The following is a 110883-nucleotide window of genomic DNA, read 5'->3' on the forward strand; positions in this document are numbered from 1 at the left end:
TGGTACTTTGCGGAGATCGAGAAAACCGCGCATATGTGGGGCGACATCAAGATTATCCCGATTCAGGATCTCCAATCCCAATGACCAAGACCCGCGCGACCGCCATTGGCTTCATCGCTGTATTGCTATGGGCGCTGCTGGCGCTGTTGACCGTGGGGTCGGAGCCCACCCCGCCGCTGCTGTTGAACGCGTTGTGCTTCACCATTGGCGGCACGCTGGGGATCATCTGGACCGCAGCGTCAGGCAAGCTGGGGCAACTGCGCCATGTGCCGGTGCGGGTCTATATCTTTGGCACGATCGGCCTGTTTGGCTATCACGCGCTCTACTTCTCGGCGCTGCGGCTGGCCCCGGCGGCAGAGGCAGGGCTGATCGCCTACCTGTGGCCGTTGCTGATCGTGCTGTTCTCCGGCCTCTTGCCCGGCGAGAAGCTGAAGGCGGGGCATCTGATCGGTGCGGTCTTGGGCTTTGCCGGGGCAGCCACGATCATTTCCGGCGGCGGCGGCGGGTTTGAGGCGCAGTATCTGCCAGGCTACGGGCTGGCGCTGCTGTGCGCGCTCACATGGTCCGGCTATTCGGTGCTGTCGCGGCTGGTGGGCGGCGCGCCGACCAGCTCGGTTGCAGTATTTTGCCTCGCGACCGCGGTGGCCTCCTGGGGGCTGCATTTTGCACTGGAGGAAACGGTGTGGCCCGCGGGCACGCTGGGCTGGGCCTCCACCCTGCTGCTGGGTCTCGGCCCCGTCGGGTTGGCGTTCTATGTCTGGGACATTGGGGTCAAGCAGGGCGACATTCAGATGCTTGGCACCAGTTCATATGCGGCACCCCTGCTGTCCACGCTGATCCTGGTTCTGGCGGGAATTGCCGCGGCCTCCTGGGGGCTGGCGCTGGCGGCAGCGCTGATCACCGGCGGCGCGCTGATCGCGGCGCGGGCCAGTGCCAGCAAGTAGGGCCTGAAACGAAAGGAGGGCCGCCGCTGTGGCAGGCCCTCCTGTTGACTGTGCCGGGCTATGCCCCGGCGGGAACTCTTCAGACGGCTTCAGCTGTCAGGCGTGTGATCTCTTCCTTCAGCTTCAGCTTTTGCTTTTTCATTGCTGCGATTTCCAGATCGTCGGTACTGGGCGATCGTTGGGCCTGTTCCACTTCCATGCTCAGATGCTCGTGCTTCTTCTTAAGTTCGGTCAGATGCGAGCTGAGGCTCATGGTAACCCTCCTTCTTTGAGCTAGATGTGTTTGACCTGAAGAGTGGAGCACATGTTTCAGCGTCTGTCACGCTGCAGCCGCACGATTTTTGTCATGAAATTTTCATATCGGCTATGCGCCGCGCATTTTGCCGCAGGGCAGAGCGCATTTTTGCAGAAACCAGCAGATTTGGATTCGCCAAAGGTTGAATCCGCCAAGCACCGCTCCTAAGTTTGCGCGGCCGGAAAAAGTGCCTCAGGCGGGCCAGGGCAAGGCCGCGCCACCGCGCAGGATGGCACTGATTTCCGCGCGGTAGCTGTCTCCATCACGGTCATGCCGGGTGCCTTGGTGCAGAATCAGCGGCGCATGCAGCCGGAAATCCGCCCGTCCGCCCTTGCGTGCCCGCAGGATCACCAGCTCTGCCGCACGGGCCTGGCGCGGCGCCAGCGGCAGCACCTCAACCGATCCCAGGACACTGGCGCAGCCTGCCAGCATGTCCGGCAGCCGGTCGGCGCGCTGGATCATGTGCAAATAGCCTTTGGGCGCAAGACGGCGGGCGGCGGCGGCGATCCAGTCGGCCAGCGGCGTGCCCTCCCCCAGCGCCAGCTTGCGGCCTTCGTCGTGGGCTTGGCTGTGGGCACCCGCCTTGTAGTAAGGCGGATTGGCAATGACGTGGTGAAACTGGCGCTGTTTCAATGCCTCCGGCAGGGCAGAAAGGTCGGCCTCGAAGACGTCGATATCCTGACCGTTGGCCTGGGCGTTGCGGCGGGCCAGATCCGCGTAAGGCGCCTGCAGCTCTACCCCCGCCAGCGACAGCCCCGGCACCCGGTAGCCCAGGCACAGAAGCGCCTGACCGGCGCCGCAGCCCAGCTCCAGCACCGCTTCCCCGGCCCGCGCGGGAACGGCGGCTGCCAGCAGAACCGGGTCTACCCCGGCGCGGTAGCCGCGCGCCGGTTGCCACAGCCGCACCCTGCCGCCGAGGAAACCGTTGCGGGTCAGCTCATCTTCAGGGAAGACGGTCATCGTGCAGGCCTCATCGCCCGAGCGGGATTTCGTTGTCGCGCATCACCACAAGCGCGTCGTCATAGTCATCCTCGTGAACCATCAGACGGCGCGGGAAAATTCCAATCCCGCCTTCCAGGATGCTCATATTTACGTCCATTTGAAAGCAGTCTATATCCTCTCCCTCAAGGAGGGCGGAGGCAAAGGCCATGATCGTCGGATCGGTGCTGCGCAGAAGCTCTTTCATGGGGATGGATCTAAGGGCAAGGCGTCCCCCTTGTCGAGACTTGCGAGCGGGAAAGTGATGGACCAAGTGATGACCAGGAAACCGCATGAGATGCTGGCCGCAACGCTGAGCCAGGAACTGGACGCGGTGAACACGCTGATCCGCACCCGGATGGCCTCCAAACACGCGCCGCGTATCCCTGAAGTGACCGCACATCTGGTCGAGGCGGGCGGCAAGCGGCTGCGGCCGATGCTGACGCTGGCGGCGGCGCGGCTCTGCGGTTACGAGGGCGACCATCACCTGAAACTGGCGGCCACGGTGGAGTTCATCCACACCGCGACCCTGCTGCATGACGATGTGGTGGATGAAAGCGGCCAGCGGCGCGGGCGCCCCACGGCGAACCTGCTGTGGGACAACAAGAGTTCCGTGCTGGTGGGCGATTACCTGTTTGCCCGCAGCTTCCAATTGATGGTCGAGACGGAAAGCCTGCGGGTGCTGGACATTCTGGCGAACGCCTCTGCCACCATTGCCGAGGGTGAGGTGCTGCAGATGACCGCGGCGTCGAACCTGAAGACAGATGAGGACGTCTATCTGCAGGTGGTGCGCGGCAAGACCGCGGCGCTGTTCTCGGCTGCGACCGAAGTTGGCGGGGTGATTGCCGGCGCACCGGAGGAACAGGTGAAGGCGCTGTTCGACTATGGCGACGCGCTGGGGATTGCCTTCCAGATTGCTGACGACCTGCTGGATTATCAGGGTGACAGCAAAGCCACCGGCAAAAACGTCGGCGACGACTTCCGCGAGCGCAAGCTGACCCTGCCGGTGATCAAGGCGGTGGCGCAGGCGACAGATGAGGAGCGCGCGTTCTGGACCCGCACCATCGAGAAGGGTAAGCAGGAAGACGGCGACCTGGAACAGGCGCTGGCACTGATGGCAAAATACAAGACGCTGGAAGCCACCCGTGAGGATGCCCATGGCTGGGCTGCCAAGGCGCGAGCGGCGCTGAAGGTGCTGCCCGATCACGAAATCCGCACCATGCTGAGCGATCTGGCGGACTACGTAGTGTCGCGGCTGAACTGATACGCGGGAGGGGCTTTGCCCCTCGCGCCTGCGGCGCTCACCCCAGAGTATTTTCAACCAGAAAGAAGCGGCAAGACGATGCCGCGCTGCGTGTCAGCGCAGCGCCGGGCCCAACGGCGGGCACGCATCTTCGATGCGCCGTTCCGCGGGCGGGAGAGCCCTGTCCGCAGAGTGGCGGGTCAGGTCAGGGTGACCGCACTGCACCACCACTCGGGATGTTCCGCCCCGATCTCATAGGCCGCCATATGGGCGGCCTTTTTCGTAGGATAGAGCGCAAAGCAGGTGGCGCCGGAGCCTGACATCCGGGCCAGCAAGGCCTGGCGGGAGCTGCGCAGGTCCGACAGAACCCGGCCGATTTCCGGCGCAACGGTGATCGCCGGAACCTCCAGGTCGTTGCGCTGTTCGGCTAGCCAGGCGGCGCAGTCTTCACCTGACGTGAAAGCAGGGATGTCCTGCGGCATCGGAGCGTTGTAGCGCGAAGCAAGCGCAGAGAACACGGCCCCTGTCGGGACATGTGCGCCCGGATTGACCAGCAGCGCGTGCAGGTCCGGCAGGTCCACCGGCATCACTTGTTCGCCGATGCCCCGCATCCGGGACGCCCGTGCCGCCATGCAGACTGGCACATCGGCACCCAGTTTCAGCGGCAATTCTTCGGGGATACTGCCGCCCTGGCTGGCAATTGCGCGCAAGGCCGCCGCAGCGTCGGACGAGCCGCCGCCTATGCCGGCGCCGTGGGGCAGCTGCTTGTCCAAGCTGATCTTGCCGGTCCAGCCCGCAGCAGCGGCGGCTCTCCACACCAGGTTCCGCTCATCCGCGGGCACGCCCGCTGCGAACAGGCCGGAGACCTGCAGCGACAGTTCCTGTCCCGGTTCAAGCCGCAAGCGGTCGCCGGTGTCCGCAAAGACCACCAGCGAATCCAGCAGGTGATAGCCGTCCTCGCGGCGGCCGGTCACATGCAGGGTCAGGTTGATCTTGGCGGGTGCCGCGACCTCAGCCGCCATTGGCGACCTTCAGGGGCTGCGCGCCTTCCTCGGCCAGCACCGCGTCCAGGCCCACCTCCAGCTTGCGGCGGATGCGCTCGGGGTCCGCTTCGCCATCCGTGTCCTCAGGGTCGATGAAGGAGAGCGCCCGCTTCCACTGGAATTCCGCCTCGCGCGCGCGGCCCACGGCCCAGTAGACATCACCCAGGTGGTCGTTGACCACCGGGTCCACCGGCATCAGCTCCACGGCGCGTTCCATATGGGCGACGGCCTCGTCAAACTTGCCCATGCGGTAGAGCACCCAGCCCAAGCTGTCGACGATGAAACCGGAGTCGGGGCGCGCGGCGACGGCGCGTTCGATCATGTCCAGCGCCTCGTCCAGCTTGCTGCTTTTCTCGACCAGCGAATAGCCGAGGTAGTTCAGCACCTGCGGCCGGTTTGGATCCAGTTCCAGCGAGGCGCGGAAGTCAGCCTCAGCCTGCGGCCATTGATCCAGGCGCTCGTGGCAGATGCCGCGGGCATAGAACAGGAACCAGCGGCTGGAAGAATCCTCCGGCGTCTTGTCCAGCGCCTTGTCATAAGCGCGCGCGGCAGCGGCGTAGTCCTCCTGCTGGCGCAGAAGGTCGCCAAGGCTGATGTAGACGCTGGGCTGTTCAGGGAAGTCGCGGGCCAGTTTCTCCAGCACCTCGATGGCGGCGTCCGGCTTGGCGGCGCGGCGCAGGGCCTCGGCGCGGCCCATTTCGGCGGCGTGATAGTCGGGGTGGCTGCTTGGCACCTGCTTGTAGGTGGCAACCGACAGCTCATACCGGCCCAGCTGGTCCAGCAGGCCCGCGCTGAGCAGGATCGCATCCACATGGTCCGGGCGCAGCGAAGCCGCCATGCGGGCATACATCAGCACATAGTCATTGGCGGTATCGCCGTTCAGCGCCGCACCAAGGGTGAAGAACACCTCGGCAATGCCGTCCTGCGGGCTGGGGGCGATGGTATAGGCCAGGGTTTCCCCAGCGGCGAGCTGTGCATCCAGCGCCTCAAGGCCCGGATCGAGGCTGCTGCCGAAGGCGGCGGCCAGCGCCTCGCGGGCGTCGTCATTGCGGCCGAGCTGCGAAAGGATCTGAACCCGCGCCACCGCCGCGCGGCGGCTGAGGGTGGCCAGGCGCCCGTTCTCTTCGGCAAACAGCGCTTCCGCCCCGCCGTAGTCGCCGGCGGAGGCCAGCGCCAGGGCGCGGTGATAGAGCACGAAGGGTTTCAGGCTGCCGTCCTTGGCGAGCCGGTCAAAGCTTTCCAGTGCGCTGGAGACGGAGCCCGCGCCGACATGCGCCCAGCCTTCGAGCAGGCCATCCACCAGCGGGTGAATGGCGTCCCGTTCCAGGTCGCGGTCCAGGATCGCCTGGTAGTCACCCTTGGCGGCAAGGCCGCCGGCGCTGACGATATTGGCCACCTGGCTGCGGGCGCCGGTCTGGCGCAGCCGTTCGGCCACTGGCACGGCAAGCTCCGCCTTGCCCATGGCGAGCTGGGCGAACACCACGTTCTCCATCAAGAGCGGGTTTTGCGGGTCGCGCGCCAGCGCCTGCGTGTAATAAAGCGCCGCAGCGGCAAAGTCGCTGTCATAGGTGGCGGCCCGTCCGGCCAGGTAGGATCCCGCCAGTCCTTCGGCCTGCACGGCGGGTGCGGCGGCGGCGGCCATCAGGGCCGCACAGGACAGGGTGCGAAGAATGGATACGGGCACTGGGGACCCCCTTACGGTTTACTGCTCTTTGCTCTTCTAAGAAAGCGTAGTGCGGCGCCCGTCAACACGCAATGGGGCGGTCCAAGGACCGCCCCATAAAATCCGGCGAAACCACGCCGAAATGCTAACGTTCCCGTTACATGTTCGGGTAGTTCGGACCGTCACCGCCCTGCGGCGTGGTCCAGGTGATGTTCTGCGACGGGTCCTTGATGTCGCAGGTCTTGCAGTGGACGCAGTTCTGGAAGTTCACCACGAACTCCGGCTTGCCGTCCTTTTCGACCACCTCGTAGACACCGGCCGGGCAGTAGCGCTGCGCCGGTTCCGCGAATTTCGGCAGGTTGACCGAAATCGGAGTGTCCTCATTGCCCAGGCGCAGGTGGCAGGGCTGGCTTTCCTCGTGGTTGGTCATCGAGAAGCTGACGTTGGTCAGGCGGTCAAACGACAGCACGCCATCGGGCTTGGGGTAGTCGATGGGCTTGTGCTTGGAGGCTTCCTCGGTCGACTGGGCGTCGTTCTTGCCGTGGCCCAGGGTGCCGAAGAAGGAGAAGCCAAACAGGTTGTTGGTCCACATGTCCAGGCCGCCCAGCGCCAGCGACGCGGTGAGGCCCCATTTGGACCACATCGGCTTGACGTTGCGGACCATCTTGAGGTCCTTGCCAATGGCGCCGTCGCGCACGTCCGCCTCATAGGCGGTCAGCTCATCACCCGAACGCTCCGCCTTGATTGCATCAAAGGCGGCTTCGGCCGCGGCCTTGCCCGAAAGCATCGCGTTGTGGTTGCCCTTGATGCGCGGCACGTTGACCATGCCGGCGGAGCAGCCCAGCAGCGCCACGCCAGGGGCCACCAGTTTCGGCATCGACTGCCAGCCGCCCTCGGTGATGGCACGGGCGCCATAGGCCACACGCTTGCCGCCCTTCAGCAGGTCGGCAACCACCGGGTGGTGCTTGAAGCGCTGGAATTCCATGTAGGGGAACAGGTGCGGGTTCTTGTAGTTCAGGTGCACCACGAAGCCCACATAGACCTGGTTGTTGTCCAGGTGGTAGATGAACGAGCCGCCGCCCGCGTTGGAGCCCAGCGGCCAACCCATGGTGTGGGTGACGGTGCCTTCCTTGTGCTTGGCCGGGTCGATCTCCCAGATCTCTTTCATGCCGACGCCGTATTTCTGCGGCTCTTTGCCGTCAGACAGGCCGTATTTGGCAATCACTTCCTTGGAGAGCGAGCCGCGCACGCCTTCGCCCAGGAAAACGTATTTGCCGTGCAGTTCCATGCCGGGCTCATAAGCCGGGCCAGGGGTGCCGTCGGGGTTCTTGCCGAATTCACCGGCAACCACGCCTTTGACTTCGCCGTTGTCACCATAGACCAGCTCAGAGCAGGCCATGCCCGGGAAGATCTCGACGCCCATTTCCTCGGCCTGCTCCGCCATCCAGCGGCAGACGTTGCCCATGGAGACGATGTAGTTGCCGTGGTTGTTCATCAGCGGCGGCATCGGGAAGTTGGGGATGCGGACCTGGCCGGCTTCGCCCAGCATCAGGAAGTTGTCTTCCTTCACTTCGACGTTCAGCGGCGCGCCCTTTTCCTTCCAGTCGGGGATCAGCGCGTTCAGGCCGCACGGATCCAGCACCGCGCCGGACAGGATATGCGCGCCGACTTCGGAGCCTTTTTCCAGGACCACGACCTGCAGGTCGGCGTCCAGCTGTTTCAGGCGGATGGCCGCAGACAGACCAGCAGGGCCGGCCCCGACGATCACCACGTCGTATTCCATCGCTTCGCGTTCAATCTCGGCCATTTGCGGCGCTCCTTGGCTTTCTATTCGCTACCGGCCCCACAACACACTGCGGGCGCAATTTTCTTTCGCGGTGCTTATCGTTTGGCGCCCCCATGGGTCAATCCAAACTCCGCGTCAAACACCTGTAAAACAGGCAACTGAGACAAAAAGTGCGTCCATTTTCGTCACTCAAGGATCATTTTCCGCCTCAGCCTCTGTCTCAGGCCGGTCTCCCATTAGATACCGGGGGCCCTGCCCCTTCTGTGCCGCCCGGTCTTCGGGGTTGTAAAGTTTGCAATTCGGAAGCGAAAGACAGCCGCAGCCTATGCAGCCGTCCAGATTGTCGCGCAGTTTGACCAGGGTTTCGATTCGCTGGTCCAGGTGGCTGCGGAAGTCTTCCGAAATGCGGGCCCAGTCGTCCTTGGTCGGTGTGCGGCTGCCCGGCAGGCTGCGCAGGAAGCCGCGGATTTCCGGCAGCGAGAAGCCGAACTGCTGCGCAATCATGATGAAGCTGAGCCGCCGGATGTCGGCCCGGTGAAAGCGCCGCTGGCCGCCTGTGTTGCGCCAAGGCTCCACCAGGCCTTGCGCCTCGTAGTAGCGGATCGCGGACACGGCGAGGCCGGTGCGTTCGGCCAGGTAGCCGATGGAAATGCCTGCGGATTGGGGCATGGCGCACTCCCTGAAGAAATTGCTTGAGCTAAAGTTAGGTTTAGGAATTACGGTGAGTCGCATCAACAGGTTTGCTCAAGATGAGAAGGAGATTTTCAATGAGCGCAGTTTTGGAACATGCAAATGTCACCGTGGCAGACCCCAATGGCACCGCCGCCTGGATGGAAAAGATCTTTGGCTGGCATGTGCGCTGGGAGGGTGAAGCCAAAAACGGCGGCTACACCGTGCATGTGGGCGGCGAAAACAGCTACCTCGCGCTTTACACCCCGCGCACTGCAGCAGGCCAAGCGCCGGAAAGCTATGGCATCATTGGCGGGCTGAACCATCTGGCGGTGATCGTTGATGATCTGGACGCCACTGAGGCCGCGGTAAAGGCCGCGGGCTTCACGCCGATCAACCACGGCGATTATGAGCCGGGCCGCCGGTTCTACTTCCATGACGAGAACGGCATCGAATACGAGGCGGTTCAATATGATTGATCTGCTGTGGCTGGCGGCAAGGTCCGGCTCCCCAGCCCGCGGCATTTTTCCGCGCAAACCTGTGGAAAACCCGCACAATCTGCCGCGTTAGGCGGAATTGCGTGCGGCAAAGCCCTGCGGCCACTTGAATTCAGGCGCAGGATTGGGTCAGGTATTTGTCAACCGGACCGGAGGCCCCGCGGCACATGCTGCGGGGCTGCGGTTTTCATACTGACAAGAACAATAGAGCGACCTGGACCAATCACATGGAAAAGATCCCGATGACCCCCACGGGTCACGCCGCGCTGGAAAGCGAACTGAAGAACCTGAAATCCGTCGAACGCCCGGCCATCATCCAGGCGATTGCCGAAGCGCGCGAACTGGGCGACCTGTCGGAAAACGCCGAATACCATTCCGCCCGCGAAAAGCAGTCCTTCATCGAGGGCCGCATCAAGGAGCTGGAAGGCATCCTGTCGCTGGCCGATGTGATCAACCCCGCCAAACTGTCCGGCGCCATCAAGTTCGGCGCCAAGGTCACTGTGGTGGACGAGGACACCGACGAGGAAAAGACCTGGCAGATCGTGGGCGAGCATGAGGCCAACATCGAATCCGGCCTTCTGAACATCAAATCCCCGATTGCACGCGCCTTGATCGGCAAGGACGAAGGCGACAGTGTGGAAGTGCGCACGCCCGGCGGTGAGCGCGCCTACGAGATTCTCAAGATCGTCTATTCCTGATCCGGGAGGCCGCGAGGTCATGACAGGCTCCAGCAGCAGTCCGGGCTCTGGCCAGAAACCAGGCGGCAGCCAGCCGCTGCGCCGCCTTGACGGCCCCGCTGCGGCCAATGGCCTGGGCGGTGCGGAGCTGGCCGCCATCGGGCTGGGGGCACTGTGGCTGCTGGTGGTGACCGGGGCATTTGTGCTGGCGCCCGAAGATGCCGGGCTTTCGCAGTGGGCGGATCTGATCATCAGCGTGCTGGCAGTGGTGCTGCCCTTGGCAATGCTGTGGGTTGCGGCCTCTGCCGCGCGCTCAGCCCGGGTGATGCGGGAAGAGAGCGAGCAGCTGCAGGCCGCCATTGACGGGCTGCGCCAGAGCTATCTGGCACAGTCGCAGCAGCATGCGGCAGTGGCGGAGACCTCGGTCGCGAAACGGCTGGAGGAAATCGCCGAGGCCACCCGCAAGACCGAAACCGCACTGGCGACCTTCCACACCAGCCGCCGCGCCAATCCGCTGCGTCCGGCCATCCCGGCAGAAGCGGCAGAGATGACGGCGGCTGACCAGGGCTCGCTGGCGCTAGGCACCCAGGCTGCGGACACGGCGCCGCCCCTGCCTGCCGAGCAGTTCATCCGGGCGCTGAACTTCCCGGAAACCGCCGAGGACGCGGAAGGTTTTGCGGCGTTGCGTGCAGCGCTGCGCGACCGCAAGGCGGCTCAGGTGATCCAGGCGGCGCAGGACGTGCTGACTCTGCTAAGCCAGGACGGCATCTATATGGACGACCTGCGCCCCGACATGGCGCGGCCCGAGATCTGGCGCCAGTTCGGCCAGGGCGCCCGCGGCCGGGCGGTGGCAGCGCTTGGCGGCGTGCGCGACCGGACCTCCCTGGCGCTGACCGCCGCGCGGATGAAGCAGGACCCGATCTTCCGCGACGCGGCACATCATTTCCTGCGCCGGTTCGACCAGATGTTTGCGGATTTCGAGGCTGAGGCCAGCGATAGCGAGATTTCCGCGCTTGGCAATACCCGCACCGCCCGCGCCTTCATGCTGGTGGGGCGTGTGGCCGGGACCTTCGACTGAGGGGGCGGCCCCGCCGGGCCGCCGGCTGCGGAGCGGGTATTTAGGACCAGAAAGAAGCAGCAGGCAGTGGCGCGCCGCGTGCCAGCGCGGCGCCTGGCCCAACGGCGGGCAAGCATCTGCGATGCGCCGGGCCGCGGGCGGGAGCGCTACGCCTGCATCGCGAAACTGCCGTAAGGGATGAAACGAACCGGATCGCCGGGCTTGATCTCAGCCGCGCCGTCGCCGAGTTCCACCAGACCTTCGGCCCAGCTGAGGCCGCTGATCCGGCCGGAGCCTTCGGACTTGAACACCTCGGCTTTGCCGTCCCGCACCCGCGCCCGCAGGTATTCGCGGCGGCCCGGTTTCTTGCGCTTTTCGAATGCCGCCGGAACTTCAAACGCTTGCGGTTCCTGCCAGCCCGCCCCCGCCATCAGCCCCATTGCGGGGCGGGCAAAGATCAATGTGCAAACCAGCGCCGCCACCGGGTTGCCCGGCAGCCCGAAAACCGGCGTGCCCTGCCACATTCCAAGCGCCAGCGGTCGGCCCGGTTTCAGCGCGATGCGCCATTCCTGCATCGCCCCCGCCTCACGCAGGAGCGCCGACATGTGGTCCTCATCCCCCGCCGAGGCGCCGCCAGAGGTCAGAATCACATCCGTTTTTGCCGCCGCACTGTCCAAATGCCGCCTCAGGGCTTCCCTGTCGTCAGCGGCCTTGCCCAGGTCCACCGGCACAAAGCCCAGCTGACGGATCAGCGCCAGCAGCATGGGGCGGTTTGCGTCAAAAATCTGGCCCTTGCCAGCAGGTTCCCCGGCCTCGACCAGCTCATCGCCGGTGGAGAGCACGCCCACCCGCAGCGGCAGCCTCACGGTCAGCTCCGCCAGCCCTGTAGCAGAGGCCAGGGCCAGATCGGCAGGGCTAATGACCCGGCCTGCGGGAAGGATGACCTCATCCGCGCAGACATCCTCGCCGGCCTTTCGGGTGTTGGCGCCCTGTTTCAGCGGGCCATTGAAAGCAATCTGCTCCCCATCGGTGTTGACGTCTTCCTCCAGGATCACCGTGTCCACGCCCTCAGGCAGCGCGGCGCCGGTCAGCACCCGGATGGCGTTGCCTTCAGCCACGGTACCGTCAAAGGGTACACCTGCAGCGGCCCTGCCCTCCACCAGCGGCAGCACATGCGGCCCCGCTGCCCGGCCACCGGCAAAGCCGTATCCATCCACCGCCGTGTTCGGCAGCGGCGGGTTGGAGCGTTTGGCCGCCGCATCAGCTGCCAGCACCCGGCCCAGCGCGTCTGCCAGCGGCACGGTCTCGGCACCAGTGACCGGCCCCAGCCTGTCCCGCAGCAACGCCAGCGCGTCATCGACCGGGGTCCAGTCGACGCCCGCAGGCAGGGCAAAGCAGTCGTTGCTGAGCGGCGGCGGTGTCAGCCCGCCCGGGTCTTCCGAGGCCAGCGCGTTCAAGCGGTTTTCATACCCTGTGCCCAATATCCAGGCCTCCTCTTGTGCTTCGTCAGGTGCAGCAGCCAGCATTGCGGCCAGCTCCTGTGCTGGCAGGTGGCTGAGCGCCTGCGACAACAGCCGCATTTGCACCCGGTCGCGTATTTCATCCCGGCCGGCAACAGCCATTGCGGCCTTGACGGCCGGTTCGATCAACCCTGGCCAAATTTCTGCAAACACAATTTGCGCGTCCGCAATGTTTTGAAAAGGCCAGACAGCAGCCATGTGCCGGAGCCGCAACCGCTGCAGCACCGGCAGCCCCATCAGGACCTGGCTGCCAACCGTCGGGTTGAAAAACAGCTGGAAACAGGAGGAAGCTGCCTTGGCCGCCAGATCCGCGCTGCGCCGCTCTGCCACGTCCTGATACACGATACCGGACTTTCGGTAGGGAATGTCCGGCCAGCTTGCGTCGTCCGGCTTGCCCCAGAACGGACCGGCGCCGGCAAACTGCCGGTTCATTTCGGAGGCGACGCCGAACCGGTTGTTGCTGCCGTCCTCTGCGTCTTCGATCCGTTCTTCCAGCCATGCCCATAAGGCAAATGGGTCATTCGATCCGGTGATCCGGCGTGCAAGTCCGCGCGGGTATCCGAAGGGGAAATCAAAGGCTGCCAGCACCCGCCGCCCTGCGGCCTGCTCCGCAGCAAGAAAGCGGCTGATCCAAGCTTCTGCCTCAATCCGGCTGCGGCAGTAAACCGGCTGCTCTGCGATGCCGCCGCGCGCCACTCCGAGCCAGATCGCGTCCTTGCTGGGGCGCCGGGGCTTGCGCTTGGCCGCGGACCAGTCGACGGCCAGGACGGTATCAAAGGGGGTCACAGCCCCAATTCCGCCTGAACGAAATCCGCGATCGCTGCCGTGTCGTTCAGATCGAACACCGGGCGGTCGAGCTCCAGCGTTGTGTCGCTGGCGATAGCGCGGATGCTGGGATCCCTTGGCGCGATCAGTTCGGTGCCTGCAGCTTGCCGGAAGGCCTCGATCTTGGGGTGCGGTTCACGCTTGTAGCCCTCCACCAGCACCAGATCGACGGGGTTCAGGCGGTCCAGCAGCCCTGCCAGCGGCGGCTCGGCCGCACCGCGCAGCTCCTGCATGATCGCGACGCGGCCAGCGGAAGCCAGCACCACCTCTGACGCGCCGGCCTGGCGGTGGCGGTGGCTGTCGGTGCCGGGCTGATCCACATCAGTGGCATGGTGGGCGTGTTTGATGGTGGATACAGAGAACCCGCGGGCACAGAATTCAGCGACCAGCCGCTCCATCAGCCCGGTCTTGCCGTTGTTCTTCCTGCCGGTGACGCCGTAGATTTTCATTTCAAGAGCGCCTCGGCTTTGGCCAGATCTTCTGGGGTATTGATGTTGAAGAACGGGTCAAAGGGATCGGCCTCAAACAGCGCCTCGCGGCCGTTGTGCTGGTCGGTCCATAGGACCACCTTGCGCAAGCCGTCATGCAACGCGGCACGCAGGTCATCGCGCAGGGCCACGGGCCAGAGGCCAAAGGCCGGGTGCCGGTTAACGCGCTTGCCGCCGCCGGATTTCAGCGCCTCGTCGCCGGTGCGCGGGGTGGTGGCGAGCACCAGCGGCTGATCCATGCCCTCGGACGCTGCGGTCAGCCGGGTGACCAGATCCTGCGGGAAGAACGGCGTGTCGGCAGCGGCGGTGACGATGGTCTCTGCGCCCTGCTCTGCCGCCCAGTCGAGACCAGCCAGAACGCCAGCCAGCGGACCGGCGAAACCCTCAATTGAATCGGCAATGACTGGCAGGCCCAGGTCAGCGAACCGCTCCGGATCGCCATTGGCGTTTAACGCCAGGCCCGCGACCTGCGGCGACAGGCGGTCAACAACACGGGAGAGCAGGCTTTGGCCGCCGACCTGCAGCCGCCCCTTGTCGCCACCGCCCATCCGGGTGGCGAGGCCGCCTGCGAGGATTACGCCCAATGGCTTCTGGTCTGTCATCTCTTCTCCTCACGCGCCGGAAAACACGTGTTTTCCGGGACGGATTTCGCGTGAAATCCAGTTAGCCTTCCGCACTCTTGCGCCGGTGTTTCTTCTCCTCAACCGGCGCGTCTCTGGGGTCCATATCGCGCACCAAACGCTCCTCGCCCGACAGGCAGATGAACCGCTGGCCGCGCATCCGGCCGATCAGGGTGAGGCCGACCTCGCGGGCGATCTCGACGCCCCAGGCGGTGAAGCCTGAGCGCGAGGCCAGCACCGGGATGCCCATCATTGCGGTCTTGATCACCATCTCGGAAGTCAGCCGGCCGGTGGTGTAGAGGATCTTGTCCGCCGCTTCCGCCTGCTCCGACAGCATCCAGCCGGCAATCTTGTCCACTGCGTTGTGGCGGCCGACGTCCTCCATATAGACCAGCGGGCGGTCCTGACGGCAGAGCACGGTGCCATGGATGGCGCCGGCCTCCAGATAGAGCGATGGCGTGCGGTTGATCTTGTGCGCCAGTGCATAAAGCCAGGAGGTTTTCACTTCCACCTGCGGCAGGCGCACGTCCTCCAGCCCCTCCATCATGTCGCCAAAGACGGTGCCGACCGCGCAGCCCGACGTGCGGGTTTTCTTCTTCAGCTTTTCCTCGTGGCTGGTTTCCACCGCGGTGCGCACCACCACGGTTTCCAGGTCCTCGTCATAGTCGACGCGGGTGACTTCATCCTCGTCGCGCAGCATCCGCTGATTGCGCAGGAAGCCGAGCGCCAGATATTCCGGGTAGTCGCCGATGGTCATCGCGGTGACAATTTCCTGCGAATTCAGGAAGATGGTCAGCGGGCGTTCCTCGACCACGGCGATCTCGCTTTGCTCGCCGTTCTGGTCGACGCCGGTGACCGCGCGCGTGAGCCGCGGGTCGGAGACACCGGGGGCGATCAGGTATTCTGACGTGATATCCATACTCACCAATTGCATTCCTTCTGCGTCCGCCGTAGGGCGGGTCAAGGCAATCTAGGACGCGCAGATGGCAATCACCACCACCAAATCGGCCTTCTGGAAAGGGTTTCGCGACAGCGCGCCGTTTCTGTTCATGGCCTCGCCCTTCGGCTTCCTGTTCGGAGTGCTGGCCGCGGAGGCCGGGCTGATCGTGCCGGAGGCCTTTGCCTTCTCACTCACTGTCTTTGCCGGCGCCGCCCAGTTCACCGCGCTGCAGCTGATGCAGGAGAATGCGCCGCTGATCATCATCCTGATTTCGGCGCTGGCGGTGAACCTGCGGATGGCGATGTATTCGGCCTCGTTGACGCCCTACCTGGGCGATGCACCAATGTGGCAGCGGGCAATTGCCGCCTATTTCATCGTCGATCAGTCCTATGCGCTGTCGGTCGTGCAGTTCGAACAGGAGCCGGAAATGCCGCTGGCGCAGCGGATGGCCTATTTCTTTGGCACCAACGGGCTGATCACACCGGCCTGGGTCATCGCCACCGCGCTGGGTGCGCTGGTTGGCACCCGCATCCCGGAGAGCTGGGGCGTGGACTTCGTGCTGCCGCTGGCGTTTCTGGCAATGATCGGCCCGATGCTGCGCACGCCGGCGCATGTGGCGGCCTGTTTTGTGGCAGTGGCAGCGTCGCTGCCAGCCTCCGCCCTGCCCTATAACCTGGGACTGATCGTGGCGGGCATCGCCGGAATGGTCGCGGGTGCGCAGGCGGAATTGTGGCTGGAGCGGCAAAAGGCAAAGGCGGAGGGCGCGACATGAGCAGTATCCCCACACCCATCTTGTGGACCGTGATCATCGGGCTGGCGCTTGGCAGCTACGGCTTGCGGTTTGCCTTCATCGGCTTCATGGGCGGAAAGCCCATCCCTGAATGGCTGATGCGTCATCTGCGCTATACCGCAGTGGCAATCATCCCGGCGCTGGTCGCGCCGCTGGTGGTCTGGCCTGCCCCCACCGGCGGCGATCCCAGCCTGATGCATTTTGCAGCCGCCGCCGCGACCTTTGCAGCGGGTTATCTGACGCGCAATGTGCTGATCGGGCTCGGCACCGGCGGGCTGTGCCTGCTGCTCCTGTATCTCGCCGCCTGAGCGCTCTGCGCCCGGGCGGAAGATTTACTCGGCAGTGCTGAGCGCAGCGTCGCTCTTGATGATGCCTGCCTGCAGATCGGCGCTGTCGTTTTCGTAGTAACGCTCCGTCGCCACGCCCGGCAGCTGGCCGAATTGGGCGGAGAGTTTCTCCGGGTAGAAGGTGCGGTCCAGGCTTTCAAAGCCAGGGATCTGCTGCAGGATACCAATGGTGGCCTGGGCACAATAGGCACCCGGCACCCGGCCGTTGGTGACTGCCAGCTGATAAGCTTTCTGGGCCTGCTCCGGCGTCACCTCAACCCGTTGCACGACCACATGGAAGGTGCTGCGCGCATGGGCGCCGCGGTAGGCCTTTTCCACTGCCGGGGTAATACCATAGAGGACGTCGTTCCGCTCCGGCACGACTGAGGCGTAGAAAGAGCCTGCGGGATCGAAAATCACCCGTTCAGACGCGTTGATCATCAGCGACGCGTGGCCGCCCTTGCCGGTGCGGTTGTTGATCATCGTGTACAGGGTGAGCGTCGCGGGGCCGGGGTGGCGGTAGGCCACCTTGGCCAGGGTTTCGGCATCCGCGTTGGGCTGCTGCGGCGCCGCGCAACCCGCAAGCGCCAGCATCACCGCGCCGAGGCAGAGCAGATTGCGCATAAGTTTGGTCCCGGGATCAGGTGGCGAAAATAGCCAGGAACAGCGCGAGGAAGACCATCGCGATGCAGAAACGGGTCACGAAGGTCATGAAGCTCGAGAACATCTTCTCCTGAACGGTGATGTCCATGGTGCCGTGCTGATGATCAGCCATGTGAGTTATCCCTCAAATTCACGTGCGTTTTCCCGGTGATTACCGGATTTGCCGGGCCCTGTCACCACGTCATTCGGGCGCATCCCGGGGAAATGCCGCCCGGAAACCGCAGAAAACCGCTGCGAATCCTGCGGCTGCGGCCCGGGCGGCGAATCGTGCGGCTTACTCTTGCTGCAGATCCGAGGCGAGGCGGAAGCCGATGCGGTTGGCGGGCTCTTCCTCGCGTGCCTTGGGCACTGCGCGCAGCATCACATTGAGCTGGCTGACATGCTGCACCAGCTGGGTTCGGGAGCCGTCGGGCTCACTGCCGTAGTAGGTGATAATGTCCGGGTCGAAATAGCCCATGCCCTCAATCCGGAGCACGCCGGCATTGCCGCCGGTGAAGCCCATTGCGACCTCGTGTTCAGCGTCCAGCTGCTGTTCGAAATTCTGGATGTAAAGGATCAGCCGCTCATAGGCCCAGCGGGCCGGGCTTTTGGCGGCATCCGGTTTCTGCAGCTTCTCCGGCACTTTGGTGAGGCCGGCGCAGGCCTCCGGGTCGGCGTGGACTTCATGCACGCAGGGCAGCACCGCCGCCTCTGCCGCCTCGGCGCTGGTGGAAATTTCGTCGCTCATGGTGCCTCCCCTTTCCGGGGTGCGGATCACCCCTTGCTTTGATAGAGCCAGGCACCGTCTTCGCGTTTCCAGCGCGCCACCTGGCCGGTGTGGTACAGGTGATTTACATGGGCTACTGCCTCGACCAGTGCAAGCCCGTACTCACCTTCACCGATTGTGCGCTTGAACAGCGGCGCAAAGCAATCAGCAGCTGTCCGCGGCACGGAAAGGTGATCCATCAGCCGCTCCAGCGCGCCGTGGTGGTTGCCAATGAGCTGCTGCATCCTGAGCGGCAAACGTGAGAACGGCAGCTTGTGGCCGCCAAGCGCCAGATGATCCGGACGCGCCAGTTTCGCCAGCCGTTCGCAGGCTTCCAGCCATTCGCCCAGCGGATCGGCCATCGGTTCGGTCGCATAAACACCGATGTTGGGGCTGATGGTCGACAGGATCTGATCCCCGGTAATCACCAGGTTGTCGTCGCGGCTCCAGAAGGTTGCGTGCTCCGGGGCGTGGCCGTTGCCGGTATGCACATCCCATTCGCGCCCGCCCATGCGGATCACGTCGCCCTGCTTGATGCGGGTGAAGCCCAGCGGCATCGGATGCACGGTGTCGGCAAAGTTGAAGGGCCGGTCATTGACGCGCTTCTCATAGACCTCAGGCGCCATGCCGGCGCTGCGGTAATAGGCCAGCGTCTCTTCCGGCCACGTCTCTTGCACATCCAGCGTCAGCATCCGGGCGAACAGCCAGGCGGTGCGGGTGGTGACCAATTCGGCGCCGTGGACGCTCTGGAACCAGCCCGCCAGCCCGATGTGATCCGGGTGATGATGGGTGACGACGACGCGCGTCACCGGCTTGCCCTTCAGGGGGCCGGCCATCAGGTTCTCCCAGATGCCGCGGCTTTTGCGGGAGTTGAAACCGGTGTCGATCACCGTCCAGCCGTCGCCCTCATCCAGCGCGTAGATGTTGACGTGATCCAGCTTCATCGGCAGCGGCTGGCGCATCCAGAGGACACCCTCCGCCACTTCGATCGCCTCGCCCAGCGCGGGCGGTTCTTCCCAGGGGGTGCGGGGGGAGACGTCGGGGATGTCGGTCACGGCTGTCAGCCCGCCAGTTCGTCAAGGCTGAGGGCGAAGGTGCCTTCTGCCCCCGCCTGTGCATGGGCCAAGAGCGCACTGTGCTCCGGCAGCATCCGGGTGATGTAGAAGCGGGCCAGCTTCTCCCGCGGGCCGCCCTGATCCGCCATCGCGGCCGCCAGGTGATAATGGCCGCCCAGCACCCGGGCAAAGGCGCGCAGGTACGGAACCGAGCCCGCAAAACGGTCCTGCATGTCCTGCTGCGACACCAGCCATTCGGTGGCTTCGCGCAAGGATTCGCACGCCTGCCAGACGGATTCGGCCATGTTGGGATGGGTGGCGCGGGCGCGTTCAGCCTGCTCCTCAATCTCGTCGATCAGGGCAAAAGCCATTTCGCCGCCGTCCATCATCTTGCGCGCCACCAGATCCATCGACTGGATGCCGTTGGTGCCCTCGTAGATCGCGGTGACGCGCACGTCGCGGTAATATTGCGCTGCACCGGATTCCTCAATGAACCCCATGCCGCCATAGACCTGCACCCCGGTTTCCGAGACGCGCATCCCGGTGTCGGTGCCAAATGCCTTGGCAATCGGCGTCAGGAAGGCCGCGCGGGCCGACCAGTCACTGCCGCCGGTAGCGGTGTGCATGTCGATGGCACGGGCGCAGGCCATCAGGATTGCCCGGGAGGCAAAAAGATCCGCCTTCATTTCCATAAGCATCCGGCGCACATCGGCGTGGTCGGCGATGAAACCGCTGGCGGTCTTGCCCTGCTTGCGCTCCAGCGCATAGGCCAGCGCGTGCTGATAAGCGCCCTCGCCCGCACCGACGCCCTGGCCGCCGACACCGAGGCGCGCGTTGTTCATCATGGTGAACATCGCTGCCATGCCGCCGTGCTCCGGCCCGACCAGCCAGCCGGTGGCACCGTCGAACTGCATCACGCAGGTGGGGGAGCCGTGCAGGCCCATCTTGTGCTCCAGGCTCACGACCTTGAGATCATTGGGTTTGCCTGGATTGCCGTCCGCATCCGGCAGGTATTTCGGCACCAGAAACAGCGAAATCCCCTTGGTTCCCGGCACCCCGTCGGGCAGCCGGGCGAGCACCAGGTGGCAGACGTTGCCGCAGAAATCGGTGTCGCCCCAGGAGATGAAGATTTTCTGGCCGGTCACCGCATAGGTGCCGTCACCGTTCGGCTCCGCCTTGGAGCTGAGTGCGCCGACATCGGAACCGGCCTGCGGTTCGGTCAGGTTCATGGTGCCGGACCATTCGCCGGAGATCAGCTTGGGCAGGTACAGCTCCTTGATGGCGTCGGAGGCGTGGTGCTCCAGCGCTTCGATCTGGCCCTGGCTCAGCAGCGGCGCCAGCTGCAGCGACAGGCAGGCGCCTGCCATCATCTCGTAGACTGCGACGGCAAGTGTCTGCGGCAGCCCCATGCCGCCGAACTCCTCAGCCGCGCTGATGCCGACCCAGCCGCCTTCGCGAATGGCCTGATAGCCATCGGCAAACCCGGGCGAGGTTCGCAGCACGCCGTTTTCCAGACGTGCAGGATGCAAGTCGCCATTGCGCTGCAGGGGCGCCATCACCTCGTCGCACAGCTTGCCTGCTTCTGTCAGGATCGCGCTCACTGTGTCGGTGGTTGCCTCGGCAAAGCGGTCTGTGGCCGGGATGCTGTCATAGCCCACGACGTGGTTCAGCAGAAATTCATACTCGGAAACGGGGGCGCGGAATGTCATGGGCGTCCTCTGGCGGGGGTTTCTGGGGCCTGCGGCGCGGGCAGTCTTGGCTTCCCGGCGCTGGCCCATTATGGTCTGTGGCTTGTCCGATTACCTAACCGGGCGCTTATTTCAATCAACCAAAACGCCGCGTCACCCGGAATGCCCCAGCAGAGCACTGAAATCCTTGCCGCAACGGCAAGCGGCATCGCCCGCGCCGCCCGGCTTTTGCAGGCCGGGCAGCTGGTCTCCTTTCCGACTGAGACGGTTTATGGCCTTGGCGCTGATGCCCGGCAGGGCACCGCGGTTGCGGCGATCTATGAGGCCAAGGGGCGGCCGTCGTTCAACCCGCTGATCGCCCATGTGCATTCGGCAGAGGCCGCGCGGCGCTACGTGGCATGGAATGACGTTGCGGAACAGCTGGCAGCGGCGTTCTGGCCTGGCCCGCTGACCCTGGTACTGCCGCTGCGGGAGGGCCACGGGATCTCACCGCTGGTCACGGCAGGGCTGGAGACGCTCGGCGTGCGGGTGCCTGCGCATCCGGCGGCACAAGCCCTGCTGCGGGAGCTGGACGGGCCGGTCGCAGCACCATCCGCTAACCCCTCCGGCAAGATCAGCCCGACAACGGCAGCCCATGTAATGGCCGGGCTGGACGGCCGGATTGCCGCAATCCTAGACGATGGCGCCTGCGATGTTGGGCTGGAGTCCACCATCATCGGGCTGGCGGGGCCGGAACCGTTGCTGCTGCGCCCCGGCGGGCTGGCGGCGGAAGAAATCGAGGCGGTGCTGGGCCGCAAATTGGCAGAACGCGATGTGCACGACCCGCTGACAGCACCCGGGCAGCTGCTGTCGCATTATGCCCCCGGTGCGCCGGTGCGGCTGAATGCTGACGCGCCCGGCGAGGGCGAACTGTTTCTCGGCTTCGGTCCCGGGACCTGCGATCTGAACCTGTCCGAAAGCGGCGACCTGGCAGAGGCCGCCGCGAACCTGTTCGGGTATCTCCACCGGCTGGATGCCCTAGGCAAACCGATTGCCGTTGCCCCGGTGCCGGAACACGGGCTGGGCGAAGCCATCAACGACCGTTTGCGCCGCGCCGCCGCGCCGCGGGACTGATCGCCGCAGGCCCCTGCGCCCATCGCAGATGGGTACCCGGCCCAAGGGTTTTGGGGTTATCTGTGATAATCAGAAAACGCGCGGGAGCCCTCCCGCTGTGCATCCAGATATGCGTATTCAGGCGTGGCCTGCGCTGGCCGAGAGAGTCAGCGGATCAACCCCAAGGGTTTTGAGCGCTGCGCCCCATTTGCTGTCATCCGCAAGGCCGAATACCAGCTCCGGGCTGGCTTCTGCTGTCAGCCAGCCGTTCATGGTGATTTCCGATTCCAGCTGCCCTGGCCCCCAGCCGGCATAACCCAGAAGCACCAGCAGCTGCTCCGGCCCCTGCCCCTCCGCGATGTCCTCCAGAATATCCAGCGTCGCGGTCATCGAGAAACCGCCAGGTACCTTCAGGGAACTCACATCCGATTCGTAATCCGGCGTGTGCAGCACAAAACCGCGCTGAGTCTCTACCGGGCCGCCAAAGCGCACCGGCAGCGCCGCTGCAGCGTTGCCCTCACCGCCCAGGTCCAGCTGCTCCAGCAGATCGCCCAGCGCCACGCCGTCAGCGGGCTTGTTGACGATCAGGCCCATCGCGCCTTCCTCGCCGTGCGAGCATAGGAAAATCACCGAATGCTCGAACCTCGGGTCGCCAATACCAGGCATTGCAATCAAGAGCTTGCCAGTCAGATCCATGAATTTCCGTCTTTCTGCTGCCTCCCCCCACCATGACGCGCACCCGCTTGCCGCGCAAGGGGCGCATCGGCGCAACTCCGCGCAGGCTCCGGCAAATTTGCCGCAAACACAGGAGGATGAGGGAGATATGACCGGATCGTGACTTGGCAAACCAGGCTGGCAGGCGCATGTATTCACGTATGAAACGGACAATGCTCAAAACCGCTGCTGCCGCGGCAGCTTTGCTGGCTGCTGCAAGCGGGTTGCCTGCGTTTGCCGGCGCTGCGGACGGCGATATCGTTCAGGTCGAGGTGCTGGATGGCGGGATGACCTCCCGCGGCACGCATCTGGGTGCGCTGCGGATCACCCTGCAGCCGGGATGGAAAACGTATTGGCGAGCGCCCGGTGATGCCGGCATCCCGCCCAGTTTTTCCTGGCGCGGGGCACGCAATGTCGGCGGGCTGTCGATCACCTGGCCGTCACCAGAAGTATTCCTGACCTCCGGCTACCGCACCATCGGCTATCATGACCAGCTGGTGCTGCCGGTTGAGATCACGCCTGAAACCCCCGGCAAGCCTGTACGCCTGAAGGGCCGGATGCAGCTGGGGGTGTGCAAGGACGTCTGCGTGCCGGCCGAACTGAAGTTCGACCATGAGCTGGACAGCAGCGCCGGCCGCAACCCTGCAATTGCCGCCGCGATGGCCAGCCGCCCCTGGTCGGCCAAAGAAGCGGGCGTGCGCAAGGCCACCTGCAGCCTGCGTCCGTCGCAATACGGCATGACGGTCACTGCCCGCATTTCGATGCCCTCTGCCGGCGGCGAGGAGGTTGCGGTGATCGAACCCGGCAACCCCAAGCTCTATGCCGGTGAAACCAAGACCCGCCGCGAAGGCGGGCAGCTGGTGGCGGAGACCGAGTTTCTGCCGGCGGACGGCAGCGCCTATGCCATCGACCGTTCGCAGCTGCGGATCACGGTACTGGGGAAAAACCATGCGGTTGATATTCAGGGCTGCAGCGCCGGATGAGCGCATCTGACAGCCCTGCCCGCCCGGTCCTTGGAACCATTGCCGTGGTCTGCCGCCATTCCGGCGGGCAGGACCAGGTGATCCTGGTGCAGCGCGGCAAGGAGCCGAACGCAGGCTGGTGGGGCTTTCCCGGCGGCCATGTGGAGATGGGCGAGACGGCCCTGCAGGCCGCAGCGCGCGAGCTGATGGAAGAAACCGGCGTGGCCGCCCGGCCGCTGGAATATCTCACCAATGTGGATGTGATCTCACGCGATGCTTCCGGTATGGCGCAGCGGCAGTATCTGCTGACCGTGGTGCTGTGCGAATACTTGAGCGGTGAACCGGTGCCGGATGATGACGCCGAAAAGGCCGAATGGATTCCCATTGCAGAAATCGAATCCCGCGGGCTGCAGCTTCTGGATCAGGTCGGCGACGTGGCGCGGCTGGCTCAGGCCCGCTGGCGAGCGTTGAGCCGGTAGGCAATTCCGCCCGCGGCATAGGCCAGCAGTGCCAATGCGAAGGCCCCCACAATGAAGGCCAGCAGCCCTGCCCGCACCGGCTCCATTGCCGCCAGCGCCGGGATCATCCGCAGCGCAGGATGCAAGGCTCCGGTTGCCATCGCCCAGCCCAGCGTGAGCACCAGCCACCCAAACTGTGCCAGCGCGGTGCCCAGAACCAGCCAGCGCAGGCGCCCAGCCCCCTGCCGCAGCGCGCGGCGCAGGGATGTCAGCGGCCGCGACAGGTCGCGCTGCATGGCCACCAGCGCTGGCACTACCAGCAGCACCAGGAACATCCCGAATCCCAGGCCATAGACAAGCGTGATCACCGTGGGCTTCAGGAATTGCGCCTGCTGGGAACGTTCAAACAACAAAGGCGCGAGACCCAGCACCGTGGTCATGGTGGTCAGCATCACCGGGCGCAGCCGGTCTGCCGCCGCGTCGATGATGGAGGGGATCAAGCCGCGGTCCTGCGCATACTGGTCGATGGTGGTTACCAGCACGATGGAATCGTTAATGATGATCCCGGTCATCCCCAACAGGCCAACCACGGTGAACATGCTCAGCGGCACCTCCCAAACGTAGTGCCCCCAGATGGTGCCGACCAGACCGAAGGGAATGATCGCCATCACAACCAAAGGACGAGTCCAACTGGCGAAAATCCAGGACAGCACCAGATAGATCCCGGTGAGGCAGAGGATCAGCCCGGTACCCGCCTCCTGCAGGAACGTCTGTTCCTGCTCTGCCAGACCGGACAGGCGCCATTCCACCTGCCGCTCGCTGGCAATGTTCGGCAGGATCTCGTTCTGCAGCGCCTTCGTCACCGCCTCGGCGCGGGCCGGATCGTCCTCAGAGATGTCGCCGGTCACGCTGATCACCCGGATGCCGTTCTCGCGGCGCACGGTGGAGAAGCCGGTGCGCTGAGTGACCGAGACGATATCGGCAAGCGGCACATAGATGCCGCTGGGGGCCCGCATCAGGGTGCGCTCCAGGAAATCAGCGGTCAGCTCATTCTCCGGCAGTTCCACCCGGATTGTGGCGCTGCGCGGACCGTCGGGATAGGTCGCCGCCTCGATCCCGTTGAGCCGCGCCCGAAGCGCCTGGCCCAGGCTGCCAATTGTAAAGTTCAGCGCCTGACCCTGCGGCGTAAGGTCGAGGATCACTTCTTCCTTGTCGTAGGCGAGATTGTCCTCCACTGCCGAGACTTCCGGGAAGCGCAGAAGTGCGGTTTTCAGATCTTCGGAGGCATTTTTCAGCACCTGCACGCTGGGGCCCGAGAACTGCACGTCCAGCGCGTCGCCGCCAGGCCCTGAACGCCAACTGCGGAAGGAAACCGTTTCAACCATCGGGTGGCGCACCACCCGTTCCTGCAGCTCTGCCACAAAGGCAAAGCTGGAATAGGGGCGCAGGTCGGCGTCGATCAGTTCAATCGAGATACCGCCCAGCAGGTCGGTATCCTTGGCCTCCACCCCGCTGAGGCCGCGGCCAGCATTGCCACCGGTTTCGGCCATCACGAAGTCCAGCGGGTTGCGGCCGTAGCGTTCAGCATACTCGGCACCCAGCGCCTCTGTCGCGCGCTGCATTTCCTGCATCATCGCCATTGTGTCGGCGCGGCTGGCGCCCTCCACCATGGCGAAGTTACCGGTGACAGAGCCGCGCTCCGGCGCGTTGAAGAAGCGCCATTGCACATCACCGTTGATGAACAGCGCTGCCTGGCTGGCCAGAATTGCCAGCGCCCCGGCCAGAACCGCGTAGCGCGCAGTGACGATGTAACCCATCAGCGGGCGGAAGGCATGGTCACGCAACCAGCGGAAGCCGCGGTTCACCATCCGGTTCGGCCAGTCATACCAATGGCGCGCCTGAGCGTGGGTCAGCGCATGGGCCAGGTGGTTGGGCAGGATCAGGAAACACTCCATCAAGGAGGCCGCCAGCACCGCAATCACCGTGAACGGGATATCCCGGATCAGCTCGCCGAACCGTCCGCCCACAAGGGTAAGGCCAAAAAAGGCGATGATGGTGGTGAGGGTTGCGGCGAATACCGGCATCGCCATGCGGCGTGCGGCGTTTTCCGCCGCCTGCATCGGGCTTTCGCCCAGCCGGCGGACCCGAAAATCGGCGTGTTCGCCGACCACGATTGCGTCATCCACAACGATGCCCAGAGTGATGATCAGGCCAAACAGGCTGACCATGTTGATGGTGATCCCGGCGGCATACATCAGCGCCACGGCGGCAAACATTGAGGCCGGGATGCCCATTGCTACCCAAAAGGCGATGCGGGTGTTGAGGAACAGGAACAAGAGGCACAGCACCAGGCCAAGCCCCATCAGGCCGTTGTCGACCAGAATATCCAGGCGGTCGGTGATGGACTGCGCCCGGGTGCGGATCAGCTCAGCCGTTACCCCTTGCGGCAGGCTGGCCTGAATCTCATCCACGACCTCCTGCACCCGTGCCTGCAGGCGGATGGCATTTCCCTGATCGGAGCGGTCCACCCGGATCGACATCGCCGGGTTGTCATCCACGAAGTAGGAGCGGTTGCGGTCCACGCCTTCGACCCGGATCTGCGCCACATCAGCGATCGTCAGCACGGAGCCGTCGGCATTGGTGCGCAGCACGATGGCTGCCAGCTCATCCGGTTTACGCTTCTCGCTGCCGGTGCGCACGCGGGCGTTGGCGCCGGACACATCGCCTGCAGGGTCGGCATCGACCTCAGCTGCGATGGCCTCCGCGATCTCGCGCATGGTGATGTCGTGGGTAATCAGCTTGGCAGTGGGCACCTCAACGATGGTTTCCGGCGCAGCCACGCCGCGGATCGTGGTGCGGGTGACACCGGCCTCAAAGAGGCGCACAACCAGCTCATCAGCGAACAAACCCAGCTGCCCTGCCCCGACCGGGCCGGTGATGACTACATCTGTCACCCGGTCCCGCCACGCGCCGCGGCGCACCTCAGGCTCCTCCGCCTCCTCCGGCAGGGTGGTGATGCCGTCCACCGCGGTCTGCACATCGTCGGTGGCCTGGCCCATGTCGGAGCCGGGCTCAAACTCCAGGGTCAGCGTCGCCAGTCCTTCGCGGGAGATGGAGGAGGTCTCCTCCACGCCGTCAACGGCCAGCAGCGCAGGCTCCAGCACCTGCACGATGGCGCTGTCCACATCTTCTGGACCGGCGCCCTCCCATTCAACGGTGACGGTAACACGTTCGACAATCACATCCGGGAAGAACTGCGCCCGCATGTTGGGCATCGCAGCCGCACCCAGCACCAGCATGATCACCAGCAGAAGGTTGGCCGCGGTGCGATGGCGAGTGAAATAGCTGAACAGCCCGCGGGCCTGCCGGGGAAGCCTGCGCGCCATCGGGTTCAGCCTCCCATCCGGGATTCAATCCGGCTTACAAGCTGGGCGGGAACTTTGACCTCTGCCAGCTGCTGCAGCATCTTTGCCTTCATCTCCGAAGGCATCCGGTTGTTGCCCTCAACCAGCGCAACCAGCTGGGCGCGGCGCTCATCCGTGAGTTCGATCAGCTCCGGCAGCGCCTGCGCTTCTGCGCCCCGACGCAGCGGGCGCACCTTGATGCCGGCCCCCAGCAAGGGCGTGCGGCCTGTCACAACTTCGCGGCCTTCCAGCCCTGAGCCGCGGATCAGCACGTCATCGCCCTGGCGGCGCACCAGCTCCACGGGCAGCGCCTCCAGCCGGTCCTCTTCGCCCAGCAGCAGAACGGTGCCGTCTGCACCCAGCGCGGAGGCTGGGACCCGCGCGACCGCGCGGACCTCAGGCTCTGTCACGTGAACCGTCACGAAATCTTCGGGTTTGAACCCGGGGGCTGCGTTCAGGCTGGCGTAGACCAGCCGCCCGGTCTGCCCGTCCCCCGCAGCACCGCTGGCGCGCGATATCCGCCCGGTTGCGCTGAGGCCGGCACCAGCCGCATCCAGCGTCACCCGCACTGGAGCCTCCAGCAGGCGGCCGTCACCGTCCAGCAGCCGGGCGTATTGCGCGGTGGAAACCCGGAAAGCTACCTCCAGCAAGTCCGGATCGACCAGATCAGCAAGTTTTTCATTGGCGGAGACAAGCCGGCCCTGCACCAGGCTGACCGCCTGCAGGGTGCCGTCAAAGCCCGCCTTGATGGTGGTGTCCTCCAGATCGCGCCGCGCCTCGTCCAGCGCGATCTGCGCCCTGGCCACCCGGGTAGCAGCCTGATCCGCGCGCGCCTCTGCCTGGCTGACCGCCTGGCGGCGCGAGATCACGGTTTGGCGGGCCTGAACCGCGGCAAGCTCCGCGGTCTCCACCGTGGCTGCAGTGCCAACGCCGCGCTCCTGCAGATCCACCTGCCGCTGGAAAGCGCGTTCGCGCAGCTGCGCCTGGTCCTGGGTTGCCTGAAGCTCGTCCTGTGCCAGAATCAAGGCCCGCCCCGCATCGCGTTCCTCAGCCCGGGCGTCCATCATGTCAGCCTCGGCCCTGTCCAGCGCGGCCTGCGCATCCGCAGGATCAATCTGCACAAGCACCTCGCCCGCCCGGACCGCGCCGCCTTCCTCGAAATCTTCAGAGAGCTGCACCACCCGTCCACCGGAGGCCGTTCGCAACTCCAGTGTGCGGCGGCTTTCAACCCGGCCAAAGGCCGTCAGCTCCGGTGCAACCGTCTGCAGGTCCGCGGTCACCACGTTGACCGCAAACACCCGTTCGCGCGCGGGCGGCGCCTTGCGCTCGGCATTGAGCTGCGCCTCGATGGCGCCAAAGACCAGCTGCCCGGCATACAGCAGCAAAGCGGCCGTCAGCGACGCCAGGAAAAGCCCTATCAAACTCTGACGCAAAAAGCGCATGTCTCTCCCTTCCGGTGGCGGCTGCTGCCGGGGCCGCGCATGGGCCGCATAAGCGCAAATGCCTTGTGCCTGCTTGAAAATATAGGATTCTCCGCGCAGGTTTGCGAGGTTACACGCAGCGCTGGGTTACTTCCGGCGCAGATGTTCCTCCAATCTGGGCATGATTTCCACGAAATTGCAGGGCCGGTGGCGGTAATCGAGCTGTTTTGACAGGATTTCATCCCAGCCGTCCTTGCAGGCACCTGGGCTGCCGGGCAGCGCAAACAGGTAAGTTCCGCCCGCCACCCCGCCCGTAGCCCGAGACTGCACCGCGCTGGTGCCGATCTTCTGCATCGAGACCCAGGTGAAGACAGTGCCGAAGGCTTCAATTTCCTTTTCGTAGATGTCGCGGTGCGCCTCCACCGTCACGTCGCGGCCGGTCAGGCCGGTACCGCCGGTGGAGATCACCACATCCACCTTGGGATCAGCAATCCAGGCGCGCAGTTGAGCGGCGATCTCGGTCCGCTCATCGGGAATGATCTTACGGTCGGCCAGACTGTGGCCCGCCTCCCGCAGCCGGTCGACCAGCACCTGGCCGGAGCGGTCGTCCTCCATCTTGCGGCTGTCGGACACAGTCAGCACCGCGATGCGGACCGGGATGAATTCCATGCTTTCGTCGATACGGGACATCTACGCCCTCTCCATGATTGCCAGCCGAACGGCCAGCCCTGTGAAAATTCCGGCCGAGATCCGGCCAAGCCAGCGCGCGAAGACCGGCGAGCCTGTCAGCTGGCGCCCGGCCTGGCCTGCGAAAATCCCCACTAGCCCGTTTATGACGAACCCGCCTGCGGCCAGGATCAGCCCGAAGACCAGGAATTGCGCCAGCACCGGCCCCGCCTCAGGCCGGACGAACTGCGGCACAAAGGCCAGCACGAACAGGATTACTTTGGGATTGGTGAGATTTACGAGGAATCCGGAGCGGAACGCCCGCCTTGCGGGCACAGAGGGCGCATCGGCCTGCACTGCCCCGCAGCGCAATGCACCCCAGGCAAGATACAGGAGATACCCCACACCGATCCAGCGGATCACATCGAACAGCCCCGGCATAGCAGAGACCACTGCCCCCAGCCCAAGCCCGGCCAATGCCACATGCACCATGCTGCCCGCCGAGATGCCTGCGCTGGCCGCCACCGCCGCGGCGCGGCCGGACCGCAGCCCTTGGCCAAGGCAGAACATCATATCCGCACCCGGCGTCAAGTTCAGCGCCAGCGCCGCCGGGATGAAGGCCAGCAGGGTAACGGGGTCGATCACAGCTCCACCTCGAACCAGCTCACTCCAGGGCCGAGATTGGCCACCTGCGTCTTCCCCAGAGTGCCGCGGAAGCCCCAGCAATCATGCACATGGCCGCAGAGCAGCAGTTGCGGCTGCACCCGTTGCGCTGCGGCGCGGACCGCGGTGGAGCCGACGGACAGCCCGCGGGAGGTCACATCGCCGAAGCCTTTGGGCGGGGAATGGGAAATCAGGATATCCGCGTGATCGCAGGCTGCCAGCATCGTGCCCGCCTGTATCTCGCTCAGGTCGCAGGACCAGCCGCCAAAGGGTGTTTCCGGCACGCCGTAGCCCAGCCCGAACAGGCGAAGGCCTTCGATGTCCGTGCCATCGCCATGCAGCACCGTGGTATTGGCAAACCCTGCCGCCCGCAGTTCATCCGCGCTTTCGCCATTGCCAGGCACCGCCACCATCGGCGCCTTGAGCCCCGACAGCATGGCTACGGCACTGTCCAGCCCCATCCGCATGTTGCAGAAATCACCAGCCCCGATCACCAGATCCGCACCCGCACTGGCCGCCACGATATCCGCGGCGTGGGAGGCTGAAAGATGCAGATCGGAGAACGCCAGAATTTTCATATGCTACCTCAGGACAGGCTCCCCAAACGGGCCTTCAGCTCCAGCAAATCCGCCCAGGCCAGCCGTTTTTGCGTGGGTTGGCGCAACAGATAGGCGGGGTGGAACATCGGTATGACCGGCTTGCCCCAGGCCTGATCCCACTGCCCGCGCAGCCGGGTGATGCCGCGTTTGCCAAGTACCGCCTGGCAGCTGATATTGCCCATCAGGACCAGCACCTCCGGCTCAGCCAGCGCCACGTGCCGCTCCAGGAAGGGTGTCAGCATGGCAATCTCAGCAGGAAGCGGGTCGCGGTTCTGCGGCGGACGCCAGGGCAGCACATTGGTGATATAGGCATTCTCAGCGCGACTGAGGCCGATCGCCTCCAGCATCTTGTCCAGGAGCTGCCCTGCGCGGCCAACAAACGGCTTGCCCTGCAGGTCCTCGTCGCGGCCCGGCGCCTCGCCGATGATCATCACCCGCGCGCCTGCCTGTCCGTCAGAAAACACCAGATTGCGGGCGCCGCGTTTCAGGTCGCAGTGGCTGAACCCGTCCATCGCGTCACGCAAGGCCGGCAGTGAACCCGCGCCCCTCGCAGCTTTCTGTGCCACCTCGACCGGATCAACCTCCTTGGGCTTGGGCGGCGGTGCGGGGGCGGCACCCGGTTTCGGCTTGGGTGCGGCCTGCTCCAGCGCATAGCGGTCGACGGGGCCGTCGCACAGCGCTTCGGTTGCGCCAAGCTCCGCCTGCCACTCCAACAGCGCCCGCGCGCTCCAGTAATCCAATGCCGATTCCATGCGCCCAAGCTACTCCGCCCGCCGGACAAGCGGAACACCTCCCTGTCATCTTGCTGCAAATACTCAAATTCTCTGGCCGCACTCCGCACGCAGCCGTTGCCCGTTCCGCCCCCCCCGCCTATAAGAACCGGCAAATCACGCGGAGCTGCCCCATATGTCCTTCGAACACCGCCATTTGCTTGGCATCGAACCGCTGAAGCCGCATGAGATCACCGCGATCCTCGATCTGGCCGACGACTATGTGGCGCTGAACCGGCGCCCGGAGAAGCACTCCGACGTGCTGGCGGGGCTTACCCAGATCAACATGTTCTTCGAGAACTCAACCCGCACCCAGGCCTCGTTCGAGCTGGCGGGCAAGCGGCTGGGCGCCGATGTGATGAACATGGCGATGCAGGCGTCCTCGATCAAAAAGGGCGAGACCCTGATCGACACCGCCATGACACTGAATGCGATGCACCCGGACCTGCTGGTCGTCCGCCACCCGCATTCCGGTGCGGTGGACCTGCTGGCGCAGAAAGTGAACTGCGCGGTGCTGAACGCAGGCGACGGCAAGCATGAGCACCCGACCCAGGCGCTGCTGGATGCGCTGACCATCCGCCGCTCCAAGGGCCGGCTGCACCGGCTGAACATCGCGATCTGCGGCGACATCGCGCATTCCCGCGTGGCGCGGTCCAACCTGATCCTTTTGGGCAAAATGGAAAACCGCATCCGCCTGATCGGCCCGCCGACCCTGGTGCCCGGCCAGTTCGCAGAGTTCGGCGCCGAGATCTATGACGACATGCGCGAGGGGCTGAAGGACGTGGACGTCGTCATGATGCTGCGTCTTCAAAAAGAGCGCATGGACGGCGGCTTCATCCCCTCGGAGCGCGAGTATTACCACCGTTATGGCCTCGACGCCGAGAAATTGGCGCTGGCCAAGCCCGACGCCATCGTCATGCACCCCGGTCCAATGAACCGCGGCGTGGAGATTGACGGAACACTTGCCGATGACATCAACCGATCGGTCATTCAGGAACAGGTGGAAATGGGCGTCGCGGTGCGGATGGCGGCAATGGACCTCCTGGCCCGCAACCTGCGCGCCGGGCGCCAGGCCAAGGCTGTCTGACGGGATGAGCGGTGTGATCCAAATCCCGGCGGGTGAGCGCGGCGTAATCCGGCTGTTTGCCCTGGACATGCGGCCCGAACAAGCGGCCTTCCTGAAGGAACCCGGCGCGCTGGCGCAGGTGCTGGGCATCAAAACTCTGGACATGGAGCAGGTGGAAATCTTCCCGGTTTCAGACCTGGAGGAAATTGGTCTGGCCGGTTACCTTATCGAAGGCTGCGGCGTGCCGCGCGCGCAGGTCGAGGAGGACCGCGAGATGCTGCAGGCGCTGGACGGCCACGTTCTGCTTGTCCGCTCCCGCGCCTTCGGCGGTGAAGAGACGCGGCTGACCCCGGCAGAACAAATCGTGCTTAAGGGCACCTATGGCGAGCGGCAGACCAATTGGAGCGCAGCCCCGGCCACGTCGGAAAGCGCCAAGCCCTATTCCGCGCCCAAGCTTTCCCCGCGAGAGGCCCGCAGCCAAGCCCGCCGCATAGGCGCCGCCCTGTTTGCCATTGTCATGGTCCTGATTGCCTTGGCTGTATGGGCCATGGTGTTCTGATGACGGCGATAGAATTCAAACCCGACCGCGGCGCCTACATCCGCGCGCACGCTTGGATGGCGGCAATTGGCATGGGCGGCGCTATGGCGGTCCTGTGGTTCTTGGACAGCGCCCACATCTGGACCGGCGCCGTGGGAGGGCTGGCCGCCATTGCCTTGCGCGGCTGGTACATGGCCAGCGAGGAACTGGCGGTGGTCTGGACACTGACGCAAGAGACCCTCTCCGGCCCGGCAGGGCGTTCGGTGCCGGTCTCCCAAATCGAAGCTGTCAAAACCATGGGCAGCTATGTGCAGGTCGTCACCAAAGGCGGCGACAAGCACCTGATCAAATACCAGGCCGACCCGGCCGCGACCCAAAACGCAATCGAAAGAGCCAAGGCATGAGCACTCTCTTTATCAACGCCCGCCTGATCGATCCCGAGGCAGGCACCGACACGCCGGGCGCGGTTCTCGTGCGGGACGGGCGGATCGCAGCGGTTGAAAAGGATGCTGCCGATTCCGCCCGGATGCTGCGCGCGCATGGCCTCACGCCGGAAGATGTGACCGAGGTGAATTGCGGCGGCAAATGCCTGGCGCCGGGCATTGTCGACATTGGCGTCAAGGTCTGCGAGCCGGGCGAGCGTCATAAGGAAAGCTACAAATCCGCAGGACTGGCAGCGGCGGCGGGCGGTGTCACAACCATCGTCACCCGTCCCGATACCACACCCGCGATTGACAGCCCGGAGACGCTGGAGTTTGTCACCCGGCGCGCCCAGGCAGATGCGCCGGTTAACGTGTTGCCAATGGCGGCACTGACCAAGGGACGCGAAGGCCGCGAAATGACCGAGATCGGCTTTCTGATGGATGCCGGCGCGGTGGCGTTTTCGGACTGCGACCATGTGGTCAGCAACACCAAGGTGTTCCAGCGGGCGTTGACCTATGCGCGGTCCTGCGGCGCGCTGGTCATCGCCCACCCGCAAGAACCGGTTCTGAGCAAGGGCGCTGCCGCCACCAGCGGCAAGTTCGCAGCGCTCTACGGACTGCCGGCTGTTTCCCCGATGGCGGAACGGATGGGGCTGGACCGCGATATTGCGCTCTTGGAAATGACCGGTGCGAAATACCACGCCGACCAGATCACCACCGCGCGCGCCCTGCCCGCGCTGGAGCGCGCCAAGGCCAATGGGCTGGACATCACTGCAGGTACCTCGATCCATCACTTGACGCTCAATGAGCTGGACGTGGCAGGCTACCGCAGTTTCTTCAAGGTGAAGCCGCCGTTGCGTTCCGAGGATGACCGGCTGGCAGTGGTTGAGGCGGTGCGGACCGGGCTGATCGACATCATCTCCTCCATGCACACGCCGCAGGATGAGGAAAGCAAGCGCCTGCCGTTTGAGGAAGCTGCGGCCGGCGCGGTGGCGCTGGAAACGCTGCTGCCTGCAGCGCTGCGGCTGTATCACGCCGAGCTTCTGGACCTGCCAGCCCTGTTCCGTGCGATGTCGCTGAACCCAGCCCGGCGGCTGGGGTTGGACAGCGGCCGCCTGGCGGCAGGTGCGCCTGCCGATCTGGTGCTGTTTAATGCGGACGTTCCGTTTGTGCTGGATCGCTTCAAGCTGCGCTCGAAATCGCAGAACACGCCTTATGACGGCCAGCGGATGCAGGGCCGGGTCGAAGCGACATATGTTGCGGGCCAGCCCGTCTACCGGAGAGACTGATGCCAGTACTGGAAAGTTCAGCGGCGGTTCTGATCCTGTGGGCGGTAATCGGATATGGCCTCGGCTCGGTGCCCTTCGGCATGCTTGTCACCAGGGTCTTTGGCCTTGGCAACCTGCGCGAGATCGGATCGGGCAACATCGGCACCACCAACGTGCTGCGCACCGGCAGCAAGGCCGCCGCGGCACTGACACTCCTCCTGGATGGCGGCAAGGGCGCAGCGGCGGTGCTGCTGGCCCGCTCCCTGGCTGGCGAGGATGCGGCGCAGGCGGCAGGTCTGATGGCTTTCCTCGGCCACTGCTTTCCGGTCTGGCTGGGCTTCAAGGGCGGCAAAGGTGTGGCCACCTTCCTGGGGCTGATGCTGGCGCTGGCCTGGCCGGTTGGCATCGCCTGCTGCCTGACCTGGCTCGCGGCAGCCGCCGTGACCCGGATATCCTCAATGGGGGCGCTGGTTTCAGCCGCTTCAGGCGCAGTCTGGGCCATACTGCTGGGATACCAGGTGGTTGCGCTGCTTGCACTGCTGCTGGCCGCGGTGGTCTTCATCCGGCACTCCGCCAATATTGCGCGCCTGCGGGCAGGCACTGAACCGCGTATCGGCCAGAAGTGACAGCAAAGGAGCTGCAGGCGTTTCTGGCAGCTTTTGACGCCCTTCCCCTTGGTGCCTTCACCGGGACCGCGGAAGGGCGCAGATACATGGTTTGCCGCGAAAACCTGGCAAACGGAAAATCACAGAAGCTGGTGGCGCGGGAACTGGGCGGCACGGATTACATCAGCCTCAATCTCTACCGGCTCAGGTCCGGAGCACGGCTGAAACCCTGCGAGATGCCGGCGGAGAAGGTGATCCGCTTTGTCCTGTCCTTGCAGTCTAAGGAATGAGCCGTTCCAGCGCGCGGCCATTCGACCAGGTGCCGTGCAGCTCTCCGCTAGGCATCCGCACGTAGACCACCGGATAGGTATCGCCCCAATCTACCCAGACCACATCGCCGTTACGTGTGCCGGTCCCGGCATAAGCCTGGGCTCCGACTTGCCAGTTCATTTCGACCACGCCGCCATTGTCGTTGATCTGAACCGTACCGGAATAGGTGCTGCCATCGGGGTTGCGGCCCTCGGCGCGGTAGCTGCCGCTGATACTTTGAGCTGCGACTGTTCCTGCCAGCGCTGAGGCCGCCAAAAGGCCAGCCAGCAAGGCGCGGCGGGTGGGGAATGTGCGTGTCATCCTGTCCTCCGGTTTTCCTGCCCACAGTCTGCCTGCATCCGGGCAGGCTGTCACCCGTTCTGCGCATCGTTGCACAGCGAGCATCCACCATGCGCACAGTCAAATTGAGTTGTTTTGAATGTGATCGCCCGGCTCTCCACATCGGTGCCGTGACCCGCAGCATACCGCGGCACACATGGTGAAACGCCGGCTGGGCAAGCATTTGGGAACGCCGCGGCCGGGATTTGAAAGGACGGGACCATGAACAAAGTAAAAGCACTGATCAGCGGTGTGGCTCTGTCGGTTGCAATGGCAACCTCGGCACTGGCGGCGGGCGTTGAGATCAACGCATCCTCCACCGGCCTGGCCATGCAGGGCTATGACCCGGTCGCATATTTCACGGACGGTGCCCCCACCAAGGGCAGCTACAAAATCACTTCCATTTACAATGACGCAACCTACCGCTTTGCCTCGGAAGAGCACAAAGCGGCCTTTGAGAAGAATCCCGAAGCCTATGTGCCGGCCTACGGCGGCTACTGCGCCTTTGGCACCGCGATGGGCTTCAAGTTCGACGGTGATCCGAACCACTGGAAGATCGTCGACAACACCCTGTACCTGAACCTGTCGCAGGACATTCAGGAACGCTGGGAAGGCGATATTCCGGGCTTCATCGAGAAGGCCAGCGTTAACTGGACCGATATTGCTGAAAAGACCCCGGAAGAACTTCAGGCGCAATAAGGCCTGAAGCTGCCACTCACGAAAAACAGCCGGCGGCAGGGCAACCTGCCGCCGGTTTTCTTTACAGCAGTGTCAGCTCCGCGCCTGACGGTCCACGGCCTCAGCGGTGCGTTTGGTGTTGTGGTAGATGCCAAGGAACAGATACAGCATTCCGCCCAGCATAATCACGTAGAGCAGCCCGCCCAGCAGCACCAAAAGGGCGGGAAGGGTACCGCCCTTGAAGGGATCGGAGTAAATTGCAGCGGCACCACCGAGCACACCGACAACCATCAGAATGACAATCAGGCCAACAAGTTTCTCGAAGGCCGAGATGAAAAAATCGCGCATAGTTCAAACCTTTGTTTCAATGAACAGCGGCTGAATATCCGTGTGCAATTTTGCCGGCAAGCCGCAAAACAACTCTGGTCAGGCAATGCCCTGACCCCGCTGAAAGCCGCAGGCTGTGCCGGGGCCGCAGAATGGAAAAACCCAGCCCTTCCTTTGAGGAAAAGCTGGGTGTGCAGGTGCAAGATTGCAGGCTGTCAGTAGGCAAACTCACCGTAGATCCGGCTGAGGTCACCTTCCCAAGCGCCGTTGTACCGCTCCAGCAGCTCGTCCGCGGGCACCTTGCCGGTTTCCAGGCTGTCCTTCAGCGCGTTCAGAAAGTGGGTTTCATCCGGCACCAGCCCGCCTGCGCCGGGGCGGGCGCGGGCCTTGAGGCCGCTTTCGGAGATTGCTACCACTTCGCGGGCCAGCTCGTGCATGCTGATGCCATTCACCTTGGCCTGCAGCCCCTGCTCGGAGGCGGCAACGCGCAGGGCGTCGCGGGTTTCCGCGTCCCACCCCTTGACCAGGTCCCAGGCGGCATCAAGCGCGGTTTGATCATAGGTGAGGCCAACCCAGAAGGCCGGCAGCGCGCAAAGGCGGCGCCAGGGACCGCCGTCGGCGCCGCGCATCTCGATGAATTTCTTAATGCGGGCCTCGGGAAAGATGGTGGTCAGGTGGTCGGCCCAATCGCTGAGCGTAGGGGTTTCACCCGGCAGCGCGGGCAGTTCCCCTTTCAGGAAGTCGCGGAAGGACATTCCCAGCGCATTTATGTACTCGCCGTTGCGGTAGACGAAATACATCGGCACATCGAGTGCATACTGCACCCAGGCTTCAAAACCGAAGCCTTCCTCGAACACAAACGGCAGCATGCCGGTGCGGTCGGCGTCCAGCGAACGCCAGACGCGGGCGCGCCAGGACTTGTGGCCGTTGGGCTGTCCGTCCAGGAACGGGGAGTTGGCAAAAAGTGCCGTGGCCACCGGCTGCAGCGCCAGCGCCACCCGGAGTTTCTGCACCATGTCGGCCTCGGACGAGAAGTCGAGGTTCACCTGCACGGTGCAGGTGCGGCGCATCATGGTGGTGCCCATGGTGCCGACTTCCTGCATGTAGCCGTCCATCAGCTTGTAGCGCCCCTTGGGCATCAGCGGCATGTCTTCATGGCGCCACACAGGGGCGGCACCCAGGCCGATGAACCCGACGCCGATCTTGTCGGCGATATCCTTGACGTCGCGCAGGTGGGCGTTCACCTCATCGCAAGTCTCATGGATGGTTTCCAGCGGCGCGCCCGAAAGCTCGAGCTGGCCGCCCGGCTCCAGGCTGATGTTGGCGCCGTCCTTGGTCAGGCCGATGAGGTTGTCGCCTTCGGTCAGCGGCGCCCAGCCATGGCCGTCGCGCAGGCCTTCCAGCACCGCCAGGATGGAGCGTTCACCGGCATAGGGCAGCGGCTTTAGCGTGTCCTTGCAGAAGCCGAACTTCTCATGCTCGGTGCCGATGCGCCAGTCTTCCTTGGGTTTGCAGCCGTCGGCAAGATACTGGGCAAGCTGCTCGTGGCGTTCGATCGGCCCGCCGCCGGACTGGGGAATGGACATGCCTGGCACTCCGTCCTGTTAGATCTGTCTTGAAGGGTCAGTCGTGGGCGGAATCGCCGCCAGTGTCAATGCAGGCGCTGATGTTCCGGGCGGCTGGCGGCGCGCTCCCAGATCACGACCTGGTGAGGGCCGCGGCGGCGCAGCTCCGCCAGCATCCGCTCCGTCTTGAGGCCGGGAAGGGCGGCAAAGACGTCAAACAGTGCCTCGTAGCCTTCGGCATTCACCGGGATTGCCAACGGCGGCTGGCCGGGCTGCTCCAGCAGCCAGTGCGGAGGTTTGGAGGTGTGATCCAGCGCCAGACGCTCCAATTCCGAAGCGGCCACGGCGCCGCCGTTGAGCGGCCCGAAATAGGCAATCTGCCCCTCATCCACTTGCACCACGCCAGGACCGCCGCTGCCGCGCCGGAACCGCATCCGCTGGACGCCGATGACGGCAGCGACAAGCCCGGTGGCAACCAGCGCCCAGCCGGTGATCGCGGTGAAGCCGGCCGCGGAATACGCCCATTTCAGTCCCAGCAGGAACATCAGCGCGGCGGCAAGGACTTCGCGCCATTGCCACAGGGTTTCGCGGGCTTCGGGGCGGATGAAACTCATGTGTTTCGCCTCATTCAAACGTCTGGCAGCCGGTACAGCCTGCCGTGCCCTCCTTACTTGTGGGGCCCGGGCCGCAGATGCAATGGCCGCGGACGCCGCGGCACACTCAAAGGTTAACCGAAAATGGTTTCCAGTCTGTGACCAGAGTCACGCAGCCTCCTTCTACCAGTCCCCCAGCGCCTGCTGCCAAAGGGTCATTGCCGCCACCGCAGCGGTATCGGCGCGCAGGATGCGGGGGCCGAGGCTGACCACATGGGATTGCGGCAGCACGTGCAGCCGCTTGCGCTCTGTCTCGGAAAATCCGCCTTCGGGGCCGATCAGAATGGCCCAGGGAGCATCCTTCTGCGTCTCGGCGGCCAATTGCAGCGCATTGCCTACTTCAGCCTCATCGCAGAACATCAGCTGCCGCTCAATTGGCCAATGGTCCAGCAGGCGGGAGAGCTTCTGCAGGTCCGCCACCTCCGGCACATAGGTGCCGCCGCATTGCTCTGCCGCCTCTACAGCATGGGCCTGCAGCCGGTCCTGGCGGATGCGCTCGGAATTGGTGAACTCCGTCTGTACCGGCAGGATGCGCGCAGCGCCCATCTCAGCGGCCTTTTCAACGATAAAGTCAGTGCGCGCTTTCTTGATCGGCGCAAACATCAGCCACAGGTCCGGCGGCAGCTGCAAGGGCTTGGACTGCTCCTGGCAAACCAACGTGCCGCCGCGCTTGCCTGCCTCCGCAACCTCGGCAAGCCACTCGCCGTCCTTGCCGTTAAACAACGCCACATGGGCGCCCGCCGTCAGACGCATCACTCCGAACAGGTAATGCGCTTGATCACGATCCAAGGGAAGTGATTGCCCTGCCCCCAAAGGGTGCTCTACATACAGTCTGATTTTCGCACTCATGGGGTCCTACATATGCAAGGCGAGACACCAGCACCAGAGGGTCAGGTCGCGGATGCGGTCAAGGGAAACTGGGTCGACACATATGCCCCGGAGTGGGCACGCCCCTACCTGCGCCTCAGCCGCGCTGACCGGCCGATCGGCACCTGGCTGCTGCTGATCCCTTGCTGGTGGGGGCTTGCCCTGGCGATCCTGGCGGATCAAAGCCCGCGCTGGAGCGACTTGTGGATTGCCATCGGCTGCGCGGGCGGCGCATGGCTGATGCGCGGGGCGGGCTGCACCTGGAATGACATCACCGACCGCAACTTCGACGGCCAGGTGGAGCGCACCCGGTCACGCCCGATCCCCTCCGGCCAGGTCACGGTCAAGGGCGCGCTGGCCTGGATGGGTCTGCAGTGCCTTTTGGGCCTGATGATCCTGCTGACCTTCAATCAAGCCGCCATAGCCATGGGCATCCTGTCGCTGCTGCCCGTGGCAGTCTACCCTTTTGCCAAACGGTTCACCTGGTGGCCGCAGGTGTTTCTGGGCCTCGCCTTCAACTGGGGGGCGATGCTGGCCTGGGTGGCGCATACCGGCAGCATGGGCTGGCCGCCGGTGCTGCTGTATCTCGCAGGCATCGCTTGGACGCTGTTCTACGACACCATTTATGCCCACCAGGACACAGAGGACGACGCGTTGATCGGAGTGAAATCCACCGCCCGGCTGTTCGGCACGGAAACTCCGATGTGGCTGCGCCGCTTTATCGTCGCCTTTGTCTGCCTGATGGCGATGGCGGTGATCGGTGCAATGCTGGAAAGCGCCTCTGTTCTGGCGCTGGTACTGGCGTTGGCCGCCCCATGGGCAATGGGCTGGCACATGACCTGGCAGCTGCGTGCCTTTGACGCGGAAAACAATGCACGGCTGCTGCAGCTGTTCCGCCTCAACCGCGATACCGGCCTGATCCCGCTGATCTTCTTTGCCCTGGCCATGTTCGTGTGATTGAACCGCGGCCCCGCGCAGGGTAAGAGCCACTAACTGACCAAGGGAAACTGCCGCCATATGCGCTTGTCCTCTCTGCTGATCCCAGGCTTGGCCTTCACTGCTGCCGCAGGGCTGAGCCTTGTTGCTGCCGGGTTTGCTGTCACCGCGGTGGAACGCAGCACCGAAACCGGGGTGCGCGAGACACTCGACACCGCAGGCCACACCTGGGCCGAGGTTACGGCCGACGGGCTGCAGGTACTGCTCGAAGGCACCGCCCCGGACGAAGCAACCCGGTTCTCTGTGATTTCGCTTGTCGGCGGCGTCGTCGACGCGGCGCGGATCATCGACGGCATGAAGATCCCCCCGGCCAAAGGTCTGGCGCCACCCCGGTTTTCCGCTGAAATCCTGCGTAACGACAGCGGCATTTCGATCATCGGTCTGATCCCCGCAGGCTCCGGCCGTGCTGCGATGGTCAAACAGTTGAACGCTCTCGCCGGTGAAGGCAGTGTGGCCGACCTCTTGGAAACAGCCAAATATGCCAAGCCCGAGGGCTGGCAACAGGCTTTGGATTTCGCCGTCGAAGCACTGAAGCTGCTGCCCCGCGCCAAGATTTCGGTTGAAGCCGGCGAGGTCTCCATCACCGCAATATCCGGCAGTGAAGAGGCGAAGCATCAGCTGGAAGAGCAGCTTGGCCGTCTGGCCCCCCCGGGGCTGCGGCTGGCGATGGACATTGCGGCGCCGCGTCCGGTGATCACGCCCTTTACCCTGCGGTTCCTGCTAGACAAGGACGGCGCCCAGTTCGACGCCTGCTCTGCCGAGAGCGAGGAAAGCCGCAATCGCATCCTGGAAGCCGCCCGCAAGGCCGGGCTTGAAGGCGAAGCAGACTGCGTGATCGGCATGGGGGTGCCCTCCCCCAATTGGGCCCGCGCGTCGGAACTGAGCATCGCCAGCCTGGCCGAACTGGGCGGCGGGACCGTCACCATTGCCAACGCCGACATTACGCTGGTTGCCGCGGAAGGCACTGCCAGCGGCGCATTCGACCATGTGGTGGGTGAGCTGGAAAGCGCCCTGCCCCGGGTCTTTGCCCTGCACGCAGTTCTGCCGGTGCCAGAGGCCAGCGCCACTGCCGGCCCGCCCGAATTCACCGCAACCCTCAGCCCCGAGGGCCAGGTCCAGCTGCGCGGCCGGCTGAGCGATGCGGCCCTGCGCACGGTGGCCGACAGCTATGCCAAGGCACGTTTTGGCTCCGCCAATGTGCATACCGCCACCCGTGTCGTCGCCGACCTGCCCGCGGATTGGCCGGTTCGGGTGCTGGCCGGGCTGGAGGCGCTTTCCTATCTGCAGCGCGGCTCAGTGACAGTAACCCCGGAAAACCTGGAACTGCGCGGGATGAGCTACCGCAAGGATGCACTTGCCGAGATCTCCCGCTTCCTGTCCGCCAAACTGGGCGAGGCAGAGACTTATGGCCTCGACATCACCTATGAGGAACCACCTGCGCCTGCGGATCAGCCGATCCCGCCGGAGCTTTGCGAGGCACAGCTCGCTGGAGCCCAAGCCGAGTCGAAAATTGCCTTTGAACCCGGTTCCGCCACAATTGCCGCCGAAAGCACCGCCACTATGGACCGGATTGCGGAGGTGCTGGGCAACTGCGGCCCGGTGCGGCTGGAGATTCAGGGCCATACCGACAGCCAGGGCCGCGAAGTGATGAACCAGAACCTGAGCCAGGCACGGGCGCAATCGGTTCTGAACGAGCTGCGCGCGCGCCGGGTGGTGACTTCGACTTTCGCGGCCAAGGGCTATGGCGAAAGTGAGCCGATTGCCGACAACGGCACCGAGGAAGGCCGCGAGGCCAACCGCCGCATCGAGTTCAAACTGGTCCGCCCGGCGGAGCAGACTGAAGTAAATGACGACGACAGCGGCGCGGCCGCCGAAAGCGCAGACGGCGCACAGGAGACACCAGAGGAATGAACAGGACAGAGTTCATCATTACCACCGCGATCATCCTGTTTGCGGCCTTCGCCATGGGCTGGTTCGCCAACTGGCTGGTGCACCGCTTCACCCGCGTGCGTCAGAGCGACGTGGCCGACCTGGACCGGATGAGCCAGGAGCTGCATGAGGCGGAGGAAACCCGCGATCAGGCGATCACCTATCTGCAGCAGCGCGAGGCGGAGCTGACCAATCAGCTGACCCAGACCGAAGCAGAGCTGCGGGCGGCAATGGAGGGCCTGCGCGAGGCCCGCCGCGAAACCGAAGAGCTGCGCAGCCAGATCCCGCACTGAGCAGCTTGAAGCAGCGGGATACTCCCGCGTCTGCAGACCGCGCTGGCTGCGCCATCACAATCTGAACAGACTTGGGCCAAGCGCCGCGCTGTCGCGCGGCGCGGGCGGCTCATACTCCGGCGGGTCAAGGAGGCTGCAGGCCCCGCAAAGCGGCTTGTCCTTGAGGCGCCAGCCTTCAATCACACTCGAACTTGATCTGAAGGGGCAAACCTGCCTCTTCAGGCCTTCTCAGCAAAATGCAAACCGCCGCGCGAAGCGCGGCGCCCGGCCCAACAGGCGGAAATCATCTTTTAATGATTGAACGCTTGGCGGGAGCCCCGTCCGGACCTGGCCTCACCAGCGCTTGAGCGCATCCTCGTCGGCATCTTTGGCCGCGACCCAGTCCGCACTTCCACCGCTGAGGATTTCCTTCTTCCAAAATGGCGCACGGGACTTCAGGTAATCCATCAGATACTCCGCCGCCTCGAAGGCATCCTTCCGATGCCGCGCCGCGGTGGCAACCATCATGATGCGTTCGCCCGGAGCCAGACGGCCATGGCGGTGGATCACCAGCGCATCAGCCAGCGACCAGCGGCTCATGGCCTCCTCGGCTATCGCAGTCAGCGCCTTCTCGGTCATTCCCGGGTAATGCTCTATCTCCATCGCCTGGAGACCGCCCTGATCGGCGTCCCGTACCACACCTGTGAAGGTCACCAACGCACCAGCATTGTTCACACCTGCTGCAAAGGCATCGCTTTCTGCACCTAGTTCAAACGGGGCTTCCTGCACGGAAATCCGCATCGTTCAGCCCCCAGTCATCGGCGGGAAGAAGGCGACCTCGCGCACGCCATCAAGCGGGGCGTCGAATTCCGACAGTTCCTGGTCCAGTGCAACACGCAGCGCAGACAGATCGGCAAAAGCGGCGGCGTAGCGGTCTTCCCGGGCGCGCAGTTCTTCGACCAGGTCCGCGACCGTGGCAGCAGTGGTTTCCACCCGCTCGCGCGGCAAGCCAATGCGCTCGCGCACCCAGGCGAAATACAGGACATCCATCAATGAGCCTCCTTCAAATGCGGCATCGCCTTGCGCAAATAGTCGATCCCGGTGATGGCGGTCAGGGCCGCGGCAATCCACAGCAGCCATAGCCCGATACGGCCAGTCCAGACCATTCCGTCGAATTTCCAGCGCAGGCCCATTTCATCAGAGACCTGGCCGGTCATGATCTGTTCGATCAGCGCCTGATCCATGCCAAACGAGGACATCACCAGATAGTGCTCAAAGATACCCTGCGAGAACAGCGTGGCAATGGCGATCATTTGGGCCGTGGTCTTCCACTTGGCGAGCTTGGTCACTTTCAGCGTGCCGGCCGCTGCACCAAGGTACTCGCGCAGGCCGGACACGAACACCTCGCGGAACAGGATCACAGTGGCGGGCAGCACCAGCCATGGAGTCCAATGTTCAGCTGAATACCCCACCAAGATCATCAGTGCGATGACCACCATTGCCTTGTCAGCAATCGGGTCCAGCATCGCGCCCATCTTGGTTTCCTGCTTCCAGGCGCGCGCAAGATAGCCGTCGAACCAGTCGGTCACCGCCGCAGTCACAAACAGCAGCAGGGCAAACCAGTCCGCATAGGGGCGGCTGAAATACAGGAACATCACGGCCAGGCCGGGCGCTGCGACCAGCCGCAGCAGGGTGAGGATATTGGGCAGAGTCCACTTCATGCGGCGCACATTATCCGTCTGTTTCGCAAGTGGAAAGCGGCGTTAGCCAAAATTCAGCGGCAACAGGCACAGAAGCGCAGCGGCGGGTTGAGGTCATCGAGCGAAGTTTGCACTAGGAGCGCGTCCTCTTCACCCCACCGAAGTATCCAGCAGCGCCCCCTTCTTTTCGCCGTGATGGCTGGTCCGGTCGAATTTCCGGTGCATCTCGTTCAGACGGTCGCGGTCGTCGAATATGTGAATGTTGATCACCCGCATCAGGTCTTCCTGTGCCATCTTCAGTGCATCCGCTTCAGTATCCGCCAGCCCGGTACCCTTGAGCTTGTTCAATTCCTTGGCAATCTTCTCGCATTCCTTCTTGGCCTTGCTCACATGTTCCGCCTCATGCACCAGGCAGCAAGCATAGAAGCGGTACCATTCGATCAGCGCCCGCGGCGACAACCCGCTGACAGAGCGTTTGGGGCATTTGACCGTTGTGTGCAGGATCAGTTTCAGCGCTGAGACCTTGGCCGTCACCTCGAACCAGCCGGTTTTCTTGTCGATCTTAGGTTTGCCGTCAGCCACATATTTGCCCTTGGCCGTCAGGCATTCCAGTTCCGTGGTGGTCAGAAAGGCCACTTTCTTGTTGTCGTTAGGGTCTTTGGGGCCGCTTTTCTTGATGCTCTTGGCAATGTCCGGCAGCGTTTTTCCGGACACCGAATAGGTGTCATAGACAACGTTTTTCACGGTCAGGGAGACAGGCATAATTCCTCCGGGCAGTTAAGGGCTGCCCTTCAGACTTAGCACGATTGCCTCTCAGCCCAAAATCAGCAGCCTACCCCTGCGCGTGGAAGTGGTCATAGATCCGTTCAGCCAGCGCTTCGGAGATCCCATCCACGGCCTTGAGGTCGGCCAGATTGGCGCGGCTCACGGCCTTGGCGCTGCCGAAATGCGCCAGCAGCGCCCGCTTGCGCGAGGCGCCGACACCAGGGACCTCATCCAATGGCGTGGCACTGACCGCCTTGGCGCGTTTGGCGCGGTGGGTGCCAATCGCAAACCGGTGCGCCTCGTCCCGCATCCGCTGGACGAAATAGAGAACCGGGTCATTGCGCTGCAGGGCAAAGGCGCTCTCGCCGGGGCGGTAAAACTCTTCCTTGCCGTGGTCGCGATCCACACCCTTGGCGACGCCGACCATGGGGATGTCCTGAACCCCGTGGGCCTCCATAATCTCTGCCACGGCAGAGACCTGCCCGGCGCCGCCATCGATCAGCAGCAAGTCCGGCCACAAGCCCTTCTCCCGGTCCGGGTCTTCTTTCAGAAGGCGCGAGAAGCGGCGGTTCAGCACTTCCTTCATCATGCCGAAGTCATCGCCCGGCACCAGGTCGTCCCCCCTGATATTGAACTTGCGGTAGGCGTTTTTCATGAAGCCCTCCGGCCCCATCACGATCATGCCGCCCACGGCATTGGTGCCCTGGATATGGGAGTTGTCGTAGACCTCGATCCGCTGCGGCGGGCCGTCCAGGCCGAAAGACTCGGCCAGACCGCGCAGCAGTTTGGCCTGCGTCGCGCTCTCGGCCATGCGGCGGGCCAGGCTTTCGCGCGCGTTGCGCACCGCAAAGGCGACCAGCTCGGTCTTTTCGCCGCGCTGGGGCACCAGCAGCTCGACCTTGCGCTCTACCTTCTCGCTCAGCGCAGCCTCCATCAGGTCAGCGTTTTCGATACCGTCGGACAGGATCAGCTGCCGCGGCGGCTCCTTGTTGCTGTAAAACTGGCCTAGGAAGGCCTCCAAGATCTCTGCCGGGCTGTTGTCCGCATCCACCCGCGGGTAGAAATCCTGGTTGCCCCAGTTCTGGTTGGCGCGGATGAAGAAGACCTGCACGCAGGCCTGGCCGCCATCCATGTGCAGGCCGATCACATCCGCCTCCGCCACCCCGCGCGGGTTGATACCCTGCGAAGTCTGCACCTGGGTCAGCGCCTTGATCCGGTCGCGCAGCGCGGCGGCGCGCTCGAACTCCATGGCCTCGGATGCGGCCATCATCTGCTCGGCCAGTTCCTCCTGCACCTTGGTGGAGCGGCCGGACAGGAACCGTTCGGCGTCACGCACGCTGGCGGCATAATCCTCCTCGCTGATCAGCCCAGTGCAGGGCGCTGTGCAGCGCTTGATCTGGTACTGCAGGCAGGGCCGCGTGCGGGTCTCGAACATCGAATCCGAGCAGTTGCGCAACAGGAACGCCTTTTGCAGCTGGTTGAGCGTCCGGTTCACCGCGCCTGCGCTGGCGAAGGGGCCGAAATAGCTGCCCTTCTGCTTGCGGGCGCCGCGGTGCTTCTTGATCTGCGGAAAAGCATGATCCTTGGCCACCAGGATATTGGGGAAACTTTTGTCGTCGCGCAGCAGCACGTTGTACTTGGGCTTCAGCTGCTTGATCAGGTTTTGTTCCAGCAGCAACGCCTCGGTTTCCGTCCGGGTGGTCAGAAACATCATCGAGGCAGTCAGAGCGATCATCCGCTCGATCCGCGGACTGTTGCCGGGACGGGTGTAGTTCGACACCCGCGCCTTCAAATTGCGCGCCTTGCCGACATAAAGCACCCGGCTGTCCGCATCCAGCATCCGGTAGACGCCGGGCGATGCGTCCAGAGTTTTCACATAATCCTGAATCACGGCATAGCCGGTGCGGACAGGCGAATCCGGGGCAGTTTCGGAAGGCTGGTCAGTCATGCGCCAAGACATATGATTCCCCGGCGATGGCTGCAATGTTTGCGTGCCAGGATCAAGAGCGGGGAAATCCACGGAAGCTGTGGATAACTGCGGAGATATCTTTGGGCTATCCCGCCTTTTCTCTTATTTCAGAGCGGTTTTGGACAAATGCCTAAATTTTAGGCGCCCTGTTAAAGTGCTGATTTAACGCAAAATTTTTCACGCTACCTGTCAAGGTTTTGAAAAGAAAGGCACTTTTGTAACGCTTCCGTGACGATAGGTGAGCCGGTGCAAAACTTGCAGCGAAAGGGACGGTTTTCCCGGCGTTTGCGTCACTCAAGACCGTCGCTGTCCGGGGTCTGCCAACCCAGGTGCTGACCGCCGTCGACGCAGATCATCTGGCCCGTCACGGCCTTTGCCTGCAGCAAATAGCTAAGAGCCGCGGTAACATCCCCCGCATCCGCGCCGCGCTGCAAAATAGTGGCCTTACGCTGGCGGTCGAATTGCTCCGCGCTCTGCCGCGGCCCTTGCAGGGTCGGGCCTGGACCGATGGCGTTGACGCGGATCCGCGGAGCCAGCGCCTGCGCTGCCGTCTGCGTCAAGGTCCACAGCGCTGATTTGGCCAGGGTGTAGCTCATGAATTCAGGTGTCAGCTTGCGCACCCGCTGGTCGATCATATTGACTGCCAGGCCCCAGGCTCGCGGCTCGCCGGTAGCATCCAAGTCAACCGGAATGTCCTGCGCCGCCATCGCTTGCAGCAGCACAAACGGCGCCCGCAAATTGCTGTCCAGATGCCGGTCCCAGCTGCCGCGGGTGGCCGTGGCCAGTGTGTCATGCTCGAACACGGAGGCATTGTTGATCAGGCAGGTAACCGGACCGCCCAGCGCTTCCGCTGCCCGCGGCAGCAGCGCCTGGGCTTGGTACTCTTCCAGCAGGTCCGCCTGCAACGCGACCGCCTGGCAGCCCTTTGCACGGATATGATTGACCGTATCCTGAGCCTCATCAGCTGAAGAGGCATAGTGGATAGCGACATCGTATCCTTGCGCCGCAAGCTCCAAAGCCATGGCACGCCCCAGCCGCCTGCCCGCTCCGGTCACCAATGCCCGCATCTGTGCCTCCCTGCTGAAAATGCAGAGAAACAGTTAAAACAGGACGGCCATATAAGCCAGATAAAGCGCAGTCAGAATTACACCCCAAATCCGGGTGATGTCCTGTTTGAAAAAGACAAAGGGGATAAGCAGCAGCGAGGCCCCCAGCATCACCCACAGATCGAACTGCAGGAACTCCGGATCCACGCTGATCGGGCCAACAAAGGTGGCGATGCCTATGATGGCCAGCAGGTTGAACATGTTGGAGCCGATCACATTACCCAGCGCCACATCCGCCTGGCGGCGCAGCGCCGCCATCACAGTGGTGGCCAGCTCCGGCAGCGAGGTGCCGACCGCCACCAGCGTCAGGCCGATGACCGTTTCGCTGATGCCGTAGGTGCGCGCAATGATGCTGGCATTGTCCACCAGCAAGTCGGCGCCCAGCGGCAGGCCGATCAATCCCAGCAGCAAGTAGATACAGACACGCCAATAGGGCATGTCAGGGTCGGCTTCCTCGATCTCTTCCAGATCCGCATCAGCGGCGCAGCCATTGCCTTTGCCGTTACGGCGGTGGTTGCGCGCCTCGCGGAAGGCGATACCCAGCACCACGGACAGCGCGGCCAGCAAGATCAGGCCGGACCAGATGGTGAAAGTGCCGCAAAAGGCCAGGCCGATGAACAGCACCGACGCGCCGAGCATGAAGATATAGTTCTTGCGTGTGCTGCATTCGCTGGTGTGCAATGCACGCATGAGGGCCGGTATGCCCAGCACCAGCAGGATATTGGCAGTGTTGGAGCCCACCACATTGCCCATTGCGATGCCATCGGCCCCCTCATGCACGGCACTGATGGCGATCAGCAGCTCCGGTGCCGAAGTGCCGAAGGCGACGATGGTCAGGCTGACAATCAGCGCAGGAACCCCCAGCCGCAGGCTGAGGTTCACCGCACCACGCACCAGCGCGTCTCCCGCCAGCAGCAGGATGACCAAACCAAGCGCCGAATACAGCCATGGCATCATTTGCCACGATCCCCCTTCTTACAGGCGCACGGCCCCTTGCCGATCTTGAAGCGGCCGCAGGACGGGCAGCGCCTGGAATTTATTTGCTTCTGGCCGGGAAACCGCAGCTTGCCGAACATCGCCAGCACAGCCATCACCACCAGAAAGATTGCAACGATCTTGAACAGCACGTCAGAGACCGAAACGCGCGTATTCGGCACGCTCCTCGATCCCGGCCAGCGCATCCTGCGCGACCTGCATGCCAAAGCGGCTCAGCAGCGGTTTCTTCAGGCCATAGCGGCGGAAGCGGACCTTCTCGCCAAACCGTTCCTGCATTTTGGGCTTCAAGTGGCCGATGCCGTCGATCAGCCCCAGTTCCTCGGCCCGGCGCGCCAGCCAGATTTCGCCGGTGAACAGGCTCTCTTCGCTGTGCAGCTTGGAGCCGCGGCGCTCGGTGACGTGGTCGATAAAATTGGCGTGGATGTCGTTCAGGATCACCTTGAGGCGCTTCACATCCTCAGGGTTTTCCGGGCGGAACGGGTCCAGCATCGATTTGCTCTCACCCGCGGTATAAACCCGCCGCTCCACCCCTTGGCGGGCCAGCAGCACATGCGCCCCAAATCCAGCAGAGATAACCCCGACTGAACCCAGAACGGAACTAGCGTCGGCCCAGATTTCATCCGCGGCCGCCGCCAGCCAATAGCCGCCAGAGGCGGCAACATCTTCGACAAAGGCATAGACCGGCACTTCCAGCTCTTCCGACAGCCGCCGGATGCGGGCGCCGATCAGCGAGCTTTGCACCGGCGAGCCTCCGGGCGAATTAATCTCCAGCGCCACGGCGGCGGGCTTGCCCTTGCGGAAGGCACGCTCCAATACCGGGGCCAGTGCTGCATCGCTCAGGGAGCCGCGCCCGGGCATTCCGATAGCGCCATTGAGGCGAACCACTGCCACCAGCGGCTGTCTTTTCAGGAAAGGCAGGTGAAATCTCATGGCGCCGATGTAGAGGGCCGCCCGGGGTGAAACAAGGTGCGCGGTCTTGGGAATTGGCGTGAAATGCAAAAACCGCACAGTCGCGGGCATAATTGCAACGCTGGTTTGCGCACGGCAAATAGCACGGCTGCTTGCCAGCCACTAAGGTCAGCGGCTTGCAGCTGTTGCCTCCCGCGGAGCCAGCACCGTGCTAACGCTCGGAACTGGCTGCAGGCGCAACATCGTGCATCAGCGCCGGGTCACGCGCGGATGCGCCAGCCCGTTTTGAAGATCCACCAGATCACGCCCACGCAAGCGAGAGTAAACCCTCCAATGGCACAAAGGCTCAGCAGCACAGGCACATCCGCCTGGCCGAAAAAGGCCCAGCGGAAGCCGGAGACCAGGTAGACTACAGGGTTGAACAAGGTGATCGTCTGCCAGACCGGCGGCAGCATAGAGATCGAGTAGAATGACCCGCCCAGGAACACCAGCGGTGTCACCACCAGGAGCGGCACCAGCTGCAGCTGTTCGAAATTCCCGGCCCAGATTCCAATAATGAACCCCATCAGTGAGAAGCTGAGGCAGGTCAGCACAAGAAACGCCACCATCGCCAGCGGATGCTGGACCGAAAGATCCACAAACAGCGAGGCCGTGCAGAGGATCACCGTGCCGATAAACAGCGACTTAGTCGCCGCCGCGCCGACAAAGCCCGCCACGACCTCCAGAAAGTTGATCGGCGCCGACAGGATCTCATAGATATTGCCGATGAATTTCGGGAAGTAGATCCCGAAAGATGCGTTGGAGATGCTCTGCGTGATCACCGACAGCATCACCAGCCCCGGCACGATGAAGGCGCCGTATTCGACCCCGTCAACCTCCTGGATGCGGCTGCCGATGGCGCTGCCGAACACCACGAAATAGAGCGAGGTGGACAGAACAGGCGAAATAAAGCTTTGCAGAAAAGTGCGCCAGAACCGTGCCATTTCCGCCTTGTAGATGGTGGCTACTGCTGTCCAGTTCATGCTGCATCCTCCGACGCCGCGCCAGCCGAAACCAGGCCGACAAAGATATCTTCCAGACTGGATTCGCGGGTCTGCACATCCGCCAGCACCAGCCCTGCCTCCGCCACATCGTTCAAAAGCGTGGTGATACCGGTGCGCTCCGCCCGGGTGTCATAGGTATAAAGCAAGGCATCACCGCCGTTGACGATCTGCAGATTGTGCTGCGCCAGCGCCGCGGGGATAACCTCGACCGGTGCAGTCAGCTGCACCTCCAGCTGTTTCTGCCCCATTCGGGCCATCAACTGCTCCTTTTCCTCGACCAGCAGCAGCTCGCCGCCGGTGATCACACCGACCCGGTCGGCAATCGCTTCGGCTTCCTCGATGTAGTGGGTGGTCAGGATGATGGTGACCCCGTCCGCCTTCAGTTCCCGGACGATCTCCCACATGTCCTTGCGCAGCTCGACGTCAACGCCCGCGGTCGGCTCATCCAGGAACAGGATGCGCGGCTCATGCGCCAGCGCCTTGGCAATCAGCACCCGCCGCTTCATGCCCCCCGACAGGTCCATGATCCGGCTGTCCCGCTTCTCCCACAGCGACAGTTTGCGCAAGACCTCCTCCACCAGCACGGTATCGGCAGGCTTGCCGAACAGGCCTCGGGAAAACGTGACAGTATCCAGAACCTTGGTGAAGGGCTCCAGCGTGATCTCCTGCGGCACCAGACCGATCAGGGCACGCGCCTGCCGGAACTGGCCGACATTGTCGAACCCGCCCACACTGACAACCCCGGAGGTCGCGGTGGTAATGCCGCAAATAGTTGAAATCAGCGTGGTCTTGCCCGCACCATTGGGGCCGAGCAGGGCAAGGATTTCACCCTCTTCAATTTCCAGAGAAACGCCTTTCAGCGCCTGGAAACCGCCATCGTATGTTTTGCGCAGATCGCGGATAGACAGGATCGCCGCCATGGTGCCTCCGGGATGGTCTTAAATCCCGGCCACCCTAGCGGCGGTTTGCCGCGCCTGCCAGCCCTGCCCGCAGGATCACGCCGCAGAATAAACTGTGCGCCAGCGCAGGGGTCAGCCGCGGCCTGTCACCTTGCTGAACCAGCCCTTCTTTTCCTCACCCTCTTCCGGTGCATCGCCATCCTGGTTTTCATCTTCCGGCGCCAGATGCGCCTGAAGATTGGCAAAGAACTGATCCGCCATCTTTTTGGCAAAGCCGTCAATGATCCGGCTGCCCAGCTGCGCCAGCTTGCCGCCGACCTTAGCTTCAACGTCATAAGACAACAGCGTGCCGGTTTCAGACGGCGCCAAAGTCACGACAGCACCGCCCTTGGCAAATCCAGCCGCGCCGCCTTTGCCTTCGCCGGAGATGGTCAGTTTTTCGTTTTCAATCAGATCCGACAGCGTGACCTGTCCCTTGAAAGTGGCTTTGACCGGCCCGACCTTCTGGGTGACCGTGGCCTCAAAGCCGTCTTCCGGCGTGCCGGTCACCTCCTGCGCACCGGGCACGCAGGCCTGCAGCACCTCCGGCGTCAGCAGCGCTGTATAGACAGTTGCCGGATCGGCGGCGATCTCTTTCTGGTCACTCATCTGCATAGGCTGGGCCTCCCTGGCGCTCCGTTGCGGTTCCCTTCAGACCTAGCCGCCCTGCCCCGCCCTGCCAAGCCCGCGGCGGCCATAAGCACCCAGCCGGGCAGTTTTATCTTGACGTCAAGATTTATGGCTATATATCTCGACATCAAGACAACCAGGAGAGCGTCATGAAAATCATTCTTTTCGGTGCCACCGGCGACGTAGGCAGCGCAGCCTTGAAAGCGGCAGTATCCCGTGGCCACCACGTGACCGCAGTGGCGCGCCAGCCGCAGGCGCTGGCCGCCATCAGCCCGAATGTCACACCGTTTGCATTGGATCTGCTGAAAGACCCTGACGCTGCGGCCGCAGCTGCCAAGGGGCATGACCTGGTGATCAGCGCCCTGCGCCCGTCTGCAGGACGCGAGGCAGATCTGGTACCGTTGACCCGCACCGCACTGGCTGCTGCACGGCAGGCAGGCATCCCCGCACTGGTGACCGGCGGCGCCGCGACGCTGAAGCTGGCAGATGGCAGCGGCCATACGGTGCTGACTGCACCGGGTTTCCTGCCCGATGGCGTCCGCCCAATCGCCGAGGCCTGCGCCGCACAGGACGCCCTGCTGGACGCAGAGACCGAAGCGCAATGGACCTGCCTCCGCCCGCCCGCGATGCTGGCAGAAGGGCCGCAGACCGGCAGCTACCGCTTTGGAACTGACACGCTGGTCACGGATGCTGAGGGCAACTCGCAAATCTCCTTTGCAGATTTCGGCGCAGCGTTGCTGGATCTAGCTGAGGCTCCGCGCGGAAGCAGCCGGAAGCTGACGGTCGCCTGGGGCGCTCCCGCCCCTGCCCTGGCGGCCGGCTGACGCCGGACCTTGAGCCGCGTTGGGCCAGGCAGCACGCAAGGCGCACTGCCGCGCCGCGCTTCTGCGCGGCGCCAGACCCAAGGCTTGGCCGGGCATCTTCGATGCACTGACAAGGCACGGGAGCCCCTGCTTTCGAGTAATAAAGCGAGTCCTCCACAGCAGTCAGTAAGGAAGCCCCACATAGTTCTCAGCCAGCGAGACCTGTGCTGCTTCTGAGGAAAACAGGTAATCCAGTTCCGCCCTTTGCAGCCTCAGGTCGGTCTCCGACCCCTCCGGCGCCCTGTGCAGCAGGTTGGTCATCCACCAGCTGAACCGCTCCGCCTTCCAAACCCGCGCCAGCGCCTTTTCCGAATAGGCGTCCAGCCCGGTACTGTCACCCTTCAGGTAGTGATCCAGGAAACCGTGGTAGAGATAGTGGATGTCTGACGCCGCCAGGTTCAGCCCCTTGGCACCGGTAGGCGGCACGATATGGGCCGCGTCGCCTGCCAGGAGGAGATTGCCATAGCGCATCGGCTCGGCCACAAAGCTGCGCAGCGGCGCGATTGATTTCTCGATCGACGGGCCGGTCTGCAGGCCCGCCGCCACGTCCGCGGGCAGCCGCCGCTTCAACTCCTCCCAGAACGCCGCATCGCTCCAATCCTCCACGCGGTCGGTCAGCGGCACCTGGATGTAATAGCGGCTCAGCACCCGGCTGCGCAGCGAGCAGAGGGCAAAACCGCGCTCATGCCGTGCATAAATCAGCTCTTCGGCCACTGGCGGTGTCTCTGACAGTACCCCCAGCCAGCCAAAGGGGTAGACCTTCTCATATTCCTTCAGCACATCAGACGGGATCGACTTGCGGCTGACTCCGTGGAACCCGTCGGCGCCGACGATGAAATCGCACTCTGCCCGCTGCGCCTCTCCATTCTGCTCCCAAGTCACAAAGGGGCGCGCTTCGGTCAGGGCCTGCGGCTGCACATTCTGCGCCTCGTGAATGACCGCGCCGCCCATTGCGTCCCGCGCTTCATACAGGTCACGGGTCACTTCAGTCTGGCCGTAGACCACCACCGTGTCGCCGCCGGTGCGGCCTGCCAGGTCGATGCGGTCCAACTGTCCCTGATGGGCGATGAGAAAACCTTCGTGGATCTCCCCCTCGCGGTCCATGCGGGCGCCGCAGCCCGCCTCGCGCATGAGGTTGACGAAACCATGCTCCAGCACCCCTGCCCGGATGCGGCCCAGCACATGCTCCCGGGTATGCTTTTCCAGCACGATCGAGCCGATCCCCTTGCAGTGCAAGAGCTGCGACAGCAGCAGCCCCGAAGGCCCGCCGCCAATGATGACAACCTGCGTCTGATGCGTGGACATGCGCATTCCCCTGTTTGCTTTCTGCATTCGTGCACCAAAGATTATGCGATGGCCGCCCAGGCTTGCGAATGGACCAAGCGCGTCATGTCCTGTACATTTCGAACATGACGCCGAAACCTCGGATAGATAGCTACAACTTGTTCGGCGAAACAGCCGAACTGGCCGATGTGCTGCATATTGAGACGATCCGAGCCCGTTCAGAGCTGCACGACTGGGAATTGCGGCCGCACCGTCACGCGCGGCTGCATCAGCTTTTGCTTCTGAGCGAAGGCGGCGGCAGGGCTGAAATTGACGGAATCAGCCATTCCCTTGCCCCGCCTTGCCTGGTCAATGTGCCCCGCGGCGTGGTGCATGGCTTCAGTTTTGGCCCCTGCACCTCAGGCTGGGTCATGACCCTCGCTTCTGAGTTCCTGGATCAGAACCTGTTTCCAAGTGAGGGGCTACGCGCGCGGCTGGACCTGCCCGCTGTGCTGCCGCTGCCTGCCGGATTGCAAAACCTTGCAGAGCAGCTCTACCGTGAATACGGCTGCCGGGACTTTGGCCACGCCCAGATGCTGCGCGGGCTGGCGCTTTCACTCACCGCTGCGGCGGCGCGCGCCATTGCCGACGATCAGGATGCAGCGTCACATTCGCTGGCCAGCCCCTTATTTGCACGCTTTGAGGCACTGGTGGAGCGCGATTTCCGCCAGCGCCGCACGCTTGCGGATTATGCCGGCGAACTGGCCGTTTCCGCCACCCATCTCAATCGCATTGCCCATCAGGCAACCGGGCAGTCCGCCTCTGCGCTGATCAAGGCCCGCGTTCTGCGCGAGGCACGGCGGCTGCTGATCTACACAAACCTGACCGCCGCTCAGATCGCTTATGAGCTGGGCTTCAACGATCCCGCCCATTTCAGCCGGGTCTTTGCCAATGGTACCGGAATGCCGCCACGGAAATTCCGCCAGCAGCTTGCCCGAAACGCCTGAGCCGCCGCAGACTGGCCGGAACCGAACACCGCAAACAGGGGCACCATATGCTGCAAGGGATCCGCATTCTGGAAGTTGAAGGCCTGGGCCCCGGCCCCTTTGCCGCGATGACACTGGCGGACCTCGGGGCAGAGGTTATCTGCGTGCACCGGCCGTACACCGCCCGTACACCGGCCCGTGCACCGGGAATGCCTGAAACCTCGCTGCTGGACCGCGGCAAGCGGTCGGTAATGCTGGACCTGAAGGACCCGGACGGAGCGAAAACATTCCTGAAACTTGCCAAAAACGCACATGGGCTGATCGAGGGTTTCCGTCCTGGCGTGATGGAGCGGCTGGAGCTCGGTCCGGCAGAGTGCCATGCAGTGAACCCGGGCCTGGTCTATGGCCGGATGACGGGCTGGGGCCAGGACAGCCCGCAGGCCCATGCAGCGGGACATGACCTCAATTACATCTCGCTGTCCGGCGCGCTGTGGTACGCCTCGAACCCAGGCGATGCGCCACTGACACCCGCCACGCTGGTCGGCGATATCGGCGGCGGCGCGATGTATCTGGTGGCGGGCATGCTGGCAGGTCTTCTCAAGGCGAAATCCACCGGCGAGGGCTGCGTGGTGGATGCCGCGATCTATGACGGGTCAGCCCATATGATGAACCTGCTGATGAGCATCCGCCAGGCCGGGAACTTTGGCGTCACACGTGGAGCAAACCTGCTAGACGGGCCGCATTGGTGCCGCACCTATGCCTGTGCCGATGGCGGCTATGTTTCCGTGCAATGCCTGGAGCCGAAGTTCTATACGCTGTTTCTGGAGAAGCTGGGGCTGTCGAAGGATCCCGAGTTCCAGCAGCAGTTCAACAAGGCGCTTTGGCCCACGCTGACCGGCCGCCTGGCCGGAATCTTTGCCAGCCAGCCGCGCGATCACTGGGCGGCGCTGTTCGAGGGATCAGATGCCTGTGTGGCCCCGGTGCTGAACCCGGAGGAGGCAATGGCGCATCCAATGAATGCGCGCGGCACCTGGGTGGAGGCAGACGGTGTGCTGCAAGCCGCCCCTGCCCCGCGGTTTTCCAGCCAGCCGGAATGGACACCGCCGGAGATCCCCCGGCGCGGCCAGCACACGGAGGAAATCCTGGCAGAACTGGCCCGGACGTAGGGTCAGTCTTCTTTTTTGGCCTTTTCAGCCGCAGCTTTCATCCGCTTGAGCAGTTCGGTCTTGTCCGCCTGCTTGCCAAAAGGGTTCTTCTTGGTGCCCTTGGCGTTATGTTCCGCGTGGCGGGGCTTGTTGCTGCCCATGCGGGCGCCGCCCATTCTGCTGTAGTCCATCGTGAGACCTCTGGATGTATCCGAAGATGCGGCTATTGCCGCATCTTTCAGGCTAACACAAGATCAGCCGTTGCGGACGGTGTCGATCATCAGCTGCACGTTGTCCGGGTTGGCATCCGGGGTGATGCCGTGGCCCAGGTTGAAGATGTGCGGGCCGTTCCTGAAGGCCTCGACGATGCGGCGGGTCTCGTCCACCAGTTCCTGCCCGCCGGTCACCATGTGGCGGGAGGCGAGGTTGCCCTGCACGCAGCCGTCCACCTGCAGATTGGCGGCAGCCCAGGCCGGATCAACCGCGTTGTCGAGCGCCACGCAGTCGACGCCGGTCGCCTTGGCAAAACCCACATATTTTTCACCCGCTTCGCGCGGGAAGCCGATAACGGGGATGCCCGGGTGGCGTTCCTTCAGCGCAGCGGTGATCTGGCGGCAGGGTTCCAACGCATATTTCTGGAACGCCTCGCCCTTCAGCGAACCGGCCCAGCTGTCGAATATCTTGACCACTTCGGCGCCGGCCTCGATCTGCTTGGAAAGGTAGTCGATGGTCGCCTCGGTAATGCGCGCCAGAAGTGCTTCGAACAGGGCGGTGTTTTCTTCACGCAAGGCGTGGGCGGGCCCCTGGTCCGGGGTGCCGCGGCCAGCGATCATATAGGTGGCCACGGTCCAGGGTGCGCCGGCAAAGCCAATCAGCGTGGTTTCGGACGGCAGCTCGCGCGACAGGATGCGAATGGTTTCGTAAATCGGGTTCAGCGTCTCGTGGATGTCGGAGGCCGGACCCAGCTTGGCAAAATCCGCCTCGGTGGTGATGGTCGACAGCCGCGGGCCTTCGCCGGTCACGAACCACAGGTCGGTGCCCAGCGCCTGCGGGATCAGCAGGATGTCGGCAAACAGGATCGCCGCATCAAAGCCGTAGCGGCGGATCGGCTGCAGCGTTACTTCGGCAGCCAGATCGGAATTATAGCAGAGCGACAGGAAATCCCCGGCCTCAGCCCGCGTGGCGCGGTATTCCGGCAGGTAGCGGCCCGCCTGGCGCATCATCCAGATAGGCGGCACATCCTGTTTCTCACCCGCCAATGCGCGCAGCAGCTTCTTTTGTCCGGCCATGGTCATCCTCTTTGTCAGCTGGCTCCTGAGGTCATGCCTGAGAGGCGGAATGTCAAGAGCAGGGGCGATGTGCCGCGCCCGGCGCGGTTGCGCCTTGTCCTATGTCAAGGCCCGCGCGCCCGGCCCGTGGGAGATGCGCAAAAACCGGTTTCCTCCGGGATGCAAACTGATTTATGGCTTTCTGCATGACACTGACCCTGCCCTCCCCCGCTTCGCCCCTGAAGATTGGCACCCGCGGATCGCCGCTGGCGCTGGCCCAGGCGTATGAGACCCGCGCGCGCCTGGCCGCGGCCTTTGATCTGCCGCAGGAGGCGTTCGAGATCGTGGTGATCAAGACCACCGGCGACAATCAGGCGCTGATTGCAGCGGACAAGCCGCTGAAGGAATTGGGCGGCAAGGGGCTGTTCACCAAGGAGATCGAAGAGGACCTGTTGTCGGGTGCCATCGACATCGCGGTGCATTCGATGAAGGACATGCCGGTCGCGCAGCCGGAGGGGCTGGCGCTGGACACCTATCTGCCGCGCGAGGACGTGCGGGATGCGTTTATTTCCCCTGCGCTGAAGTCCTTGCATGATCTGGCGGAGGGCGCGGTGGTCGGCACCTCATCGCTGCGCCGCCGGGCGCAGCTGCTCAATCGCCGCCCGGACCTGAAGGTGGTGGAGTTCCGCGGCAATGTGCAGACCCGCCTGCGCAAACTGTCCGAGGGCGTGGCGGAGTGCACCTTCCTGGCGATGGCGGGCCTGAACCGTCTGGCGATGGACGATGTGCCTGCCACCGCGATTGAGACCAGCGACATGCTGCCCGCGGTGGCGCAGGGCGCCATCGGCATCGAGCGGCGTTCGGATGACAGCCGCGCAGGCGACATGCTGGCGGCGATCCATGACCATGAGACGGGTCAGCGGCTGGCGGCGGAGCGCGCCTTTCTGGCCGCGCTTGATGGTTCCTGCGAGACGCCGATTGCGGGGCTGGCGGAGCTGGACGGCACCACTCTGCGCCTGCGCGGCGAGGTGCTGCGGCCGGATGGCTCGGAAGCGATCAGTGACGACCAGACCTGTGCAGTCGAGGACGGTGCGGAGCTGGGTCGGGAGATGGCGGCCAAGCTGCTGGAGAAGGCCGGCAAGGGCTTCTTCGACTGGAAGGCCTGAAGCGAGGCGCTGCCTCGCGCTCCGGGGTAATTGGGGCCAGATGAATTGAGGATCCGCTCTTCATCCGGCTGAAAATATCCAGGGGGTGAGCGCCCAGGGCGCGAGGGGGCAAAGCCCCCTGCCCGGCGTCAGATCTGCCCGGACCACCTCAGCCAGCTTTCGGGGCTGCCGCGGAAGGTGTTGAGATCGACGTCGCCCGCAATCCCGGGCACCTCGCCGGTACCGGAATACTGCCAGAAGCTCCAGGCCTTGCCCGGGTAGACCTTTTGCGGGTGGCCCGCGACGGAGCGCAGCCAGAACTCGGTGCCGCCAAGACTGCCGATGCCGGTGTCGCGGTAGAAATCCACCGTGGTGTAGACAACCGGGCGCTTGCCGTAGTGGCGTTCCAGGATGTTCAGGAACTTGCGCGCCTCCGCCCGCACTTTGGCACCGCCTGGCCGGGTGGTGCAGGTGCGGGAGCGGTGGTTCCATTCCATATCCAGCACCGGCGGCAGCGCGTTTGCGTCCCTAGGTACATTACGGATGAACCAGCGCGCCTGCTCCGCTGCCGGGCGGCAGAAGTAGTAATAGTGGTAGGCGCCGCGTTTCAGCCCCGCGGCACGCGCGGCGCGCCAGTTTTCGCGGAACTTGGCGTCTGTGTGGTCGCCGCCTTCGGTTGCCTTGATATAGGCAAAGGACACGCCGGAGCGGCGCACCTTGTTCCAGTCGATGGTACCCTGATAGCGCGAGACGTCGATGCCGTGCACCGGGTAGGACCAGGGTTTGCGCCCTTCCCAGTCATGCGGGTCGCGGTCGCCGAAGCGGGGATAGGTAGAGAGCCCGGCAAGCCGCGAATTGGCCGGTTCGGTGCGGGTGACTGCCGGGGTGCTGGTGTCCCTCTCCGGCGGCCCGCCGCAGCCCGCCGCCAATGCCAGTGCCAATGCCCCAAGAACCAGTCTGCGCATGTGATGTGCTCCCTGCCTCGCTGTGTGAATGCTGCTCTTTTCTTTGCCTGTTGCGTTTCATCTTAGCGCAGGGCGGCGCAATGTCGCGCCCCAAAGGGCACGGATCAGCGTAAATCCGCCGCAAGAAAAAACGCGCCGCTTTAAAACGGCGCGTTGTCAGCTTCTGGGCTGCCTGCGGTTCAGACCCATTTGGCCAGAGGCGGCAGGCTCATCAGAACCGCGTTGGCGTCATGGCCGGTTTCCAGACCGAACTTGGTCCCGCGGTCATAAACAAGGTTGTATTCCGCATAGAGGCCGCGGTGGATCAGCTGGGCGTCCTTGTCCGCCTCGTCAAAGTCCTGCACCCGGCGCTTTTCGACCAGCGGCACGAAGGCCGGCAGGAAGGCGCGGCCGATGTCCCGGGTCAGGGCAAAATCCGCGGCCCAGTCACCAGAGTTCTGGTCATCCATGAAGATGCCGCCCACCCCGCGGGCGCGCTTGCGGTGGGGGATGTAGAAATACTCATCCGCCCATTCTTTGAGCCGCGGGTAGAGCTCTGCGCCGTGCGCGTCCAAATGCTGTTTCTGGGCTCCATGAAAATGCGCTGTGTCTTCTGCGTATTCGATGCAAGGGTTCAGGTCCGAGCCGCCGCCGAACCACCAGGCGTGCGGGGTCCAGAACATGCGGGTGTTCATGTGCACGGCGGGCACATGCGGATTGCGCATATGGGCGACCAGCGAGATGCCGGAGGCCCAGAACCTAGGGTCGTCCCTCATGCCCGGAATGCCCTTGCGCGCCGCCATCGCGGCTTGGGCGCGTTCGCCCAGGATACCGTAGACCTCAGAGATGTTGACGCCGACCTTCTCGAACACCCGTCCGCCGCGCATCACGCTCATCAGCCCGCCGCCGGCGTCGGAACCGTCGTCCGAGGTCCGCTTGGTTTCCGTCACCTCGAACCGGCCCGGCTCCATATCCGCGAACGGGCCTTCGCTGTGGGTGTCCTCCAGCGCCTCAAAGGCCGCAACGATCTGGTCGCGCAATTCCCGGAACCAGGCAGCCGCCTGGGCCTTCTCGTCTTTCATTTCAGCAGTCACAGGTCTTTCCAATCAGTGCATCGGCGCGGACACCGGGTCCAGCAAAGTACGGCCGCCGTCCAGTGTCAGAACCTGCCCGGTCATGAAGCCGGAGGCGTCGGAGGCGAGATACTGGGCGGTCTGGGTGAGTTCGGTGGGAGAGGCGACCCGACCCAACGGGGTGTGCGCCTCGATATCCTGCCGGAAGCTGCGGTTTTCCTTGAGGGTCGCCTGCATCGAGGCGCTCATCACGGACCCGAAGGCGATGGAGTTCACGCGGATCCGGTGCGGCGCCAGCGCTACAGCCAGGGAGCGGGTTGCCTGATCCAGTGCGGCAGAGGCCACGGAATAGGCCATCAGCTCCGGGTGGGTGCGGCGGGCGGCGATGGAAGAAAGGTTGATGATGCTGCCCAACGGGCCGTCACCCTCGCGTTCCTCCCCCTGCTTGATCATCCGTTTTGCCACCTGCTGCGACAGGCGCACCGACGGCAGCAGGCTTTGGTTCAAAAGCTGATCAAGAGTTTCATCCTGCGGGTCCAGCGCATCGGTTGCCACAACCTGGCGGGCGCCATTGACCAGAATGTCGATATCGTCAAATGCGTCAATGGTGGCTGACAGCAGGTTGGCAATGGTCAGACGCTCGCGCAGATCGCCGGCAAAGTAGCGGATGTTGCTCTCGTCGGCCTGTTCGCCAAGCTCATCGACCAGCTGAGCCTCATGCGTATCCGCAAACATCACATTGGCGCCAGCATCGGCAAACTGCTTGCCGATCGCAAGGCCGATGCCGCTGGCGGCACCGGTCACGATGGCGGTTTTGCCGGAAATGGAAAAGGACATGAAAGGGTGCTCCCCTATAGCATTTGGCCCGCACGTTAGACCGCGCCTGCCGGTTTGGAAACCGCCATTGCGCCGGGTCCGCGGTTACTTGCGCCCGCGTTTCGGTTTGGCGGCGTGCAAGATCTTGAAGCGGTTGTCGCCACCCTCCTCGCGTACCTGGGCGAACCGTTCGGCCAGTGCAGTCTCGTAGGGCAGGTGCCGGTTTGCCACCATCCACAGGCTGCCGCTGGCGGCCAGCATGGAGGCGGCAGCGCCGATGAAGGCCTGCCCCAGCGACGGTTCCGCGGCGCGGCCGGTGTGGAACGGCGGGTTCGTCACCACGGTGTTCACCACGCAAGGTGCCTTCCAGCTGCGGGCATCAGACCAATGGAAATGCGCCCGCGGATCGGCGGCGTTCAGGCGGGCGCAGGCCAACGCGGCATGGTCTGCCTCCACCAGATGAAGTTCCTCGACGCCCTCGCGCTTCAGCACCTGCGCTGAGAGATAGCCCCAGCCCGCCCCCAGGTCGGCGACGCAGCGGCCCAGCTTTTGCGGCAGGGCTGCAGCCAGCATCCGGGAGGCCGGGTCGATGCCATCTGCGGAGAACACGCCGGGGGCGGTGATGAAGCCCTCAACCTGCTGCGGGCCATCGGGCTGCCAATCTGACAGATCCGTGCCGCCCTCGATCCAGAAAATCTTGCCATGCGCCTTGGAGACCGGCGCCGAGGGTGTGCAGCGCTTGCGCAGGTCCTTCAGGAGCGAATCAATGCCTTCGGTCTTGGCGCCGTCGATCAGCACCTGACCATGGGTCGCGGCAGCAGCCTGCGCCACCAGCATCCGGGCCAGCGCCTTGGCCCGCGGCAGGAAGACGACGGCAGCGGCATAGTCCGCGCCGGCCTCCAGCGACGGGGCGCAGGCGTAGCCTTGGGCGGCGAAGTGATCATGGTCCGGGCGGAACGGCTGGATGACCAAGACCTGATCCTTGGGCAGGGCCGACAGATCATGCTCGCTGCGCGGATGGAAGACGGCGATGCGGCCCTCAGGCGGAACAGCAAAGCCGCCCGATTGGGCGGCCAGTGACAAGCGTACAGACATCTAAGGGCCTCTTTATTCTTCTTTTTCCATGGTGCACTGCAGCGGGTGCTGGTGGCGGCGGGCGAAATCCATCACCTGGCCGACCTTGGTTTCCGCCACCTCATGGCTGAACACACCGACCACCGCAACGCCCTTCTTGTGCACCGTCAGCATGATTTCAAACGCCTGTGCGTGGGTCATGCCAAAGAAGCGTTCCAGCACCATCACCACGAATTCCATCGGGGTGTAGTCGTCATTCAGCAGCAGCACCTTGTAGCGCGGCGGGCGCTTGGTCTTGGGCCGTGTCTTGGTGAGGACGCCGGATTCCGTGTCGTCGTCTGAATGATCAGTCATCATCAAGGGCTGCAGCGGCATGAGCAATTTGATCCAGTGGTGCATGGAATTTCCTGTGACGCTTATATAGCCTCTTAGCTGTTCAGGAAAAGAGACTGAGACCCGCAGATTGACACCTAATTTGACAACAATCGGCTTTGATGCCGACGATACCCTCTGGCACAATGAACGGTTCTTCCGCGTCACGCAGGAACGGTTTGCCGAATTGCTGCAGGATCACACCCCCGCGGACATTGGGCCGGAGCAGCTGGAACGGCAGCTGCTGGACGCCGAAAAACGCAACCTCGGGCGCTATGGCTACGGGGTGAAGGGCTTCACCCTGTCGATGATCGAAACTGCGATCGAAGTGACCGGTGAGCGGGTGCCCGCGGCCGTGATCAAGGAGCTGATCACCGCGGGACAGATGATGCTGTCTTATCCGATCGAGCTGCTGCCGCATGCGCGGGAAGCGGTGGAGGCTGTGGCAGGGCGCTACAAGGTGGTGCTGATCACCAAGGGCGACCTGCTGGATCAGGAGCGCAAGCTGGCTCAGTCAGGCCTTGGGGAGCTGTTTGACGGGGTTGAGGTGGTGTCCGAGAAGACACCGGATGTGTACCGGGACATCTTCGCACGCCATGGCGACGGTGCAGATCGTGCGATGATGGTTGGTAACTCCATGCGCTCTGATGTGGTGGCGCCGATCGAGGCCGGAGGCTGGGGCACCTATGTGCCGCATGGGCTGGTCTGGGAGGTGGAGCATGCCGAAGCGCCAGCGCATAGCCCGCGCTACGCGGAGATTGCCGATCTGGGCGGGCTGGCGGATCTGGTGGACAGCCTGGGCTGAGCGGCGCTATCCCTTTGGCAAACGCCAAGGGAGCCCCGGACACATGCCGCACGCAGAACTGAAATTCTCCAGCGATCTGGATCTCGATGCAGAAGCCATTCTCGCTGAAATCGAAGCGGTGATACTGGAACACGACGGCGGTGCGGGTGCCTGCAAGGGCCGTGCCTACCCCACGGACCGGTATCACCACACCCATATCACCGTCAGCGTCGCCCTGCTGACCAAGCCGCACCGGGATGAGGCGTTTTCAAAGGCGCTGCTGGCGGATCTCGAATCCCGCATCAAGGCGCGGCTGCTTCAGCCCTGCGAATTCTCGCTTGGCCTGAGCTATTCCACCCCGTTTTATGTCACCAATTTTCACGCTGGTTGACCGGAATTCTGAACAGAAGGCCTGTCAACCCGGGCTTAAGCTGCCCGCGCCCCGATGCAACGGCAACTTTTTTTGATAACCTTTCGTTAGGACTTGCCGGATTTAGCGGTCAGGCAACGCCCACACACAACATGCCGGCACACTTCGGCCGAAGCGCCTGACTGCGTGCCGGCGCCGCTGTTTATTCCTCGTAAACCCTGTGTTACGCTTTTGCACACAGGCAAAAACGTCAGCCGGAAAACCGGCGGCACGAGGCAAACATGGCAGTGATCACGCAGGTCAAACCGGCGTCAGGCCGGTATTCCCGTACCCGGTTCCTATGGGCAGCCGCGGTCTTTCTCTTTGCAGTCTTTACGCTGGCGTTGCAGCCGCAGCGGGCCGCAGCCGCGCCCTATGCAGCGATGGTCATCGACGCCCGAACCGGCGAGGTATTGCATTCGCGCAATGCCGACACCCGGCTGCACCCGGCATCGCTGACCAAGATGATGACGCTCTACATTGCATTCGAAGCAGTGCGGAACGGCGAGATCACGCTGGATACCAAAGTCCGGATCAGCCGCAATGCAGCCGCCGAGCCGCCGTCGAAACTGGGGCTGAAGTCCGGTCAGAAAATTGCCTTCCGCTACCTGATCCGCGCCGCCGCGGTGAAATCCGCCAATGACGCGGCCACCGCCATCGGCGAGACCCTGTCGGGTTCCGAGGCCGCCTTTGCCCGCCGGATGAACCGCACCGCCAAGGCGCTGGGGATGAGCCGCACGACCTTCAAGAACGCCCATGGCCTGACCGCCAGCGGGCATCTGTCGACCGCCAGCGACATGACCACGCTGGGGCGGCACCTGCTGTACGATTATCCCGAGTACTACAACCTGTTCTCACGCCGTTCGACGCACGCCGGCATCCGTGAGGTCCCCAATACCAACCGCCGCCTGCTGGCGGCCTACCGAGGTGCCGACGGGATCAAGACCGGTTACACCCGAGCCGCCGGGTTCAACCTTGTGGCCTCAGCCAAGCGCGGCAACGAACGGATCATCGCAACCGTCTTTGGCGGCAAATCCACCGTGTCGCGCAATGCCAAGGTCGCGGAACTGCTGGACCTCGGCTTCCGCCGGGCGCCGTCGCGCGCCGCGCTGCGCAAGCCGCAACGGCCTGCCTATCAGGGTGCGGGCAATGTGGTAGTTGCCGACGCCGATGACGGCCCCTCGCACGGGGTGGCGGGCAAGACCATCCGGGTGAGCGGCCAGGTGAACACCAGCCTGCGTCCGAAAACCCGCCCGGGTGCCAGCGAGTCGCCGGTGCTGGTGGCGGCGCTGGAGGAAGCGCTGCAGACGCCGCCCGCGGAAAGAACCGCGTTGGAGGAGGCCGTTGCGCAGGCTGATGCGGCTGGCCCAGAAACCGCAGAGGCAGAGACCGCTGATGAGCAGATCGAAAACGTGCAAACCGTCAGCGCGGACGGTGCCGTTGGCGGGGACGCGTTGCGGGAAAGCATAGCGGTTGCATTGGCGGAAGCGGAGGCGGAACCCCAGCCTGCAGTTGAGGACGCCGTTCCGGCCGTCATTGCTGCCGTGCAGAAGGTTCCCTTTACCGGATTGCGCCCGGTGGCCCGCCCGGCCAGCCTGACTGGTACTGCACCTGAACCGGAACCAGTTGTGGTGACCCGGCTGTCCACCTCCGGCGGGCGCTACTGGGGGGTCAACGTCGGTCTCTACACAAGCCGCTACCAGGCAGAGAAGGTTCTGCTGCGCACCGCGCTGGCGGAGCTGGAAACGCTGGACGGCACCCTGCGCAAGGTGGCCAAGACCCGCCGCGGGTTCGAGGCCAACTTCCTGGGCATGACCCAGGAGCAGGCAGAACTGGCCTGCCGCCGCCTGAACGCCCGCAACGTGACCTGCGCACCGATCGGCCCGTCCTGAGTCCGGCAACACCTCAAATCAGAAAAGGCGCCCGCGGAGGCGCCTTTTTTCTTGCCCGGCCGATCCTTGCCAGCAGGCCCTCCCGCCCGTCGTCAGGGCTTGGGCTTGTCGTCCCACTCGTCATTGAGGATACGGCGGGCATCACCTTCGGGGTCGTCATACTGGTTGCTCCGCACCGTGTAGAAGAAGGCTGCAAGCCCCACCGAGCCGAGGATCAGGGAAATCGGGATCAGGTAGGCAAGGACACTCATAAGCTCAGTACCAGTATTGCGGGCGCGGGCTCAGCGCAGGCGCAGCGCGTTGAGGGAAACGGTTATCGAGGAAGTAGACATTGCCAGTGCTGCGATCAAGGGCGTTGCCAGTCCGGCGATCGCCAGCGGCACGGCAATCACGTTGTAGAGCGTGGCAATGCGGAAGTTCTCGCGGATGCGGCGGGTGGCCTTCTGGGCCACACCGCAGGCCTCGGCTATGGGTTCAAGGTCCTGGCCCAGCAGCACGATGTCGGAGGCGACCCGCGCCGCATCCAGCGCCGAGGCCGGAGAGATAGAGACATGCGCCGCCGCCAGTGCCGCGGTGTCGTTGAGACCATCGCCGACCATCAGCACTTTTTGACCCTGATCCGCCAGCAACTGGACCCGGGCGGATTTATCCGCAGGCAGCGCCTCCGCCACCCATTTGGAAATGTTCAGCCGCCCGGCCAGGTCCTCCACCGCGCCGGTGGTATCGCCGGAAATCAGCAGCACATCCTTGCCGGCCGCCTTCAGCGCCGCCACAGCCTCCGCCGCGCCGGGGCGCAGGGCATCAGTGTAGAGGAAGGGCCTGGGCTCCCCTGCCCCGGTCTCGAGCCATGCTGCTGTCTGGCTGCCCTGCGCGGCGCCGACCCAGGCCGCACGGCCCAGCCGGACGCGGGCACCGCGGTACAGGCCTTCGGCGCCATAGCCGGGCACCTCGGTGATGTCCTGCACCGCAGCAGGTTTGACCCCGGCCGCCCGCGCGGCGCGGGTGAGCGCAACTGACAGGGGGTGCGAGGAGGCTTCGGCCAGCGCTAGGGCAATCTCAATATCTGCGCGGGCATGGTCGCCCAGGTTGGTGACTTCCGGGGTGCCGGCGGTCAGCGTGCCGGTCTTGTCAAAGACCACTGTGTCCACTTCTGCCAGCCGCTCCAGCGCGGTGGCGTGTTTGATCAGCATGCCCTTTTTGAACAGCCGGCCCGAGGCAGCCGTGGTTACCGCAGGCACCGCGAGGCCAAGCGCGCAGGGGCAGGTGATGATCAGCACCGCAGCGGCAATGTTCAGCGCCGTGCGGATGTCGAAGGTGTAGAGGTACCAGCCGGCAAAGGCGAGCGCCGACAGGATGTGCACCCCGGGCGCATAGAGTTTGGCAGCACTGTCGGCGAGCGACGTGTAGCGGGAACGGCCGGATTCCGCGATGGCGACCAGATCGGCCATGCGGTGCAGCGAAGTGTCCTCGCCCACTGCGGTCGCGCGGATGGTCAGCGGGCCGGTGAGGTTCACTTCACCTGCGGAAACCGCGAGGCCGGGTGCCGCAAAGACCGGCAGGGTTTCCCCGGTCAGCAAGGAGCGGTCAAGCTCCGACTGGCCGGAAACGATCTCGCCATCGACTGGCATCCGCCCGCCCGGGCGCACCAGGATCAGGTCGCCGATGGCCAGGTCCGCCACCGGCACCTCGTATTCATCACCGTCCAGCAGCCGGATGGCACGGGGCACTTCCAGCGCCGCCAATTCCTCCGCTGCAGAGCGTGCCACCGCGCGGGTGCGGTAGTCGAGGTAACGGCCCGCCAACAGGAAGAACGTGAGCGTCAGCGCGGCGTCAAAATAGGCGTGCTCGCCCGAGAGGAAGGTCTCCCATAGCGATGTGACCAGCGCCAGCACCAGGGCAAGCACGATCGGCACATCCATGTTGAGACGCCTGACGCGCAGCGCGCTCCAGGCGTTGGCAAAGAAGGGCTGGGCCGAGAAGATGATGGCAGGGAAGGTGATCGCCGCGGAGATCCAGTGGAACATATCGCGGGTTGCATCCGACGCCCCGGACCAGACCGAGATCGACAGCAGCATCACGTTCATCGAGGCGAAGAAGGCCACCGCCAGCCGCATCAAGAGATCCCGCCCGGCCTTGTCGTTCTGAGTGGCCGCCAGCGCCGCCAGATCCAGTTCATGCGCCTCAAAGCCGGCCTTTTCCAGCACCGGGATCAGATCCGCCGCGCGCACGTCCGGGTCCGCCTCGATCAGCGCACGTTTCAGGGTCAGGTTAACCCGTGCCGTATGGATGCCCGGATGGGCGTTCAGCTCCCGCTCCACTGTCGAAATACAGGCCTGGCAGTGGATGCCCGGCAGGGACAGCGCCAGCCGTGCCTCGGTTGGCGCCTGCTCTACCCCGTCATGCGGGGCGGCGACACAAGCGGGACAGGCGGCCAGCGAGGGGCGGAGCTGCGCGGTCATCGCGGTCAGCCTTTCACATGCAGGATCACCCGCTGGGTGAATTCGGTGCCATCCTTGGCCCGGGCCACCATGCGGATGTTCCAGTTGCCCGGTCCCAGGTCGGCCGGCGCCACATAGGCCTGGCCGTCAAAGATGAATTCCGGCTTCTGGTCGTCCTGCACATGGGTCGCCCGGCCCAGCGTTGCGCTCAGTTTGGCAACCTCCACCGGGGTACCGTCGGCGTCGGTGATCTCAAGCTTGACCTGATCGCCCTGCGAGGACGCATAGACCGACCAACCCAGCGCCTCCTGCGCGGAGCGGCGCTGGTCGAATTCCTGGCTGGCGACATAGGAGTTCTTTACCTCAAGCCCCGGAAAGGTTTTCACCGCATTGACCGCCAGAATGATGTTCACCCCGATGATCACTGCAAAGGCACCGCCGAACAGCAGGATGGCGTGTTTGCCGGTAAATTCGCGTTCGCGCTTAGCCATGGCTCAGTTCCCCTTGCCGTTAAAGCTGGTGTCCTTGTGGGCCCGTTCCCCGTTTATCAGATCCTCAACCCAGATGCGAACCGGAGTGCTGGAGGCCTGCGAAGGTGCCGAACCTTTGGCAGAGACGATATAGACCCGCTGCAGCAGCGCGGTATCCGCCGGCACGTTCACCGAATGATAGACGGTGCCTTCCAATTGCAAACGCATCGCCGGGTCGCCCTTGATCGACAGTTTGAACACCCGGTCCTCGCCATGCTTGTTGCGCAGGCGCACGTCATAGGTGTTGCGGATCGAGCCGTCCGACAGCGTTACAAAGGTCGGGTTGCGTTCCGGTGCAACGGTCAGCTCAATATCGGAGCGGATGAACAGCGCAAACAGCAGGCCCACACCGACCAGCGACCACAGGCTGGTATACATTATGGTGCGCGGGCGCAGGATGTGCTTCCAGATATTCTTGGGCGGGTTACCGCTGCGCTCCAGCGTCTCGTCCGACAGCGCCATATAGTCAATCAGGCCGCGCGGCTTGCCGATCTTGGCCATCACGTCGTCGCAGGCGTCGATGCACAGAGCACAGGTGATGCATTCCATCTGCTGGCCGTCGCGAATGTCGATCCCCACCGGGCAGACGTTGACACAGGCCATGCAGTCAATGCAGTCGCCCTGCCCTTCGGCCACCTGACCTTTTTTCAGCTTGCCGCGCGGCTCGCCCCGCCATTCGCGGTAGCCGACGGTCAGCGTGTCCTCATCCATCATTGCCGCCTGGATACGCGGCCAGGGGCAGGCGTAGATGCAGATCTGCTCGCGTGCGAAGCCGCCAAACAGGAAGGTGGTCGCGGTCAGGATCAGCATGGTGGAATAGGCAATGGGGTGCGCGTTCAGCGTCACCAGGTCATAGGCCAGCGTCGGTGCATCGGCGAAGTAGAACACCCAGGCACCGCCGGTTGCGAGGCCGATCAGGAACCAAGCGGTCCATTTGGTGACCCGCAGGCGCGCCTTGCGGAAATCCATTTTCTTCTGCCGGTGCAGGCGCAGGCGGGCGTTACGGTCGCCCTCTATCCAGCGCTCTACCAGGATGAACAGGTCAGTCCAGACCGTCTGCGGGCAGGCATAGCCGCACCAGACCCGGCCCAGCGCCGAGGTGAACAGGAAAAGTCCAAGCCCAGCCATGATCAGAAGACCCGCCACGAAGTAGAACTCATGCGGCCATATCTCGATCCAGAAGAAGTAGAACCGGCGGTTTGCCAGGTCCAGAAGCACCGCCTGGTCCGGCAGTGAGGGGCCCCGGTCCCAGCGGATCCAAGGGGTCAGGTAGTAGATTCCCAGCGTCACCGCCATGATGTACCATTTCAGGTTGCGGAACTTACCGGACACGCGCCGCGGGAAGATCGGCTCTCTGGCGGCGTAAAGGCTGGGGGCCGGGTTGGAATCGCTCACGGACTCTCTCCGTCTTGTGGCAGTGTTGCCGCCCTTTTCACAGATGCAAAGTCTCGGAACTTTGACGTGGATCAAAAAGCGTATCACACAATCATGTTTTCCGGCCGGCTTTTGCACCACAGAACGGCAATCCGCCACCTATGCCTGCAGTACAAGCCTTGCCAGAGGCAAGTTGCCGCAGACGCCGTCCAGGGCGTCTGCGGCTGAGCGTGCCAGGCTGACCTTGAGGATCCTGGCGTGCACACCGGCGTGTCTGAGCCGTCTTTTGAATAGGGCGGCGAAGCTGCCAAGTGCAGCCTCTGCATGAACTCTCACGCAATACTCACGGCTTGTGACCGGTCAAACGCTTGCCACCCAGCCCATGGTCTTTAAGGTTAACCGTGCACGCACAAAACCGGAGACAGCCCTATGCAAGATCTCACCCCCGCACCGGACCTCACTCCGGTCTCTGCGCAGCCGGACCTGCCGGAAAACCCGCCCGGTCTGCATGAGCGGGCCTTGCATTTTCTGGCCCGGTTCCTGCCGCTGGCCTATTTCCGGCGCCCGCCCAAGATCATCATCATCGACGCAACAAACAGCTGCAACCTGCGCTGTCCCGTCTGCCCGGTGACCTTTGCGATGAAGCGCAAGCGCGGCATGATGAGGCCGCATGTGTTCCGCAAGATCATTGATGACTTCAAGGATCAGCGCGAGAAGCCTGCTATTTATTTCAGTTTTTCGGGCGAGCCGACCCTGCACAAGGACTTGCCGGATTTCATCTCCTATGCCCATGAAAACGGCCACGACACCTATCTGTCGACCAACGCCACCCGCCTGACACCCGAAATGAGCGAGCGGCTGATCCGCTCAGGCCTCGCCCGGGTGAACCTGTGCATGGACGGGTTTTCCAAGGAGGCGCAGGAGACCTACCGGGTCAATTCCGACTTTGATGACGTCAAAGCCAGCATTGAGGAATTCCTGAATATCAAGAAACAGATCGGCTCCAAGTCGCCTGTGACTGTGCTGCAGACCTTGCTGACCAGTTATTCCGAACCGCAGATGGAGGAAATGGAGGCCTGGGCGAAAGAGGCCGGTTTTGACCGGGTGCGGTTCAAGACCTTCTCGATCGGGTCTTACACCTCTGCCGACCAGAAACGCGAGTTTGCGCATTTCCTGCCGCGCCAGAAAGAACTGCGCCGCCATCCGCGCCACACCAGCCATGCCATGTGCACGGTGCCGCTGTTCCAGTCGGTTGTGTTCTGGAATGGTGATCTGGGCCTGTGCTGCATTGACTACGACCAGGTGATTCAACTGCCCAACGTCGAACAGGACGGCTTCCTGGCCGCCTACCGCTCGGACGAGGCCGCCCGCGCCCGCAAGCGCGGCTTTCTCAAGCAGTTCGGCATTTGCAAGACCTGCTCCTTCTCGAACGCTGAGAACATGGGTATCCGCCGCGACCTGAAGAAATGAGCACGCAGCCAAGGCTGCACGCTACTGCTTCTTTCTGGTCTCAAATACCCTGGGGGTGAAGGTCGTCAGGCCGATGGGGCAACGCCCCCTCCCCTTTAGCGTTGCAGCAGGATCGGGAACCAATCCTCGCGCAGACGCTGGCCGGGCTGCATATCGTGGCCCGGAAACGGCGGCGAAGTGCGGCCCGGGCGCTCCACATAGCGGGCATCGTCGCCCACCAGCCGCAGCGAGAAGGCGCGGCGGCGCGAAGTGGAGGTATTGCCGCGGGCACCGTGCAGGATCTTGTAGTTAAAGGCCACCGCATCGCCGGGCTGCATCGGGTATTCCAGCACGGTCATACCTTCGGCATCCGGGTCCGGGACCGGCATGTACTGGCCCTCATCCGGAAAGAAGTCCTCTTCAGACACCCAGCGGGTCGGCAGCACTTCCTTCTCCCATTTGTGCGAACCGGCCACACAGCGAAGGGTCGCGTCCTTCACCTCGTCCAGCGGTGACCAGAAGCTGATGGTCTGCTCTCCCTCGACAAAGTAATAGGGGCCGTCCTGGTGCCAGGGGGTCGGCATGGAGGTGCCCGGCTCCTTGACCAGCACATGGTCATGGAACATCTGCACCGAGGTGGATTTCATCAGGTCGGCTGCGACTTCAGCCACGGGCGATTGTTCAATAGCTTGCTGGAACTCAGGAATACGGGTCCAGTTGCAGTAGTCGTCAAAGAACCGCCCGGTCTGTCCCGCCTTCTCGTTGTTCGAGGCATAGGGCCCGGGGTTTTCCATATTTGCAGCCACGCCAGCACGCAGCAGGTCAACCTGGTCTGCGAACAGCCCGCGGATCAGGACCACGCCGTCGCGCTGAAATTGTTCGACATGCTCCGGGGTGATGAGGGGGTGGACCATTGCTGCCTCCGCTGCTGAATGATGCAATTCTGATGCGCCATTCCTGCCGCGGCACAGGCATAGTTTCAAATCATATCTTTCTAAGATACCCTTCGCCTCATGTTATATTTAACTCTGCGCCACTACGAATACATCTGCGCCGTGGCCCGCCATGGCAGTCTGTCCGCCGCGGCGGAGGCGGTGCATGTCAGCCAGCCTGCGCTTTCCGCAGCGCTGAGCCGGATCGAGGAGCACTTGGGCCATCCCCTGTTCCTGCGCCGCCGTGGGGCGGCACTGACGATGACGCCGCAGGGCAGGCTGTTTGCTGAAAAGGCGCACGTGCTGCTGGAGCAGGCTGCCCTGCTGGAGGACCCCAAGGGCGCGGGCGCCGGGCAGCAGCGTCTGCTGCTGGTTTGCTTCTCCGATCTTGCCCCTTTCCTGCTGGCCCCCGCCCTGAAGGCGCTGCGTCTTGCCATGCCAGAGGTGGAAATCAGTCACCGGGCCTGCGGATTTGAGCCGCTGATTACTGCCCTGTCCGACGGTGAGGCTGATCTGGCGATCACCTATGACCTTGGGCTGGACGCGGGTTTCAGCCGGGCGGAATTGCAGCGGCTGTCACCGCATGCGCTGGTGCCACCAGACCATCCGCTGGCGGCACGCGCCGGTATTTCTCTTGCAGAGCTGGCAGAGCACCCGCTGGTTCTGTCGCAGGAGGGCCTGTCGGTGCAGCATATGCTGGGGTTGTTCAAGGTTCATGGACTGGTACCGCGGATTGCGCACCGGGCGGATTCGCTGGAGCTGTTGCGCAGCCTCGCGGCCAATGGCGAAGGCGCCGGCATCAGCTACAGTCTGCCGCCTGGCAGCATGAGTTATGATGGCAAACCCTTGTGCGCTGTACGGGTCACCGATGCGGGAGCTGAAGAGCCGGTGATTCTGGCCGCACATGCAGAGCTGCCAGAGGCCTCTGCAGCCCATCAGGCCTATCGCATCCTGCAAAGGGAACTGGGCGCCGCCGGGTCAGACCTTGCGCAGACGGATCACCACATCGACTGAGGCAATCTCCATCCCTTCCGGCGCTTCCGGCAGCTTGTGAATCACAAGTTCCTGCGCCGGCGCATCGCTGACGCGTCCCTCATCCTCCCAGAAGAAATGGGGATGGTCGTGGGTATTGGTGTCGAAATAGCTTTTGGAGCCGTCCAGCGGGATTTCCTGCAGCACGCCGGCATCGCAGAAGGCACGCAGCGTGTTGTAGACAGTGGCCAAAGACACTGCAGCACCGTTTTTCTTGGCCGACTCGAACAGGCTTTCCGCTGTGATATGGCGGTGCTTGCCGTCGCCCACCAGCAATTCGGCGAGCGCGACCCGCTGCCGGGTGGGTCTCAGCCCGGCATCTGTCAGCCAGCGTGTGGCCACTTCTTCGGTGTTTGGCGTCATGAGCAGGTCCTGCGTCGCGTTGCTGACCGTATATATAGGAGCAACACCCCGGGTTTTTCAAATGAAATTCATTCGCAGCTGGCAGGCCTTTTCCGGGGCATCCGCGGCACAATCAGTGCAGGAAGTGACGCTGGGTACCCTTGCAGGACCCTTTCACCGGGTGTTACAGGGATCCAGATATACATACACGAACCTCAGGCAGGAGATGCGCCCGGATGGCCGATTACCCCAGCAGCTTTGACAAGGACGATTTGCTGAAATGCGCGCGCGGTGAGCTGTTCGGGCCCGGCAACGCCCAGCTGCCGGCGCCGCCGATGCTGATGATGGACCGCATTACCGAAATTTCCGGTGATGGCGGCGAGCATGGCAAGGGCCATGTGATTGCTGAATTCGACATCACCCCGGACCTGTGGTTCTTTGACTGCCATTTCCCCGGCAACCCGATCATGCCGGGCTGCCTGGGCCTGGACGGCCTTTGGCAGCTGACCGGTTTCAACTTGGGCTGGCGCGGCTGGCTGGGCCGCGGCTATGCGCTGGGTGTGGGTGAAGTGAAGCTTACCGGCATGGTACGCCCCGACCGCAAGATGCTGACCTACCGTGTCAACTTCACCAAGGCCGTGCAGACCCGCCGCCTGACCATGGGCGTCGCCGACGGTATCGTCGAAGCGGACGGCGAAGTGATTTATCAGGTCAAAGATATGAAAGTGGCCCTGTCCGAAAGCTGATACGCTTTCCGGCGGGACATAAGTCACAGAAACAGGAGTACGCACATGCGCCGTGTCGTCGTCACCGGTTTGGGGATTGTCTCCTCCATCGGGAACAATGCCGAGGAGGTCACCGCCTCGCTGAAAGCCGGGAAATCCGGCATCGTTGCCAGCCCGGAAATGGCTGAGCACGGCTTCCGCAGCCAGGTGGCCGGCACGCTGAAGATCGACGTGGCCGAGCATGTGGACAAGCGCACCCTGCGGTTCATGGGCCCGGGTGCGGCCTATGCCCACATCGCCATGAGCCAGGCGATTGCCGATGCGGGCCTGTCAGAGGATCAGGTGGTGAATGAGCGCACTGGCCTGGTGGCAGGCTCCGGCGGCCCGTCGACCTCTGCCATGCTGACCGCGCATCAAACCGTGCTGAAGTCCGGCGCAACCAAGCGGATCGGTCCGTTTGCGGTGCCGAAATGCATGTCCTCAACCATTTCCGCCAACTTGGCGACCGCGTTCAAGATCAAGGGCATCAACTACTCGATCACCTCGGCCTGCTCGACCTCCTTGCACTGCATCGGCAATGCTGCTGAACAGATCATGATGGGCAAGCAAGATGTGATGTTCGCCGGCGGCGGCGAGGAGCTGGACTGGACCCTCTCCTGCCTGTTCGACGCCATGGGCGCGATGTCCTCCAAGAAAAACGACGATCCGGAGAAAGCCTCCCGCGCCTTTGATCAAGACCGCGACGGTTTTGTGATCTCCGGCGGTGGCGGCATCGTGGTGCTGGAGGATCTGGAGCACGCGCTGGCCCGCGGCGCCAAGATCTATGCCGAAGTAACCGGATTTGCTGCAACTTCCGACGGCCACGACATGGTTGCACCGTCCGGTGAGGGCGGCGAGCGGGCGATGCGCCTGGCGCTGTCCACCCTGCCCGAAGGCCGCAAGGTGGATTACATCAACGCCCACGGCACCTCGACCCCGGTTGGCGATGTCGGCGAAGTCGAAGCCGCCCGCCGTGTCTTCGGCGAGGGCAGCGTTCCGCCGATTTCTTCGACCAAGTCAATGACCGGCCACGCACAGGGTGCTGCCGGCGCGCTGGAGGCGATCTTCTGCCTGCTGATGCTGGACAACGACTTCATCACCCCGTCGATCAATGTCGACACCCTCGCCGAAGGCATCCTGCCGGGTGAGATTGCCACCAGCCTGGTGGAAAACGCCGGCCTCGACTCGGTGATGACCAACAGCTTCGGCTTTGGCGGCACCAACGGCTCGATGGTTCTGAGCAAGTACAAGGGATAAGTAACGATGGCGGGACTGCTGACGGGCAAACGCGGCCTGATTATGGGCGTGGCCAATGACCGCTCCATCGCCTGGGGCATTGCCAAGGCCATGGCGGAGGCCGGGGCTGAGCTGGCATTCACCTACCAGGGCGAAGCCTTTGGTAAACGGCTGGAGCCGCTGGCGCAGAGCGTCGGATCGGATTTCATGGTCGATGTGGATGTGACCGATGATGCCTCGCTGGACGCGGCGTTTGAGCAGCTGGCAGGCCGCTGGCCCGCGATTGACTTCGTTGTCCACGCAATTGCCTATTCGGACAAGAACGAGCTGACTGGCCGTTTTCTGGACACCAGCCGGGCGAACTTCAAAAACTCGCTGGATATTTCCGCCTATTCCTTCATCGAGGTGGCGCGCCGCGCCTACCCGCTGATGAAGGACAACGGCGGCACCCTGCTGACGCTGACGTATCAAGGCTCGAACCAGGTGGTTCCGAACTACAACGTGATGGGCGTGGCCAAGGCGGCGCTGGAATCGGCGACCCGCTATCTGGCCAACGATCTGGGCCCGGAAGGCATCCGCGTGAATGCGATCTCTCCCGGACCGATGAAGACACTCGCTGGTGCCGCCATCGGCGGTGCGCGCAAGACCTTCAAGCACACCGCCCAGAACGCGCCGCTGCGTGACAACGCGACGCTGGAGGCTGTTGGCGGCACCGCTGTCTACTTGGCGTCCGATGCAGGCGCCTGCACCACTGGTGAGATCATCCGGGTCGATGGCGGCTTCCACATCCTAGGTATGCCGCAGCCGGATCACCTTTGATGTTTCGATCTATTTGAGCAAAAAGAAAAGGCGCCCTTTCGGGCGCCTTTGTTTTTTAGCAAACCTGTCCAGCTTTCCAGCCCTCTGGTTCAGTTCACCGAAACCAGCTCAATATCGAACACCAGATCCTTGCCAGCCAGGAAGTGATTGGCGTCGAGCGTCACGGTGTCGTCGCTGACTTCCACCACCGTCACCGGCAGCACTTGGCCATCGGGGCTTTGCATCTGCAATTGAGTGCCAAGGTCCAGCGGAATGTCCGCCGGGATGCCTTCACGCGGGATCTCCTGGCGGGCGGCAGGGTTGATCGGGCCGTAGGCCTCAGTGCAGGGAATTTCGAGGGTTTTCTTTTCACCCGCGGTCATGCCTTCGAGACCTGCATCCATGCCTGCGATCACCTGGCCGGTGCCGACCGTGAATTCCAACGGATCGCGCCCCTCGGAACTGTCGAAAACGGTGCCATCCGTCAGCTTGCCTGTGTAGTGAATGCGCACGGTGTCGCCGTTCTTTACCCCGGTCATGAGACCTCCAATCGGTTGCGGGTTGATAAAGGGGCGCAGCCTAGCGCCCGCGGACGTGATGTAAACCCGTATGGGTACAATTTCCCGCTTTGCCTGCTCTGCTGCTTCATGCAAGGCTCGCCGCAGGGGAGAGGACCATGCCGATTACCACCTGTATATTCGACGCCTACGGCACGCTATTCGATGTCGCTGCCGCTGCGCGGCAAGCCGCCAGCGAGGCGGAATTTCCGCACCTCCAGGACAGTTGGGCGGAGCTTGCCAGCCATTGGCGGCTGAAACAGCTGCAATACACCTGGCTGCGTGCCATCACCGATGCACATGCCGATTTCTGGGACGTCACACAGGACGGGCTGGACTGGGCAATGGAGGCAGCCGGGTTGAGCGGCGACGTGGCGCTGCGGCAGCGGCTGTTGGACCTGTACTGGGAATTGCAGGCTTATCCGGAAGTGCCTGCAATGCTGCAAGCACTGAAGGATGCAGGATTGAACACCGCGATCCTGTCTAACGGTTCTCCCGCGATGCTGGATGGCGCGGTGCAGTCGGCGGGGCTGGGGAGCGTTCTGGATGATGTGCTGTCGGTGGAAAGCGTCGGCATCTTCAAGCCGGACGCCCGGGTTTACGACCTGGTCGAAGAGCGGTTTGGCTGCGCCAGGGACGAGGTGCTGTTTGTCTCTTCAAATGGTTGGGACGCGGCCGGGGCCACGGGCTATGGTTTCGTGACTGCCTGGGTAAACAGGGCGGGAGAACCCGTGGACAGGCTGCCGTGGAAACCCGCGCATATCCTGCCGGACCTGACCACAATCCCGGACCTTGCCAAGGGCTGAACCGCAGATGCCATTCTTTGACACTTCGGACGGGCTGCGCCTGCACTACACAGATACCGGAAAAGGCCTGCCTCTGCTCTGTTTGGCGGGCCTGACCCGCGACAGCCGGGACTTCCGCTATTTTGCGCCGCATGCCGCGAATTTCCGGATGATCACCCTGGACGCGCGCGGACGCGGACAGTCGGATCACGATCCGGACTTCATGAACTACAACGTTCTGCGGGAGGCGCAGGATGTTCTTGAGCTGCTTGGCCACCTGGGCCTCGGCCAAGTTTCCATCCTTGGCACTTCGCGCGGCGGGCTGGTGGCAATGACGCTGGCGGCCATGGCGAAAGACAGGTTGTCAGCAGTAATCCTGAATGACGTCGGCCCGGAAATCCCGCCCGGCGGCATTTCACGGATCATGGAATATGTGGGCCGCCGTCCGGCGGCAAAGAGCTGGGACCAGGCCGCGGAGACGCTCGGCGCGCTGATGGCGCCCGCCTTTCCGGACGTCCCCCCTGCCCGCTGGCGGGAGGAGGTTGAAACCTTCTACGATGAAACGCCCGAAGGGCTTTCTTTGCGCTATGACCCGCGCCTGCGCGATGCATTGCTGGCGCAAGCCGAAGCAGGTCCGCCACCGGATCTGTGGCCGCTGTTCCTGGCGCTGGACGGCCTGCCCTGCGGCGTGATCCGCGGCGCAAATTCCGACATTCTGAGCGCCGGAACTTTCGCTGAGATGCAACGCCGCTTGCCCGCCTTGCAGGCCCTTGAGATAGCCAACCGCGGCCATGTGCCCTTTCTGGACGAGCCGGAGGCGCTCGCCCTCATCCATTCAGTTCTGGACCGGATCAAATGACTTCAATTGCAATGATCAAAGCCGCGGCGGAGCGGCTGAAGGGCCATGCCCGCACGACCCCGCTGCTGTCCTCGCCGTTTCTGGACGAGATTGCCGGACGGCGCCTGCTGGTGAAGGCGGAATGCCTGCAGCACACCGGCTCCTTCAAGTTCCGCGGCGGCTGGTCGGCGGTCTCGGCACTGGGTGAAGAAGAACGCAAACGCGGGGTGATCGCCTATTCCAGCGGCAACCACGCGCAGGGGGTGGCCGCGGCAGCCAAGGCGCACGGCACGCCTGCGGTGATCGTGATGCCGGCTGACGCGCCGCAGCTGAAGATCCGGAACACCCGCGATCTGGGCGCGGAAGTAGTGCTTTACGACCGCGCAGGCGGGGAAAGCCGTGAGGCGGCAGGCGCCAAATACGCCGAGGAACGCGGGCTGACGCTGATCAAACCCTATGACGAACCGCTGGTGATTGCCGGCCAGGGCACCTGCGGGCTGGAGATTGCGGAGCAGGCCGCAACTGCGGGCATCGCCAAGGCGGATGTGCTGGTCAACTGCGGCGGCGGCGGGTTGTCTTCGGGGATCGCCCTGGCGCTGGAAGCTCGTGCGCCGGGCCTGCGGGTGCGGCCGGTGGAGCCGGAGGGGTTTGACGATGTGACCCGGTCGCTGGCGGCAGGCGAGATCCGGCAGAACCCCGGTTTGTCCGGCTCCATCTGCGATGCGATCCTGACACCGCAACCAGGCGAGATCACCTTCCCCATCCTCAGCCGCCTGTGTGGGCCGGGCATTGTGATCACCGAGGACGAAGCGCTGCAGGCCATGGCGTTTGCTTTCTTGCGTCTGAAGATCGTGCTGGAGCCCGGAGGCGCGGCTTCCTTGGCGGCGGCCCTGTTCCATGCGGATCAGATCGATGGTGAGGCAGTGATTGCCGTCGCCACAGGCGGCAATGTGGATGCAGAGCTGTTCCGGGAGGCGCTCTCGCGCTATGCTTGAGCCCTGACCGCGTGATTGTCCGCGTGGCAGCCAAGGGGACACGTCATGACACGTTTCACCATCGCCTCGTTCAACGTCAAAAACCTGATCGGCCCGGAGCGGGAATACTACCGCTTTCAAACCTATACGCCGGAAGAATACGCTTGGAAGGCCGATTGGATGGCCGACCAACTGCTGACGCTGAACGCGGATATTGTCGGGTTTCAGGAAGTTTTTGAGGAAGCGCCGCTGCGGCAGGTGATTGCGGAAACGGACCGCCGCGGGGCAGAGGCGAATGCGGCCAGTATTCCGGACACAACCAAACGCTATCACCGCAAGGCGATTTTCCGGAAGCTGGCCTATGGCTCCTATGCCGAGGCAGAGCTGGCTTTTGCCCCCAACCTCAATGACACGGACGAACCGGGCAGACGGCGCCCCGGTCTGGCGGTGCTGTCGCGTTTTGGTTTCGAGGGCGAGCCCGAAGTGATCCAGGATCTCGCGCAGCCGCTGGATATTCCGATGGCCTGCCTGGGCGAAGAAGAAGACGCGGGTTTCTATACCCTGCGCCGTTTGTCGCGCCCGATCCTCAAGGTGCGGGTGCCCGTTGGCGATCAGGTTATCAGCGTCTTCAACTGCCATCTGAAATCAAAACTGGGTGAATACATCAAACCTCAAGGCGCCCCCTACCCGCCCGAAACCGTGCTGACGGCCTATGATGCTGCCGGCCGGGCGATGGGGTCCCTGCGTGCGGCCTTACGGCGGATGGGAGAAGCCTGGGTACTGCGCCGAGCGGTACTGGACGAGCTGGAACAGGGCCGCCCGGTGATGGTGCTGGGGGATTTCAATGACGGCGAACATGCGGTCAGCAGCGAGATCATCTCCGGTGAGGTGCCATTCAGGAACTACACCTGGATGCTGCGCCACGATGCACAGCACCCGGGCGACCGCTACAGCGAGGCCGAGGACGCGCAGATCCGCGAGGCCATCGACCGGGTGCGCTTGCGGTCAGCTGAAAAAATGTTCCTGAAAAAATCGTTGCGCGACGTGGTCTACACCACGGCCTTTGGCGGCGTGCATGAAAGCATTGACCAGATCTACATGTCCCGCCATTTCGACCCGGACTGGCGCGGGGCGGTCGGCAAGATGCACTATTACAGCGTCTTCAACGACCATCTGACCGATGGCAGCCACCCGGAGGCGCCGTACAACAAGCTGGCCTCGGACCATGGCCAAATCATGGCCCATATGGAGCTGCACGGCTGAGCCCTGCCGATTGCTTTACCTCCCTGCCCCGGCACAGGTAGACTGCGGCGGAGCAGAAACGAGGTACCCCATGCAGATTGCAGACCTGGGCGATGTCCAGCTTCACTACCGCGTTGACGGTGACGCAGGCGGCGCCCCCATCGTGTTTGCCAACTCGCTCGGCACGGACCTGAGGGTCTGGGATGCTGTGGTAAAGCGGCTTCCGTCAGGCCTGCGCATCATCCGGTATGACAAGCGCGGGCACGGACTGTCCTCCTGCCCATCTGCACCGTACTCGATGGGTGCGCTGGTGCGAGATGCGGAGCGGCTGATGGACCACCTGGAGGTGCGCGACTGCATGTTCGTGGGCCTGTCGATCGGCGGCATGATCGCGCAGGGACTGGCGGTGAAGCGGCTGGACCAGATCCGTGCGCTAGTGCTGTCAAACACCGCCGCCAAGATCGGCACCGCCGAGATGTGGAAAGAGCGCGTCCAGGCCGTTCAAAGAGACGGCATCGAGGCGCTGGCCGATGCAGTGATGGAGCGCTGGTTTGCCCGCGGTTTCCGTGCCACGCCTGAGCTGCAATTGTGGCGCAATATGCTGGTGCAGCAATCGCGCGACGGCTACGCAGGCTGCTGCGCGGCAATTGCGGGCACCGACTTCTATACGCCCACCAGCGGGCTGAGGCTGCCCTGCCTGGGCATCGCAGGATCAGAGGACGGCTCCACCCCGCCCGACCTGGTGCGCGAGACGGTGAACCTGATCCCAGGCAGCCAATTCCACCTGATCCGGCGCGCGGGCCACATTCCCTGTGTCGAGCAGCCGGATGAATACGCTGAGCGCCTGACGGCCTTCCTGAGGGAGACCGGACACATTGGCTGAGTTTCTTCTTGTTCATGGTTCCTGCCACGGCCCCTGGTGCTGGCGCGATGTGATCCCGGCGCTGGAGGCCCGCGGCCACACGGCCCGCACCACGAGCCTGCCCGGCCATGCCGACGGGCGCGATCCCGCAGGGGTCACATTGGCCGAAACGGCAGAGGCAATTGCCGCAACCTCCACTCCTGACACCCTGATCGTCGGGCATTCCTGGGGCGGTTTTCCCATTTCTGCGGCCGCAGAGGCGCATCCAGAGCGATTGCGCGGGCTGATCTACCTTTGCGCCTATCTGCCGGTCAGCGGCATGTCCCTTATCGGCATGCGCAAGGCAGGGCCCCGGCAGACCCTGGAAGGCGCGACCCGCAAGAACGAGGCAGGCACCGCATACAGCCTGGTGCCGGAGACCACGCCGGACCTGTTCTATCACGACTGTCCGGCCGAAGCGGTGCGCTTTGCCATGGAAAACCTCTGTGCACAGCCAATCCTGCCGCAGGACACGCCGCTCCGCCTGAGCGAACGGTTCGAGGGCGTGCCCAAAACCTACATCCGCTGCACCAAAGACCGGGTCATTCCGCCGGAATACCAGGCTCAGATGGCGGCCCGCCTGCCGCCCGGGCGGGCACATGATTTGAACACATCCCATTCGCCCTTCTTCGCCGACCCAGAAGGTCTGGCAGAGCTGATGGGGCAGATTGCAAAGGACTTCTGATGGCAGGTTCTGTCTTTGACAGCCAAATCTATAGCGGCCTATTCAGCAGCGGCGAAGCCAGCCGCCTGTTTTCAGACAGTGCCGAAGTACGCGCCATGCTGCTGGTGGAGGGTGCGCTGGCCAAGGCGCAAGGCGAGGCAGGTGTGATCCCGCAGGAAAGTGCCGCCGCGATCGGACGCGCTGTGGTCGAGATCGCCGTTGACCCGGGCGTGCTTAAACGGCCCGCGGGGCAGAACGGCGTGCCGGTGCCGGGGCTGGTGGCCGCGTTTCGCGAAGAAATGAAGGCGCCCGAGCATGCTCAGTACGTGCATTGGGGCGCGACCTCGCAAGACATCATGGATAGCGCCCTGATGCTGCGGCTGCGTCAAGTTCTGGCGCTGGTCGAGGCGGACGTGAAGGCCGCGGTGCTATCGCTTGGCAAACTCGCCAAGATGCATGCGGAGCTGCCGATGGCCGCCCGCACCTACGGGCAGCATGCAACCCCTACCAGCTTCGGCGCGGTGGCGGCGGCTTGGGGCACCCCGCTGCTGAACCTGCTGGAAGAGCTGCCCGGATTGCGGCAATCCTGCCTGATGGTGTCCCTGTCCGGCGCGGCGGGCACGTCCAGCGCGCTGGGAATGAAGGCGGCAGAGGTACGCGCCGCCATGGCAAGGGGGCTGGCCTTGCAGGATCCGGGGCGCAGCTGGCACACCGACCGCACACCGGTGCTGCGCATCGCGGACTGGATGCTCCGCGTGACACTGGCCTTTGGCAAAATCGGCGAAGACTGCACTGCGCTGGCGCAAAGCGAGGTTCAGGAGATATCGCTCGGCGGAGCCGGCGCCTCTTCCACCATGCCGCAGAAGCAGAACCCGGTGTTCCCCTCGATGCTGGCGGCGCTGGCCCGGCAGGGCAGCGGCTTGTTCTCTGTCCTGCAGGGCGCCTCAATGCAGCAGCATCAGCGTGATGGGGCGGCTTGGTTCACCGAATGGATGTGCCTGCCGCAGATCGTTCTGGGCGCGGCAGCTGCCGCAAGAACCGGAAAGGAGCTGTGCGCGACCATTGCGCCGCGCACTGAGGCCATGGCGGCTGCGCTGTCGTCCGGGCTGGGCCTGATCCACGCCGAAGCACTGAGTTTTGCCCTGGCTGCGCATATGCCGCGGCCCGATGCCCAGGCGGCGGTCAAAACCTTGTGCCAGGAGGCTCAGGCCTCGCAAACCCCGCTGCGGGATCTTGTGGCGCGGGACTATCCGGACCTGGATTCGGATGCCTTGTTTGACCCCGCCAGGCAGATGGGCCATGCCCCCTGGGAGGCCCTTCAGTTCAGCAAGAAAACCGGCAACCTGCGCAATCCCTGACAGGATTGTGCCCGGCAGCGCGCAGGGCGACTTCCGTGACGTTACAACGCGTCCCGCCCTGCGCATTCCCGCTTGATGCAACCACCCCGGCGCGTCACCCTGACTGCAAACGGGGAGGATAATCATGCAAACCATCAAAGCCGCTGTCTGCCATGAATTCGGCGCCCCGCTGGTCATCGAGGACGTGCAGCTGGCGCCGCCCGGCACGGGTGAAGTCGAGGTCACGCTGGACGCGGTTGCAATCTGCCACAGTGACATTTCCTTTGCCGAAGGCGCCTGGGGCGGGCATCTGCCTGCGGTTTACGGCCACGAGGCCGCCGGGGTGATCTCCGGGGTCGGTGCAGGCGTGCAGGGTTTCAGCGCTGGCGATTCCGTGGTGGTCACACTGATCCGCAGCTGCGGCACCTGCCCTTCCTGCGCGGGCGGCAGGCCGGTGATTTGCGAAACCCCCTATGACACTGTCAAAGGACCACTAAGAACGTCCAGCGGTGAACCGCTGGATCAAGCGATGGCTTGCGGCGCGTTTGCCGAGAAAGTTGTGGTGGACCAGCGTCAGATTGTGAAGATCCCCGCAGACATGAGCAAGGACGCGGCAGCGCTGATTTCCTGCGGGGTGATCACCGGTGTTGGGGCGGCAGTCAATGCCGCCGGGCTGCGCGCAGGCCAGGACGTGGTTGTCATCGGCGCAGGCGGCGTCGGCCTCAATGCCATACAGGGTGCCCGGATCGCCGGCGCCCGCCGCATCGTCGCTGTAGACATGAACCCGGAAAAACTTGAGGCCGCAAAGGAATTCGGCGCGACACATGGGGTTCTTGCAACCGAAGACAAACCCTGGAAGGCCGCCTGGAAAGCTCTGGGCGGGCGCGGCGCGGATGCAGTGCTGGTCACCGTCGGCGCAATACCGGCCTACGACCAGGCGCTCCGCTACCTGGCTCGAGGCGGCAAGGCGGTGCTGATCGGAATGCCGCACTCGGGAGCGAAGGCCGTTTACGAACCCGTCGTGCTCGCCGCCTTGGGTCAGGGGCTGATCGGCTCCAAGATGGGCGACACAGTGATCCAGCGGGACATTCCCTGGATTGTGGATTTGTATCAGCAGGGGCGGCTGAAGCTGGATGAACTGATTTCCGGCCGCTGGTCGTTGGACCAGATCAACGAAGCGATTGCCGACACGAAGACAGGAAGCGCAAAGCGCAATGTTGTTGTGTTCAGCCGTGGGAGCACCTCTGGCTGACCCTCCAGGATACGGCGGCAAAGCGCTGCAAAAGCCTTGGCACCGCAAATTGCAAGGCTTGCTTCTGCCGCCTTTCCTCATTTGCGGAGATCGCCTCGGATGGCTTTGCCATGCCGATTGCACGGATGTCACCGGTGGCTCTCCGCCGATCATGGCATGAAACGCAACTGCTGGATGACTTGACCACATGAAGGGGGCAAGCTGCGGGAAAATAATTGCAGGAAATGAAGCAGTGTCCCCGTCAAACAATACCGGCAGCCCGCCGGAAGCAAACATGCAGGAGAGTGCTGCCGCCGCAACGGCCTTCCTCAAGACTCTTGCACATGAAGGAAGGCTAATGATCCTGTGCTACTTGAGTGCAGGGGAAAAATCGGTCAGCGAACTGGAAGCGTTATTGAATATGCGCCAGGCGGCAGTGAGCCAGATGCTGGCCCGGCTGCGGGAAGACGGGCTGGTCAAGCCACGGCGCGAAGGCAAAGCGGTTTACTACTCATTGAACAACGGCAACACGGAAGAGATGATTGCATTGCTATACAAACAGTTCTGCAGCGATACCTAAGCGTAAACTACCGATCCCTATTGAGGCCAAGCGAACAACTCCGGATTTGGTTGGCCGGGAGGTGCCTCAACGCGGTCTACTCCTCGTCAGCTCTGACCCTTTGAATTTGCACTCCTAGCCCTTCGATCTCCAGGCGCATCACATCACCGGGTTTCAGATAGTCCGGTTCGGGCTTGGCCCCCATGCCGACGCCGGGCGGGGTTCCGGTTGCGATCACATCACCCGGATGCAGCGTCATCAGCTGGCTCAGATGCGAAATGATCTGTGCCACAGTGAACACCATTCGACTGGTGCTGCCAGTCTGGCGCCTTTCGCCGTTCACATCACAGGTCAGCCACAGGTTCTGCGGGTCTGGCACTTCATCCCGTGTCACAAGCCAAGGGCCTATGGGGCCGAAGGTGTCGCAGCTTTTTCCTTTGGTCCATTGCCCCGTCAGCTTGGTCTGGAAATCCCGCTCTGACACATCGTTGATCACACAATATCCAGCAACATGGTCCAGCGCCTGTTCCTCGGAAACGTACTTAGCTGCGGTGCCGATCACCACGCCCAGTTCCACTTCCCAATCCGCAGCAACTGAACCGCGTGGCAAGATCACATCGTCATTCGCCCCGGCTATCGAAGAGGCGGCCTTGAGGAAGAGGATCGGATGTTCGGGAAGCGCCATCCCCATTTCCTCTGCGTGGTCAGTATAATTAAGGCCGATACCAAGAAATTTTCCCACTTGCCCAACGCAAGACTCCAAGTCCGGTGTTCCTTCGACGACCGGCAGGGTTGCGCTGTCCAGCGCTGCCAGCCTGGCCAGTGTTGCGTCATCCAGCACAGGGCCGGTGATGTCCGGAATATGGGCTGACAGATCCCGGATGGCACCACTGCTGTCCAGAAGTCCTGGCCTTGTCCCTTCGCGCGACCGGTATCGCAGCAGCTTCATTTTTGCCTTCCTTGTTTTGAGGATCAGTTGGAGACGTAACCCGCCACCACCTGCAACAGCTTGAACGCCGTGGAGGCATCGTTTTCGACCACCGCCAGGAATTCTTCCTCACCGATCCGCAAGCAGCGCAAGTCAGTCGTTGCAGTCATGCTCAATGCCCGCGGCTCATGACGGATCAGTCCCAATTCGCCGACCAGTCTTCCCGGGCCCACGGTAGCAATCAGACGATCTTCTTCACCCTCCTGCGGCAAATGCAGCCCGGCTTCGCCCTCCAGGATCATGTAGGCGCCATCGGTCGCCTCGTCGTCTTTTAGAAAGACCACCTCGCCAGCCTTGGCCTCATACCAGCGTGCGCCGAAGGCAAGCAGGCGCAGCTGACGGCGGTTCAGGCCGGAAAACAGCTCTGTCTGCTCCAGCGCCCGCAGCTTGCGCGCCAGATCCTGGCTCGCTGCCCCGTCCGCTGTTGCGGCGGCTTGTGCTTCATCGCTGACCAGCCGGCCTTGGCGCAATTCGTAGAAGACGTCGAATACATCTGGGCTTTGGAAACTGGGTGCCAGGTAAATCAGAGTCGTGTCCGGCAATAGCTTGCGCAGGTTCTTATGAACCGCAACGCGGGTTTCCAGATCATAGCTGGCCATCGCGGAGTCGAGGATCAGGATATCCGGCCGTTTGATCGTTGCCCGGCAGAAAGCAAGCGGCTCGGCGAAACTGGCCGCCAGCCCCTGTCCGCCCACGGCGATCGGCATGTCAAAGATCAGTTCCACCACCTGGTCGCGCAGGTCCTCGCGGACCATCAGATCCGAAACAAGCTTGCGCACCTCGTCTGCCTTGGCCCCGGCCGCGTCGGAAATTTTGCCGAACAGCGCATTTTCAAGAACTGTCAGACTGGGGGCAAAGGTTTCTTCGCTGAAAGGCACGAACCCGGCGCCCAGCGCCTTGAGCAGGCTGTCGCCGTGGCTGCGGCGGAAGCCAAGGATGCGCTCCTTCATTCCGTCCTCGAAGGCCGGGCCGATCTGTTCTGCCGAGATTGTGAAAGGCACGATCAACAGTTGCGCCAATTCCTCCCGGCTGAGCTTGGCGGCATCAGTTGCACCGGGCTTATCAGCCAGCGCAAGTGCGGCCTCATAAGCGTCCACGTCCAGACCCAGCTTGCGGAAAAGCGGGTGGCCGGTGCCGTCCATGCCGAAAATTTGCCGCAGCATTTCGACCACATCGCGGGTCAGCGCAACCAGCCCCTCATCCAGCCCCAGCTGTTTAAGCTGGTCCAGGAATTCTTCCTGCCGGTGCAGCATCTCACCCGTCATAGCTTCCTGCGAAGCTGCGAACAGAAGGTTTTCGGCAACCGGCAAGGCCGGGTTATAGCTTTCCTCGTCCAGGAAATGCACATGCACGTCCAGACCGGCTTCCACGACCGCTTTGCGCACCGCCGGGCGCAACTTGACCAGCTGCTCAGCCAGGTCCGGGTGCGCCGGCGCTTCGAAATACTGATCAATGCCGCGGCGGAACAGCGCGGTGTCCGAGCCAATGCCTTCGACGAGTTTCAGCCACCATCCGCGAAGCTCGTCCTCACTGGAGAACCCAGCCAGTTCGGGATCCAGCCATGGTGCATCAAATGGGTCCGGGCTGTTGCCGGCAAGCTTCGCGATTTCCAGCTCTTGAAGATTGCGTGCCTCACCCCGCGGGCGCATCCGCATCGGCATCATCACGTTGTCTCCAAAAGACCCCTGAAACAGAACCGGACGCGAGGTGGCGTAGCCGATGCGTGCTGCGACGGTTGCCTGGTGCAGCCCGGCGAGGCTTTCCTCTGCCACCGTCACGGTTCCGGAGGATGGCAGGATTTCACGGGTCAGCAATTCCGCCAGGGCACGCCGGTCTTCCTCGGAAGGTGCCGAGATGCCAACAACCTGCCCAGCGGGGAACGTGGCGCTCAGCTCTTCCAGAACCAGATTGCCGTCCGTGTCCCGGACACTGACAGAGTCAAGTTTCACATCGCCTTGCAGCCGGCCCAGTTCCTCGGGCTCACCGCTGAGCAGGTTTTCATCGACCATACCCTGAGGTGCAAAGCGCTCCAGAATCACCTCCCAGCGCAGGCTCATGTCCTGGGTCTGATTGTAATAGGCCAGTAGTTCCTTCCAAGGCGACGCCAGATCCTTGTAGGCCGCCAGCGCCGCCACCAGCGCGCCCAGCGACACCTTGCCCTGCAAGACCAGATAGCCGCCGACCGCATAGAAGAAAAACGGGGTCAGCTGCGTGATGAAGTTGTTAAGAAACTTCATAAAGAACTTTTTCTGGTAGATCACGAAGCGGATCTCATAAAGCCGCCCCAGCCGGGCGGTGATGATCGCCATCCGGTAGCGCCAGCCGCCGTTGATCCTGAGTGTCGACGCCCCCGCAGCGCTTTCACCGATTTCCGTGGCCAATGCCCGCACCTGCTTGATGCGTTTTTTGTTCAGCAGGTTGATCTGCCGCTGCAGCATCGGGATCAGCCACCCCTGCAGCGGAATCAGCGCAATCGCTGCCATTCCGAACCAGAAATTCTGCAGAAACAGAAAAAACAGAATGGTCAGCATCTGGCCTGCCTGCAGCACCGGCTGGCTGACCGCATCCCCCATCAGCCCGCCCATCGGCTCTGATTCAGATGTGACCATGGACACCAACTCACCCTGGCTGACCCGCTCAAAATAGGGCTGCGGGAAGCGCAACACCCGGGCGATCAACTGATACCGGAAACGGCGCAGCATCCGCTCTGCCAGCACCCCCTTCATGGTATTGATCCGCATTTTCAGCAGGCCGTGGCACAGCACCGATAGCAGGAAAGCCCCGCATAGGATCCAAAGGAAGGTCAGCTGATCGAAACTTTGCCCCAGCACCGTGATGGTTGAACTTTCGGCGCCGATCGCGTCGTTGATGATCCGCTTGGGGAGTTCCAGCGTAAGGTAAAGCAGCGGAAACAAGCAGGCAGTCACGACAAGCAGTATCAGCTGGTCGCGTTTTGAGTATTTCCAGATGAAGCGGAATAGAGAGCGCTCGATGGGGAAAGCTCCGTAATTGGCGGCATCAGGCAAGGCTGTTCTATGGGTAGCGCGGTTTGACCGGCACAGGCAATGGGCAGAAACCGGCCTTGTCCCGTTACGGAACCTTGCAGCCGCAACATTTGCCAGACGCCAAAAAATCCGTAAGGTTCCAGCCAAGTATACTTTCAGGAGACTTATTGGTTTGCCGGAATATGTCGGATCCGTTCTGCTGCTGCTCTGCGCTTTGCAGGTGAAGCACCTGTTTGCCGACTTTTTCCTGCAGACTCCCAAGATGCTGTCTGGCCGCTGCGCTTATGCGCACATGGGCCGCGCGCAGCATGCCGGTGTTCATATGGTAGGATCCGCCTTGATTTTCCTTCTTTTCGGCGCACCAGTGATGTTCATCCTGGTGCTGGCCGCGCTGGAATGGGTGGTCCATTTCCATATCGACTTCGGCAAAGCCCGCTTTTCTGAGCGCAAGAAGCTAAACCCGCAGCAACCAATGTTTTGGCAAGCCATGGGATCGGACCAGGCGCTGCACCAGCTCACCTATATCGCCATGGCCTGGGCATGGGTGAAATACGCTGCAATGTGATAGAAACTCCAGTTTAGGGCCGTCCCCTGCCCTGGGGTCTTTTTGCAAAGAAGATGCCAAAAGAACGCTCTGGTGTTCTTCTTTGGAGAAACACTCCTGCCCCTCTTCTCGGCAGATGGCATATCCGCCGGGTGGATAACCATGCGCTGCTAGCGCTTTTTTCAGGGTACTTTTTCAGGGTACTATGGGCTTGTCCCGCTTGATCGTCCGCAGAACGACATTGGTCTGGGCGCTGGCGACCGCAGGCAGCCGGAACAGGAAGCTTTCCAGAAACCGGTTGTAGGCCTCCAGATCCGGGGCTAGCACCCTCAGATGATAGTCCGCCTGGCCAGTCGTGGCGTAGCATTCCTGCACCAACGGGCTGGTTTCCACCGCGCGGATGAACTCCACCAGCTTGTCCGGATCATGCCGTGTCAGATGCACATGCACGATAGCCTGGAATCCGAGCCCCATGGCTGGCGCGTTCACTACGGCACCGTAGCGTTCGATGATCCCTGCCTCTTCAAGCGCTCTCACCCGTCGCCAAAGGGCTGAAGGAGACATGCCCACGGCCTCTGCCAGGTCGGCGTTGGAGATGCGAGAATCTTCCTGGAGCAGGGTCAAAATCCGGCGGTCGCGGTCGTCGATCTTCATTTTCCGGTCATTTCTTCCACAAGGCAGGAAAATTTTGGATAACATAACCACAAGAAATTGCAAAACCAGTAAATCAGGCAAATCTTTTCAGCCTTCGTGGATTACTTTTCCGGAAAACACATCTTCCGCGCAAGGATTCCGCCGCGATGACCGAGCTGAGCCACGATTTCCGCAGTTACAAGCTGAACGACCGTTACGAGATGACCAAGGGCCGGGTGTTCCTGACCGGCACCCAGGCGCTGGCCCGGGTTATGCTGGACCAGGCCCGCCGCGACAAGGAAGCAGGCCTGAACACCGCAGGATTTGTCTCCGGCTACCGCGGCTCGCCGCTCGGCGGGGTCGATCTGGAATTCTGGCGCGCCAAAGAGCGGATGCAGGAGAACCGTATCAAGTTCATGCCTGCCGTTAACGAAGACTTGGGCGCCACTGCCGTTCTGGGTGCTCAGCAGGCCATTCTGGACCCGCACTGCGAGGTCGAGGGCGTGTTTTCAATGTGGTACGGAAAGGGCCCGGGTGTGGACCGGTCCGGCGATGCACTGAAACACGGCAACGCATACGGCTCATCTGCCAGAGGCGGTGTACTGGTTGTCGCAGGCGATGACCACGGCTGCGTCAGCTCCTCGATGCCGCACCAATCAGACGTGGCCTTCATGTCCTGGTTCATGCCGGTGCTGAACCCGGCAGATGTGTCCGAATACCTGACCTTTGGCGAATACGGCTTTGCCCTGTCCCGCTACTCAGGCACCTGGGTCGGCTTCAAGGCGGTGTCGGAAACCGTGGAGAGCGCGCGCTCGGTGGAGCTGAAGCCGGACCGAGAATTCATCTACCCGGAGCTGCCGGATTACCCAGGCGGTCTGCATATCCGCCGGGCCGACCTGCCCTCGCCTGAAATCGAAACCCGCATCCACGCCAAGCTGGACGCGGTGCGCGCCTTTGCCGAGGCCAACCCGATCGACAAACGGATCTATGACATCAAGGACGCCCGTTTCGGCTTTGTCTCCACCGGCAAGGGGCATCTGGACCTGATGGAGGCGCTGCGGCTTCTGGGTCTGGACGAGGCCGCCTGCCGCCGCCTGGGTATCGACATCTACAAGGTCGGCATGGTCTGGCCGCTGGACCGCACCGATGCGCTGAAGTTCGTGAAAGGCAAACAGGAAGTGCTGGTTGTCGAAGAAAAACGCGGCATCATCGAAAGCCAGTTCAAGGAAAACTTCTACGACTGGCCCGGCAGCAAGCCGGAGAAGATGGTCGGCAAATACGACAGCCAGGGCGAGCCGCTGATCCCGTGGACCGGTGAGCTGAGTCCGCTGCTGCTGGCGCCCATTGTGGCTGCACGCCTGGACAAGTTTTTTCCGGAAGAGAACCTGCCGGCCAAAGCCGCTGCGCTAACTGCTGAACCGCCGAAAGTGCTGAACGTTCCCGGCGCCACCCGCACGCCCTACTTCTGTTCCGGCTGTCCGCACAACACATCTACCAAGCTGCCGGAAGGATCCAAGGCTTTCTCGGGCATCGGCTGCCATGTAATGGCCAGCTGGATGGACCGCGAAACCGCCGGCTATGCCCAGATGGGCGGTGAAGGCGTGCCGTGGACCGTGGCGTCTCAGTTCAATGGAAACAAACATGTGTTTCAGAACCTCGGCGAGGGCACCTGGTATCACTCCGGCTCGCTGGCCATCCGCCAGGCGGTCGCGGCCGGCACCAACATCACCTACAAGATCCTGTATAACGACGCGGTGGCGATGACCGGCGGCCAGCCGGTGGACGGACCGGTCTCAGTCCATGGCATCGCCCAGACCTGCCGCGCAGAAGGCGTGCAGCGAATTGCCCTGATCTCAGACAACATCGGCAAGTTCAGCCAAGGGGATTTCCCGAGCGGCACCACCTTCCATGACCGTGCGGAACTGGACACGGTGCAGCGTGAGCTGCGCAACATCCCCGGCGTCACCGTACTGATCTACGAGCAGACCTGCGCCACCGAAAAACGCCGCCGCCGCAAGCGCGGCAAGATGGAGGACCCGAAACGGTTTGCCTTCATCAACGACTTGGTCTGTGAGGGTTGCGGCGATTGCTCGGTTGAATCCAACTGCCTGAGCGTGGAGCCAAAAGAGACGCCGTTCGGGCGCAAACGCAAGATCAACCTCTCCACCTGCAACAAGGACTTCTCCTGCCTGAACGGCTTCTGCCCCAGCTTCGTCACCGTCGAAGGTGCCACCCGGCGCAAGAAGAAAACCGCCGGGCTGGACGCCGCCGTACTGACTGCCAAGCTACCCGCCCCGGACCTTCCGTCCCTGGCAGAGCCGTTTGACCTGCTCGTCACCGGAGTGGGCGGCACCGGCGTTGTCACGGTCGGTGCGCTGATCACCATGGCCGCACATTTGGAGGGCAAGGGGTCGAGCGTTCTGGACTTCACCGGGTTTGCGCAAAAATTTGGCACCGTGCTGAGCTACATCCGGCTCTCCAGTTCCCCGGACACGCTGAACCAGGTGCGGATTGATCAGGGCGGCGCGGATGCCGTTATCGGCTGCGACGTTGTCGTCAGCTCTGCGCCCAAGGCTTCGGTCCACTACCGCCCCGGTACCAAGGTAGTGCTGAACCGGGCGGAAATGCCTACTGGTGATCTGGTTCTGCGCCGCGACGCCGACCTGATGGCTGGGGTCCGCGAAAAAACCATCGCAGAAGCAGTGGGGCCGCAGAACCTGTCTGGTTTCAATGCCAACGAAGCCGCTGAGGCAATGCTCGGAGACGCAGTTTTGGCCAATGTCATGATGCTTGGCTTTGCTTGGCAGAAGGGGCTGGTGCCAGTGAGCGCGGGCGCGCTGGATCAGGCAATCGAGCTGAATGGTGTAGCGATCGAAAAAAACCGCCTCGCCTTCGCCATCGGGCGTGCCATGGCAGCGGACCCGGCGCTGGTGGAGAGCAACTACAAGGAAGCTCCGGAACAGGACGAAACGCTAAAGGAGCTGGTTGACCGGCGCGCTGCCTTCCTGACCGGATATCAGGATACCGCATATGCGTCGCGGTATCAGGACACGCTGGCAAGGTTCCGCGACGCTTTGCCTGCTGAGGTGCAGGAGCAGCTGACGACAGCAGCGGCCCGGTCTTTGTTCAAATTGATGGCCTACAAAGACGAATTCGAAGTTGCGCGTCTGCTGACCAGCGAGAAGTTCCGTCATCAGATCGAAGGCGAATTCGAGGGCGACTTTAAGGTCAACTACCACCTCGCGCCGCCGCTTTTGAGCCGCAGGAAGGATACCCGCGGCCGACCGCTGAAGCGCTCATTCGGCCCCTGGCTGCGCCCAGCCCTGAACCTGCTGGTCAAAGCACGCCGCCTGCGCGGCACCGCTTTCAACGTCTTTGGCTATCATGAGGAAGCCCGCCTGCACCGTAACTTGCTGGGATGGTACGAAGAAGCCCTCCGCTCCGTTGCTACGCGCTACACCCCGAAGACGCATGACGCGTGCATGGAAATCCTGCAGGCACCGATGGAAATCCGCGGTTATGGCCCGGTACGCCTGGAGGCCGCCAAAAAGGTCCGCACAGCAGCAGATGAAGCGCTGCGCGGCCTGTAAGCGAGTCTGTCACAAGCCGGCGTTGGGCTATCAGATATCCCAGTGCTGGCGCGTGAACTCGGTAAAAGCATCCATTTCCTCAGCCAGCGGTTCCCGTCCTGTGAACACCTTAAGATATTCTGGCGTCACTTCCAGACGGTGGGCATGGCTTTCGTTCGGGTCCGCCATGTCGTAGCCCAGTTGCATGTAATACAGCACCTTTGCGCGGGTCATGGCCTCACGCTCTGGGTAGCCATAGCGGGCAAACATCGCTGTTAGCGCCTCAACCCGGCGCCGGTCGGACCGGTCCAGCAGGCTGCGCACCTTGCCGGAGCGGCGCGACCAGTCACGCACCGCAAAATCCAGCGCTGTATTGAACAAGTTGGGATTGGTGATGCAATGGAAAACGTTCAGAACCGCCCCGGTGATGGTCTTGGCCGGCGCCTCCGCCTGACGCACCATGCCCGCTGTATTGGTCTGCTCCCAGGTTTTCAGAAGCGCATCCAGAAGATCCTGGCGCGACTTGAAATACCAATAGAAGGAAGACCGCGAAACCTGCATCCGCTCCGCCAGTGCCAGCACCTTGACCTGTTCCACCCCGTCAGAGATCAGCACATCCATCGCCACGTTCAGCCAATCGTTGCGGGTAACCTTGATATTACCGACCAGCGGCTCGGCCTCCGGGTCATCCCGGTGCAGAACAGGTTTTTGCGCCATGAGCGGCCTTTCAGATCATTTGCGTTTCCGCCACTCTATGCCGGGCCGCCCGTCTGCGCCAACAGAGCAACCCGATATGCCTGAGCTTGCTACCAGGATTGAGTGGCTTCCGCGACACACGCAAAAGCGGCCGGGCTATCAGGCTGTACAGACGGCTCATGCCCGCCTGCACGCCATCGTGACAAATTTTGACCGGTCTCTGGCGCAACATCCTGAATGCCTCCTCAATCGCTCTAAAAGCACGCCTCCAAGCTTGCCGGAGCCTGCAACGCTTTTTACAGCTTGGCAAAATTCCCCTTGCGAAGCCGGCGTCAGGCCAAATGGGGTTTGACTAAACGGCCTTTGGCGCGCGAAGGTGATGAAAAAAACAGGGGAAAACACGATCTCATGAGCGCCTTGAACCAGCTCGGCGGACAAATCTGAATGCGCCCGTTGCTGTCCGTCGAAAACCTCAGCATCGGTTTTGGCAAAGGAGACTCCGTTGTCAAAGACGTGAGCTTTGCTGTCCAGCCAGGGGAAACGCTTGCCCTGGTTGGGGAGAGCGGCTCCGGCAAGACGGTTTCCTGCCGCGCAGTGCTGCGCATACTCCCGAAGGTGGCGCAACTGCGGTCCGGACGGATCCTGCTGGAAACCCGCGGCAAAAAACTGGATTTGGCTTCGCTGGCTGAACGCGAGATGCGTGATGTACGCGGCAATACCATATCGATGATTTTTCAGGAGCCGATGCGGTCCTTGTCGCCTCTGCACCGGATCGGCAACCAGGTGTCCGAGGTTTTGTGGCTGCATGGGCGCAAATCCGAACGCGAGGCGCGTGATGTAGTCCTGGAGTGCTTTGAGCGGGTTGGCTTTCCAGAGCCAGAACGCACCTACCGCTCCTATCCGTTTGAATTGTCCGGCGGCATGCGCCAGCGGGCAATGATCGCCATGGCAATGGTGGCCAAACCGGACCTGCTGATCGCCGACGAACCGACCACCGCGCTCGACGTGACTACGCAGGCTCAGGTTCTGGGACTGATGAAGGACCTGCAGCGCGAAACCGGCATGGCGATGATCCTTGTGACTCATGATCTGGGTGTAGTTGCGAACATGGCCGAGCAGGTGGTGGTCATGCACAAGGGCCGGGTCATGGAATCCGGGCGCGCCGAACCCATGCTGCGGGCACCTGCCCATCCCTACACCAAGGCATTGTTTGATGCCGCACCGGAAATTCCGGATGCCGAAGTCGTCGCAATTCCACCTTCACGTGAAGACCTGATAATGGAGATGAAATCCGTCTCCAAGACTTACACGCTGCGGGCGGGTAAGGGCTGGCAAGCGCCGACCCTGATCCATGCGTGCCGTGAAATTGATCTGCGGGTGACCCGCGGCGAGACACTGGCTATCGTCGGAGAGAGCGGGTCAGGCAAGACCACCGCCGCCCGCATAGCTTTAGGAGCAGAGCCGCCTGATCCCGGCGGTGAGGTGCTGTTCCGGCCCGACCCCAGCTTGCCGCCGGTTACAGTGCATGACATGAACCGGGAGACGCGGACTGCCTTCCAGAAACAGGCCCAGATGGTGTTCCAGGACCCGTACTCATCCCTGTCACCACGGATGCGCATTCAAGACACGCTGATGGAACCGCTGGATATCCATCGCATTGCTTCCCGGGCCGAGCGTCGCGACAAAGCTGCGGAAATGCTGCGCCTAGTAGGTCTGTCGCCCGATATGCTGAAGCGTTACCCGCATGCATTTTCCGGCGGTCAGCGCCAGCGCCTGTCGATTGCGCGCGCCTTGATGCTGGATCCTGCACTGATTGTTTGCGACGAACCGACGTCGGCACTGGATGTCTCTGTTCAGGAACAGATCCTGCGCCTGCTGGAAGAAATCCGTGACCAGCAAAATCTGTCCTATCTCTTCATCAGCCATGACCTTGCTGTCGTGGCACGTATCGCTGATGAGGTTGCGGTAATGCGGCGCGGGCTGATCGTGGAGCAGGCACCGCCGGAAACTTTGTTCTACAATCCTCAGCACCCCTATACCAAGGCGCTGATCGCCGCCCAGCCCGAGCCTGATATCGACCGGCCGATCGACCTGAAGCTGGTGGCTCAGGGGGCGGGCGCACCCGAACATTGGCCCGATGCATTCCGGTTCGACGGCGCTGAAGCCCCGCCCCTGGTGGGATTGAAACACCTGGAACCTGGCCACAAGGTGCGCTGCCATGCTTGATGCCCTGAAACCCGTGCTGGCTGCCGTCTTCTGCATTGCGCCATTGCCCGCGCTAGCGGACATCACGGTGCAGGAAAGCAGTTTCTGGCGCTCCGAGGTTAAGGCAGGGTACCTGCCGCCCGCCGCCAAACGACTGCCCGACGTGCCGCTGGTGGTGGATCTGGCTGCCAAGGGCCGGGAGTTCGGCATTCAGGGCGGAACGCTCAATACAATGGTCACGCGTTCCAAGGACATCCGGCAGATGGTGGTCTACGGATACGCGCGGCTGGCAGGCTACGACGAGAAATACCAGCTAAAGCCGGACATCCTTCTGGGATACGAAAACGAAGGGAACCGCCGCTACACGCTGAAGCTGCGGCCCGGGCATCGCTGGTCCAACGGCGACCCGTTCACTTCTGACGATTTCCGTTACTGGTGGGACGATGTTGCAAATAACGAGCTTTTGAGCCCTGCCGGCCCGCCGGATTTTCTGAGAGTGATGGGAAAGCTGCCGCGGGTGAGTTTCCCTGACGAAACAACGGTAGTCTATGAATGGGACGACCCAAACCCCAGCTTCCTGCATATGCTGGCGCAGGCCCGACCGCCATTTATCTACCGTCCGGCCAAGTACTTGAAGCAATTCCATGCGGACTATGCCGACCCAGCGGTTCTGGAAGAAGAGGTCGATTACGCACGCGTAAAAAGCTGGGCTGCTCTGCACAACAAGTACGACAACATGTACAAGTTCGACAATCACGAGCTTCCGACGCTTCAACCCTGGATCAACGCCTCACCCGGCAAAAAGATCCGCCACCAGTTTGTGCGTAACCCCTATTACCACCGGATCGACAGCCACGGCGTCCAACTGCCCTACATTGACACTGTTGAGATGGAGATCGTCACCTCCGGGCTGGTAGCCGCCAAGTCGAATGCAGGGGAAGCGGATCTGCAGGCCCGCGGGTTGGACTTTCGCGACATTCCCATTCTGCGCAAGGGTGAAAAAGACAACTCCGGCTACAAGACATACCTCTGGGGTAACGGCGCTGCTTCGCAGATCGCCATTTACCCGAACCTGAACACCCGGGACCCTCTCTGGCGTGAAATTTTGCGCGATGTGCGGGTACGGCGCGCCTTGTCCCTTGCAATTAACCGCCGCGCTATCAACCGGGCACTTTACTTCAACTTGGCCAAGCCCGGCGCCATGACGGTGCTGGAACAAAGCGAGTTGTTCGACCCCGCGCTGCGCAATGCATGGGCCGAGTTTAATCCGGAGCAGGCAAACCGCCTGCTGGACGAAGCCGGGTTAACCGAAAAGGATGGTTATGGCATCCGCTATCTTCCCGACGGGCGCCTGATGGAATTGATCGTCGAAACTGCAGGCGAGCGGCAGGAGGTGGAGAACGCTCTGCAGATTATTGCTGATGACTGGCGTGATGTCGGGGTAAAACTCATCATGCGCCCGCTGGACCGCGACATTCTGAGAAACCGGGTCTTTTCCGGCAACTCCATGGCCTCTGCCTGGTTCGGCTGGGACAACGGCCTGCCCCAGTCCTACACGTCACCGGTGTACCTTGCCCCCACAGACCAGGTCTTTTTGTCATGGCCGAAGTGGGGTCAATACTATCAGACCGGCGGCAGCGCAGGGGAGCCGCCAGACATGGAACCGGCCCAGCAGCTGCTTTCCCTCCTGCAGGACTGGGACATGGCCACGACAAAGGATGAGCGCCTCGCAGCCTGGCGCGCCATGCTGCAGATCCACGCCGATCAAGTCTACGCCATCGGTGTGGTTGCCGCCGCACCTCAGCCGGTGGTCGTCAGCAAGCGGCTGCGCAACGTGCCGGAGCAGGCGATTTGGGCCTGGGATCCCGGCGCACATTTCGGCGTCTACCGGCCGGACGAGTTCTACTTCGAGGATGGCTTGGACTGATGGAAATAGTGCGATATGCCATCTACCGCTTTGGCACCATGCTGATGACACTCCTGGTGGTGTCGGTGCTGATTTTTGTCATCATCAACCTGCCGCCCGGCGACTACTTGTCGAACCAGATCGCCGAGTTGCAAGCGACCGGACAGTCCGCGGGCGTTGCCAAGGCGGAATTCCTGCGCAAGGAATATGCACTCGATAAGCCGCTTTGGCAGCAGTACATGATCTGGATGGGTTTCATGCCGGGGCCGCACGGGTTTTCCGGCATGATCCAGGGCAATTTCGGCTGGTCATTCGAATTTGACAGCCCCGTGGCTGATATCGTTGGCGACAGTTTGTGGCTGACGGTGCTGGTGAACCTGGCCGCGGTGGTCTTTGTCTATGCCGTTGCCCTGCCCCTGGGCGTTCTGGCGGCTGCCCGTGCCCGTACCTGGGTCGACTACACCACAGCCTTTGTCGGCTACCTCGGCCTCGCCACTCCGAACTTCCTGCTGGCCTTGATCCTGTTCTATTACGGGCACCGCTGGTTTGATCTGCCGATCGGCGGGCTTATGGCCCCAGAATACGAGGGGATGCCAATGAACTGGGACAAGGTGAAATCCATTCTGGTGCACCTCATTGTTCCGACCTTCGTGATTGGTACTGCCGGCGCATCTGCGATGATGCAGCGGCTGCGCGCCAACATGCTGGATGAGCTGGGCAAGCCATATGTGGAGACCGCAATTGCCAAGGGTATGGCGCCATCCCGCATGCTGGCAAAGTACCCGCTGCGGGTAGCCTTCAACCCCTTTGTTGCCGACATCGGCAATCTGCTGCCTTCCATGATCTCCGGTTCGGTCCTCGTTTCTGTGGTGCTGGGCCTGCAGACCATAGGCCCGACTCTGCTGACTGCGCTCAAGACCCAGGATATGTTCCTGTCTGGTTTCGTGCTGATGTTCGTCGCGCTGCTCACCCTGATCGGCACCATGATTTCGGATGTGCTGCTGGTGCTGCTTGATCCCAGAATCCGTTACGAAGGGCGCGACGCATGACACATCTGCCCGACGGACGTTTTGTCGATGACGAACCCTTCGACCCCCAGGCCTCGCTGCTGGAGCTGGAGCGCAAGGATCTGGACGCCCCGAACTGGCTGCTGGTCTGGCGCAAGTTCAAGACCCACAAGCTGGGTCTGATTTCCGGCATCTTCCTCTTTGTTGCTTACTTCCTGATCCCCTTTGCCGGCTTTATCGCGCCTTACGGACCCAACCAGCGGTTTTCAGAACACCTCTACTCACCGCCGCAATCGATCAAACTTTTCCACGAGGGCGAGTTTGTCGGCCCCTTCGTCTACCCGATGACCTCTGAGGCCAACCTCGAGACCTTCCAGTGGGAATTCAAGCCGGACACCTCGCGCCCGCTCAAGCTCAAGTTTTTCTGTGAAGGCAGCACCTATAACCTCGCAGGCTTCATAGAAAGCAACCGGCACCTGTTCTGCGCCAGCGAAGAGGCGACAATTTTCATTATGGGCTCCGACCGCCTGGGCCGCGACATCTTCAGCCGCGTTTCCTACGGCGCGCAATTATCTCTGACAGTTGGCCTGATCGGGATTACCGTATCTTTCGTTCTTGGTATCTTCTTCGGCAGTGTCGCCGGGTACTTCGGCGGCCGTGTCGACTGGGCTGTGAACCGGGTGATCGAAATCCTTAGATCGTTGCCTGAACTGCCCTTGTGGCTCGCCCTGTCCGCTGCGGTTCCCTCGAACTGGTCGCCGGTTGCGGTGTTTTTCATCATCTCCATCATTCTCGGCATTCTCGACTGGCCTGGACTGGCCCGTTCCGTGCGTGCCAAATTCCTGTCGCTTCGGGAAGAGGAATACGTCCGTGCGGCGGAGATGATGGGGGCCTCTTCCGGGCGGGTGATCCGCAAGCATCTGCTTCCCAACTTCATGTCGCATCTGATCGCCTCCGCCACCTTGTCGATCCCGGCAATGATCCTGGGCGAAACCGCATTGTCCTTTCTCGGGCTCGGCTTGCGTGCGCCGGCGGTCAGCTGGGGTGTGATGCTGAATGACGCCCAGAACCTCACCTCTGTCGAGATCTACCCTTGGCTGGCCATTCCGATGTTGCCGATTGTCGTTGTCGTGCTTGCTTTCAATTTCCTTGGCGACGGGCTGCGCGATAGCCTTGATCCCTATCAGCATTGAGCCTGCTAACTGCACTCCCCGCTGCGGACCAATTCCGCCTGACTGGCAGCGGCCAATGGCTCAGTGCCTTTGCGGTCACCGAACTGGCTAACGCCTCGATCGCGGCGGTTGGGCTGGAACTGGCCAGGCTGATAGAAGTGCTCAACCTTGCTCCGTCTGCGCCGGAAGTCACGGTTGATCAGCGCTTGGCCGCGCTCTGGTTCGGCTACAGTTTCCGGCCTGAGGGCTGGGAGCTGCCAAACCTTTGGGACGCAATAGCAGGCGTATACGAAACACAGGACGGTTGGATCCGCTTGCATACCAACTTGCCGCATCACCGCCAGGCCGCGCTGCAAGTGCTTGGCTGCGCAGGCACGCGGAAGGCCGTGACCGCTGCGGTTAGGCACTGGCAGGCTGACAGCCTGGAGAGCGCAACCGTGGCTGCAGGCGGCGTGGCCGCCGCAATGCGCAGCCGCTCGGAGTGGCGGCAACACCCTCAAGGCCGCGCCGTGGCGGCAGAGCCGCTGACTCACTGGATTTCCCCCCGGCCCATCCATCTGAGAGACCGGCCGCAGGCAACTGCAGAACGCCCGCTTGCCGGTTTGCGGTTGCTCGATCTGACGCGCGTTATTGCCGGGCCCGTCTCCACTCGAACTCTGGCCGGTTTTGGTGCTGATGTACTGCGCATCGACCCGCCCGGCTGGGACGAACCCGGTGTGATCACCGATGTTTCGCTAGGCAAACACATGGCCGCGCTTGACCTGACCAAAGGCGAAGACCGGCTGGTTTTCGAAACCTTGCTTGCGCAGGCTGATGTGATTGCGCACGGCTACAGGCCCGGCGCGCTGGACAACTTAGGATATGACGCAGACACACGCCGGCAGCTTGCACCCGGCGCAGTAGAGGTGTCACTGGATGCCTATGGATGGACCGGTCCTTGGTCCGCGCGGCGCGGATTTGACAGTCTGGTGCAAATGAGCGCTGGCATCGCCGATGCAGGCCGCGACTGGGCTGGGTCCGGCACCCCCCACCCTTTACCGGTACAGGCGCTGGACCATGCAACCGGATACCTTATGGCCGCTGCAGTGTTGTCCGCACTTACAGCCGCGGCGCGGGGTGCGGCAGTCCCTTCCGCCCGGCTGTCCCTTGCCCGGACGGCAGAATTGCTTGCAGGGATGGAAAAGTCTGCCAATGGCCCGGATATTGGCGGGCCGGGAGATGGAGATTATTCACAGCTTATTGAACGCAGCGGCTGGGGACCAGGACACCGGCTTGCAGCTCCGCTCAGCCTAAACGGAACGGCAATGAACTGGGACCTGCCCGCCGCCCGCTGCGGCAGCAGCCCTGCCTGCTGGCCTGACTAACAAGCTTACCGCATTGCGCGGCTGAAAGGGGGCACAAGGGCACACACGCGCACTGATGCTCAGCGGTCATCGCCGTCAGGTCCGCCCATGTCTTCCAGCATGTCTTCATCTATGGCGGCCTGCACAGCACCAAGCGCGGCGTCCTTCTGTTTAGGCGTCGCCCCTTCCGCCTGATCCGGGGCCAGACGCACCGTGACCTCACGGTGGGCAAACTTGACGCCTTCCCGCGCGAACAGCTCGCGGATTTCCTGGTACACCCGCTTGCGCACAATCCACTGATCCCCCGGCTTGGTCATGAATTTCACACGAATGATCATTGCCGAGTCTTGCATCTCGATCACACCCTGGGACTTCAGGGGCTGAATGAACGTATGCCCGACAACCGGATCATCCATTAGGGTCTGGCCCAGCTTCTTGATCAGCTTGCGGACCTTTTCCACGTCGGTGTCATAGGTAACCCGCAGCGGCAATTTCATCATCACCCAGTCACGGGAGTAATTGGTCAGAACCTTGATCTCTCCAAACGGAATTGTATGCAGCGCGCCAAGGTGATGGCGCAGCTGGAAGGAACGGACTGAAATTTTCTCAACAGTGCCTTTTACATCTCCGATGTCGATGTATTCGCCTTTGCGGAATGCATCATCGATGAGGAAAAAAGCACCGGAGAAAATGTCCCTCACAAGGGTCTGGGAACCAAAGCCTACCGCCAATCCGACCACGCCGGCACCTGCAAACAGCGGGCTGACATTGATTCCAAGTTCCAACAGCAGGATGAGCACGATGGAAACCAGAACCACGGCCAGAATTGCTCCGCGGAACAGAGGCAGCAATGTGGCCAACCGACTGGCGCCCCCCGCACCGCCTTCATCGCCGAGTTCGGCCACAGGAATGTCGCCAACCTCCTCATCAATCTTGCTGTCGATCCAAATCCGGAACAGGTGATAGACGATATACCCAATAAACAGAATGACGGTTACATCCACCATGCGCTCGGCAGCAGTAGTGCTCAGCCAGCTTGCATCAGGGCTCCAGACAATGAGCAGCGAGTAGGCACCGACAACAAAAGCCAGGATGCCCGCAACACGGCGAGCCAGGTCTTCGTAGGTAGCAATCGGGTGTACCACCTGCTCGGAGATCTCATCTTCGTTATCGAATCCACCAGACTCATCAGGTGCAGCATCCAGTGTTGCCGCAACTCGTTCTGCTCCTTCGGCGCCAAGCGGGTCTGACTGCTCCGGCGATCCATCTTCAGCAGTTGCAATCACATCAGCCGGAGCTGCATGTCCTGTTTCTAGAACGGCAGGCTCAGGTTGCTCAGCGGTTTCCAGGGCCTCTGACATGGCATGGGTCTGGTATGCTCGGCGAAAATACCGCTCGATCAGATAGTTTATCGCTCCGTAAACAACCAGAATTGTGGTCAGGACGAAATAGCTGCCCGCCATCAGAGGGATAGAAACCTCGTGTTCCAGCACAAGGTCAAAGGCCAGCTTGAGCCAGCCAAACACCATGTAGATCATTAATCCCGGCGCCCAGGCCACAGCAAGGAAGCGCACCAGCCAAGAGCAATCTTCAGGCATCCGGCCAGCCCGGATGGCATTGGAAATCGCACGCCCATTGACCAGAACCATCAAGAGGTTGCCAAGCGTTCCGACCAGTGCAAGCACTCCATAAACAAGCGCATAAACGTTGTAGTTCAGCCCGAAATCCCCGACCCAGGTTGCAAAGAGCGTCGACGAAATGTCGTATGTCGCCAGCAAAGACGCCCAAATATACAGCCGCTTGGCGTCCCTGTCGGAGAAAACCGGGATGCGGTACTGCGCCAGAAAGGGTGAAAGAACCATCCGCCACAAGTCTGAGACGGTCCTGGCCAAAAAGTAGGCCGTGTAAATCGCTGTGACCGTGAACTCGATAGATGGATCACCTGAGGAACCAAAGACCAGATGCGAAATCAAAGCTGCGAAGATCATTGCAAAAATCGTCGCGCCGATTCCCATCAGGAAGCGGAATACCAGAAAAGGCATCTTATCCTGGTAGCCTTCAGGAGTTGCTTGGATCCGAGCAACCACAAACCTTTTTGCAAAGCGTTTGCCGTAGATCTCCACCGACAGCCAGCGGCCAACCAGCAGGAACAGCACACTCCAGCCCAGCACCTCTACATATGTCATGATGCGCCCATCCGGGCTGGTCTGGCGCAGAATGTACTGCATTTCGAACACTGAGTAAGGCAGCGCTTCCAGGCGGCTGTTCAGTTCCGCACGAAAAGCCGCAACCCTGGACTGTGCTTTCATTAGCGCGGAAGGCTGCTCCATCACATCCGTGCTGGTTTCGCCGGTTTGCGGCCCCGCTTCCGGCGGCGCATTGAGCAACCGCCCGCTGCTGTCCACAACCAGCACACTGACACCGTTTTCAGCGGCCTGCTCTATCGCCTGGGACAGAGCCTCAGCTCCGCTTGCGTCACTTTCCTGGGCGCTGGTGTGAGCTGTCAGCCCGAAACCCAGCAGCAAGCAGAGCAAAAATCGAAACAGGGCATGCAGCATCTCGGGCTATCCTTATGGAAACTTGAGCCAAATTAACCATCTGCCGGGCCGTTGCGCAAATGGCGCGCACGCAAATTACCGTGCGCCTTGCAACAATGCCGCACGATTGCATGCACCCCGGCTCCGGGCTATACAAATTCAGATATCTGCCCAACGGGCGGACAGCCGCAATGCCGCGGCCCCGGCAGCAACCAGTCTGGACCGGAAGCGGCTGAAGAAAATACTGACCACGCCCTGCTGTAAATGGACACCGGGCGTGCAAACTGAGGCGGAAGATGGCCGAGCATGAAAGCACGCGCCCGGAGACGAGCGGCAGCAACGGTTGCCGTTTTTTCTCTGCCGCTGCTCCCTGGTGCCTGACCCTGTCCGGCAATCCTTTCAGGCAATGACATGACGGAAACAGGCATCCCCCATTCCCAGGCAGAATTCACCAGGCGCGGCCCCCGTATCATGTTCTATAGCCATGACACATTCGGGCTTGGACACCTGCGCCGGTCGCGGGCGCTGGCAGGTGCGATCACCTCAGCCGACCCTGACGCCTCGGCCCTGATCCTCACAGGCTCGCCGGTGGCAGGCCGGTTTTCCTTTCCGTCCAGGGTCGACCATGTACGTTTGCCCGGCGTAATCAAGCGTGCTGACGGCTCCTATGCGTCGCGCACAATGGGAATGAGCATCGAGGAAACTGCAGAGTTGCGCGCGGCCCTGATCCGTTCAACCGTGGAACAATATGATCCGGATGTGCTGGTCGCTGACAAAGAGCCGACAGGTTTTCGCGGCGAGCTGATGCCGGCACTCGATCTGCTGAAGACACGCGGCCGTTGCAGGATGGTTCTGGGCCTGCGGGATGTGCTTGACGAACCTGAAGTGCTGGCAGCCGAATGGGAGCGTAAGCACGCGGTAGAAGCCACACGTGATTTCTACGATGAGATCTGGGTCTACGGCCCTCGTTCCGTATACGATCCGACCGCAGGGCTGCCCTTCACGCCGGAAATGCAGGCACGCATGCATTGGACCGGCTATTTGCGCCGCGATCTTGGCCAGGTTGGGGAACCGCCCGAGCAACCCTACCTTTTAGTCACGCCCGGCGGCGGCGGTGATGGCGAAATGATGGTTGATCTGGTACTGTCTGCCTATGAGGCCGACCCGGACCTCTCTCCCCGTGCGGTTCTGGTTTACGGTCCTTTCTTGTCCGGAGAGACCCGTGAGGATTTCGAAGAACGCGTTGCCCGCCTGAATGGCCGCGTCACCGCAGTTGGTTTTGAATCCCAGATTGAAACCCTGTTTGCCGGCGCAAAGGGCGTTGTTTGCATGGGAGGGTACAACACCTTTTGCGAGGTTCTTTCTTTTGACAAGCCAGCAGTGATTGTGCCCCGTACGACACCACGGCTGGAGCAATGGATACGCGCCAGCCGGGCTGAAGAGATCGGCCTCACTACAATGCTGGACGAAACCCGTGATGGATGGACAGCACCAGCATTGGCCAAGGCGATCCGTGCGCTGGCAACACAGCCTCCTCCCTCTGCCGCCGGCTCTGAAGGCTTGCTGGACGGGCTGGACTATGTGACCCGGCGCGTTGCATCGCTGCTTCAGGACACCCGCAAAGAGGCCGCCGAATGAACACTGCCCGCCCGCCGCTTGCGGTGGTGGTCAAGGGCTGGCCGCGCCTGTCCGAGACCTTCATCGCGCAGGAGCTGGTTGCCCTTGAGGCAGCTGGCCATGACTTTGAAATCTGGTCGCTGCGCCACCCGACCGACATTAAGCGCCATCCCTTGCACAGGCAGCTGAAGGCCAGGGTGAACTACCTGCCAGAGTATCTGTACGAGGAACCGGATCGGGTCTGGCGCGCCCGTGCTGCCGCACAACAAATGGTGGGTTACGAAGAGGCATACCAGATCTGGCGCGCCGACCTGCGCCGGGATGCAACCCCCAACCGCATCCGCCGGTTTGGCCAAGCCTGTGTACTGGCAGCAGAGATGCCCGATGAGGTGCTTGGCCTGTATGCGCATTTCCTGCACACGCCTTCTTCTGTCGCCCGTTACGCAGCGATCATGCGCGGTCTGCCATGGAGTTTTTCGGCCCATGCCAAGGACATCTGGACCTCGCCAAACTGGGAGATCCGCGAAAAGCTTTCCCGGACCCATCATGGTGCCGCCTTCGGCGCCACTTGCACCGGATTTGGCGCCAGACACCTGCAGGCAATGGCTGACACACCTGACCGGGTCGATCTCGTATACCACGGGCTGGACCTTACACGCTTTCCCGCTCCACCGGAACGTCAGCCGCGCTTGCCCCAGGACCCGGTTCACTTCATGTCTGTCGGACGCCTGGTCGAGAAAAAAGGTTTCGACAGGCTGATCGCTGCGCTGGCCTTGCTTCCCGCGGGCCTTGACTGGCACTGGACCCACATCGGCGGCGGCGGGCTGGGCGACTTGCTGCAGGGCATGGCCGAAGACGAAGGCATTTCCGATCGCATTACCTGGCGTGGTGCTTGCGACCAACCTGAAGTGATAGAGGCCATGCGGTCCTCGGACCTGTTCATTCTGCCCAGCCGGGTAGCCGCAGACGGCGACCGCGACGGACTGCCCAATGTCCTGATGGAAGCGGCATCGCAAACACTTCCGATCCTTTCGACCCCTGTGTCGGCGATTCCTGAGTTCATAGACCACGGCATCCACGGTCTGCTTAGCGAAGACAGTCCGGAGGCGCTTGCCGAAGCGATGCTCTATGCTGCCCGCCAGCCGCAGAAGCTTGCTGAGATGGCGGGTGCCGCCCTTGCACGCTTGCGCACAGATTTTGGCATGGACCCCGGCATTACGCAGCTTTCCAAGCGGCTGAATGCAATGCTGCAGTGCGATTGATGGCGGTGCTGCCCGGAACGGGAAAACGGGTTGCCTTTTACGCCCCGATGAAGCCGCCTCACCACCCTGTGCCCTCCGGTGATCGTGAAATTGCCCGCAATTTGATTGATCTCATGAGCTCAAGCGGCGCCGAAGTGCAACTGGTGTCAGACATTCGGACCTATGACAAACACGGCGATACCGAGCTGCAAAGCAATCTGCGCTCACAGGCAGCAATCGAATCCAGCCGCCTAATTGAAAAAATGCAGGAGGCGGACCTCTGGGTCACTTATCACAACTACTACAAAGCGCCGGACCTGATCGGTCCTGTCGTGGCGCACGCCCGCGGCATACCCTACGTGCAAATCGAATCTACCCGCGCAAAAAAAAGGCTGACTGGAGGCTGGGAGCACTTCGCCAAGGCAGCCCATGCCGCAGCCGATGCGGCCGCCGCGATTTTCTATTTCACTGAACAGGACCGCTTCGCGCTGGAACGCGACCGGTTCGGCAATCAGACAGTGGCACCTCTCCCTCCCTTCCTGCCTCTTAGCGCACTGCCTGCTGCGTCCTCTCTGGACGGACCGATGCTGACAGCAGGCATGATGCGCGCGGGCGATAAACTTGCCTCCTACAGCATTATTGCAGAAACGCTTGCCCATCTGCCGGGCGATTGGCGTTTGGACATTGGCGGCGACGGCCCGGCCCGGCCCGAAATCGAGGCGCTGATGTCTCCCTTCTCGGATAGGGTTCGCTTTCTTGGCCAGCTCAGCCGTGCAGAACTGGCCAAGGCCTATGAAAATGCAAGCCTTTTTCTGTGGCCTGGCGTCAATGAGGCCTTTGGAATGGTTTTTCTTGAGGCGCAAGCCCATGGCCTGCCGATCGTTGCCCAGGACCGCCCTGGCGTTCGGGATGTATTGCTCCCTGGTCACTACCCAGCTGCCGAGGAGGGAGGAGAGGCTCTTGCGTCGTTTGCTGGCCAGCTGCTTGCAAACCGCTCTCTGCGCAATGAGACTGCCCTGAAAGCCCGCACGCATATTGCAAACAGGCATCTTGCGCCTGCCGCCGCCAAGCGGTTCTGGGATACCGTTCTGCCACTGATGGAGCCTTCTGAGTGATCCGTCTTGCCCTATTACGACATGGCCACACCGCCTGGAACCGCGCTGGCCGCATCCAGGGCCGCAGCGATATCCCGCTAGATGACGCGGCCCGGGCGGAGCTGCGCGGCTATGCTCTGCCCGCGGAGTGGAAGCAA

113 protein-coding genes (2 of these 113 only partly in view) are annotated in these 110883 nt (G+C 62.9%); 53 read left to right on the forward strand and 60 right to left on the reverse strand.

The genetic code is table 11. The features are described 5' to 3' along the window. Both RA21_RS12390 and yddG read left to right on the forward strand, forming a co-directional pair. On the forward strand, nucleotides 1-84 hold the 3' end of the coding sequence (locus tag RA21_RS12390) for a transcriptional regulator GcvA (RefSeq protein WP_039149315.1). The gene continues 864 nt to the left of window position 1, outside the view; the window shows 84 of its 948 coding nt (coding positions 865-948); its start codon lies beyond the left edge, outside the window; the stop codon is at nucleotides 82-84. After that, the gene (gene yddG / locus RA21_RS12395) at nucleotides 81-944 is read left to right on the forward strand and encodes an aromatic amino acid exporter YddG (RefSeq protein ID WP_039149318.1); all 864 of its coding nucleotides are present in this window, start codon (nucleotides 81-83) and stop codon (nucleotides 942-944) included. Before RA21_RS12390 ends, yddG begins: the two co-directional genes overlap by 4 nt. Nucleotides 945-1023: 79 nt before the next feature. Here yddG and RA21_RS22330 read toward each other — a convergent pair whose 3' ends face one another. The 3 genes from RA21_RS22330 to RA21_RS12405 all read right to left on the reverse strand — a co-directional run bounded on the left by RA21_RS22330 (nucleotide 1024) and on the right by RA21_RS12405 (nucleotide 2425). Then, nucleotides 1024-1197 (reverse strand): YdcH family protein, encoded by a 174-nt coding sequence (locus tag RA21_RS22330; RefSeq protein WP_019297104.1) that lies wholly within the window; start codon nucleotides 1195-1197, stop codon nucleotides 1024-1026. A gap of 234 nt (nucleotides 1198-1431) precedes the next feature. After that, nucleotides 1432-2199 (reverse strand): tRNA1(Val) (adenine(37)-N6)-methyltransferase, encoded by a 768-nt coding sequence (locus RA21_RS12400; protein WP_039149320.1) that lies wholly within the window; start codon nucleotides 2197-2199, stop codon nucleotides 1432-1434. A 10-nt stretch (nucleotides 2200-2209) separates the two neighbouring features. Then, on the reverse strand, nucleotides 2210-2425 hold the full coding sequence (locus RA21_RS12405) for a putative signal transducing protein (protein WP_019297107.1): 216 nt from the start codon (nucleotides 2423-2425) through the stop codon (nucleotides 2210-2212). A gap of 57 nt (nucleotides 2426-2482) precedes the next feature. Between RA21_RS12405 and RA21_RS12410 the strand changes: the two genes are divergently transcribed. Continuing rightward, entirely contained in the window at nucleotides 2483-3481 is a 999-nt protein-coding gene (locus RA21_RS12410; protein WP_039149322.1) for a polyprenyl synthetase family protein, read from the forward strand. 179 nt (nucleotides 3482-3660) lie between these two features. Here RA21_RS12410 and RA21_RS12415 read toward each other — a convergent pair whose 3' ends face one another. The 4 genes from RA21_RS12415 to soxR form a co-directional block, all read right to left on the reverse strand. Next, entirely contained in the window at nucleotides 3661-4482 is an 822-nt protein-coding gene (locus RA21_RS12415) for a 4-(cytidine 5'-diphospho)-2-C-methyl-D-erythritol kinase (protein WP_039149325.1), read from the reverse strand. Further along, complete coding sequence (locus RA21_RS12420) at nucleotides 4472-6187, reverse strand: tetratricopeptide repeat protein (RefSeq protein ID WP_029204900.1); 1716 nt, start codon at nucleotides 6185-6187, stop codon at nucleotides 4472-4474. The genes RA21_RS12415 and RA21_RS12420 overlap by 11 nt, the downstream gene beginning before the upstream one ends. Before the next feature lie 136 nt (nucleotides 6188-6323). Beyond that, complete coding sequence (locus RA21_RS12425; protein WP_039149328.1) at nucleotides 6324-7973, reverse strand: electron transfer flavoprotein-ubiquinone oxidoreductase; 1650 nt, start codon at nucleotides 7971-7973, stop codon at nucleotides 6324-6326. Nucleotides 7974-8141: 168 nt separating this feature from the next. Next, nucleotides 8142-8621, reverse strand: coding sequence for a redox-sensitive transcriptional activator SoxR (soxR, locus tag RA21_RS12430; protein ID WP_019297113.1), 480 nt, complete (start codon nucleotides 8619-8621; stop codon nucleotides 8142-8144). Between the two features lie 98 nt (nucleotides 8622-8719). On the opposite strand from soxR, the gene RA21_RS12435 reads away from it, so the two are divergent. The 3 genes from RA21_RS12435 to RA21_RS12445 all read left to right on the forward strand — a co-directional run bounded on the left by RA21_RS12435 (nucleotide 8720) and on the right by RA21_RS12445 (nucleotide 10873). After that, the gene (locus RA21_RS12435) at nucleotides 8720-9100 is read left to right on the forward strand and encodes a VOC family protein (protein WP_039149331.1); all 381 of its coding nucleotides are present in this window, start codon (nucleotides 8720-8722) and stop codon (nucleotides 9098-9100) included. 245 nt (nucleotides 9101-9345) lie between these two features. After that, nucleotides 9346-9816 (forward strand): transcription elongation factor GreA, encoded by a 471-nt coding sequence (gene greA, locus RA21_RS12440; protein WP_029204901.1) that lies wholly within the window; start codon nucleotides 9346-9348, stop codon nucleotides 9814-9816. A 19-nt stretch (nucleotides 9817-9835) separates the two neighbouring features. After that, nucleotides 9836-10873, forward strand: a complete 1038-nt coding sequence (locus tag RA21_RS12445; protein WP_019297117.1) for a hypothetical protein — start codon at nucleotides 9836-9838, stop codon at nucleotides 10871-10873. A 146-nt stretch (nucleotides 10874-11019) separates the two neighbouring features. On the opposite strand, the gene RA21_RS12450 is transcribed toward RA21_RS12445, so the two are convergent. The 4 genes from RA21_RS12450 to RA21_RS12465 all read right to left on the reverse strand — a co-directional run bounded on the left by RA21_RS12450 (nucleotide 11020) and on the right by RA21_RS12465 (nucleotide 15224). Beyond that, the gene (locus tag RA21_RS12450) at nucleotides 11020-13158 is read right to left on the reverse strand and encodes a molybdopterin-binding protein (protein ID WP_039149333.1); all 2139 of its coding nucleotides are present in this window, start codon (nucleotides 13156-13158) and stop codon (nucleotides 11020-11022) included. Beyond that, entirely contained in the window at nucleotides 13155-13646 is a 492-nt protein-coding gene (gene mobB, locus RA21_RS12455; protein WP_039149335.1) for a molybdopterin-guanine dinucleotide biosynthesis protein B, read from the reverse strand. Before mobB ends, RA21_RS12450 begins: the two co-directional genes overlap by 4 nt. Further along, nucleotides 13643-14287, reverse strand: coding sequence for a molybdenum cofactor guanylyltransferase MobA (gene mobA, locus RA21_RS12460; protein ID WP_039149339.1), 645 nt, complete (start codon nucleotides 14285-14287; stop codon nucleotides 13643-13645). The genes mobB and mobA overlap by 4 nt, the downstream gene beginning before the upstream one ends. Nucleotides 14288-14348: 61 nt before the next feature. Next, entirely contained in the window at nucleotides 14349-15224 is an 876-nt protein-coding gene (locus RA21_RS12465; protein ID WP_241480938.1) for a formate dehydrogenase accessory sulfurtransferase FdhD, read from the reverse strand. Nucleotides 15225-15288: 64 nt separating this feature from the next. Here RA21_RS12465 and RA21_RS12470 point away from each other — a divergent pair, with 64 nt between their 5' ends. Continuing rightward, on the forward strand, nucleotides 15289-16017 hold the full coding sequence (locus RA21_RS12470; protein ID WP_039149345.1) for an AzlC family ABC transporter permease: 729 nt from the start codon (nucleotides 15289-15291) through the stop codon (nucleotides 16015-16017). Further along, nucleotides 16014-16343, forward strand: coding sequence for an AzlD domain-containing protein (locus RA21_RS12475; RefSeq protein ID WP_019297122.1), 330 nt, complete (start codon nucleotides 16014-16016; stop codon nucleotides 16341-16343). The genes RA21_RS12470 and RA21_RS12475 overlap by 4 nt, the downstream gene beginning before the upstream one ends. 24 nt (nucleotides 16344-16367) lie before the next feature. Here the strand turns inward: RA21_RS12475 and RA21_RS12480 are convergent, their stop codons facing one another. From RA21_RS12480 to RA21_RS12500, 5 genes are all read right to left on the reverse strand, one after another. Beyond that, a complete protein-coding gene (locus tag RA21_RS12480) occupies nucleotides 16368-16985 on the reverse strand; it encodes a hypothetical protein (RefSeq protein ID WP_039149348.1) in 618 nt (205 codons plus the stop codon). A gap of 16 nt (nucleotides 16986-17001) precedes the next feature. Then, entirely contained in the window at nucleotides 17002-17136 is a 135-nt protein-coding gene (locus tag RA21_RS12485; protein WP_019297124.1) for an aa3-type cytochrome c oxidase subunit IV, read from the reverse strand. A gap of 162 nt (nucleotides 17137-17298) precedes the next feature. Continuing rightward, on the reverse strand, nucleotides 17299-17751 hold the full coding sequence (locus RA21_RS12490; protein ID WP_039149668.1) for a DUF6173 family protein: 453 nt from the start codon (nucleotides 17749-17751) through the stop codon (nucleotides 17299-17301). Nucleotides 17752-17777: 26 nt separating this feature from the next. Further along, a complete protein-coding gene (locus tag RA21_RS12495; RefSeq protein ID WP_082008942.1) occupies nucleotides 17778-18824 on the reverse strand; it encodes an MBL fold metallo-hydrolase in 1047 nt (348 codons plus the stop codon). A gap of 5 nt (nucleotides 18825-18829) precedes the next feature. Continuing rightward, the gene (locus RA21_RS12500) at nucleotides 18830-20533 is read right to left on the reverse strand and encodes an acyl-CoA dehydrogenase (RefSeq protein ID WP_039149351.1); all 1704 of its coding nucleotides are present in this window, start codon (nucleotides 20531-20533) and stop codon (nucleotides 18830-18832) included. A gap of 141 nt (nucleotides 20534-20674) precedes the next feature. Here RA21_RS12500 and RA21_RS12505 point away from each other — a divergent pair, with 141 nt between their 5' ends. Next, a complete protein-coding gene (locus tag RA21_RS12505) occupies nucleotides 20675-21625 on the forward strand; it encodes an L-threonylcarbamoyladenylate synthase (RefSeq protein WP_039149353.1) in 951 nt (316 codons plus the stop codon). 117 nt (nucleotides 21626-21742) lie between these two features. Here RA21_RS12505 and RA21_RS12510 read toward each other — a convergent pair whose 3' ends face one another. Then, a complete protein-coding gene (locus RA21_RS12510; protein WP_039149355.1) occupies nucleotides 21743-22300 on the reverse strand; it encodes a YqgE/AlgH family protein in 558 nt (185 codons plus the stop codon). A gap of 179 nt (nucleotides 22301-22479) precedes the next feature. On the opposite strand from RA21_RS12510, the gene RA21_RS12515 reads away from it, so the two are divergent. Together RA21_RS12515 and RA21_RS12520 are read left to right on the forward strand one after the other, a co-directional pair. Then, complete coding sequence (locus RA21_RS12515; RefSeq protein WP_241483502.1) at nucleotides 22480-23301, forward strand: protein-disulfide reductase DsbD domain-containing protein; 822 nt, start codon at nucleotides 22480-22482, stop codon at nucleotides 23299-23301. Further along, complete coding sequence (locus RA21_RS12520) at nucleotides 23298-23759, forward strand: NUDIX hydrolase (protein ID WP_039149358.1); 462 nt, start codon at nucleotides 23298-23300, stop codon at nucleotides 23757-23759. The genes RA21_RS12515 and RA21_RS12520 overlap by 4 nt, the downstream gene beginning before the upstream one ends. Here RA21_RS12520 and RA21_RS12525 read toward each other — a convergent pair. The 6 genes from RA21_RS12525 to RA21_RS12550 all read right to left on the reverse strand — a co-directional run bounded on the left by RA21_RS12525 (nucleotide 23729) and on the right by RA21_RS12550 (nucleotide 31243). Further along, the gene (locus RA21_RS12525; RefSeq protein WP_039149361.1) at nucleotides 23729-27124 is read right to left on the reverse strand and encodes an efflux RND transporter permease subunit; all 3396 of its coding nucleotides are present in this window, start codon (nucleotides 27122-27124) and stop codon (nucleotides 23729-23731) included. The two genes, RA21_RS12520 and RA21_RS12525, sit on opposite strands and share 31 nt — an antisense overlap. Nucleotides 27125-27129: 5 nt before the next feature. After that, nucleotides 27130-28584, reverse strand: coding sequence for an efflux RND transporter periplasmic adaptor subunit (locus tag RA21_RS12530; protein ID WP_039149363.1), 1455 nt, complete (start codon nucleotides 28582-28584; stop codon nucleotides 27130-27132). Between the two features lie 126 nt (nucleotides 28585-28710). Further along, the gene (gene moaB, locus RA21_RS12535) at nucleotides 28711-29253 is read right to left on the reverse strand and encodes a molybdenum cofactor biosynthesis protein B (protein WP_039149366.1); all 543 of its coding nucleotides are present in this window, start codon (nucleotides 29251-29253) and stop codon (nucleotides 28711-28713) included. Then, nucleotides 29254-29874, reverse strand: a complete 621-nt coding sequence (locus RA21_RS12540) for a LysE family translocator (RefSeq protein WP_039149369.1) — start codon at nucleotides 29872-29874, stop codon at nucleotides 29254-29256. Next, on the reverse strand, nucleotides 29871-30470 hold the full coding sequence (locus RA21_RS12545; RefSeq protein WP_039149372.1) for a metallophosphoesterase family protein: 600 nt from the start codon (nucleotides 30468-30470) through the stop codon (nucleotides 29871-29873). The genes RA21_RS12540 and RA21_RS12545 overlap by 4 nt, the downstream gene beginning before the upstream one ends. A gap of 8 nt (nucleotides 30471-30478) precedes the next feature. Further along, complete coding sequence (locus tag RA21_RS12550) at nucleotides 30479-31243, reverse strand: uracil-DNA glycosylase (RefSeq protein WP_039149373.1); 765 nt, start codon at nucleotides 31241-31243, stop codon at nucleotides 30479-30481. A gap of 154 nt (nucleotides 31244-31397) precedes the next feature. Between RA21_RS12550 and RA21_RS12555 the strand changes: the two genes are divergently transcribed. Genes RA21_RS12555 through RA21_RS12580 form a run of 6 tightly spaced genes read left to right on the forward strand, consistent with a single transcriptional unit; the run spans nucleotide 31398 to nucleotide 35450 of the window. Then, nucleotides 31398-32348, forward strand: coding sequence for an aspartate carbamoyltransferase catalytic subunit (locus RA21_RS12555; RefSeq protein ID WP_039149377.1), 951 nt, complete (start codon nucleotides 31398-31400; stop codon nucleotides 32346-32348). Between the two features lie 4 nt (nucleotides 32349-32352). Further along, entirely contained in the window at nucleotides 32353-32886 is a 534-nt protein-coding gene (locus tag RA21_RS12560; RefSeq protein WP_039149380.1) for a hypothetical protein, read from the forward strand. Further along, nucleotides 32886-33269, forward strand: coding sequence for a hypothetical protein (locus tag RA21_RS12565; protein WP_029204904.1), 384 nt, complete (start codon nucleotides 32886-32888; stop codon nucleotides 33267-33269). Before RA21_RS12560 ends, RA21_RS12565 begins: the two co-directional genes overlap by 1 nt. Next, nucleotides 33266-34576, forward strand: coding sequence for a dihydroorotase (gene pyrC, locus RA21_RS12570; protein WP_039149383.1), 1311 nt, complete (start codon nucleotides 33266-33268; stop codon nucleotides 34574-34576). The genes RA21_RS12565 and pyrC overlap by 4 nt, the downstream gene beginning before the upstream one ends. Further along, a complete protein-coding gene (gene plsY / locus RA21_RS12575) occupies nucleotides 34576-35181 on the forward strand; it encodes a glycerol-3-phosphate 1-O-acyltransferase PlsY (RefSeq protein WP_019297142.1) in 606 nt (201 codons plus the stop codon). The genes pyrC and plsY overlap by 1 nt, the downstream gene beginning before the upstream one ends. Further along, a complete protein-coding gene (locus RA21_RS12580) occupies nucleotides 35178-35450 on the forward strand; it encodes a hypothetical protein (RefSeq protein WP_039149385.1) in 273 nt (90 codons plus the stop codon). Before plsY ends, RA21_RS12580 begins: the two co-directional genes overlap by 4 nt. On the opposite strand, the gene lfb1 is transcribed toward RA21_RS12580, so the two are convergent. After that, the gene (gene lfb1 / locus RA21_RS12585) at nucleotides 35440-35790 is read right to left on the reverse strand and encodes an LIC10280 family protein (protein ID WP_039149388.1); all 351 of its coding nucleotides are present in this window, start codon (nucleotides 35788-35790) and stop codon (nucleotides 35440-35442) included. The two genes, RA21_RS12580 and lfb1, sit on opposite strands and share 11 nt — an antisense overlap. Before the next feature lie 240 nt (nucleotides 35791-36030). Here lfb1 and RA21_RS12590 point away from each other — a divergent pair, with 240 nt between their 5' ends. Beyond that, a complete protein-coding gene (locus tag RA21_RS12590) occupies nucleotides 36031-36507 on the forward strand; it encodes a YHS domain-containing (seleno)protein (RefSeq protein ID WP_039149391.1) in 477 nt (158 codons plus the stop codon). A gap of 72 nt (nucleotides 36508-36579) precedes the next feature. Here RA21_RS12590 and RA21_RS12595 read toward each other — a convergent pair whose 3' ends face one another. From RA21_RS12595 to RA21_RS12610, 4 genes are all read right to left on the reverse strand, one after another. Continuing rightward, the gene (locus tag RA21_RS12595) at nucleotides 36580-36834 is read right to left on the reverse strand and encodes a hypothetical protein (protein ID WP_019297146.1); all 255 of its coding nucleotides are present in this window, start codon (nucleotides 36832-36834) and stop codon (nucleotides 36580-36582) included. A gap of 194 nt (nucleotides 36835-37028) precedes the next feature. Next, the gene (locus RA21_RS12600; RefSeq protein ID WP_039149394.1) at nucleotides 37029-38399 is read right to left on the reverse strand and encodes a glutamate--cysteine ligase; all 1371 of its coding nucleotides are present in this window, start codon (nucleotides 38397-38399) and stop codon (nucleotides 37029-37031) included. Between the two features lie 65 nt (nucleotides 38400-38464). Then, a complete protein-coding gene (locus tag RA21_RS12605; protein ID WP_019297148.1) occupies nucleotides 38465-38992 on the reverse strand; it encodes a hypothetical protein in 528 nt (175 codons plus the stop codon). Nucleotides 38993-39154: 162 nt separating this feature from the next. Continuing rightward, nucleotides 39155-39880 (reverse strand): 16S rRNA (uracil(1498)-N(3))-methyltransferase, encoded by a 726-nt coding sequence (locus tag RA21_RS12610; RefSeq protein WP_039149397.1) that lies wholly within the window; start codon nucleotides 39878-39880, stop codon nucleotides 39155-39157. 12 nt (nucleotides 39881-39892) lie between these two features. Between RA21_RS12610 and ubiA the strand changes: the two genes are divergently transcribed. From ubiA to RA21_RS12625, 3 genes are read left to right on the forward strand one after another with little or no spacing between them, the layout of a single operon-like run. Then, nucleotides 39893-40855: a 4-hydroxybenzoate octaprenyltransferase gene (ubiA, locus tag RA21_RS12615; RefSeq protein ID WP_019297150.1), complete on the forward strand. Its 963-nt coding sequence runs from the start codon at nucleotides 39893-39895 to the stop codon at nucleotides 40853-40855. Between the two features lie 60 nt (nucleotides 40856-40915). Next, nucleotides 40916-42805, forward strand: coding sequence for an OmpA family protein (locus tag RA21_RS12620; protein ID WP_039149401.1), 1890 nt, complete (start codon nucleotides 40916-40918; stop codon nucleotides 42803-42805). Beyond that, nucleotides 42802-43116: a hypothetical protein gene (locus RA21_RS12625; protein ID WP_019297152.1), complete on the forward strand. Its 315-nt coding sequence runs from the start codon at nucleotides 42802-42804 to the stop codon at nucleotides 43114-43116. The genes RA21_RS12620 and RA21_RS12625 overlap by 4 nt, the downstream gene beginning before the upstream one ends. A gap of 333 nt (nucleotides 43117-43449) precedes the next feature. Here the strand turns inward: RA21_RS12625 and RA21_RS12630 are convergent, their stop codons facing one another. The 12 genes from RA21_RS12630 to RA21_RS12685 all read right to left on the reverse strand — a co-directional run bounded on the left by RA21_RS12630 (nucleotide 43450) and on the right by RA21_RS12685 (nucleotide 53136). Continuing rightward, nucleotides 43450-43896 (reverse strand): molybdenum cofactor biosynthesis protein MoaE, encoded by a 447-nt coding sequence (locus RA21_RS12630; protein WP_039149403.1) that lies wholly within the window; start codon nucleotides 43894-43896, stop codon nucleotides 43450-43452. 3 nt (nucleotides 43897-43899) lie between these two features. Next, nucleotides 43900-44145 (reverse strand): molybdopterin converting factor subunit 1, encoded by a 246-nt coding sequence (moaD, locus tag RA21_RS12635; RefSeq protein ID WP_019297154.1) that lies wholly within the window; start codon nucleotides 44143-44145, stop codon nucleotides 43900-43902. Beyond that, nucleotides 44145-44816 carry a CDP-diacylglycerol--glycerol-3-phosphate 3-phosphatidyltransferase gene (pgsA, locus tag RA21_RS12640; protein ID WP_019297155.1) on the reverse strand — a complete coding sequence of 224 codons (672 nt, stop codon included), beginning with the start codon at nucleotides 44814-44816 and terminating at the stop codon, nucleotides 44145-44147. Before pgsA ends, moaD begins: the two co-directional genes overlap by 1 nt. A 129-nt stretch (nucleotides 44817-44945) precedes the next feature. Beyond that, complete coding sequence (locus RA21_RS12645; protein WP_039149406.1) at nucleotides 44946-45557, reverse strand: DUF922 domain-containing protein; 612 nt, start codon at nucleotides 45555-45557, stop codon at nucleotides 44946-44948. Nucleotides 45558-45627: 70 nt separating this feature from the next. Continuing rightward, nucleotides 45628-47520 carry an excinuclease ABC subunit UvrC gene (gene uvrC / locus RA21_RS12650; RefSeq protein ID WP_193748070.1) on the reverse strand — a complete coding sequence of 631 codons (1893 nt, stop codon included), beginning with the start codon at nucleotides 47518-47520 and terminating at the stop codon, nucleotides 45628-45630. A 299-nt stretch (nucleotides 47521-47819) separates the two neighbouring features. Next, nucleotides 47820-48596 carry an SDR family oxidoreductase gene (locus tag RA21_RS12655; RefSeq protein WP_039149410.1) on the reverse strand — a complete coding sequence of 259 codons (777 nt, stop codon included), beginning with the start codon at nucleotides 48594-48596 and terminating at the stop codon, nucleotides 47820-47822. 33 nt (nucleotides 48597-48629) lie between these two features. Next, entirely contained in the window at nucleotides 48630-49592 is a 963-nt protein-coding gene (locus RA21_RS12660; RefSeq protein WP_019297159.1) for a calcium/sodium antiporter, read from the reverse strand. Continuing rightward, nucleotides 49589-49792: a hypothetical protein gene (locus RA21_RS22640; protein ID WP_152610542.1), complete on the reverse strand. Its 204-nt coding sequence runs from the start codon at nucleotides 49790-49792 to the stop codon at nucleotides 49589-49591. The genes RA21_RS12660 and RA21_RS22640 overlap by 4 nt, the downstream gene beginning before the upstream one ends. After that, nucleotides 49764-50561, reverse strand: coding sequence for a S49 family peptidase (locus RA21_RS12670; RefSeq protein WP_029204905.1), 798 nt, complete (start codon nucleotides 50559-50561; stop codon nucleotides 49764-49766). Before RA21_RS12670 ends, RA21_RS22640 begins: the two co-directional genes overlap by 29 nt. A gap of 239 nt (nucleotides 50562-50800) precedes the next feature. Continuing rightward, nucleotides 50801-51562, reverse strand: coding sequence for an ABC transporter permease (locus RA21_RS12675; protein ID WP_019297162.1), 762 nt, complete (start codon nucleotides 51560-51562; stop codon nucleotides 50801-50803). Then, on the reverse strand, nucleotides 51559-52503 hold the full coding sequence (locus tag RA21_RS12680; protein ID WP_039149412.1) for an ABC transporter ATP-binding protein: 945 nt from the start codon (nucleotides 52501-52503) through the stop codon (nucleotides 51559-51561). Before RA21_RS12680 ends, RA21_RS12675 begins: the two co-directional genes overlap by 4 nt. Before the next feature lie 111 nt (nucleotides 52504-52614). Beyond that, nucleotides 52615-53136, reverse strand: a complete 522-nt coding sequence (locus RA21_RS12685; protein ID WP_019297164.1) for a CoxG family protein — start codon at nucleotides 53134-53136, stop codon at nucleotides 52615-52617. Between the two features lie 164 nt (nucleotides 53137-53300). Here RA21_RS12685 and RA21_RS12690 point away from each other — a divergent pair, with 164 nt between their 5' ends. Further along, nucleotides 53301-53975 (forward strand): NAD(P)-dependent oxidoreductase, encoded by a 675-nt coding sequence (locus RA21_RS12690; protein ID WP_019297165.1) that lies wholly within the window; start codon nucleotides 53301-53303, stop codon nucleotides 53973-53975. A gap of 162 nt (nucleotides 53976-54137) precedes the next feature. Here RA21_RS12690 and pobA read toward each other — a convergent pair whose 3' ends face one another. After that, nucleotides 54138-55319, reverse strand: a complete 1182-nt coding sequence (pobA, locus tag RA21_RS12695; protein WP_052257652.1) for a 4-hydroxybenzoate 3-monooxygenase — start codon at nucleotides 55317-55319, stop codon at nucleotides 54138-54140. Nucleotides 55320-55423: 104 nt separating this feature from the next. On the opposite strand from pobA, the gene RA21_RS12700 reads away from it, so the two are divergent. Both RA21_RS12700 and RA21_RS12705 read left to right on the forward strand, forming a co-directional pair. Then, nucleotides 55424-56284 carry a helix-turn-helix domain-containing protein gene (locus RA21_RS12700; protein ID WP_036762374.1) on the forward strand — a complete coding sequence of 287 codons (861 nt, stop codon included), beginning with the start codon at nucleotides 55424-55426 and terminating at the stop codon, nucleotides 56282-56284. 47 nt (nucleotides 56285-56331) lie between these two features. After that, nucleotides 56332-57429: a CaiB/BaiF CoA transferase family protein gene (locus RA21_RS12705; RefSeq protein ID WP_039149416.1), complete on the forward strand. Its 1098-nt coding sequence runs from the start codon at nucleotides 56332-56334 to the stop codon at nucleotides 57427-57429. A 2-nt stretch (nucleotides 57430-57431) separates the two neighbouring features. On the opposite strand, the gene RA21_RS22880 is transcribed toward RA21_RS12705, so the two are convergent. Next, nucleotides 57432-57599, reverse strand: coding sequence for a hypothetical protein (locus RA21_RS22880; RefSeq protein ID WP_019297169.1), 168 nt, complete (start codon nucleotides 57597-57599; stop codon nucleotides 57432-57434). Between the two features lie 63 nt (nucleotides 57600-57662). Then, the gene (gene hemE / locus RA21_RS12715) at nucleotides 57663-58697 is read right to left on the reverse strand and encodes a uroporphyrinogen decarboxylase (protein ID WP_039149672.1); all 1035 of its coding nucleotides are present in this window, start codon (nucleotides 58695-58697) and stop codon (nucleotides 57663-57665) included. A gap of 185 nt (nucleotides 58698-58882) precedes the next feature. On the opposite strand from hemE, the gene hemC reads away from it, so the two are divergent. After that, nucleotides 58883-59842 carry a hydroxymethylbilane synthase gene (gene hemC, locus RA21_RS12720; RefSeq protein WP_039149675.1) on the forward strand — a complete coding sequence of 320 codons (960 nt, stop codon included), beginning with the start codon at nucleotides 58883-58885 and terminating at the stop codon, nucleotides 59840-59842. A 128-nt stretch (nucleotides 59843-59970) separates the two neighbouring features. Here hemC and RA21_RS12725 read toward each other — a convergent pair whose 3' ends face one another. From RA21_RS12725 to clpS, 5 genes are all read right to left on the reverse strand, one after another. Continuing rightward, nucleotides 59971-60786 carry a glycoside hydrolase family 25 protein gene (locus RA21_RS12725; protein ID WP_039149419.1) on the reverse strand — a complete coding sequence of 272 codons (816 nt, stop codon included), beginning with the start codon at nucleotides 60784-60786 and terminating at the stop codon, nucleotides 59971-59973. Nucleotides 60787-60965: 179 nt separating this feature from the next. After that, a complete protein-coding gene (gene hemF / locus RA21_RS12730; protein ID WP_446720195.1) occupies nucleotides 60966-61847 on the reverse strand; it encodes an oxygen-dependent coproporphyrinogen oxidase in 882 nt (293 codons plus the stop codon). Nucleotides 61848-61871: 24 nt separating this feature from the next. Next, nucleotides 61872-62675: an SDR family NAD(P)-dependent oxidoreductase gene (locus tag RA21_RS12735; RefSeq protein ID WP_019297174.1), complete on the reverse strand. Its 804-nt coding sequence runs from the start codon at nucleotides 62673-62675 to the stop codon at nucleotides 61872-61874. Between the two features lie 84 nt (nucleotides 62676-62759). Next, nucleotides 62760-63749, reverse strand: a complete 990-nt coding sequence (locus tag RA21_RS12740) for a methyltransferase (RefSeq protein ID WP_039149422.1) — start codon at nucleotides 63747-63749, stop codon at nucleotides 62760-62762. Between the two features lie 12 nt (nucleotides 63750-63761). Beyond that, nucleotides 63762-64085 (reverse strand): ATP-dependent Clp protease adapter ClpS, encoded by a 324-nt coding sequence (gene clpS / locus RA21_RS12745; protein ID WP_036762377.1) that lies wholly within the window; start codon nucleotides 64083-64085, stop codon nucleotides 63762-63764. A 106-nt stretch (nucleotides 64086-64191) separates the two neighbouring features. Here clpS and RA21_RS12750 point away from each other — a divergent pair, with 106 nt between their 5' ends. The 3 genes from RA21_RS12750 (at nucleotide 64192) to RA21_RS12760 (ending at nucleotide 67185) form a co-directional block, all read left to right on the forward strand. Next, nucleotides 64192-64905: an HAD family hydrolase gene (locus RA21_RS12750; RefSeq protein WP_039149424.1), complete on the forward strand. Its 714-nt coding sequence runs from the start codon at nucleotides 64192-64194 to the stop codon at nucleotides 64903-64905. A gap of 43 nt (nucleotides 64906-64948) precedes the next feature. After that, on the forward strand, nucleotides 64949-65275 hold the full coding sequence (locus RA21_RS12755) for a hypothetical protein (RefSeq protein WP_019297178.1): 327 nt from the start codon (nucleotides 64949-64951) through the stop codon (nucleotides 65273-65275). Nucleotides 65276-65535: 260 nt separating this feature from the next. Next, nucleotides 65536-67185, forward strand: a complete 1650-nt coding sequence (locus RA21_RS12760; protein WP_039149427.1) for a D-alanyl-D-alanine carboxypeptidase family protein — start codon at nucleotides 65536-65538, stop codon at nucleotides 67183-67185. A 92-nt stretch (nucleotides 67186-67277) separates the two neighbouring features. Here RA21_RS12760 and ccoS read toward each other — a convergent pair whose 3' ends face one another. Genes ccoS through ccoG form a run of 4 tightly spaced genes read right to left on the reverse strand, consistent with a single transcriptional unit; the run spans nucleotide 67278 to nucleotide 71548 of the window. After that, nucleotides 67278-67436 carry a cbb3-type cytochrome oxidase assembly protein CcoS gene (gene ccoS, locus RA21_RS12765; RefSeq protein WP_019297180.1) on the reverse strand — a complete coding sequence of 53 codons (159 nt, stop codon included), beginning with the start codon at nucleotides 67434-67436 and terminating at the stop codon, nucleotides 67278-67280. A gap of 30 nt (nucleotides 67437-67466) precedes the next feature. Beyond that, a complete protein-coding gene (locus tag RA21_RS12770) occupies nucleotides 67467-69644 on the reverse strand; it encodes a heavy metal translocating P-type ATPase (protein ID WP_039149429.1) in 2178 nt (725 codons plus the stop codon). Nucleotides 69645-69649: 5 nt separating this feature from the next. Beyond that, nucleotides 69650-70114, reverse strand: a complete 465-nt coding sequence (locus tag RA21_RS12775; RefSeq protein WP_019297182.1) for a FixH family protein — start codon at nucleotides 70112-70114, stop codon at nucleotides 69650-69652. A 3-nt stretch (nucleotides 70115-70117) separates the two neighbouring features. Further along, on the reverse strand, nucleotides 70118-71548 hold the full coding sequence (gene ccoG / locus RA21_RS12780; RefSeq protein ID WP_039149432.1) for a cytochrome c oxidase accessory protein CcoG: 1431 nt from the start codon (nucleotides 71546-71548) through the stop codon (nucleotides 70118-70120). Between the two features lie 408 nt (nucleotides 71549-71956). Here ccoG and RA21_RS12785 point away from each other — a divergent pair, with 408 nt between their 5' ends. Further along, complete coding sequence (locus tag RA21_RS12785) at nucleotides 71957-72997, forward strand: radical SAM/SPASM domain-containing protein (RefSeq protein ID WP_039149435.1); 1041 nt, start codon at nucleotides 71957-71959, stop codon at nucleotides 72995-72997. A gap of 95 nt (nucleotides 72998-73092) precedes the next feature. On the opposite strand, the gene RA21_RS12790 is transcribed toward RA21_RS12785, so the two are convergent. Further along, the gene (locus RA21_RS12790) at nucleotides 73093-73890 is read right to left on the reverse strand and encodes a phytanoyl-CoA dioxygenase family protein (RefSeq protein ID WP_039149437.1); all 798 of its coding nucleotides are present in this window, start codon (nucleotides 73888-73890) and stop codon (nucleotides 73093-73095) included. A gap of 99 nt (nucleotides 73891-73989) precedes the next feature. Between RA21_RS12790 and RA21_RS12795 the strand changes: the two genes are divergently transcribed. Further along, nucleotides 73990-74922 (forward strand): LysR family transcriptional regulator, encoded by a 933-nt coding sequence (locus RA21_RS12795; protein WP_039149439.1) that lies wholly within the window; start codon nucleotides 73990-73992, stop codon nucleotides 74920-74922. Here the strand turns inward: RA21_RS12795 and irrA are convergent. Beyond that, nucleotides 74887-75303, reverse strand: a complete 417-nt coding sequence (irrA, locus tag RA21_RS12800; RefSeq protein WP_019297188.1) for an iron response transcriptional regulator IrrA — start codon at nucleotides 75301-75303, stop codon at nucleotides 74887-74889. The two genes, RA21_RS12795 and irrA, sit on opposite strands and share 36 nt — an antisense overlap. Before the next feature lie 215 nt (nucleotides 75304-75518). Here irrA and fabA point away from each other — a divergent pair, with 215 nt between their 5' ends. The 3 genes from fabA to RA21_RS12815 are packed head-to-tail and all read left to right on the forward strand — an operon-like array spanning nucleotide 75519 to nucleotide 78101. Then, nucleotides 75519-76028 carry a bifunctional 3-hydroxydecanoyl-ACP dehydratase/trans-2-decenoyl-ACP isomerase gene (gene fabA, locus RA21_RS12805; RefSeq protein WP_019297189.1) on the forward strand — a complete coding sequence of 170 codons (510 nt, stop codon included), beginning with the start codon at nucleotides 75519-75521 and terminating at the stop codon, nucleotides 76026-76028. Between the two features lie 45 nt (nucleotides 76029-76073). After that, on the forward strand, nucleotides 76074-77303 hold the full coding sequence (fabB, locus tag RA21_RS12810) for a beta-ketoacyl-ACP synthase I (RefSeq protein ID WP_019297190.1): 1230 nt from the start codon (nucleotides 76074-76076) through the stop codon (nucleotides 77301-77303). A 6-nt stretch (nucleotides 77304-77309) separates the two neighbouring features. Continuing rightward, a complete protein-coding gene (locus RA21_RS12815) occupies nucleotides 77310-78101 on the forward strand; it encodes an enoyl-ACP reductase FabI (protein ID WP_019297191.1) in 792 nt (263 codons plus the stop codon). An 89-nt stretch (nucleotides 78102-78190) separates the two neighbouring features. Here RA21_RS12815 and RA21_RS12820 read toward each other — a convergent pair whose 3' ends face one another. Beyond that, nucleotides 78191-78619, reverse strand: coding sequence for an FKBP-type peptidyl-prolyl cis-trans isomerase (locus RA21_RS12820; RefSeq protein WP_019297192.1), 429 nt, complete (start codon nucleotides 78617-78619; stop codon nucleotides 78191-78193). Nucleotides 78620-78756: 137 nt separating this feature from the next. Between RA21_RS12820 and RA21_RS12825 the strand changes: the two genes are divergently transcribed. The 9 genes from RA21_RS12825 (at nucleotide 78757) to RA21_RS12865 (ending at nucleotide 87189) form a co-directional block, all read left to right on the forward strand. After that, nucleotides 78757-79443, forward strand: a complete 687-nt coding sequence (locus RA21_RS12825) for a haloacid dehalogenase type II (protein WP_039149442.1) — start codon at nucleotides 78757-78759, stop codon at nucleotides 79441-79443. Nucleotides 79444-79450: 7 nt separating this feature from the next. Next, nucleotides 79451-80281, forward strand: a complete 831-nt coding sequence (locus RA21_RS12830; RefSeq protein ID WP_039149445.1) for an alpha/beta fold hydrolase — start codon at nucleotides 79451-79453, stop codon at nucleotides 80279-80281. Continuing rightward, nucleotides 80278-81255, forward strand: coding sequence for a threonine ammonia-lyase (locus tag RA21_RS12835; protein ID WP_039149447.1), 978 nt, complete (start codon nucleotides 80278-80280; stop codon nucleotides 81253-81255). Before RA21_RS12830 ends, RA21_RS12835 begins: the two co-directional genes overlap by 4 nt. A 45-nt stretch (nucleotides 81256-81300) precedes the next feature. Further along, nucleotides 81301-82497, forward strand: coding sequence for an endonuclease/exonuclease/phosphatase family protein (locus RA21_RS12840; protein ID WP_039149450.1), 1197 nt, complete (start codon nucleotides 81301-81303; stop codon nucleotides 82495-82497). 70 nt (nucleotides 82498-82567) lie between these two features. Next, on the forward strand, nucleotides 82568-83359 hold the full coding sequence (pcaD, locus tag RA21_RS12845; RefSeq protein WP_019297197.1) for a 3-oxoadipate enol-lactonase: 792 nt from the start codon (nucleotides 82568-82570) through the stop codon (nucleotides 83357-83359). Continuing rightward, nucleotides 83352-84062: an alpha/beta fold hydrolase gene (locus RA21_RS12850; RefSeq protein ID WP_039149453.1), complete on the forward strand. Its 711-nt coding sequence runs from the start codon at nucleotides 83352-83354 to the stop codon at nucleotides 84060-84062. The genes pcaD and RA21_RS12850 overlap by 8 nt, the downstream gene beginning before the upstream one ends. Then, a complete protein-coding gene (locus RA21_RS12855; RefSeq protein WP_039149456.1) occupies nucleotides 84062-85399 on the forward strand; it encodes a class-II fumarase/aspartase family protein in 1338 nt (445 codons plus the stop codon). Before RA21_RS12850 ends, RA21_RS12855 begins: the two co-directional genes overlap by 1 nt. A 124-nt stretch (nucleotides 85400-85523) precedes the next feature. Continuing rightward, nucleotides 85524-86630: a Zn-dependent alcohol dehydrogenase gene (locus RA21_RS12860; protein WP_039149458.1), complete on the forward strand. Its 1107-nt coding sequence runs from the start codon at nucleotides 85524-85526 to the stop codon at nucleotides 86628-86630. A 187-nt stretch (nucleotides 86631-86817) separates the two neighbouring features. Then, complete coding sequence (locus RA21_RS12865) at nucleotides 86818-87189, forward strand: metalloregulator ArsR/SmtB family transcription factor (RefSeq protein ID WP_019297202.1); 372 nt, start codon at nucleotides 86818-86820, stop codon at nucleotides 87187-87189. Nucleotides 87190-87265: 76 nt separating this feature from the next. On the opposite strand, the gene RA21_RS12870 is transcribed toward RA21_RS12865, so the two are convergent. Both RA21_RS12870 and RA21_RS12875 read right to left on the reverse strand, forming a co-directional pair. Then, nucleotides 87266-88117 carry a fumarylacetoacetate hydrolase family protein gene (locus RA21_RS12870; RefSeq protein ID WP_019297203.1) on the reverse strand — a complete coding sequence of 284 codons (852 nt, stop codon included), beginning with the start codon at nucleotides 88115-88117 and terminating at the stop codon, nucleotides 87266-87268. 23 nt (nucleotides 88118-88140) lie between these two features. Continuing rightward, complete coding sequence (locus tag RA21_RS12875; RefSeq protein WP_446720196.1) at nucleotides 88141-91182, reverse strand: ABC transporter transmembrane domain-containing protein; 3042 nt, start codon at nucleotides 91180-91182, stop codon at nucleotides 88141-88143. A 151-nt stretch (nucleotides 91183-91333) separates the two neighbouring features. On the opposite strand from RA21_RS12875, the gene RA21_RS12880 reads away from it, so the two are divergent. Further along, entirely contained in the window at nucleotides 91334-91726 is a 393-nt protein-coding gene (locus RA21_RS12880) for a DUF3307 domain-containing protein (RefSeq protein ID WP_039149460.1), read from the forward strand. A gap of 174 nt (nucleotides 91727-91900) precedes the next feature. On the opposite strand, the gene RA21_RS12885 is transcribed toward RA21_RS12880, so the two are convergent. Then, nucleotides 91901-92359 carry an Lrp/AsnC family transcriptional regulator gene (locus RA21_RS12885; RefSeq protein WP_019297206.1) on the reverse strand — a complete coding sequence of 153 codons (459 nt, stop codon included), beginning with the start codon at nucleotides 92357-92359 and terminating at the stop codon, nucleotides 91901-91903. A 146-nt stretch (nucleotides 92360-92505) separates the two neighbouring features. Between RA21_RS12885 and RA21_RS12890 the strand changes: the two genes are divergently transcribed. After that, nucleotides 92506-95928, forward strand: coding sequence for an indolepyruvate ferredoxin oxidoreductase family protein (locus RA21_RS12890; RefSeq protein WP_039149463.1), 3423 nt, complete (start codon nucleotides 92506-92508; stop codon nucleotides 95926-95928). A gap of 30 nt (nucleotides 95929-95958) precedes the next feature. Here the strand turns inward: RA21_RS12890 and RA21_RS12895 are convergent, their stop codons facing one another. Continuing rightward, nucleotides 95959-96624, reverse strand: coding sequence for a TetR/AcrR family transcriptional regulator (locus RA21_RS12895; protein ID WP_019297208.1), 666 nt, complete (start codon nucleotides 96622-96624; stop codon nucleotides 95959-95961). 423 nt (nucleotides 96625-97047) lie between these two features. Here RA21_RS12895 and RA21_RS12900 point away from each other — a divergent pair, with 423 nt between their 5' ends. From RA21_RS12900 to RA21_RS12920, 5 genes are read left to right on the forward strand one after another with little or no spacing between them, the layout of a single operon-like run. Beyond that, entirely contained in the window at nucleotides 97048-98829 is a 1782-nt protein-coding gene (locus tag RA21_RS12900; RefSeq protein WP_019297209.1) for an ABC transporter ATP-binding protein, read from the forward strand. Continuing rightward, nucleotides 98822-100735 carry an ABC transporter substrate-binding protein gene (locus tag RA21_RS12905; RefSeq protein ID WP_019297210.1) on the forward strand — a complete coding sequence of 638 codons (1914 nt, stop codon included), beginning with the start codon at nucleotides 98822-98824 and terminating at the stop codon, nucleotides 100733-100735. Before RA21_RS12900 ends, RA21_RS12905 begins: the two co-directional genes overlap by 8 nt. Beyond that, on the forward strand, nucleotides 100735-101763 hold the full coding sequence (locus RA21_RS12910) for an ABC transporter permease (RefSeq protein WP_039149464.1): 1029 nt from the start codon (nucleotides 100735-100737) through the stop codon (nucleotides 101761-101763). Before RA21_RS12905 ends, RA21_RS12910 begins: the two co-directional genes overlap by 1 nt. After that, entirely contained in the window at nucleotides 101760-102914 is a 1155-nt protein-coding gene (locus tag RA21_RS12915) for an ABC transporter permease (RefSeq protein ID WP_019297212.1), read from the forward strand. The genes RA21_RS12910 and RA21_RS12915 overlap by 4 nt, the downstream gene beginning before the upstream one ends. Continuing rightward, on the forward strand, nucleotides 102911-104257 hold the full coding sequence (locus RA21_RS12920; protein WP_019297213.1) for a CoA transferase: 1347 nt from the start codon (nucleotides 102911-102913) through the stop codon (nucleotides 104255-104257). The genes RA21_RS12915 and RA21_RS12920 overlap by 4 nt, the downstream gene beginning before the upstream one ends. Nucleotides 104258-104316: 59 nt before the next feature. Here RA21_RS12920 and RA21_RS12925 read toward each other — a convergent pair whose 3' ends face one another. Beyond that, on the reverse strand, nucleotides 104317-106794 hold the full coding sequence (locus tag RA21_RS12925) for a mechanosensitive ion channel family protein (RefSeq protein WP_039149467.1): 2478 nt from the start codon (nucleotides 106792-106794) through the stop codon (nucleotides 104317-104319). A 390-nt stretch (nucleotides 106795-107184) separates the two neighbouring features. Here RA21_RS12925 and RA21_RS12930 point away from each other — a divergent pair, with 390 nt between their 5' ends. The 4 genes in view from RA21_RS12930 to RA21_RS12945 are tightly spaced (each overlapping or abutting the next) and all read left to right on the forward strand, a layout consistent with a single transcriptional unit that may run on beyond the window. After that, nucleotides 107185-108411 (forward strand): glycosyltransferase, encoded by a 1227-nt coding sequence (locus tag RA21_RS12930; protein ID WP_019297215.1) that lies wholly within the window; start codon nucleotides 107185-107187, stop codon nucleotides 108409-108411. After that, a complete protein-coding gene (locus tag RA21_RS12935; protein ID WP_039149470.1) occupies nucleotides 108408-109652 on the forward strand; it encodes a glycosyltransferase in 1245 nt (414 codons plus the stop codon). Before RA21_RS12930 ends, RA21_RS12935 begins: the two co-directional genes overlap by 4 nt. After that, nucleotides 109652-110746 (forward strand): glycosyltransferase family 4 protein, encoded by a 1095-nt coding sequence (locus RA21_RS12940; RefSeq protein WP_039149473.1) that lies wholly within the window; start codon nucleotides 109652-109654, stop codon nucleotides 110744-110746. Before RA21_RS12935 ends, RA21_RS12940 begins: the two co-directional genes overlap by 1 nt. Then, a protein-coding gene (locus tag RA21_RS12945) for a histidine phosphatase family protein (RefSeq protein WP_039149476.1) crosses the window boundary here: on the forward strand, nucleotides 110743-110883 show its 5' portion. 447 nt of this gene lie beyond the right edge of the window; 141 of the gene's 588 nt are visible here — the first part of the coding sequence; it begins with the start codon at nucleotides 110743-110745; the stop codon falls past the right edge of the window. Before RA21_RS12940 ends, RA21_RS12945 begins: the two co-directional genes overlap by 4 nt.

It is taken from the genome of Leisingera sp. ANG-DT (genome assembly GCF_000813785.1).
GTDB lineage: Bacteria > Pseudomonadota > Alphaproteobacteria > Rhodobacterales > Rhodobacteraceae > Leisingera.

Bases quoted from the DNA above. Each gene is read 5' to 3' on its own strand.
- yddG (WP_039149318.1), top strand. From the start codon at position 81: ATGACCAAGACCCGCGCGACCGCCATTGGCTTCATCGCTGTATTGCTA.
- RA21_RS22330 (WP_019297104.1), bottom strand. From the start codon at position 1,197: ATGAGCCTCAGCTCGCATCTGACCGAACTTAAGAAGAAGCACGAGCAT.
- RA21_RS12400 (WP_039149320.1), bottom strand. From the start codon at position 2,199: ATGACCGTCTTCCCTGAAGATGAGCTGACCCGCAACGGTTTCCTCGGC.
- RA21_RS12405 (WP_019297107.1), bottom strand. From the start codon at position 2,425: ATGAAAGAGCTTCTGCGCAGCACCGATCCGACGATCATGGCCTTTGCC.
- RA21_RS12410 (WP_039149322.1), top strand. From the start codon at position 2,483: ATGGACCAAGTGATGACCAGGAAACCGCATGAGATGCTGGCCGCAACG.
- RA21_RS12415 (WP_039149325.1), bottom strand. From the start codon at position 4,482: ATGGCGGCTGAGGTCGCGGCACCCGCCAAGATCAACCTGACCCTGCAT.
- RA21_RS12425 (WP_039149328.1), bottom strand. From the start codon at position 7,973: ATGGCCGAGATTGAACGCGAAGCGATGGAATACGACGTGGTGATCGTC.
- soxR (WP_019297113.1), bottom strand. From the start codon at position 8,621: ATGCCCCAATCCGCAGGCATTTCCATCGGCTACCTGGCCGAACGCACC.
- RA21_RS12435 (WP_039149331.1), top strand. From the start codon at position 8,720: ATGAGCGCAGTTTTGGAACATGCAAATGTCACCGTGGCAGACCCCAAT.
- greA (WP_029204901.1), top strand. From the start codon at position 9,346: ATGGAAAAGATCCCGATGACCCCCACGGGTCACGCCGCGCTGGAAAGC.
- RA21_RS12445 (WP_019297117.1), top strand. From the start codon at position 9,836: ATGACAGGCTCCAGCAGCAGTCCGGGCTCTGGCCAGAAACCAGGCGGC.
- mobB (WP_039149335.1), bottom strand. From the start codon at position 13,646: ATGAAAATCTACGGCGTCACCGGCAGGAAGAACAACGGCAAGACCGGG.
- mobA (WP_039149339.1), bottom strand. From the start codon at position 14,287: ATGACAGACCAGAAGCCATTGGGCGTAATCCTCGCAGGCGGCCTCGCC.
- RA21_RS12465 (WP_241480938.1), bottom strand. From the start codon at position 15,224: ATGGATATCACGTCAGAATACCTGATCGCCCCCGGTGTCTCCGACCCG.
- RA21_RS12470 (WP_039149345.1), top strand. From the start codon at position 15,289: ATGGCAATCACCACCACCAAATCGGCCTTCTGGAAAGGGTTTCGCGAC.
- RA21_RS12475 (WP_019297122.1), top strand. From the start codon at position 16,014: ATGAGCAGTATCCCCACACCCATCTTGTGGACCGTGATCATCGGGCTG.
- RA21_RS12480 (WP_039149348.1), bottom strand. From the start codon at position 16,985: ATGCGCAATCTGCTCTGCCTCGGCGCGGTGATGCTGGCGCTTGCGGGT.
- RA21_RS12485 (WP_019297124.1), bottom strand. From the start codon at position 17,136: ATGGCTGATCATCAGCACGGCACCATGGACATCACCGTTCAGGAGAAG.
- RA21_RS12490 (WP_039149668.1), bottom strand. From the start codon at position 17,751: ATGAGCGACGAAATTTCCACCAGCGCCGAGGCGGCAGAGGCGGCGGTG.
- RA21_RS12500 (WP_039149351.1), bottom strand. From the start codon at position 20,533: ATGACATTCCGCGCCCCCGTTTCCGAGTATGAATTTCTGCTGAACCAC.
- RA21_RS12505 (WP_039149353.1), top strand. From the start codon at position 20,675: ATGCCCCAGCAGAGCACTGAAATCCTTGCCGCAACGGCAAGCGGCATC.
- RA21_RS12510 (WP_039149355.1), bottom strand. From the start codon at position 22,300: ATGGATCTGACTGGCAAGCTCTTGATTGCAATGCCTGGTATTGGCGAC.
- RA21_RS12515 (WP_241483502.1), top strand. From the start codon at position 22,480: ATGAAACGGACAATGCTCAAAACCGCTGCTGCCGCGGCAGCTTTGCTG.
- RA21_RS12520 (WP_039149358.1), top strand. From the start codon at position 23,298: ATGAGCGCATCTGACAGCCCTGCCCGCCCGGTCCTTGGAACCATTGCC.
- RA21_RS12525 (WP_039149361.1), bottom strand. From the start codon at position 27,124: ATGGCGCGCAGGCTTCCCCGGCAGGCCCGCGGGCTGTTCAGCTATTTC.
- RA21_RS12530 (WP_039149363.1), bottom strand. From the start codon at position 28,584: ATGCGCTTTTTGCGTCAGAGTTTGATAGGGCTTTTCCTGGCGTCGCTG.
- moaB (WP_039149366.1), bottom strand. From the start codon at position 29,253: ATGTCCCGTATCGACGAAAGCATGGAATTCATCCCGGTCCGCATCGCG.
- RA21_RS12545 (WP_039149372.1), bottom strand. From the start codon at position 30,470: ATGAAAATTCTGGCGTTCTCCGATCTGCATCTTTCAGCCTCCCACGCC.
- RA21_RS12550 (WP_039149373.1), bottom strand. From the start codon at position 31,243: ATGGAATCGGCATTGGATTACTGGAGCGCGCGGGCGCTGTTGGAGTGG.
- RA21_RS12555 (WP_039149377.1), top strand. From the start codon at position 31,398: ATGTCCTTCGAACACCGCCATTTGCTTGGCATCGAACCGCTGAAGCCG.
- RA21_RS12560 (WP_039149380.1), top strand. From the start codon at position 32,353: ATGAGCGGTGTGATCCAAATCCCGGCGGGTGAGCGCGGCGTAATCCGG.
- RA21_RS12565 (WP_029204904.1), top strand. From the start codon at position 32,886: ATGACGGCGATAGAATTCAAACCCGACCGCGGCGCCTACATCCGCGCG.
- pyrC (WP_039149383.1), top strand. From the start codon at position 33,266: ATGAGCACTCTCTTTATCAACGCCCGCCTGATCGATCCCGAGGCAGGC.
- plsY (WP_019297142.1), top strand. From the start codon at position 34,576: ATGCCAGTACTGGAAAGTTCAGCGGCGGTTCTGATCCTGTGGGCGGTA.
- lfb1 (WP_039149388.1), bottom strand. From the start codon at position 35,790: ATGACACGCACATTCCCCACCCGCCGCGCCTTGCTGGCTGGCCTTTTG.
- RA21_RS12590 (WP_039149391.1), top strand. From the start codon at position 36,031: ATGAACAAAGTAAAAGCACTGATCAGCGGTGTGGCTCTGTCGGTTGCA.
- RA21_RS12595 (WP_019297146.1), bottom strand. From the start codon at position 36,834: ATGCGCGATTTTTTCATCTCGGCCTTCGAGAAACTTGTTGGCCTGATT.
- RA21_RS12600 (WP_039149394.1), bottom strand. From the start codon at position 38,399: ATGTCCATTCCCCAGTCCGGCGGCGGGCCGATCGAACGCCACGAGCAG.
- RA21_RS12605 (WP_019297148.1), bottom strand. From the start codon at position 38,992: ATGAGTTTCATCCGCCCCGAAGCCCGCGAAACCCTGTGGCAATGGCGC.
- RA21_RS12610 (WP_039149397.1), bottom strand. From the start codon at position 39,880: ATGAGTGCGAAAATCAGACTGTATGTAGAGCACCCTTTGGGGGCAGGG.
- ubiA (WP_019297150.1), top strand. From the start codon at position 39,893: ATGCAAGGCGAGACACCAGCACCAGAGGGTCAGGTCGCGGATGCGGTC.
- RA21_RS12620 (WP_039149401.1), top strand. From the start codon at position 40,916: ATGCGCTTGTCCTCTCTGCTGATCCCAGGCTTGGCCTTCACTGCTGCC.
- RA21_RS12625 (WP_019297152.1), top strand. From the start codon at position 42,802: ATGAACAGGACAGAGTTCATCATTACCACCGCGATCATCCTGTTTGCG.
- RA21_RS12630 (WP_039149403.1), bottom strand. From the start codon at position 43,896: ATGCGGATTTCCGTGCAGGAAGCCCCGTTTGAACTAGGTGCAGAAAGC.
- moaD (WP_019297154.1), bottom strand. From the start codon at position 44,145: ATGGATGTCCTGTATTTCGCCTGGGTGCGCGAGCGCATTGGCTTGCCG.
- pgsA (WP_019297155.1), bottom strand. From the start codon at position 44,816: ATGAAGTGGACTCTGCCCAATATCCTCACCCTGCTGCGGCTGGTCGCA.
- RA21_RS12645 (WP_039149406.1), bottom strand. From the start codon at position 45,557: ATGCCTGTCTCCCTGACCGTGAAAAACGTTGTCTATGACACCTATTCG.
- uvrC (WP_193748070.1), bottom strand. From the start codon at position 47,520: ATGTCTTGGCGCATGACTGACCAGCCTTCCGAAACTGCCCCGGATTCG.
- RA21_RS12655 (WP_039149410.1), bottom strand. From the start codon at position 48,596: ATGCGGGCATTGGTGACCGGAGCGGGCAGGCGGCTGGGGCGTGCCATG.
- RA21_RS12660 (WP_019297159.1), bottom strand. From the start codon at position 49,592: ATGATGCCATGGCTGTATTCGGCGCTTGGTTTGGTCATCCTGCTGCTG.
- RA21_RS12670 (WP_029204905.1), bottom strand. From the start codon at position 50,561: ATGAGATTTCACCTGCCTTTCCTGAAAAGACAGCCGCTGGTGGCAGTG.
- RA21_RS12675 (WP_019297162.1), bottom strand. From the start codon at position 51,562: ATGAACTGGACAGCAGTAGCCACCATCTACAAGGCGGAAATGGCACGG.
- RA21_RS12680 (WP_039149412.1), bottom strand. From the start codon at position 52,503: ATGGCGGCGATCCTGTCTATCCGCGATCTGCGCAAAACATACGATGGC.
- RA21_RS12685 (WP_019297164.1), bottom strand. From the start codon at position 53,136: ATGCAGATGAGTGACCAGAAAGAGATCGCCGCCGATCCGGCAACTGTC.
- RA21_RS12690 (WP_019297165.1), top strand. From the start codon at position 53,301: ATGAAAATCATTCTTTTCGGTGCCACCGGCGACGTAGGCAGCGCAGCC.
- pobA (WP_052257652.1), bottom strand. From the start codon at position 55,319: ATGTCCACGCATCAGACGCAGGTTGTCATCATTGGCGGCGGGCCTTCG.
- RA21_RS12700 (WP_036762374.1), top strand. From the start codon at position 55,424: ATGACGCCGAAACCTCGGATAGATAGCTACAACTTGTTCGGCGAAACA.
- RA21_RS12705 (WP_039149416.1), top strand. From the start codon at position 56,332: ATGCTGCAAGGGATCCGCATTCTGGAAGTTGAAGGCCTGGGCCCCGGC.
- RA21_RS22880 (WP_019297169.1), bottom strand. From the start codon at position 57,599: ATGGACTACAGCAGAATGGGCGGCGCCCGCATGGGCAGCAACAAGCCC.
- hemE (WP_039149672.1), bottom strand. From the start codon at position 58,697: ATGGCCGGACAAAAGAAGCTGCTGCGCGCATTGGCGGGTGAGAAACAG.
- hemC (WP_039149675.1), top strand. From the start codon at position 58,883: ATGACACTGACCCTGCCCTCCCCCGCTTCGCCCCTGAAGATTGGCACC.
- RA21_RS12725 (WP_039149419.1), bottom strand. From the start codon at position 60,786: ATGCGCAGACTGGTTCTTGGGGCATTGGCACTGGCATTGGCGGCGGGC.
- hemF (WP_446720195.1), bottom strand. From the start codon at position 61,847: ATGAAAGACGAGAAGGCCCAGGCGGCTGCCTGGTTCCGGGAATTGCGC.
- RA21_RS12735 (WP_019297174.1), bottom strand. From the start codon at position 62,675: ATGTCCTTTTCCATTTCCGGCAAAACCGCCATCGTGACCGGTGCCGCC.
- RA21_RS12740 (WP_039149422.1), bottom strand. From the start codon at position 63,749: ATGTCTGTACGCTTGTCACTGGCCGCCCAATCGGGCGGCTTTGCTGTT.
- clpS (WP_036762377.1), bottom strand. From the start codon at position 64,085: ATGATGACTGATCATTCAGACGACGACACGGAATCCGGCGTCCTCACC.
- RA21_RS12755 (WP_019297178.1), top strand. From the start codon at position 64,949: ATGCCGCACGCAGAACTGAAATTCTCCAGCGATCTGGATCTCGATGCA.
- RA21_RS12760 (WP_039149427.1), top strand. From the start codon at position 65,536: ATGGCAGTGATCACGCAGGTCAAACCGGCGTCAGGCCGGTATTCCCGT.
- ccoS (WP_019297180.1), bottom strand. From the start codon at position 67,436: ATGAGTGTCCTTGCCTACCTGATCCCGATTTCCCTGATCCTCGGCTCG.
- RA21_RS12770 (WP_039149429.1), bottom strand. From the start codon at position 69,644: ATGACCGCGCAGCTCCGCCCCTCGCTGGCCGCCTGTCCCGCTTGTGTC.
- RA21_RS12775 (WP_019297182.1), bottom strand. From the start codon at position 70,114: ATGGCTAAGCGCGAACGCGAATTTACCGGCAAACACGCCATCCTGCTG.
- RA21_RS12785 (WP_039149435.1), top strand. From the start codon at position 71,957: ATGCAAGATCTCACCCCCGCACCGGACCTCACTCCGGTCTCTGCGCAG.
- RA21_RS12790 (WP_039149437.1), bottom strand. From the start codon at position 73,890: ATGGTCCACCCCCTCATCACCCCGGAGCATGTCGAACAATTTCAGCGC.
- RA21_RS12795 (WP_039149439.1), top strand. From the start codon at position 73,990: ATGTTATATTTAACTCTGCGCCACTACGAATACATCTGCGCCGTGGCC.
- irrA (WP_019297188.1), bottom strand. From the start codon at position 75,303: ATGACGCCAAACACCGAAGAAGTGGCCACACGCTGGCTGACAGATGCC.
- fabA (WP_019297189.1), top strand. From the start codon at position 75,519: ATGGCCGATTACCCCAGCAGCTTTGACAAGGACGATTTGCTGAAATGC.
- fabB (WP_019297190.1), top strand. From the start codon at position 76,074: ATGCGCCGTGTCGTCGTCACCGGTTTGGGGATTGTCTCCTCCATCGGG.
- RA21_RS12815 (WP_019297191.1), top strand. From the start codon at position 77,310: ATGGCGGGACTGCTGACGGGCAAACGCGGCCTGATTATGGGCGTGGCC.
- RA21_RS12820 (WP_019297192.1), bottom strand. From the start codon at position 78,619: ATGACCGGGGTAAAGAACGGCGACACCGTGCGCATTCACTACACAGGC.
- RA21_RS12825 (WP_039149442.1), top strand. From the start codon at position 78,757: ATGCCGATTACCACCTGTATATTCGACGCCTACGGCACGCTATTCGAT.
- RA21_RS12830 (WP_039149445.1), top strand. From the start codon at position 79,451: ATGCCATTCTTTGACACTTCGGACGGGCTGCGCCTGCACTACACAGAT.
- RA21_RS12835 (WP_039149447.1), top strand. From the start codon at position 80,278: ATGACTTCAATTGCAATGATCAAAGCCGCGGCGGAGCGGCTGAAGGGC.
- RA21_RS12840 (WP_039149450.1), top strand. From the start codon at position 81,301: ATGACACGTTTCACCATCGCCTCGTTCAACGTCAAAAACCTGATCGGC.
- pcaD (WP_019297197.1), top strand. From the start codon at position 82,568: ATGCAGATTGCAGACCTGGGCGATGTCCAGCTTCACTACCGCGTTGAC.
- RA21_RS12855 (WP_039149456.1), top strand. From the start codon at position 84,062: ATGGCAGGTTCTGTCTTTGACAGCCAAATCTATAGCGGCCTATTCAGC.
- RA21_RS12860 (WP_039149458.1), top strand. From the start codon at position 85,524: ATGCAAACCATCAAAGCCGCTGTCTGCCATGAATTCGGCGCCCCGCTG.
- RA21_RS12865 (WP_019297202.1), top strand. From the start codon at position 86,818: ATGAAGGGGGCAAGCTGCGGGAAAATAATTGCAGGAAATGAAGCAGTG.
- RA21_RS12870 (WP_019297203.1), bottom strand. From the start codon at position 88,117: ATGAAGCTGCTGCGATACCGGTCGCGCGAAGGGACAAGGCCAGGACTT.
- RA21_RS12885 (WP_019297206.1), bottom strand. From the start codon at position 92,359: ATGAAGATCGACGACCGCGACCGCCGGATTTTGACCCTGCTCCAGGAA.
- RA21_RS12890 (WP_039149463.1), top strand. From the start codon at position 92,506: ATGACCGAGCTGAGCCACGATTTCCGCAGTTACAAGCTGAACGACCGT.
- RA21_RS12895 (WP_019297208.1), bottom strand. From the start codon at position 96,624: ATGGCGCAAAAACCTGTTCTGCACCGGGATGACCCGGAGGCCGAGCCG.
- RA21_RS12900 (WP_019297209.1), top strand. From the start codon at position 97,048: ATGCGCCCGTTGCTGTCCGTCGAAAACCTCAGCATCGGTTTTGGCAAA.
- RA21_RS12905 (WP_019297210.1), top strand. From the start codon at position 98,822: ATGCTTGATGCCCTGAAACCCGTGCTGGCTGCCGTCTTCTGCATTGCG.
- RA21_RS12910 (WP_039149464.1), top strand. From the start codon at position 100,735: ATGGAAATAGTGCGATATGCCATCTACCGCTTTGGCACCATGCTGATG.
- RA21_RS12915 (WP_019297212.1), top strand. From the start codon at position 101,760: ATGACACATCTGCCCGACGGACGTTTTGTCGATGACGAACCCTTCGAC.
- RA21_RS12925 (WP_039149467.1), bottom strand. From the start codon at position 106,794: ATGCTGCATGCCCTGTTTCGATTTTTGCTCTGCTTGCTGCTGGGTTTC.
- RA21_RS12930 (WP_019297215.1), top strand. From the start codon at position 107,185: ATGACGGAAACAGGCATCCCCCATTCCCAGGCAGAATTCACCAGGCGC.
- RA21_RS12935 (WP_039149470.1), top strand. From the start codon at position 108,408: ATGAACACTGCCCGCCCGCCGCTTGCGGTGGTGGTCAAGGGCTGGCCG.
- RA21_RS12940 (WP_039149473.1), top strand. From the start codon at position 109,652: ATGGCGGTGCTGCCCGGAACGGGAAAACGGGTTGCCTTTTACGCCCCG.